The following is a 113,171-nucleotide window of genomic DNA, read 5'->3' as shown; positions in this document are numbered from 1 at the left end:
GGCGAGGTAGAGGTTCCCGAAGATCTCGCCCTGGACCCGGATGGGCACGCCGAGGAAGGTCCGCATCGGCGGATGCCCGGGCGGGAAACCGGCCGCGCGCGGATCGGCGGACAGGTCGGCGAGGCGAATGGTCTGCGGATCGCGGATCAGCGCGCCGAGCAGCCCGGCATGGCCGTCGGGGAGGCGCCCGATCCGGCGGGCCACGTCCTCGCCGACGCCGAAGGTGACGAAGTCGGACAGTCCTTCGCCCTCGTCGTCGACGACCCCGATCGCCGCGTAGCGGGCGTCGGCGAGTTCGGCAGCGGTCTCGCAGATCCGGTCGAGGGTCGAGTGGAGTTCGAGCCCCGTCCCGACCGAGCGCATGGCCTCCAGGAGCTGCGGTACGCGGGCGGTGAGCTCCGTGGACAGCCCCTGGAGGCTGCGCGTGGCCTGAGTGGCGGCTTCCAGGGGGTCCGAGGCGTCGGACGCTGCGGCGGTCATGGCCCTGAGCCTAGTTAGTCCTATTTGGCGAGAAAAGTCGGACCGGTGCCGATGACGAGCAGATCGGTCTCCCGCTCCTGCTCCAGCATCCGGCGCAGCGGGCCCTCCGTCTCCGCCAGCTCGGCGTACGGACCGCGCTGGACGGTTCGGCCCTCGTCCAGGACCACCACCTCGTCGACGGCGTCGAGCCCGTGCAGCCGGTGGGTGATGAGGACGGTGGTGCGGCCCTCCGTGGCCCGGAGCAGGTCGTCGGTGAGCGCGTCGGCGGTGGCCAGGTCGAGGTGCTCGGCCGGCTCGTCGAGGACGAGGACGGGGAAGTCGGCCAGCAGGGCGCGGGCGAGCGCGAGGCGCTGCCGCTGGCCGCCGGAGAGCCGGGAGCCGTGCTCGCCGACGAGGGTGTCGAGCCCGGCCGGGAGCCCGTCCACCCAGTCGAGCAGCCGGGCCCGGCGGAGCGCGTCGCGCAGCTCCTCGTCGCCGGCCCCGACCTTCGCGAGCCGCAGGTTCTCGCGGACGGAGCTGTCGAAGATGTGGGCGTCCTGGGCGCAGAGGCCGACGAACCGCCGGACCGCGTCGCCGTCGAGCTCCCAGGCGGGCACGCCGCCGATCCGGTACATGCCGTTCTCCACGTCCAGGAACCGCAGCAGCACCTGGGCGAGGGTGGTCTTCCCGGAGCCTGAGGCGCCGACGACGGCGACCCGGCGCCCGGCCTCCAGGGTGAGCCCGAAGTCGGCGAGCGCCACCCGGTCCTGCCCGGCGTGCCGGGCGGAGAGCCCGGTCAGCTCCAGCGGGAACGGGCTCGCCGGGGGAGTCTCGGGCGTGGCCGGCTCGTGGACGGGGACGGGTGCGTCGAGCACCTCGAAGACCCGCTCGGCGCTGTGCCGGACGCGCTGCCGGTACTGGACGGCGAGCGGCAGGCCGGTGACGGCCTCGAAGGCGGCGAGCGGCGTCAGGACGACCACGGCGAGGGCCACCCCGTCGAGTCGCCCGTCCCGCACCCCCTGGACGCCGACGAACGCGGCGGCCGCGACGGTCAGGCCGCAGACCAGCGCGGAGAGACCGGAGCCGAGCGCGGTGGCCGCGGCCTGCCGGGAGGCGATGGAGGTGAGGTGCCGGTCGGCCGTACGGGTCCGCTCGACCCGGCCGGGCAGTGCGCCCGCGACCGTCAGCTCGGCGCAGCCGCGGAGCAGGTCGGCGACGGCGGTCGCCAGGGTGCCGCGCGCGGGGGAGAGCCGGCGCTCGGCCCGGCGGGCGAAGGCCCCGCCGATCGCCGGGACGGCGATGCCCGCGACCAGCAGGCCCACGGCGAGGACGGCCCCGGCCTCGGGCAGCATCCAGGCGGTGAACCCGGCGGAGGCGACGCCCACGACGAGCGCGGCGCCCACCGGGAGCAGCCAGCGCAGCCAGTAGTCCTGGAGTGCGTCGACGTCCTGGACGAGCCGGGAGAGGAGGTCTCCGCGGCGGGTGCGGCGCAGCCCGGCCGGGGCGATCCGCTCCAGTCGGCGGAAGACGGAGACCCGGAGCTCGGCGAGCATCCGGAGCACGGCGTCGTGCGAGACGAGCCGCTCGGCGTACCGGAAGACGGCCCGGCCGATGCCGAAGGCGCGCGTGGCGGTGACGGCCATCATCAGGTAGAGCACGGGCGGTTGTTCGGAGGCCCGGGAGATGAGCCAGCCGGACACGGCCATGAGCCCGACGGCGGAGCCGAGGGCCAGGCTGCCGAGCAGCAGCGCGAGCGCCATGCGCCCCTTGAGCTCACCGGCCATGCCCCGAACCCGCCCGAGCACCGACCGCCCGGAGCTGGCTCCGGCTCCGGCGCCGACGGCCCCGTCCGCACCGGAGCGAACGCCCGGGTCCGTCCCCGGGTCCCTCCCCGAGTCCGCTCCGACTTCCGCCCGGCGGCCGCCCGCCCTGACCGATTCCGACGCGTCCGGCTCCGAAGCCGGCTGCGACACCGGCTCCAAGGTCGACTCCGCAGTCGGCTGCGGCGAATCCACCCCGGCCGAGTCGGCGTCCACGGCCGCCGGTGCCAGCGTCACCACCCGGTCCGCGACCGCGAGCAGCGCCGGCCGGTGGACGACCAACAGCACGGTCCGTCCCGCCGCGAGACGCCGGACCGCGTCGACGACTCCCGCCTCCGTCTCGCCGTCCAGCGCGGCCGTCGGCTCGTCGAGCAGCAGCAGCGGCCGGTCCGCCAGGAACGCTCGGGCGAGCGCCAGGCGCTGCCGCTGGCCCGCCGAAAGGCCGGCACCGTCCTCGCCGAGCGGGGTGTCGAGCCCTTCCGGGAGCCCCGTGACGAACCCGTCCGCCCCGGCGTCCCGCAGCGCTTCCCGTACCGCCTCGTCGGAGGCGTCCGGGCGGGCCAGCCGTACGTTCTCGGCGATCGTCCCCGCGAAGAGGTAGGGGCGCTGGGGCACCCAGGCGATCCGCGACCGCCACGCCTCCGGGTCGAGCGTCGCGAGGTCCTCGCCGCCGACCCGGACGGACCCGCCCTCCTCCGGCGCCGCGAAGCCGAGCACCACGTCGAGGAGCGTCGACTTCCCGACGCCGCTCGGCCCGACCAGGGCCACCGTCTCGCCGGGCTCGACCGTCAGCGTCGCCGCGTCGAGCGCCGGTTCGGCGCGCCCCGCGTGCCGTACGGTCACCCGGTCGAGCTCCAGCCGTACGGAGTCCGGAACCGCGCCCGTACCGGCCTCGCGTACCGGCTGCTCCAGGACCTCGAAGATCTCCTCCGCCGCCGCGAGCCCCTCGGCCGCCGCGTGGTACTGCGCGCCCACCTGCCGCAACGGGAGGTATGCCTCGGGCGCCAGGATCAGGATGACGAGCCCGGTGTACAGGTCGAGCTCGCCGTGGACGAGCCGCATGCCGATGGTCACGGCGACGAGCGCGACCGACAGGGTCGCGAGGAGTTCCAGGGCGAAGGAGGAGAGGAAGGCGATCCGCAGGGTGCGCATCGTCGCCTGGCGGTACTCCGAGGTGATCGCGCGGATCGACTCGGCCTGAGCCTTCGCCCGGCCGAAGATCTTGAGGGTGGGCAGGCCCGCCACGACGTCCAGGAAGTGACCGGAGAGCCGGGAGAGCAGCTTCCACTGCCGGTCCATCCGCGCCTGGGTGTACCAGCCGATGAGGATCATGAAGATCGGAATGAGCGGCAGGGTGACGACGATGATCGCCGCCGAGACCCAGTCCTCGGTGACGATCCGGGCAAGGACCGCCACCGGCACGACGACCGCGAGGCCGAGCTGCGGCAGATAGCGGGCGAAGTAGTCGTCGAGCGCGTCGACGCCACGCGTCGCGATCGCGATCAGCGAGCCGGCCTTCTGGCCGCTCAGCCACCCGGGTCCGAGCGAGGCCGCCCGGGCGAGGAGCCGGCCGCGGAGTTCGGACTTGACCGCCGCGCTCGCCCGGTGGGCGGCGAGCTCGGTCAGCCAGGAGACGACGCCGCGCGCCACCGCGACTCCCGCGAGCAGCACCAGCGGGGTGGTCAGATCGGAAACCGCCAGGCCCTTCTGGAAGGCCCCCACCACGATCTCGGCGATGAACATCGCCTGGGCGATGACCAGCGCCGCCCCGGCCAGACCGAGCACGACCACCGCGGCAAGGAAGAAACGGGTGGCCCGGGCGTACCGGAGCAGACGCGGATCGATCGGTTTCACGTGAAACATGCCCCTCTAGTGAGCTCGTGCGTCAGTCGGCTGGTGAGCGTCGGCGATGTGCTGCGTACCGATGCGCTTGCGGAACACCCAGTAGGTCCAGCTCTGGTAGAGCAGCACCAACGGGGTCGCGATCGCCGCGCACCAGGTCATGATCTTGAGCGTGTACGGGCTCGACGACGCGTTCGTCACGGTAAGGCTCCACTCGGGGTTGAGCGAAGACGGCATGACGTCCGGGAAGAGCGCGAGGAAGAGCATCGCCACCGCGGCGGCGATCGTGATGCCCGAGAGCGCGAACGACCAGCCCTCGCGCCCCATCTTGATGGCGCCGATCGCGCCGACCAGGGCCACGACGGCGACCAGCATCGCCGCGAGGCTCCAGCTGTCGCCCGTGTCGACCTGGGTCCAGATCAGGAAGGCGAGTGCGAGCACGGCCGTGACCAGGCCCAGTTTGAGCGCGAGCGCCCGGGCGCGCACCCGGATGTCACCGTCCGTCTTGAGCGAGGCGAAGACCGCGCCGTGGAAGGTGAAGAGGGTGAGCGTGACCAGACCGCCGAGGAGCGCGTACGGGTTGAGGAGGTCCCAGAAGGTGCCGACGTACTCCATCTCTCCGTCGATCTTCACGCCCCGGACGATGTTGCCGAAGGCCACGCCCCAGAGGAACGCGGGGATCAGGGAGGTCCAGAAGATGGCCTGCTCCCAGTTGCGCTGCCAGTTCTCCTCGGGCCGCTTCGCCCGGTACTCGAAGGCGACACCCCGGACGATCAGGCAGACCAGGATGATCAGCAGCGGCAGGTAGAAGCCGGAGAAGAGCGTCGCGTACCACTCGGGGAAGGCGGCGAAGGTCGCGCCGCCGGCGGTCAGCAGCCACACCTCGTTGCCGTCCCAGACGGGACCGATCGTGTTGATGAGGACCCGCTTCTCGACCCGGTCGCGGGCGAGCAGCTTGGTCAGGATGCCGATCCCGAAGTCGAAGCCTTCGAGGAAGAAGTAGCCGATCCAGAGGACGGCGATGAGTACGAACCAGACGTCGTGGAGTTCCATGCCTCGTTCTCCTGAGCCTCAGTACGAGAAGGCCATGGGCCGGTCGGGGTCACGGGAGTCCCCGCCGATCTTGGTGGGCGGGTTGAGGTCGTCCTCGGTGAGCTCCGGCGGTCCCGCCTTGACGTACTTGACGAGGAGCTTGACCTCGATCACGGCGAGGACGGCGTAGAGGGTGGTGAAGATGATCATCGAGGTGAGCACCTCGCCCTGGGAGACACCAGGGGAGACCGCGTCCCGGGTGCGCAGCACGCCGTAGACGACCCAGGGCTGACGGCCCATCTCGGTGAAGATCCAGCCCCAGGAGTTGGCGATGAGCGGGAAGCCCATGGTCCAGAGGGCGACGATCCAGTACCAGTGGGTGAAGCGTGGGCTGAGCGCCTTCCGCTTGAACAGGACCAGATTCGGCACTTCGTCCTCACCGGTCCGCATCCCCGGTGCCAGCATGAACTTCTTGCGGGTCAGCCAGAGGCCGAGCATCCCGATGCCCAGCGAGGCCATGCCGAAGCCGATCATCCAGCGGAATCCCCAGTAGGCGACGGGGATGTTGGGCCGGTAGTCGCCGGGGCCGTACTTCTCCTGCTCGGCCTTGTTGACGTCGTTGATTCCCGGGACGTACGAGCTGAAGTCGTCGTTCGCGAGGAAGGACAGGAGTCCCGGGATCTCTATGGCGACGGTGTTGTGGCCCTTGTCGACATCGCCGTAGGCGAAGATCGAGAAGGGTGCGGGCGCCTCGCCGTCCCAGAGCGCTTCGGCGGCGGCCATCTTCATCGGCTGCTGCTTGAACATGACCTTGCCGAGCAGGTCACCGCTGATGGCGGTGCCGAGGCCGGCGATGATCAGGGTGATCAGGCCGAGCCGCAGCGAGGTCCGCATCACCGGGATGTGCTTCTTCCGCGCGAGGTGGAAGGCGGAGATGCCGACCATGAACGCGCCGCCGACCAGGAAGGCCGCCGTCATGGTGTGGAAGAACTGGGTGAGGGCGGTGTTCTGGGTGAGCACCTGCCAGAAGTCGGTGAGCTCCGCCCGGCCGCGCTCCTCGTTGATGCGGTACCCGACGGGGTGCTGCATCCAGGAGTTCGCCGCGAGGATGAAGTAGGCGGAGAGGATGGTGCCGATCGACACCATCCACATGCAGGCGAGGTGGATCCGCTTCGGGAGCTTGTCCCAGCCGAAGATCCACAGGCCGATGAACGTGGACTCGAAGAAGAAGGCGATGAGCGCCTCGAAGGCGAGCGGGGCCCCGAAGATGTCGCCGACGAAGCGGGAGTAGTCGGACCAGTTCATGCCGAACTGGAACTCCTGCACGATGCCGGTGACGACACCCATGGCGATGTTGATCAGGAAGAGCTTGCCCCAGAACTTCGTCGCCCTGAGGTACTTCTCCTTCTCGGTGCGCACCCAGGCGGTCTGGAGACCGGCGGTGAGGGCGGCGAGGGAGATCGTCAGGGGGACGAAGAGGAAGTGGTAGACGGTGGTGATGCCGAACTGCCAGCGCGCCAGAGTCTCTGGCGCAAGAGCGAGGTCCACGTCGTTTTCTCCTTACTCGCCGTGGTCACATCGGCAGTTTGCCCCGTTAATCCCACTAATTACGGGATGAACCAGGACACGCTTGTGAACGCGTTCACATTCACAAGCATTATGGCTCATACGAAATCCGTACCTTCAGTCGGGGGTCCCTCTACCGAAGGTCACCTCTTCCCAGGACCTTCAACATATTGTTGAATCCGGGCATGACCCTTCGGATACGCATCATCTGGCCGGCCGGACACACCACGGCCACCCTTGAGGAAACCCCCACGAGCACGGCGCTCGCGGGGGCTCTCCCGATCTCCTCCACCGCCCGGACCTGGGGCGAGGAGGTCTACTTCGACACTCCGGTCTCCGTCCCCGTCGAGGACGACGCCCGTCAGGTCGTCGAACCGGGCACGGTGGCCTTCTGGACGGACGGCGACGCGCTCGCCCTCCCCTACGGCCCGACCCCGATCTCCCGGGGGGCCGAGTGCCGGCTCGCGAGCCCCTGCAACCTCCTGGGCGCGCTGGACGGCGACCCGCGAATCCTGGCCACCGTCCGGGACGGCGACCCGATCCGCGTGGAGCTCGTGTCCTAACCCTCCTTGCGGAAGCCCTCCGCCGCCTTCAGGAACAGGTCGTTCGCCTCGGTCTCACCGATCGTGACGCGCACGCCCTCGCCCGCGAACGGCCGCACCATCACGCCGTGCCGCTCGCACTCCGCCGCGAAGTCCAGCGTCCGCTCGCCGAGCCTCAGCCAGACGAAGTTCGCCTGGGTGTCCGCCACGGTCCAGCCCTGGGCCACGAGCCCCGCGTGGACCCGCTCGCGCTCGGCCACCAACGAGCCGACCCGGCCGAGCAGTTCGTCCTCGGCCCGCAGCGAGGCCACCGCCGCGTCCTGCGCCAGCTGGCTCACCCCGAACGGGACCGCCGTCTTGCGCAGCGCCGCCGCCACCGGCTCGTGAGCGATCGCGAAGCCGACCCGCAGCCCCGCCAGGCCGTACGCCTTGGAGAACGTACGCAGCACGGCGACGTTCGGCCGGTCGCGGTAGAGCTCGATGCCGTCCGGGATGTCGGTGTCGCGGACGAACTCCTTGTACGCCTCGTCGATCACGACCAGGACGTCGGAGGGCACCCGGTCCAGGAAGCGCTCCAGCTCGGCCCGGCGGACCGCGGTACCCGTGGGGTTGTTGGGGTTGCAGACGAAAATCAGCCGGGTCCGGTCGGTGATCGCCGCGGCCATCGCGTCGAGGTCGTGCACCTCGCCGTCGGTCAGCGGCACCTGCACCGAGGTGGCCCCGCTGATCTGCGTGATGATCGGGTACGCCTCGAAGGAGCGCCAGGCGTAGATCACCTCGTCGCCCGGGCCCGAGGTGGCCTGGAGCAGCGACTGCGCGACCCCGACCGAGCCCGTGCCCGTCGCGATGTGCGAGACGGGCACGCCGAAGCGGTCGGCGAGCTCCTGCGTCAGGCCGGTGCAGGCCATGTCCGGGTAGCGGTTGAAGTTCGCGGCGGCCGCCAGCGTGCTCTCCATGACCCCGGGCAGCGGCGGGTAGGGGTTCTCGTTGGACGACAGCTTGAAGGCCACGGGCCCGCCCGTGGCGGCCGGCTTGCCCGGCTTGTAGGTGGGGACGCCGTCCAGCTCGGCGCGCAGCTTGGGGCTGCCGGTGCTCGTCCCGCTGGTCTCGCTCACAGTGTGGCCTCCTCGACCGTCCGTACCGCCAATACTCCTCACCTTATGAGGATTCGCCTCCGCTGCGAATGGCCTGTGGACAACAGGAGGGACACGCTGTGGATACCGCCCCCCGGGGAGGGGGAGCGCGTGCCTGGGTGGCGCGCGCCGGTGGCGGGCGCCGTGGCGCGCATCCCCCGTAGAGGTGAGTTGAGACCTCTTCGAGACCTCGCCCCTTCGCCAGGCCTATGCCGTTCGGCAAGCCTAGGTCGCATGGAGAAGCCCTTAACTGCCTTGGATTCCTTGCCCATTGACCACTTTCGATCATGCAGAAACGTGCCTGTCAATGCCTGCATATGCGACCGTCCCGACCGCCCCTCATCGCCCTACTATCGGCTCGCCATGACAGCAGCAGGGAAGCACCAGGTGAGCCGGGCACAGACCCGGGGAAGCCGGCAGGGCCGGGCAGGCATCCGGGACGTGGCCGCCGCCGCCGGGGTCTCGATCACGACTGTCTCCGACGCGCTCAACGGCAAGGGCCGACTCCCGGACGCCACCCGCCGCCACGTCCGCGAGGTCGCCGACCGGCTGGGCTACCGCCCATCCGCGGCGGCCCGCACGCTTCGTACGGGTAAGTCGGGACTCATCGGCCTGACCGTGACCACGTACGGGGATGAACCTTTCACCTTCACCGAATTCGCATATTTCGCGGAGATGGCCAGAGCAGCCACATCGGCCGCACTCGCCCGGGGCTACGCCCTGGTCATCCTCCCCGCCACCTCCCGCCATGACGTCTGGTCGAACGTCGCCCTCGACGGCACCGTCGTCATCGATCCCTCCGACCACGACCCGGTCGTCACCGAACTGGTCCGGCAAGGCCTCCCCGTCGTCTCCGACGGACGCCCCGCCGGCACCCTTCCGGTCACCGCCTGGGTCGACAACGACCACGAAGCCGCCGTCCTCGATCTGCTCGACCACCTCGCCGACGCCGGCGCCCGCCGCATCGGCCTCCTCACCGGAACCACCACCGACACGTACACCCGCCTGTCGACCACCGCGTACCTCAACTGGTGCGAGCGGGTCGGCCAGGACCCCGTCTACGAGGCCTATCCGGCGCACGATCCGTGCGCGGGCGCCGTCGCGGCCGACCGGCTGCTCGCCCGCCCGGACCGACCCGACGCCGTGTACGGCCTCTTCGACCCCAACGGAACCGATCTCCTCGCGGCCGCGCGCCGCTACGGGCTGCGCGTCCCGGAGGACCTGCTGCTGGTCTGCTGCAGCGAGTCCACCGTCTACGCCACGACCGAACCGCCCATCACGACGCTCTCGCTCAAGCCACGCAGGATCGGCACGGCCGTCGTCCAGCTCCTCATCGACGCCATCGAGGGGATCGATACGGACGGTCCGGTCGAGCAGGTGATACCGACCGAACTCATCGTCCGCACGTCCTCGCAGCGGCGCTCGCCGCGCACCACGGTCAGCCCGCCGCGCTCACCCGCGAAGGACTGACCGAGGCTCACCGAACACGCCGCCCCCGCCCCTGCCCGTGGGTAGGGGCGGCGAAACCGAGCCGCATACCGGCCTCAACCCTGGACTGGACCTTCTCAATTCGGGCGAAACAACCGGTGAACCCGGAGTGGACCCGGATTCACCACCCCTGGTGCGTCACACAGGAGGACGCTCATTCCTATGATGGGCGGACGACATCGTGGGCCACCCCGACCAGGCCGGTCCACGATGTGCAGGGCATCGCGACGGTGGTGGAGGGGTCCATGACTCAGGGGGCCGGGCAGGAGCCCGTGGTGCGCACGGCGACATTGCGCGACTTCCGCGTACCGCCGTACGCCCGGGTGCCCGTACAGGGCCACGCCGCCGAGCCGACGTCCGCGGATCCGCTGCCGACGCCCGCGCCGACGCCGGCCGCCGAGCACCTTCCGCAGACCGCCGAGCACCTTCCGCCGGTCGAGGCGTCGGTCGAGAGCACCGCCGGGACCGCTGCCGGGACCCCTGCCGGGACCGCCGTCGCGGCACCCGTCGAGGCGCCGGCCGTCCCGCCCATGCCGACCACCGCGCCCGTACCCGCCGACCCGACCCTGCTTCTGGGCCGCCGCATCGCCCCCGCGTACACCGACACGACCGGTACCACCGGTGCGCCCGCTGCGCCCGGTGCGCCCGGTGCGACGGGCAACACGACCCGTACGACCGGTTCCTCCATCGTCTCGGTCGCCACCGGCCATCCCGGCAGCGCCTTCCCCGAAGGCGACCTGCCCGAGGGCTACACCCCGACCGAGCGCGACCTCCCCGTCATCAACCGCGGCGACACCGTCCAGGTCCGGGTCACCCCCGACGCCGCCCCCGCGCCCGACCCCGCGGCCACGACCGGCGACGGCCCCGGCCCGCTCTACGTCGTCGGTGACGTCCACGGTTACCTCGACGAACTCGTCGCCGCCCTGCGCGCCCAGGGCCTCGTCGACGAGAACGGCGGCTGGGCCGCGGGCAACGCCCGCCTGTGGTTCCTCGGCGACTTCACCGACCGCGGTCCCGACGGCATCGGCGTCATCGACCTCGTCATGCGGCTCTCCGCCGAGGCCGCCGCCGCCGGCGGCTACTGCAAGGCCCTCATGGGCAACCACGAGCTGCTGCTGATCGGCGCCAAGCGCTTCGGCGACACCCCGGTCCAGTCGGGTGCGGGCACGGCCACCTTCCAGGCCGCCTGGCTGCTCAACGGCGGCCAGAAGCACGACATGGACCGGCTCCAGGACGTGCACCTCCAGTGGATGTCCCGGCTCGACGCCGTGGTCCTGGAGGACGACCACCTCCTCCTGCACTCCGACACCACCGCGTACCTCGAATACGGCGAGACCATCGAGGACGTCAACGAGACGGTCCACGAGATCCTCAACCGGAGCGACGCCGACGAGGTCTGGGACGTGTTCCGGAAGTTCACGAAGCGCTTCGCGTTCCGCGACGAGTCGGGACCGCAGGCCGTCCAGGAGCTCCTCTCCACCTACGGCGGCGGCCGGATCGTCCACGGCCACAGCCCCATTCCGTACCTCCTCGGCCAGGTCGGCACGGAGGAGAGCGAGGGCAGCGGAGGACCGGTCGTCGACGGACCGCACGTGTACGCGGACGGTCTCGCGATCGCCATGGACGGTGGCGTGACCATGGCCGGAAAGCTGCTGGTCGTCCAACTCCCCCTGAACAGCTGACGCATAACCCTGCGCATCCGGGGAAGTCGATTTCCGGAAACACCCTGTCAGCCCGTGGCGTCACCGCAATACCATCGGACCATCCGTAGCAGGCTCTCCTCCGTTTCCGTCCGACCGGCCGTTCTCCACGGCTGATCCGGGCCTGCGGAGCATCGGGGGATGCACATGAACGTGGCTCCGTACCTGCTGACCGAGGATCGCGCCGAGTACGAGCGGGTCCTCGACGACGCACTGAGCACCGCCCACGCACGTCCGGATCTCGCCGGAGTCGGCACTCGCCTCACGGCCGGGCAACTGCGCTCCATGGCCCTGAACGCGACAGCGCTGATCACCACCGCGGCGTCGAGCGAGTACGACCACTTCGTCAAGGTCCGCGAGCAGAGCCGCGTCGCGGTCACCACCCGCGCACCCGCCCCGCAGGACGGCTCCGGCGCGGGGATCGTCGCGATCGTCACCGTCATGGTGCCCGTCCTCGCCGGGTCGGCCGCCTTCATCTTCCTGCTGGTCGGCGCGCTGCTGCGCGCGATCGCGCCCACCGTGGTGTTCGGCGCGACGCTGCTGACGGCCGGCCTGGTCTTCGGCGCGGTCGCGGCCGCCGGCCTGCTCTGCGCGGCCGCCGGTCTCCTCCGTACCGCCCTGCGCAACAGCCCGACCGCGACGGTCACGGCCGGCGCGCCCGCCACCGCGGCGGACGACGAACTGTCCCGCGCCCGCGAGGCCTGGCGCCTCGCCCTGCTCGAACGCGGCGTCGTGCCCTTCCTCCGCGACGCCCTCGCCGCCGCCCACCGGGACGACGACCTCACTCCCTGACAACGGCAACGGCCCGCGACTCCCCCGTGGGTCGCGGGCCGGTGCCTGCTCAGAAGCCGGCGCAACGGCCGGCGCCGGAGCCCTCCGCGGTCAGTCCGCCAGCGGCAGGTAGACGCGGTTCCCGCTCTCCGCGAACTCCTTCGACTTCTCTGCCATGCCGGCCTCGATCTCCTGCTGCGTGCCGCCGTGCTCACGCCGGATGTCCTGGGAGATCTTCATCGAGCAGAACTTCGGACCGCACATCGAGCAGAAGTGCGCGGTCTTCGCCGGCTCCGCGGGCAGCGTCTCGTCGTGGAACTCGCGCGCGGTGACCGGGTCGAGCGCCAGGTTGAACTGGTCCTCCCAGCGGAACTCGAACCGCGCGTCCGAGAGCGCGTCGTCCCACTCCTGGGCGCCCGGGTGCCCCTTGGCGAGGTCCGCCGCGTGGGCCGAGATCTTGTACGTGATGACGCCCGTCTTCACGTCGTCCTTGTTCGGCAGGCCCAGGTGCTCCTTGGGCGTGACGTAGCAGAGCATCGCCGTGCCCCACCAGGCGATCATCGCCGCGCCGATGCCCGAGGTGATGTGGTCGTAGGCGGGCGCCACGTCCGTCGTCAGCGGGCCGAGCGTGTAGAACGGCGCCTCCTCGCAGATCTCCTGCTGGAGGTCGATGTTCTCCTTGATCTTGTGCATCGGGACGTGGCCCGGGCCCTCGATCATCGTCTGCACGTTGTGGCGCTTGGCGATCGTGTTCAGCTCGCCGAGCGTGCGCAGCTCCGCGAACTGCGCCTCGTCGTTGGCGTCCGCGATCGAGCCGGGGCGCAGACCGTCGCCGAGCGAGTACGTGACGTCGTACGCCGCGAGGATCTCGCAGAGCTCCTCGAAGTTCGTGTAGAGGAAGTTCTCCTTGTGGTGCGCGAGACACCAGGCGGCCATGATCGAGCCGCCGCGCGAGACGATGCCGGTCTTGCGGCGCGCGGTGAGCGGCACGTACGGCAGGAGCACGCCGGCGTGCACCGTCATGTAGTCGACGCCCTGTTCGGCCTGCTCGATGACCGTGTCCTTGTAGATCTCCCAGGTCAGGTCCTCGGCCCTGCCGTCGACCTTCTCCAGCGCCTGGTAGAGCGGCACGGTGCCGATCGGCACGGGGGAGTTGCGCAGCACCCACTCGCGGGTGGTGTGGATGTTGCGGCCGGTGGACAGGTCCATGACCGTGTCGGCGCCCCACTTGGTCGCCCACGTCATCTTCTCCACCTCCTCCTCGATGGAGGAGGTGACGGCGGAGTTGCCGATGTTGGCGTTGACCTTCACCAGGAACCGCTTGCCGATGATCATCGGCTCGATCTCCGGGTGGTTGACGTTCGCCGGGAGAACGGCGCGGCCCGCGGCGATCTCCTCGCGCACGACCTCGGGGGAGACGTTCTCGCGGATCGCGACGTACTCCATCTCCGGGGTGATCTCCCCGCGGCGGGCGTACGCGAGCTGCGTCACCGCCTGACCGTCGCGGCCCCGGCGCGGGAGGCGCGGGCGGCCGGGGAAGACGGCGTCGAGGTTCTTGAGCCCGCCGCCGCGCGGCGAGGTGTGCTTGATGCCGTCGTCCTCGGGACGGACGGGGCGGCCCGCGTACTCCTCGGTGTCGCCGCGCGCGATGATCCAGTTCTCGCGCAACGGCGCCAGGCCACGCCGCACATCGGTGTCGATGGTGGGGTCGGTGTACGGACCGGACGTGTCGTACAGCGTCACGTCCTTGCCGTTGGTGAGGTGCACCTGACGGACCGGGACCCGGAGGTCGGGGCGCGAACCCTCGATGTACCCCTTGTGCCAGCCGGGCGTGCGCTCGCCCGGGGTCGGCAGGCCGTCCTGGCCGTCCTGGCCCTCCTGGTCGGAGGCAGGCGTGCGTGCATCCTGAATGGTCATGAGACCGATCTCCCTACGCCGGCATTACCCGGTAACAGGTTCGGCGGTCGGCGCAGCCTCCTCCCGTACGTGCGTACGGTGATCAGCGCCCTCTCAGCCCGGTGCTCCGAGCTCCCGCGTGTGCAAAGGTGTCACCACGCTAGCGTCATCCCTGGCGTGCTGAACAGTGGGCCCCCACCGTTCTTGCGATGATCGGTCGGTGACTTCCCCCCAGCAGACCCCCGAGCCGCACGGCCACGGACACGGCCACGAACCCGGTCACGGCCACGAACCGAGCCATGGCCACAGCCACAGCCACGGCCCCGCCGCCCCCGTCTCCCGGCATCTGCGCAAGGTCATCGCCGCGATCCTGATCCCCTTCGCCACCGCCGTGGTGGTCGGGCTCGTGGTCCTTTGGCCCGGTGGTACGCCGGCGCACGAGCGCACCGGAGTCGGCTTCGACCGGCAGACCGAGCAGGGCACGGTCGTCTCCGTCGAGCAGGTCGACTGCAAGGACGTGAACGCCGCCCAGGTCCCGCCGACCGGGGACACCTCCACGCCCGAGGGGCGCGAGGCGGTCAACGCCCAGCAGGGGCAGTGCGAGAAGGCGACGATCGAGGTCACCAGCGGGCAGGAGAAGGGGCGTACGTTCACCGAGATCGTGCAGCCCGACGCGCCGCGCCAACTGCACGAGGGGCAGGGCGTGGTGGTGGCGTACGCCCCCGACGCTCCGCGCGATCTGCAGTACTCGGTGACGGACGTGAACCGGAAGCTCCCGATGGCGGTGCTCGCCGGGATCTTCGCGATCGTGGTGGTGGTCGTCGGCCGGATGAAGGGCGTGATGGCGCTCATCGCGCTCGCCGCGAGCTTCCTGGTGCTGACGCTCTTCATCCTGCCGGCGATCCTGCAGGGCTCGAATCCGCTGGTCGTGGCGGTGGTCGGGTCGAGCGCGATCATGCTGATCGCGCTCTACATGTGCCACGGGCTCTCGGCCCGCACCTCGGTCGCGGTGCTCGGCACGCTGATCTCGCTGCTGCTGATCGGTCTGCTCGGCTCGGTCTTCATCGGCTGGGCCTCACTCAGCGGCAACACCGACGACAACACCGGCCTGATCCACGGCCTGTTCCCGGAGATCGACATGTCCGGCCTGCTGCTCGCCGGCATCATCATCGGTTCGCTCGGTGTGCTGGACGACGTGACCGTCACCCAGACCTCGGCGGTCTGGGAGCTGCACCAGGCCGATCCGGGCATGGGGCCGCGCGCGCTGTACCGGGCCGCGATCCGGATCGGCCGCGACCACATCGCCTCGGTCGTGAACACCCTGGTCCTCGCCTACGCGGGCGCCGCCCTGCCGCTGCTGCTGCTCTTCTCGATCGCGCAGAGCAGCATGGGCACGGTGGCCAACAGCGAGCTGGTCGCGGTGGAGATCGTCCGAACGCTGGTCGGTTCGATCGGTCTGGTCGCCTCCGTGCCGGTCACCACGGCCCTCGCGGCGCTCGTGGTCTCCGCCGACCGGCCGGGCTCCGACGTCGCCGGGAAGCCCCGGGCGGCGGCGGTACGGGGCGGTCGGCGCCGCCGCGCGAAGTAGGGGCTCCGGGCGGCGTACCGGCCCCGAATCAGCCGGCGTTCTCCTCTGCCAGAATCCGGCCGAGTGCCGCCTCCAGGTTGTCCTCGAAGTCACCGAGTGTCCGTTCCTGACCAAGCGGAACCAGCTTGTCCGTGCGGTCGAGGAACGCGACCAGCGGCGGCGCGCTGGCCCGGAACAGGGCGCGGTCGCCGCCCACCTGGAGCCGGATGGAGACATCCGAAAGGCCCTCGGGGTCCGTGGGAGCGATGTGTACGTCCCCGTCCCCGCTCGGCCTGTTGATCCCGTCGAGCAGCAACTCCCTGCCGAACGCCCAGGTCACGGGCGCGTCCCCGGGGAGGTGGAAGGTCATCCGCACCGCGTAAGGATCCCGGGTCTCGTATCGCAGCTCGACTGGGATCTTGAAGCAGAGCTCCTCGGAGACGAGGAAGCTCATCAGGACCTCGGCCTGAACCGACTCTCGCATCATGTACCCCGCAGTAGATGAAGCAGTTGTGTAAACACAGCTGCTGAAAGCTGTGACCGAAACGGCCAGGAATGATCCCCCGTGGCCCTCTTGACGCAATCGTGCTGTAAGCGCTAGCAGATCACAAGGAGTGATTTTTCAGATACTGATAGAGAACGCGAGCGAACTGAAGAGCCTCCCGATCTCCGTACGTAGCCGCTCGACTGCTGGGAGCAACCGTTCTTCCTGGTGAAGGGGGAGGGAAATGGCCATCGCGGCCGCCGTGGACCCCGCCGTGATGGGAATGGCGGCACAGACCGTGCCGAGCGCATATTCCTGACGCTCTACCAGGGGCTCCATTCGCCCCAAACCGCCCAAACGCTCCAAAAGGACACGATGGTTACGCACCGTGTACGGAGTGATGGCTTCCACCGGATGGCGGTCGAGGTGGTCTTGACGAGCTTTCAGATCGAGTTGGCTCAGCAGACACTGCCCGATGGCGTGCGCGTGCCCGGTCTCGCGGAAATCTGCCCACTCCTCCACTGCGGGGGCAGAGGGGGTGTCCGCGACAGCGACGAGCTCGATCTCTCCCTCGCGATAGAGGGCGAAGTACACCGGCACACCGATCTCGTCCCGCCAGCGGGCAAGGGAGTCTTCGATCTTGATGCGACGATTCTGCACAGCTCCGCCGCCGGCCAGTCGGACGGCGGCGTCGCCCAGGACGAACACACCCTTCTCACGGCGCAGATAGCCCTCGTGGGTCAGGGTGCGGAGCAGGTGGTACGTGGTGGGCAGCGGAAGGCCCGTCTCACGGGCGAGCTGTTTGGCCGGGGCGCCGTCCGCATGGGAGGACACGGCCTCCAGAAGTCTCAGCGCCCGCTGCACCGAGCCGATCAGGGTAGGTGCAGCGGTAGTCCGCGTAGCCGTGGCCAAAGGTCACCCCCAGGCGTGACGACGGATGCATGGCATCCGCCCGCGGGGGCCGCCCCCGCGCGCCCGCCGGGCCTGGGAAACCGCTGGTCAGTAGGGAGGTCTACGCCTGTAGTCCCCAACACGGCGGAGGGATTCCACTCTAGTGGCAGCCCTTGGGGCCCCGCCCGGATTCAGCCCACGCGTTCCCCCGCCCGGGCTAATGCCCGCCGTCGTCTCCCTGTCTCAGGGCAGCTTGTGCTACCAGTCCTCGCGCGACCCGGCGGAGCCCTTGAACTTCCGCACGACGTAGACCAGTCCGGCGACGAGGGCCACGAACAGCAGCACCTTGAACAGCAGGCCGACCACGATGGTCAGGACGCTGGTGATGAGTCCGCCGAAGACCAGCAGGGCGAGAGCGGGTATGGCGACCCACTTCACCCACCAGGGCATCCCCGCGAGAATCTCCTGTACGGCCATGGTCCTACCTCGCTCTCGATGATCCGTTCCGCGCACTCCGCGCCGAACAACCTCAAGGCTAGGGGCGGAAAGCGGCCCACGGGGGCCCGCGGCCCCCCGCTCTCCCCTGATCCGCCCCCTAGGGGGTCACCACCGCCGGCTCGGGGATCAGCTCTCCGGAGGGGAGAAGACCACCAGGACCCGCAGGTCCTCGCTGATGTGGTGGAACTTGTGGGGAACCCCGGCCGGCACGTAGACCACGCTGCCGCGCGCCACCTGGGTCGTCTCGTCCCCGACCGTGATCGCGGCGCGGCCGCTCACCACGAAGTACACCTCGTCCTGGCCGTGCGGCTGCTGCGGGTCGAGCTCCCCGGCGCCCAGCGCGTACAGGCCCACCGACATGTTCCGCTCTCGCAGGAACTGGAGATAGGCGCCCTGGTTCGCGGCGCGCTCCGCCTCCAGTTCGTCCAGCCGGAATGCCTTCATCGCCCGTCAGCCCCTGCCCTTGGCCCAATCATGTCTGCAACGATCAGACACATGAAGAATTTCGTAGTCAAGACGCTCGCGAACGCGGGCGCCCTGGGAGTCGCCGTCTGGGTGCTCTCACCGGACATCTCCCTGACCGGTGAGAACACCGGCAAGAAGGCCCTGACCCTCATTCTCGTCGCCCTGGTCTTCGGGCTCGTGAACGTCTTGGTCAAGCCGATCGTCAAACTGCTGACGCTGCCGCTCTTCATCCTGACGCTCGGCCTGATCACCCTGGTGGTCAACGCCCTGATGCTGATGCTCACGTCCTGGCTTGCCGACCTGTTCGACCTCAGCTTCCACGTGGACGGCTTCTGGACCGCCATCGTCGGCGGCCTGATCATCTCCGTCGTCTCGTGGGCACTGAACGTCGTGCTCCCCGACGGTGACTGAGCCGGCGACCGTGCCCTATCGCGTGTGCTTCGTCTGCACGGGCAACATCTGCCGCTCGCCGATGGCCGAGCACGTCTTCCGCCGTCGTGTGGAGGAGGCAGGCCTCGGCGGAGTGGTGGAGGTCGACAGCGCGGGGACCGGCGGCTGGCACGAGGGCCACGGTGCCGACCCGCGCACGGTCACCGTCCTGGAGGAGAACGGCTACACCTCCGCGCACTCCGCCCGCCAGTTCCGGGCCTCGTGGTTCCCCGCCCTCGACCTGGTGATCGCACTGGACGAGGGGCACGTCCGGGAGCTCCGGGCGCTCGCCCGCACCCCGGAGGAAGCGGCGAAGATACGGCTGCTGCGCTCCTACGACCCTGCCGCGGGGGACGCGCTCGACGTCCCCGACCCGTATTACGGGGACCGGGAGAGCTTCGAGGAGTGCTTGGAGATGGTGGAGGCCGCGAGCGAGGGACTGCTCGCGGCCGTACGTACGGAAGTGGAGGAGCGGACAGCGTGACCGACCAGGCAAGCGACCCCGACCGGCGGGCGGCCGGCGTGCTCGGCGACGGCACCCTCGCCGTACGGGCCGGGCTTCCCGAGCCCGTGAAGTACGAACCGACCCTGCCGGGCCCGGTGTTCGCGGCCCACTTCCATCTGCCGGGCGAACCGACCGGCCCGTACACCTACGGCCGCGACGAGAACCCCACCTGGACCCATCTGGAACGGGCGATCGGCGCGCTGGAGGCACCGGGGGACCAGGACGTCGAGACGCTGGTCTTCGCCTCCGGCATGGCCGCGATCTCCGCCGTCCTCCTCTCCCAGCTGAAGGCCGGCGACGCGGTGGTGCTGCCGACCGACGGCTACCAGGCGCTGCCGCTGCTGCACGAGCAGTTGCGGGCGTACGGCATCGAGGTGCGGACCGCGCCGACCGGCGGCGACGGACAGCTCGCCGTCCTCGAAGGCGCCCGGCTGCTGTGGATCGAGAGTCCGTCCAACCCCGGGCTCGACGTCTGCGACATCCGGCGCCTGGTGCGCGAGGCGCACGCCGCGGGGGTGCTCGTGGCCGTCGACAACACCCTCGCCACCCCGCTCGGCCAGCGGCCCCTGGAGCTGGGCGCGGACTTCTCCGTCGCCAGCGACACCAAGGGCATGACCGGGCACGGCGACATCCTGCTCGGGCACGTGAGCTGCCGGGATCCCCTGCGGGCGGCGGAGGTGCGGCGCTGGCGCAAGGTGGTCGGCGCGATCCCCGGCCCCATGGAGGCCTGGCTCGCCCACCGCTCGCTGGCCACCCTCCAGCTGCGGATCGACCGGCAGTGCTCCACCGCCCTGTCCCTCGCGCGCGTACTCGCCGAGCGCGACGACGTGACCGGGCTGCGCTACCCCGGGCTGCCCACCGATCCCTCGCACGCGGTGGCCTCCCGGCAGATGCGGCGCTTCGGTCCGGTGGTCTCCTTCGAGCTGGCTGACCGGAAGCGGGCCGAGCGGTTCCTGGAAGAGCTGCGGCTCGTGGACGACGCCACCAGCTTCGGCGGCGTGCGCTCCACGGCGGAGCGGCGGGGGCGCTGGGGCGGGGACGCGGTCGCGGAGGGCTTCATCCGTTTCTCGGTGGGCGCCGAGGATCCCGAGGACCTGATCGCCGACGTCCTGCGGGCCCTCGACGAGGCCGGCGCCGCCGGCTGAGCGTCGGCCGAGTCGTCGGCTGAGCGTTGGCTACGTCGTCGGCTGAGCGTTGGCCGAGTCGTTGCCTGAGCCGTCGTGGCGGCAGGAACGGGGCGCTCCGAGCCTCCCCCCTCGTGGCTCGGAGCGCCCTCGGTTCCCTACGCGGAGACCGCCTGAACAAGGCTAGTTGACTGTGCGTCAGTGTCCAATCACGGTAGCGACAGAGGCCTATCGACTTATTTATAGTTGGACGGTCCTGAGGCGCCGTCAGCCGGCCGCCTGAGTCGAACGGCCGCACGGCCGGGAGGGGGCGGACATGGATCTGGCCCTGCTGCGCACGTTCGTCACGGTGCACCGGGCCGGCTCCTTCACCCGCGCCGCCGCGCTCCTGGGACTCTCCCAGCCCGCCGTCACCAGCCAGATCCGGACCCTGGAGCGGCAGCTGGGCCGGCCGCTCTTCCTCAGGCAGGCGCGTGGGGTCACGCCGACCACGATCGGCGACGAACTCGCGCACCGCGCCGCACCCCATCTGGATGCCCTGGTCGAGATCGCCGAGACCGGCCTCGACGAGGTGAGCGGCGTCCGTACCCTTCATGTCGCCGGTCCCCCGGAGTTCACCGCGCTCCGCGCGCTGCCCGCGCTGACCCCGCTGGTCGGCCAGGGACTCGCCGTACGGGCCTCCTTCGCGGGCAACGCGGAGGAGATCCTCGACGGGCTCGCGGCCGGCCACCACGATCTGGCCCTCACGACCGCCCGCCCGCGCGGCGGCCTGTTCGTCGCCACTCCGCTCTGCGACGAGGAGCACGTGCTGGTCGCGGCCCCGCGCTGGGCGGCCCGGCTCGCCCCCGAAACGCTGCTCCGCAAGGGGGCGGTGGTCCTGGAGCAGCTTCCGGTGGTCGAGGTGCACGAGTCGCTGCCGTTCGTCTCCCGCTACTGGGCCGCCGTCTTCGAGACCAAGCCGGCGGCCGCCGCGACAGTGGTCGCCCCCGACCTGCGAGCCGTACGGGACTCCGCGGCCTCCGGCGCCGGTCTTGCCGTCCTGCCGCGCTATCTGTGCGAGGAGGCCTTGGAGCAGGGACGGCTCGTGGCGCTGCTCGACCCCCCGGTGCCCCCGCTGCGGACGTACTTCCTGGTCGTGCGGACCGGCACGCTCGCGCTGTCGCACATCGCGCGCGCCCACGAGGCCCTGTTGCGGTCCGCAGGGGACTGGTGAGTTTCAGGACACCGCGGACGGGCCATTTTCTTCCCATGACCGAACGGCCCGTGATCAAGCGCACCGCACGCGCCATCCTGCTCGACGGGGACGATCTCGTCCTCATCAAACGCACCAAGCCGGGGATGGATCCCTACTGGCTCACGCCCGGTGGTGGCGTGGAACCCTCCGACACCACGGTCGTCGAGGCCCTGCACCGCGAGGTGCACGAGGAACTCGGCGCCAAGATCACCGATGTGGTGCCCTGCTTCGTCGACACCGTCGAGCACATCGTCGACGGCGGGGTCTCCGGGGTGAAGGTCCAGCACTTCTTCGTGTGCCGGCTCGGCTCCATGGACCCGTCCCTGCGGCACGGCCCCGAGATCGACGAACCCGTCGGCGAGTACGAGATCGTCCGGGTGCCGTTCAGCCGGGTCGGCATCGCCGCCGTCCATCTCGTCCCCCTCTCCCTGCGCCACTACCTCGACGGCAACATCGAGGGGGTCCGCGCCATGCACGCGCCCGACCTGGGCTGATCGCCGCTCGCGGGGGTGAGTTCCGCCAGGAAGTCGTGCCGGATGCGGTCCGACGGCACCCCCGCTCCGCGCAGGGCGTCGACACCGCGGCGGACCATGCCGAGCGGGCCCGAGAGGTAGGCGTCGCGCTCCTCCCAGGACCCGTAGCGGCAGACGGCGTCCGGGAGGCGCCCCTGCTCCTCCGTGACCGGGTGGACGGAGAGCCAGGGGAAGGTCTTCTGGAGGCGCAGCATCGTGTCGATGTCGTAGAGGCCGTGGCCGCTGCGCGCGCCGTAGAAGACGTCGACCGGCCGCCGGTCGCCGTGCTCGGCGACGTCCTCGACCAGGGCCTTGATCGGCGCGATCCCGGTGCCGCCGCCCAGACAGAGCAGTCCGCTGTCGGTGGAGTGGTCGACCGTCATGGAGCCGGCCGGAGCACCGAGGCGCAGCACGTCTCCGGGGCGCGCCTTGTGGACCAGGGCGTTGGACACCCAGCCTGCCGGGACCGCCTTGACGTGGAGGGTGAGCAGTCCGTCGGGCCGGGGCGCCGAGGCGAACGAGTAGTGGCGCCAGGTCCGGGGCCACCAGGGGGTCTCCAGTGTCGTGTACTGCCCCGCCAGGAACGGGTACGGCTGATCGGGCCGGAGAGTGACGACGGCGACGTCGGGGGTGCGGAGATCGTGGGAGACGACCTCGGCCTGCCACCAGGCGGGCGCGTGCTGCTCGTTCTCCGCCGCCGCGTCGATCATGATCTGGGAGATCGTCGTGTACGTACGGACCCAGGCCGCCTCGGTCTTCGCGTCCCAGCTCTCCGTGGCGTACCGGACCAGGGCACCGATGAGGGCCTCGCCGACGGCCGGGTAGTGGGCGGCCCTGGTGCCGTACTTCCGGTGCCCCTTGCCGAGGTTCTCCAGATACGCGGTGAGGACGGGGACGTCGTCCAGGTGCTCGGCCGCCGTCAGGAGGGCCTTCAGGAGCCGGTCCCGCTGGGTGTCCATGGCCGCGGGGAACATCTCGCGCAGCTCGGGGTTCCGGACGAAGAGCAGGGCGTAGAAGTACGAGGTCACCTGGTCGGCGACGGGGGCGATCTCCGCCAGGGTGCGGCGGACCAGGAACGCGTCGGGGGAGACCCCGTCAGAGGAGACCTCTTGGGCGGAGACCTCTTCGCGTATTCGGGCCTCCGTCCCGCCCGTCGTGGTGGTCGGAACATCCATCATGTGCCTCGCCTCGCGCTGGCCGGCTTCCGTGCCCGCAGCATGACGCTTCCGAGCACCGCTTCGGACGGAAAGCGGTGTTCTCGGGTCATAGGGCCGGGTTTCCGGCTAAGCTGCGCTGTTTCGGACCAAGTCGTAGGCCTCGCGCAGATCTCCGCCGGTGTAGCTGTGGCGGGAAAGCCCGGCGAGATGGTGGTCCGCGTTCACCGCCACGGTGTCCCGCACGATCGCGAAGAGCTCGGCGTCGGACATCGAGTCCCCGTAGGCCACGCAGTCGGACCACTCCACGCCGTACTCCGTGCAGAGCTCCCGGGCGATCCGTACCTTCGCCGCCGCGTCGAGGATGCCGGGCCGATGGATCGACTCGGTGAAGGGAACGGCGGGCCAGAGCGATCCGTGTGCCGTGTCGACGCCCCAGTCGAGCAGACGCTCGACGAAGAAGTCGGGCGAGAGGGAGATGACCGCACAGCGTTCACCCCGGGCCCGGATGTCGGCCCAGACCTCGCGGATGCCCGCCAGCCACGGCGCATCGTCGAAGGCGGCGGCGACCTGCTCCGGGGTGAGCGTGGACCAGAGCTCGCGGGCCTGAACGGCGAACTCGGCCGGAGTGAGCCCCCGCAGGAACCCCTCCTCCAGCGCGGCGATCTCCTCCACGAGTCCCAGTTGCCGGGAGATCTCCACGGCGGCGGCCGAACCTCGGATCAGCGTGCCGTCGAGGTCGAAGAGGTGCAGTCTGCCGCGTCGGGATTCCATGGATTCACTCGGTTTCACGTGAAACATCGTCCGCATCCCAGCGGAGGGAATCAACGCTTCCTCGGGTAATCGGCCGGATCTCGTAAACCGGTGGACGGAAGATCACTGCTTCGGTCAGCCTGAAAGGCATGCCTGTATCTCCCTCCGCTCTCGCTCAGCTCCCCATCCGGCGCCTCACGGCGGACGACGTCCTCGCCTGCGCCGACCTCTCCGAGAACAGGGGGTGGCTGCGCGAGGAGCACAAGTGGGGCCATCTCCTCACCGCGGGCACCGGCTACGGCATCGACGACCCGTCCGGCACGGGGCTGGTCACCTGCTGCGTGGTCACCTCGTACGGGCCGGGGCTCGCCGCGATCGGCATGGTGCTCGTCGCCGAGGCGTACGCGCGCCAGGGGGTGGGGCGCCGGCTCATGCAGCACGTCCTGGCGGAGAACGGCGACACCCCGCTCACCCTGTACGCCACGGCCAACGGGCAGCCCCTGTACGAGCAGCTGGGCTTCATCGAGACGAGCCGGGCCGAGATGGTGCGCGGGCGGTTCAGTTTCACCACGCCCGCCCCGGACGTCCCCGTCCGCCCGGCGACCGCGGAGGACCTCCGGGCGATCCTGCGCCTGGACCGCGAGGTCTTCGGCCTCGACCGCACGCACATCCTCACGCGGCTGCCCGCGTTCGCGGACCATCTCCGGGTCGCGGAGGAGGACGGCGAGATCACCGGCTTCGCGGCGGCCTGGCCCAACATGGACACGCATGTCGTCGGACCGCTGATCGCCAAGGACCCCGCCACGGCCCAGGCGCTGATCGCCTCCCTGGCCGCCGCCACCGACCGGCCGCTGCGCACGGACATCGACGTGCGCCACACGACGCTGCTGAGCTGGGCGAAGGAGAACGGCATCGACTCGATCGCCACCACCTCCGTGATGGTCCGCTCCCTCCCCGACCTCCCTGGCGACTGGCGCCGCCGCTTCGCTCCGCTGACCGTCGCGGCGGGCTAGGGGGTGTCCGGCGGATCAGGGTCGGACAGACCCTGGCCTCGGCGCCGACGCGAACCCCGGACAGATTTACTTGCAGACGCGCATTATTGCGTTGCATCGTCTACCCTGGTTCGTGAGCCGCTCCGGCGCCGAGGAGAGACCGAGGAGAGACCATGACCGCGACGGACCCTGCACTGACCGCACTCTCCCAGCGCTGGTGCGCCCTCTCCCTGCTGCACGGCAGGATCGAGGCCCACATCGAGCGCGCCCTGGAGTCCGGTCACGGTCTGAGCGTCCGTGAGTACTCGCTCCTCGACGTCCTCAGCCGCCAGCACAGCGGCCCGGGCGGTCACCTCCAGATGAAGCAGGTCGCCGACGCCGTCGTGCTGAGCCAGAGCGCCACCACCCGGCTCGTCACCCGGCTCGAGGACCGCGGCCTGCTCACCCGGTACCTCTGCGCCACCGACCGGCGCGGCATCTACACCGATGTCACCGAAGCCGGCCTGAAGCTCCTCGAAGAGGCCCGTCCCACCAACGACAGCGCGCTGCGCGAGGCCCTCGACGAGGCCGCGAAGAACCCGGAGCTGGCCCCGCTGGTCCAGGTCGTGGAGGGCGTGACCGTCACCGTCTGACCCGACGGAGAGGGCAGCCGCGGCCGAGCGTGCGTACGCTGCGGGGCATGAGCGATCTTGATATACGTCCCGCCGTCGCCGCGGACCTGCCGGCCATCGTGGCGATGCTCGCCGACGACCCGCTGGGTGCCCAGCGCGAGTCCCCCGGCGACCTCACCCCGTACCTCACCGCCTTCGAGCGCCTCGCGAACGACCCCCACCAGCACGTCGTCGTGGCGGTCCGCGGGGAGAAGGTCGTCGGCACACTCCAGCTGACGGTGATCCCCGGGCTCTCCCGCCGGGGCACCACCCGCTCGATCATCGAGGGCGTCCGCATCCACGCAGACGAGCGCGGCAGCGGGCTCGGGACGCAGCTCATCGAGTGGGCCGTCGAGGAGTCCGGCCGCCAGGGCTGCGGACTGGTCCAGCTGACCTCCGACGTCACCCGCACCGACGCCCACCGCTTCTACGAGCGGCTCGGCTTCGAGGCCTCCCACGTGGGCTTCAAGAAGAACCTCTGAGGCCGCCCCACGGGCGGACAGCCGGCGGACAGCGCGCCGGGCAACGACCCGGCGCGCTGTTTCACGTGAAACACCAGAGGGAGACCGCGGGGACGACCACCGGCCGGACGACTCAGAGGCCGCGCCAGCCCGCCTCGTCCACCCCGCCCGGTACCGCGTCCCCCGGCTCGTACGGTTCCCGGGTGAAGACGAAGGACCCCAGGTCGAGGTGGCTCACACTGCCGTCGGGCCGCCGCACCGCCCGGAGCGTCTCTCCCGTGTAGTAGCCGTTGAGCCCGACCCAGCCGCCCTCGGGCAGCGCCCGGAAGCGAGCCCGCCGCCCTGCTCCCCTCAGCGGCTCCAGGACCACGGAACGCTCGGGCCCGAGCCGGAGCCCGTAGGAGTACGTGCCCCAGTACCAGGGCCCCGTCAGGGACAGCAGCTCCTCGTCGACCTCGGCTTCCGGAAGGGGCCGCCAGGGCTCCGGGAACCTCGGCTCGGCGTCCGCCACGATCCGCACGAGATCGGCCGCCACGGCTGCCGTCAGCGGCCCGGACGTGGCATTGGCGAGGGCGATCCCCGCCAGGCCGTCCTCCACGCTCACCCACAGGCAGGCGACGAAGCCCGGCAGCGAGCCGGTGTGGCCGATCAGCGTCCGGCCGTCCCTGCGCAGCAGCTGGAGGCCGAGCCCGTAACCGCCCTCCCAGTCGCCCTCACCGGCGGGGGAGGCGGGAGCCCGCATCTCCTCCACGGAAGACGCCACGAGCACCCGCTCGTCGCCCGCCGCGAGGAACACGGCGAACCGGCCGAGGTCCGCCGCCGTCGACCACAGCTGTCCGGCCGGCGCCATCAGCCCCAGGTCCTCGGACGGCTCGGGCAGCATCACGTCGGCCCAGGGGTGCACCGCCCAGCCGCCCGCGTGCGGGGCGACCGGGTCGAGCGTCGTACGGCTCATCCCCAACGGCTCCAGGATCTCGCGCCGCAGCGCCTCCTCCCAGGAGACCCCCCGCACCTCCTCGATGAGCGAACCGAGCAGGGTGTAGCCGGGGTTGGAGTAATGGAAGCCGCGCCCCGGGGTCCGCAGCGAGGGCTTCTCCCCCAGGACGTCGGAGAGCTCCGGGCGCAGCGCGGCGGAGGACCGCTCCCACCACTGGCCGGGCGTCTCGGCCGCGAGGCCACCACTGTGGCCGAGGAGCTGAGCGATCGTCACCTCGCCAACGCCCGTCCCCTTGAGGTGGCGCTCCAGCGGATCGTCGAGGTCGAGCAGTCCCTCGTCCCGCAGCCGCATCACGAGCACGGCGGTGAACACCTTGGTGAGGGAGCCGATCCTGAACTGTGTGTCGTCGTCGGGCGCGTGCCCGTCCACGCAGCTGCGCGAACCGCTCCACACCAGTGCTCCGTCACGGACCACCGCCCCGACGAAGGAGGGCGCTCGGCCCTCGGACTGGGCGACCGCCACGCGGTGCAGCAGGGCCCGCTCGGTACCGGGCAACAGAGCCTCGAAAGATGTCGTCATAGATCCCATCCAACGCGATGTCACATACGAAGCTTCCCGATCCGTCCCATGAGCATCACCGGATCGGAAGGGAGCACGGACATGAGGGTTCTGCTGGCAGGAGCGAGCGGCGCACTGGGCCGGAGCGCCGTCCGGCAGCTGACCGCTGCCGGACACGAGGTCGCAGGGCTCGGGCGGGGCGCCACGAACACGGTGCGCGCCGACCTCCTGGACGCCGACGCGGTCCTCAGGGCCGTGGACGGGCTCGCCTTCGACGCCGTCGTCCACGCGGCGACCGCACTCAAGGGCGAGTCGATGGCACGCCACCAGAGCATGGTGCCGACCAACGCCCTGCGGACCCGGGGCACCGAGAACCTCCTCGCCGCCGCCCGCGCGACCGGCGCCCGCCGGTTCGTGGTCGAGTCGATGATGTTCGGCTACGGGTACGGGGATCACGGCACCGTCCTGATCACCGAGGAGAACACCCCCTTCGGCCCACGCGGCACCAACGCCTGGCTGGAGCGCCACGTCGGCGCCATGCGCGCCAAGGAGCGGCTGGCCTTCACCGCGGAGGGACTGGAGACGATCAGCCTGCGCTTCGGCTTCTTCTACGGCGCGGGGGTCACTGACACCGACATGCTCCCCCTCCTGCGCAAGCGCTCCCTGCCCGCGGTCGCCGACCACGGACGCGCCCTGTCCTGGGTGGACGTCGACGACGCGGCGCGGGCCGTCGTCCTCGCCGTCGGGAGCGGCACCCCGGGCCAGGCCTACAACATCGCCGACCGCACCCCGCTCCCCTTCGGCAGGCACCTCCAGGAGGTCGCCGCGGCCTTCGGCGCCCCCAAGCCCCTGCGGGTCCCGCTCTGGCTGCTCAAGCCGGCTCCCCTGGCCCACACGGCCATGACCTCCCAGCTGCGCCTCGACGCGAGCAAGGCCGAACGGGAACTCGGCTGGTCGCCCACCCACGACGACAGCCTGGCGGGCGTACGGGCCCTCGCCTCCGCCCACCCCACGACCGCCTGAGGCAAGCGTCCCGCCCTTCTCGGCGCCCTCATCCGGCGGAAGCCCAGGTCCGACGGCATCCCACCCGGACGGGGGAGGCGGCGTGCGGCCTCCGGTCAGGTCTGGGCCATGTCGACGAAGCGCGAGTAGTGGCCCTGGAAGGCCACGGTGATGGTGGCCGTCGGGCCGTTACGGTGCTTGCCCACGATGATGTCCGCCTCGCCGGCCCGCGGGGACTCCTTCTCGTAGGCGTCCTCGCGGTGCAGCAGGATCACCATGTCGGCGTCCTGCTCGATCGAGCCGGACTCACGCAGGTCGGAGACCATCGGCTTCTTGTCGGTGCGCTGCTCGGGGCCACGGTTCAGCTGGGAGAGCGCGATCACGGGCAGCTCCAGCTCCTTGGCGAGGAGCTTGAGGTTTCGCGACATGTCGGAGACTTCCTGCTGACGGCTCTCCTGCCGCTTCGAGCCGCCCGACTGCATCAGCTGCAGGTAGTCGATGATCACGAGCTTGAGGCCGTTGCGCTGCTTGAGCCGTCGGCACTTCGCCCGGATCTCCATCATCGACAGGTTCGGGGAGTCGTCGATGTACAGGGGCGCCTGGGAGACGTCGGGCATGCGGCGGGCGAGGCGCGTCCAGTCCTCGTCGGTCATCGTGCCGGAGCGCATGTGGTGGAGCGCGACCCGGGCCTCCGCCGAGAGCAGACGCATCGCGATCTCGTTGCGGCCCATTTCGAGGGAGAAGATGACGCTGGGCAGGTTGTGCTTGATGGAGGCCGCCCGGGCGAAGTCCAGGGCGAGGGTCGACTTACCCATGGCGGGACGGGCCGCGATGATGATCATCTGGCCGGGGTGCAGGCCGTTGGTGAGCGAGTCGAGGTCGGTGAAGCCGGTCGGCACACCCGTCATCTCGCCGCTGCGGGAGCCGATCGCCTCGATCTCGTCGAGGGCCCCCTCCATGATGTCGCCGAGCGGCAGGTAGTCCTCGGTGGTGCGCTGCTCGGTGACCGCGTAGATCTCGGCCTGGGCCGAGTTCACGATCTCGTCGACGTCTCCGTCGGCCGCGTAGCCCATCTGCGTGATCTTGGTGCCGGCCTCCACGAGGCGGCGCAGGACGGCGCGCTCGTGGACGATCTCGGCGTAGTACGAGGCGTTGGCCGCGGTCGGTACCGACTGGACCAGGGTGTGGAGGTAGGAGGCGCCGCCGACGCGGGTGATCTCGCCGCGCTTGGTGAGCTCGGCGCCGACCGTGATGGGGTCGGCCGGCTCGCCCTTGGCGTAGAGGTCGAGGATCGCGGCGTAGACGGTCTCGTGGGCGGGCTTGTAGAAGTCGTTGCCCTTGATGATCTCCACGACGTCCGCGATGGCGTCCTTGGAGAGCAGCATGCCGCCGAGGACGGACTGCTCGGCGTCGAGGTCCTGCGGGGGGACGCGCTCGAATCCGGAGAGTCCGCCGTCCCACGGGCCGTCGCTGCCGCGCTCGTGCTGGTCGTCACGCCCGCGGCCCCGGCCGCGTCCTTCTCCTCGGGTACGGGTGGGCAGCCGGTCACTCGGTCCGCCGTCGGCCCAAGGGTCGTCCATGGGCTCGGGAACGCTCACCAAGCCACCTCCTCCCGTCCGCTCCGCGGACCTCGCCGTGCCACTCTTTCTTACGCCACGGCCTTCAACAACAAGTGGCTTTGCGACCGCTGCTGGCGCGTCGGGCGCCGGACCACGGTAGGCCCGCGAGGAGCGTCAGCCAATCTGGTTATCCACAGGGCCTGTGGGTGAAGGGCCAGATGCTGTGGAGAACTCCCCGGATCCTGTGCACGGAGCGGGGGACAGCCATGTGGACAAACTCATAGCACCCCTAGCTCCACCCATCTGACCTGCACCTTTTCCATCCACGGCCTGTGGGGGAGAAAAAGTTTTCCACCCGGCCCAAGATCAGAACAAACGGCCCACACCCGAAGCCCCGCTCCCCCAAGAAGTAAGAGTCTCTAATGCATTGCATCTCTTACCTGTGGAAGATTAGATTGACCCCATGATCCAGGCCCCCGCGACCTCCAAGGCCGTCCGCCGACAGCACGACCGCGAGATCGTCTCCCTCGCCCTGCCGGCCTTCGGTGCTCTCGTCGCCGAGCCGCTCTTCCTCATGGTCGACAGCGCCATCGTCGGCCACCTCGGTACCCCCCAGCTCGCGGGTCTCGCGATCGCCGCCACCCTGCTGTCCACCGCCGTCAGCGTCTTCGTCTTCCTCGCCTATGCGACCACGGCGGCCGTCGCCCGGCGCGTCGGCGCGGGCGACCTCCCGGCCGCCATCCGACAGGGCATGGACGGCATCTGGCTCGCGCTCCTCCTCGGCGCCGGCGTCGTCGCCCTGACCCTGCCCACGGCCCCCTGGCTCGTCGACGTCTTCGGCGCCTCCGACACCGCCGCCTCGTACGCCGTCACCTATCTGCGGATCTCCAGCCTCGGCATCCCCGCCATGCTGGTCGTCCTGGCCGCCACCGGCGTCCTGCGGGGCCTCCAGGACACCCGTACACCGCTCTACGTGGCCATCGGCGGCTTCGCGGTCAACGGGGCCCTCAACGTCGGGCTGGTCTACGGCGCCGGCCTGGGGATCGCCGGCTCGGCCTGGGGCACGGTCATCGCCCAGTGCGGCATGGCCGCCGCCTACCTCGTCGTGGTCGTCCGGGGCGCCCGCCGCCACGGTGCCTCCCTCCGCCCCGACACGGCCGGCATCCGGGCCTCCGCCCAGGCCGGCGCCCCGCTGCTGGTCCGTACGCTCTCGCTCCGCGCGGTCCTGATGATCGCCACCGCCGTCGCCGCCCGGATGGGTGACGCCGAGGTCGCCGCCCACCAGATCATCCTGTCCCTGTGGAGCCTGATGGCCTTCGCCCTCGACGCGATCGCCATCGCGGGCCAGGCCATCATCGGCCGCTATCTCGGCGCGAACGACGCCGACGGCGCACGCCAGGTCTGCCGTCGCATGGTCCAGTGGGGCGTGCTCTCCGGAGTCGTGCTCGGCGCGCTCCTGATCGTCGCCCGCCCCCTGTTCGTCCCGCTCTTCACCAGCGACACCACCGTCCAGGACACCCTGCTCCCCGCTCTGCTGGTGGTCGCGCTGTCCCAGCCGATCTCCGGGGTCGTCTTCGTCCTCGACGGCGTCCTCATGGGCGCGGGCGACGGCCCCTATCTGGCCTGGGCCATGCTGCTGACCCTCGCGGTCTTCGCCCCCGTCGCCCTGCTCGTTCCGGTGCTCGGTGGCGGGCTGACCGCGCTCTGGTGGGCGATGACCCTGATGATGACCGTCCGGATGGTGACGCTCTGGCTGCGCTCGCGCTCCGGCCGCTGGATCGTCACAGGCGCCACGCGCTGACGGTTCCACGTCGACTGTTCCACGTGGAACCGACCGTTTCACGTGAAACAGCGGAAGGGCCGCACCCCGAGGGGTGCGGCCCTTCCTTACTGCTCAGCGCAGAGCGCCGGCGGCAGCGTTACGCGGCGACGATCTCGACGCCGAGCTTCACGGCAACGTCGGCGTGCAGACGCACGGACACCTGGTGCGAGCCCAGGGTCTTGATCGGCGAACCGAGCTCGACGCGACGCTTGTCGACGTCGGGGCCACCCGCGGCCTTGATCGCCGAGGCGATGTCGGCCGGGGTCACGGAGCCGAAGAGACGGCCGGCGTCGCCGGAGCGAACAGCCAGACGGACCTTCGTACCCTCGAGCTGGGCCTTGATCTGGTTGGCCTGCTCGATGGTCGCGATCTCGCGGATCTTGCGGCCGCGGCGGATCTGCGCCACGTCCTGCTCGCCACCCTTGGTCCAGCGGATCGCGAAACCACGCGGGACCAGGTAGTTGCGAGCGTAGCCGTCCTTGACGTCGACGACGTCGCCGGCGGCGCCGAGGCCAGAGACCTCGTGGGTCAGGATGATCTTCATTTTTCGGTCACCCTTTCCTTATCGCGCGGTGGACGTGTAGGGCAGCAGCGCCATCTCACGGCTGTTCTTGACGGCCGTGGCGACGTCACGCTGGTGCTGCGTGCAGTTGCCGGTAACGCGGCGGGCACGGATCTTGCCACGGTCGGAAATGAACTTCCGCAGCATGTTCGTGTCCTTGTAGTCCACGTACGCGGTCTTGTCCTTGCAGAACGCGCAGACCTTCTTCTTAGGCTTGCGCACAGGCGGCTTCGCCATGGTGTTTCTCCTGTGTGATCAAGAAGTGGGGATACGAGCTACCTCGAGGGCGTGTGCCCTAGAAGGGAGGCTCGTCCGAGTAGCCGCCGCCGGAGTTCCCACCCCAGCCGCCGCCTCCGCCGCCCTGCTGGCCGCCGGAACCGCCGGAACCGCCAGAAGGAGCACCGGTCGCCCACGGGTCGTCGGCGGGAGCACCGCCGCCACCCTGCGGGGCACCGCCGCCGGAGTTTCCACCCCAGCTGCCGCCGCCCTGCTGCTGGCCACCGCCGCCGTAGCCGCCCTGACCACCGCGACCAGTGGTCTTGGTGACCTTGGCCGTGGCGTTCTTGAGGCTGGGGCCGACTTCCTCGACGTCCAGCTCGTAGACCGTGCGCTTGACGCCCTCACGGTCCTCATAGGACCGCTGCTTCAGCCGGCCCTGCACGACAACGCGCATGCCTCGCTGAAGCGACTCGGCGACGTTCTCCGCCGCCTGACGCCAGACCGAGCAGGTGAGGAAGAGGCTTTCGCCGTCCTTCCACTCGTTGGTCTGACGGTCGAAGGTGCGGGGGGTGGACGCGATACGGAACTTCGCGACCGCCGCACCGGACGGGGTGAAGCGCAGCTCGGGGTCGTCGACAAGATTGCCGACGACCGTGATGACGGTCTCGCCTGCCATGGGGGAACCTCTCGGCGGGATTGCTTCTGGCTGCTTGTAGCTACTCGAACCCGATGACCTCTGAGCTAGAAGCTCAGTGGGTCTCGGGGCGGAGGACCTTGGTCCGGAGGACCGACTCGTTCAGGTTCATCTGGCGGTCGAGCTCCTTGACGACCGCAGGCTCGGCCTGCAGGTCGATGACCGAGTAGATGCCCTCGGGCTTCTTCTTGATCTCGTACGAGAGACGACGACGGCCCCAGGTGTCGACCTTCTCGACCTTTCCGTTGCCCTCACGGACGACGGAGAGGAAGTTCTCGATCAGGGGGGCGACAGCGCGCTCCTCCAGATCGGGGTCGAGGATGACCATCACCTCGTAGTGACGCATGTGGAACCCACCTCCTTTGGACTCAGCGGCCACGGTCGTTCCGTGGCAGGAGGGTCGTGATGCGTAAACAACGGTATCCGCCACCACTGACAATCCCCCTCGGCGAACGAGGGTCACTGTCGGATCCAGGACGGACCAGGGCAGACACCGGTGCAGACCGTACAGAGTACCTGCACATCGGCCTCCGGTTGAAATTCACTGGTGAGGGGACGCAATCTGTACACAACGGATGTCGGCGGCGCTAAGATGCGCCGCCTTCCGCCAGGCACGCCAGGAGGTGCCCTCATGGCACAGGCAATGCGACCCGACCCCGGCCACTCCCTCTTCGCGACCGACGGCAAGCCACACCCGCTCCAGGACACGCTGCTCGCCGTGACCCTGGTGCTGGGCGTGCTTTCCTTCGTCACCGCCCAGTTCGACAACCTCCACCTGCTGAGTTCCTGGACGGGGCTGATCGGCATCCTGACCGGGGCGTACGGACAGTTCATCTCCGTGACGACCCGCGAGCGCTTCGCCCTGGTCGTCGGACTCGGTCTGGCGGCGGTGGGCTTCTACCTCGGCATGGCACACGGCGGTCTCTTCGGAGGCGTCATCAGCTACTGAGTCCGGCGGCACGTCAGGGCGGGCCCAGCGGCACGTCAGGGCGTACACGCCCATCCGGGGCGCTCCTCGGTCACAGTAGGCTTCGGCGCGAGAGCCGGAGCCCCTGACCGATGGGGACACACCTGCCGAGGAGCGCCCCGCATGAGCCTGACCCTGAGGACCATCAGCCGTGAGCAGCATCTGGGATTCATCCAGAGCCAGCCCGCGGCGAGCCACTGCCAGGTCCCGGCGTGGGCTGATGTGAAGACCGAGTGGCGCTCGGAGAACCTCGGTTGGTTCGACAAGAACGGCGAACTCGTCGGCGCCGGCCTGGTGCTCTACCGCCAGCTCCCGAAGATCAAGCGCTACCTCGCCTACCTGCCCGAGGGCCCGGTCATCAACTGGCACGCGCCCAACCTCGACGACTGGCTGCAGCCGATGCTGGCGCACCTCAAGCAGCAGGGCGCCTTCTCGGTGAAGATGGGCCCGCCCGTCGTCATCCGCCGCTGGGACGCGGCCGCCATCAAGTCCGGCATCCAGGACCCGGACGTGAAGCGCCTCAAGGACGTCGAGGCCACCCACATCGAGCCGCGCGCCTTCGAGGTCGCGGACCGGCTGCGGAAGATGGGCTGGCAGCAGGCCGAGGACGGCGGCGCCGGCTTCGGTGACGTCCAGCCCCGCTACGTCTTCCAGGTCCCCCTCGCGAACCGCTCGCTCGACGACGTCCTCAAGGGCTTCAACCAGCTGTGGCGCCGCAACATCAAGAAGGCCGAGAAGGCCGGCGTCGAGGTCGTCCAGGGCGGCTACGAGGACCTGGCCGAGTGGCAGCGGCTCTACGAGATCACGGCCGTCCGTGACCACTTCCGGCCGCGCCCGCTCTCGTACTTCCAGCGCATGTGGACCGTCCTCAACAACGAGGACCCCAACCGCATGCGGCTCTACTTCGCGCGTCACAACGGCGTGAACCTGTCCGCCGCGACGATGCTCGTCGTCGGCGGGCACGTCTGGTACTCCTACGGCGCCTCCGACAACATCGGCCGCGAGGTCAGGCCCTCGAACGCGATGCAGTGGCGGATGCTGCGGGACGCCTACGCGATGGGCGCGACCGTCTACGACCTGCGGGGCATCTCGGACTCGCTCGACGAGACCGACCACCTCTTCGGGCTCATCCAGTTCAAGGTGGGCACGGGCGGCGAGGCCGTCGAGTACGTCGGCGAGTGGGACTTCCCGCTGAACAAGCTGCTGCACAAGGCGCTCGACATCTACATGTCCCGCCGCTGAGCGGCGTCGCTTCGGCGACGGTTCCGTAGTCTCGTACATATCTTTGACACACCGCTGCCACCAGAAAGGTTCCGGGCCGGCCATGGCGCTCTCCCTCTACGTCGACACCGCTCGCTGGCGCGCGCACCAGAAGACGGTCATCGACCAGTTCCCCGGTCTGATCCCGGTCTGCAAGGGCAACGGCTACGGATTCGGGCACGAGCGCCTCGCCGACGAGGCCGCCCGCTTCGGCGCCGACATGCTCGCGGTCGGCACGACCTACGAAGCCGCGCGCATCAAGGACTGGTTCAGCGGCGACCTGCTGGTCCTCACGCCCTTCCGCCGGGGTGAGGAACCCGTTCCGCTGCCCGACCGGGTCATCCGCTCCGTGTCCTCCGTGGACGGCGTCCACGCCCTGGTGGGCGCCCGCGTCGTGATCGAGTGCATGAGCTCGATGAAGCGGCACGGCGTCCACGAGGAGGAGCTCCACCAGCTCCACTCCGCCATCGAGGACGTGCGTCTCGAGGGCTTCGCCCTCCACCTCCCGCTGGACCGCCCGGACGGCACGGACGCCGTCGAGGAGGTCATCGCCTGGATGGACCGCCTGCGGGCCGCCCGCCTGCCGCTGCACACCATGTTCGTGAGCCACCTGCGGGCCGCGGAACAGGCCCGGCTCCAGCAGCAGTTCCCGCAGACCCGCTTCCGCGCGCGGATCGGCACCCGGCTCTGGCTGGGCGACCACGAGGCGACCGAGTACCGGGGCGCCGTCCTCGACGTGACCCGGGTCGCCAAGGGGGACCGTTTCGGCTACCGCCAGCAGAAGGCCGCGTCGGACGGCTGGCTGGTCGTCGTCGCCGGCGGCACCTCGCACGGCGTGGGTCTGGAGGCCCCCAAGGCGATGCACGGCGTGATGCCGCGCGCCAAGGGCGTCGCCCGGGCCGGTCTGGCGACGGTCAACCGGAACTTGTCGCCCTTCGTGTGGGCGGGCAAGCAGCGCTGGTTCGCCGAGCCGCCGCACATGCAGGTGTCGATCCTGTTCGTGCCCTCCGACGCCCAGGAGCCCCGCGTCGGCGACGAGCTGGTGGCGCACCTGCGCCACACCACGACGCAGTTCGACCGGCTCGTGGAGCGCTGAGCCGGCCGAGCACGTTCACCCCCGGGGTTCCGGTTCCGGTTCCGCGGGGGTGCTCCAGCCCACTTCTCGGTCCTCGCCGGGCGTGCCCCATTCCACCCGCGGCCCCTCCACCGCCGGCGCGGCGTGCCGGGCCGGGTGCGCTGCCCTGCCCGTGACGAAGACGTCCTCCGCGCCGTCCAGGACGCCCCCCGAGGGGTCGTCCGAGCCGTCCTGCCGGACCGGGTCCTTCTCGGGCGTGAGGATGTCGCGTACGACCATGACGCACAGGTACAGCGTGCCGAGCAGGTGCAGGACGATCGCGAACTGGTAGCCGTCGACCGGCAGTCCCTGCTTGTTGTTGCCGCTGTTCATGAACGCCAGGTACATCCAGATGCCCAGGAAGTACATGACCTCGCACGCCTGCCAGATCAGGAAGTCGCGCCAGCGCGGCCGGGCGAGGGCCGCGAGCGGGACGAGCCACAGCACGTACTGCGGCGAGTAGACCTTGTTGGTCAGGACGAACGCGGCGACGACCAGGAACGCCAGCTGGACGAAGCGGGGCCTGCGGGGAGCGTTGAACGCCAGGAAGCCGAGGGCGACCACCGCGATCACCATGAGCATCAGCGCGTACAGGTTGGCCTTCTCCGGCGGGATCGAGGTGCCCGTCCGCTGGCTGACCAGCAGCCAGACCGAACCGAAGTCGACGTTCCGGTCGCGGCTGAAGAAGTAGAACTGCTTCCACCCCTCGGGGGCCATCAGCATCACGGGCAGGTTCACGACCAGCCACGCGCCGACGGCGCCGAGCACGGCCGTCCCGTACTCCCGCCACTTCCCCGCGCGCCAGCAGAGCAGCAGCAGCGGGACGAGGAGCAGTATCGGGTAGAACTTCGCGGCCGTGGCGAGGCCGAGCAGGATGCCGAAGCCGAGCGGCCGGCCGCGCGACCACAGGAGGATCGCGGCGGAGGTCAGCGCGACGGCCAGTATGTCCCAGTTGATCGTGGCGGTGAGCGCCACGGACGGCGCCAGGGCGACCAGGAGGCCGTCCCAGGGGCGGTTCCGGTGGGTCCGCGCGACACAGACCGCGAGGACGGCCGCGCAGACCATCAGCATGCCCGCGTTGACCATCCAGAACGTCTGCTCGCGGTGGTCCATGGTGCCGCTGCCGGGCGTCAGCCAGGCCGCGACCTCCATGAAGAGGCCCGTCAGGACCGGGTACTCCAGAAACGGTATGTCGCCGGTCAGCCGGTCGAAGTAGGGCACCAGGCCGTCGGCGAACCCGCGCCCGGAGAAGAGGTGCGGGATGTCCGAGTAACAGGCGTGCGTGTACTGGGAGGTGGTGCCGCGGAACCAGGCCCAGTTGTAGCAGGGCAGTTTCTGCACCATGCCGAGGGCGAACATCCCGATGGCCACGAGGGCGATCACCCGCACCGGTGTGAACTGACTGCGGCCGGTCAGGGCACGGCGGCCGAAGGGGCCGCCGATCAGCTCGCTGCCCGCGGCGGCCACCTCGTCCCGGTGGGTGGGGATGACCGCCGGCGGGCCCTGCGGCCGGTCCTGCGGCTCGCGCGTCTTCTGGAGGCTCGGCATGGGGGACATCCTGCCGTACGTCCCTGGGAAAGCGGCGAGGGCCGCCGCGTCCGGCCCGTACGGAAGGTACGGACGGACGCGACGGCCCTCGCTGTGTGCTCTGGTGAAGGCGCGGCCCGGGTCAGGGAGTCCAGGACCCGTCGTTCCCGCCGCCGCCGGGTTTGCCGGGCCCGTTGCCCGGGTCCTCCGTCGTCGGGTCACCGGTCGGTGTCGGCCCGTCCGTCGTGGTCGGCGGCGTGGTCGTGGGCTGACCCGTGTTGCCGCCAGGGTCGCCACCCGGGTTGCAGTTCCAGTCGAAGACGTCGCAGGTCGTCTTGTCCGGCTTCGGCGGCTTCGTCGTCGTCGGCGCCGTCGTCGTCGGCGTGGCCGGGGGAGTCGTCGTCGGCGCCGTCGTCGTCGGCGTGGCCGAGGTCTCGGTGGGCGTCGGGGTGGGCGTCGGCGACGGCGTCGGGCTGGTGGCGCCCCCGCCGAAGACGGGCTCGGCGTTCTCCAGCTTCTCGGGCTCCGGGAACTTCACGTCCGGCATGTCCGCGACGGCGTCCGTCATGTAGTCGTTCCAGATCTGCGACGGGAACGACGAACCGTGGATCGTGTCGTGGCCACCCGTGCCGTACATCTTCTCGAACTCGCGGCCCTTCTTCGACTCGTCGTCGTCGAAGCGGTACATGTCGATGGCGGTCGACAGCTGCGGGGTGTAGCCCACGAACCAGGCCGACTTGTTGCCGTCGGTCGTACCGGTCTTGCCGGCCACGGCACGGCCCGGGATCGCGGCCTTGCGGCCGGTGCCCTCCGGGTCCTCCACGACGGACCGGAGCACGTCGGTGACGTTGCTCGCGATGGCCGGCGAGAAGGCCTGCACGGTCTTGCTCTCGTGCTTGTAGACGTTCTTCCCGTTCTTGACCACCTTCGTCACGAAGAACGGGTCGTTCTGCTCGCCGTTGTTGGCGAAGGTCGCGTAGGCGCCGGCCATCCGGATCGCGCTCGGGCTGGAGATACCGAGGGAGAAGGAGGGCACCTCGCCCTTGACGAGCGAGTTCTCGCGCAGACCGGCACTGACCGCGGCCGCGCGGACCTTGTCGATGCCGATGTCCATGCCGAGCTGCACGTACGGCGAGTTGGCCGACTTGATCATGGCCCGACGAAGGGTCATGGAGCCGTAGCTCTCGTCGCCGTCATTGGTCTGGCGCCACTCATCGCCCTTCTCGTTCTCCCAGATCTCGCCGTTGTACTCCCGGATCTTCAGCCCGTTCTTGCCGGAGTAGCGGCTCTTGTCGGGGTCCACGATCGTGCGGGAGTCAGCACCCTGGATGGGACCGAGGTCCTTGTCCCGGACGCCGTCCTTCATCGCGGCGGCCAGCACGAAGGGCTTGAAGGTCGATCCGACCTGGGCACCGGTCTGGTCGGCGTTGTTGGTGAAGTGCTTGGTGGCGTCCTGGCCGCCGTAGATCGCGACGACCGCGCCGGTCTGCGCATTGACGGAGGCGCCGCCGAACTGGACGTGGGTGTCCTTCGTCGGCCGCTTCTTCGGGTCGATGTTCTCGGCGTAGACCTTCTTGACCGCCTTCTCGAGCTCGTTCACCTTCTTCTTCTCGAAGGTGGTGTAGATCTCGAAGCCGCCGCGCTCCAGCTCCTTGGAGCCGTAGCCGCCGGTGTTGTTGTTGATGAAGTTCGCCTTGGCCGAGCTGACGAGGTAGCCGATCTGGCCGGTCAGCTGCGCGTCCTGCTTGCGCTTCTGGACCTTGGGGAACGTCGTGTACTTGGCACGCTCCTCGGCCGTGATCTTGCCGTCCTTGACCATCTCGTCGAGGATCCAGCTCCACCGCTCGGTGGCCCGGGCGAGGTTCTTCTCGGGCGTGGCCTCGGGGTCGATCTCCGGGTAGCCCGCCGGGTCGTAGTACGTCGCACCCTTCAGCACGGCGGCGAGCAGCGCCGACTCACTGGCGTTGAGGTGCTTGGCGTCCTTGTTGAAGTACGCGCGAGAGGCCGCCTGGATGCCGTAGGCACCACGTCCGTAGTACGACGTGTTCAGGTAGCCGGCCATGATCTCGCCCTTGCCCAGCTCGTTGCCGACCTTCATGGAGATGAAGAGTTCCTTCACCTTCCGGGTGAGGGTCTGCGACTGGTCGTTGAGGCGGTTGTTCTTCACGTACTGCTGGGTGATGGTCGAGCCACCCTGGGTCTCGCCGCCCTTGGCCATGTTCCACACGGCGCGGCCCATGCCCATCGGGTCGATGCCCGAGTCGTCCCAGAAGGTCTTGTTCTCGGCCGAGACCACGGCCTCCTGCATGACCCTCGGGATCTGCTCGATGCCGACGATCTGCCGGTTGGTGCCACTGCCGGTCGCGACCATGCGCGAGCCGTCGGCCCAGTAGTAGATGTTGTTCTGCGAGGTCGCGGAATCGTCCTGCTCGGGGATGCCCACCTGGGAGTACGCGAAGACCGCGCCGCCCATCAGCACACCGGCGAACACCAGGAACGTGCCCGACACGAGCTTCCACGAGGGCATCCAGCGACGCCAGCCGTACTTCCCGTACCGCGGGTAGTCGATGATCCGCTTCTTGCCGGGCGGGCGACCGCCGGAGCCACGCCCCGGCCCACTGCCGCGGCCGCCACCGCCGCCGCCACCGCGCCGTCCTCCACCGGGACCGGCGGGACCGCCAGGGCCCCCCGGTTCGGCTTCGGCGCCCCTTCGACGGCCACCGCGCTGGGCGGCCCGTCGGGCCTCCGCGCGACCGCCGTAGGGACGCGGCTCCTCCCCATGGGAAGAGGGCGGCCCGTACGAGGCCGAAGGGGCCCCCCTACCGACGACATCCTGGGCCGGGGCCGACCTGCGGCCCACCGGCTGCTGGGCAGCGCGCCGTGCCGCCGCGCGGCCACCTGTCGGCGGCTCCTGCGGCGACATTTTGCGACGATGCTCGCTCATCGAACGACTACTCCTCGGGCAGGCGTGTACGCCTGGAAGCGGCAGTTGAGTTCCGGTCCCCCCGAAATGCGCACGGACGGAACCCCATCGGAGGCCCCTCCGTACCGCAGCCGGTCACCCGCAGCACTGACGCCCCACGGCATCGCTTGGTTCCCGGTGGTCTGCATGCCGCACAGACTACGCACGGCCAAAACCCACGTAGGGCCGGAGTTCACCCCAAATCAGGCAAGTCGATCGCTGTGAATTGACGATGTGACGCCGGTCACGGCGGTCCCACTTGTCGAGACAGTGCGGCCGTTCTATCGTGCTGATGTATCGAGTCGATACATCAGCACGGCATAAGGGTCCCGAGAAGCGGAGGAGGCGACGGATGAGCAGGCGCTCAGGCATCCTCGAGTTCGCCGTTCTCGGCCTGCTCCGCGAGGCCCCGATGCACGGGTACGAGCTGCGGAAGCGCCTCAACACCTCGCTGGGGGTCTTCCGGGCCTTCAGCTACGGGACGCTGTATCCCTGCCTCAAGACGCTGGTCGCCAACGGCTGGTTGATCGAGGAGCCGGGCAGCGCCCCCGAGGAGGCTCTCGCCGCTTCACTCGCAGGACGCCGGGCCAAGATCGTCTACCGGTTGACACCGGAAGGTAAGGAGCACTTCGAGGAGCTCCTCACCCACACCGGCCCCGACGCCTGGGAGGACGAGCACTTCGCCGCCCGCTTCGCCTTCTTCGGCCAGACCGAGCGCGAAGTACGGATGCGGGTGCTCGAAGGCCGCCGCAGCCGGCTGGAGGAGCGCCTGGAGAAGATGCGCGCCTCCCTGGCCCGGACCCGCGAGCGACTCGACGACTACACACTTGAGCTGCAGCGCCACGGCATGGAGTCCGTGGAGCGCGAGGTGCGCTGGCTGAACGAGCTCATCGAGAGCGAGAGGGCGGGACGGGATCAGCGATCCGGTCCCGACGCCCCCGCTCTGCACGACAACGATTCTGGAGAAACGGGCGGCCTGCCCCGGCACGGGGGCAGTACCCGGCCGGATCCGTCCGACGACACCGTCTAGTGAAACCCTGCACACAGCAGGGCTTCCACGATCACAACAGGGAGCAACCGGAAATGGGTTCGGTTCGCGTAGCCATCGTCGGCGTGGGCAACTGCGCCGCCTCGCTGGTCCAGGGCGTCGAGTACTACAAGGACGCCGACCCGGCGGCCAAGGTGCCCGGCCTGATGCACGTCCAGTTCGGCGAGTACCACGTCGGTGACGTCGAGTTCGTCGCCGCCTTCGATGTCGACGCGAAGAAGGTCGGCCTCGACCTCTCCGACGCCATCGGCGCCAGCGAGAACAACACCATCAAGATCTGCGACGTCCCGAGCGCGGGCGTCACGGTCCAGCGCGGTCACACGCTCGACGGTCTCGGTAAGTACTACCGCATGACCATCGAGGAGTCCGCCGAGGAGCCGGTCGACGTCGTCCAGATCCTCAAGGACCGCCAGGTCGACGTTCTCGTCTGCTACCTGCCCGTGGGCTCCGAGGCCGCTGCGAAGTTCTACGCGCAGTGCGCCATCGACGCCAAGGTCGCCTTCGTCAACGCCCTCCCGGTCTTCATCGCCGGCACCAAGGAGTGGGCGGACAAGTTCACCGAGGCCGGCGTCCCGATCGTCGGCGACGACATCAAGTCGCAGGTCGGCGCCACCATCACGCACCGCGTGATGGCGAAGCTGTTCGAGGACCGCGGTGTCCGTCTTGAGCGCACCATGCAGCTCAACGTCGGCGGCAACATGGACTTCAAGAACATGCTCGAGCGCGACCGCCTCGAGTCCAAGAAGATCTCCAAGACGCAGGCCGTCACCTCGCAGATCCCGGACCGCGAGCTGGGCGAGAAGAACGTCCACATCGGCCCGTCGGACTACGTGGCCTGGCTGGACGACCGCAAGTGGGCCTACGTCCGCCTTGAGGGCCGCGCCTTCGGTGACGTTCCGCTGAACCTCGAGTACAAGCTCGAGGTGTGGGACTCCCCGAACTCCGCGGGTGTCATCATCGACGCCCTGCGCGCCGCGAAGATCGCCAAGGACCGCGGCATCGGCGGCCCCATCCTCTCCGCGTCGAGCTACTTCATGAAGAGCCCGCCGGTGCAGTACTTCGACGACGAGGCCCTGGCCAACGTCGAGAAGTTCATCAAGGGTGAGGTCGAGCGCTAAGCGCCCGCACGCTTGTCGAAGAGGGTCCCCGCGCTGCTGCCCGGGGACCCTCTTCGTATGTGAGTCTTGCTGCCATGTCCGTCGTACGTGATCTGCGCGTACTCCTGCGCCTGACGAACTTCCGCCGCCTGCTCGCCGTCCGGCTGCTCTCGCAGTGCGCCGACGGCGTCTACCAGGTGGCACTGGCCACGTACGTCGTCTTCTCCCCCGAGAAGCAGACCTCGCCCACCGCCATCGCCTCCGCCATGGCCGTGCTCCTGCTCCCGTACTCGGTGATCGGCCCCTTCGCCGGCGTCTTCCTCGACCGCTGGCAGCGCCGCCAGGTCTTTCTGTACGGGAACCTCCTGCGGGCCCTGCTCGCCTGCGGGACCGCCGTGCTCGTCGTCGCTTCCGTCCCCGACTGGCTCTTCTACGCCTCCGCCCTCTCCGTCACGGCGGTCAACCGCTTCGTGCTCGCGGGGCTTTCGGCCGCGCTGCCCCGCGTCGTCGACGAGGAGCGGCTGGTCGTGGCGAACTCGCTCTCCCCCACGGCCGGCACGCTCGCCGCGACCCTCGGGGGTGGTCTGGCCTTCGGCGTCCGGCTGATCGCCGACGACTCCGACGCGGCCGTGGTGGCCTTCGGCGCCGCTCTCTACCTCCTGTCGGCCCTCGCCTCCCTGCGGATTCCCCGGGGGCTCCTCGGGCCCGATTCCGAGCTCGCTCCGCAGCGGCTCACCTCGGCCCTGGTCTCCACGGCCCGAGGGCTGGTCGAGGGCTTGCGGCACCTGGCCGAGCGACGGCCGGCCGCCAGGGCGCTGACCGCGGTCGCCCTGATGCGCTTCTGCTACGGCGCCCTGCTCGTCACCGTGCTCATGCTCAGCCGCTATGCCTGGAGCGCCACGGAGTCCGAGGGTCTCGGTCTCCTGGGGATCGCCGTCGCCGCCTCGGGCGCCGGGTTCTTCGCGGCAGCCGTCCTCTCCCCCTGGGCCGTGGGGCGACTGGGCCCCTTCGGCTGGATGACCCTGTGCGCCGGGCTCGCCGCCGTCCTGGTGCCGGCCCTCGGCCTGTTCTTCGACCCCGCCCCGTTCCTCGTCGCCGCCTTCGTCCTCGGGCTCATCACCCAGGGAGCCAAGATCGCGACGGACACGGTGGTGCAGACGACGGTGGACGACGCCTACCGGGGGCGGATCTTCTCGCTCTACGACGTGCTGTTCAACGTCGCTTTCGTCGGCGCGGCGGGTGTCGCGGCGCTGGTGCTGCCGCCGGACGGCCGCTCCCCGCTGCTCGTCGTCCTGGTCGCCCTGGTCTACGCGGCGATCGCGCTGGCGCTGCGAAAGGAACGCACGGAGGGGTGATGTTTCACGTGAAACACCACCCCTCCGCAGCACCGCCGCTTCGACGCCGATCGAGCGGGTGTTTCACGTGAAACATCACCCCGATCGACCCGGCTTCGTCTCAGTCGCGGGCCGCCCACCACTCCTTGAGTGCCGCGATCGCCTGGTCGTGTTCCATCGGACCGTTCTCCAGCCGGAGCTCCAGCAGGAACTTGTACGCCTGACCGATGGCCGGGCCGGGCCCGATACCGAGGATCTCCTGGATCTGGTTGCCGTCCAGGTCGGGACGGATCGCGTCCAGCTCCTCCTGATCCTGGAGCTGGGCGATGCGCTCCTCCAGGCCGTCGTAGGTGCGGGAGAGCGCCGCCGCCTTGCGCTTGTTGCGCGTGGTGCAGTCCGAGCGGGTCAGCTTGTGCAGCCGCGAGAGCAGCGGGCCCGCGTCGCGGACGTAGCGGCGCACGGCCGAGTCGGTCCACTCACCGTCCCCGTACCCGTGGAAGCGGAGGTGGAGCTCGACCAGCCGAGAGACTTCCTTGATCATCTCGTTGGAGTACTTCAGCGCGGTCATGCGCTTCTTGGTCATCTTCGCGCCCACCACCTCGTGGTGGTGGAACGAGACCCGGCCGTCCTTCTCGAAACGACGGGTGCGCGGCTTGCCGATGTCATGGAGCAGGGCCGAGAGGCGCAGCACCAGGTCGGGGCCGTCCTCCTCCAGGTCGATGGCCTGCTCGAGCACGATCAGCGAGTGCTCGTAGACGTCCTTGTGCCGGTGGTGCTCGTCGCTCTCCAGGCGCAGCGCGGGCAGCTCGGGCAGCACGTGATCGGCGAGACCCGTGTCCACGAGCAGGCCGAGGCCCTTCCGGGGGTGAGCCGCGAGCACCAGCTTGTTGAGCTCTTCCCTGACCCGCTCCGCGGAGACGATCTCGATCCGGCCGGACATCTCCCGCATCGCCGTGACGACCTCGGGTGCCACCTCGAAGTCCAGCTGGGCGGCGAACCGCGCGGCCCGCATCATCCGCAGGGGATCGTCCGAGAACGACTCCTCGGGCGTGCCCGGCGTCCGCAGGACCCGGGCGGCGAGGTCTTCCAGACCGCCGTACGGATCGATGAACTCCTTCTCGGGGAGGGCCACGGCCATGGCGTTGACGGTGAAGTCACGCCGGACGAGGTCCTCGTCGATGGAGTCGCCGTAGGAGACCTCGGGCTTCCGCGAGGTCCGGTCGTACGCCTCGGAGCGGTACGTGGTGACCTCGATCTCAAAACGCTGATCGACGTCTCCGACGCGGGCGTCCTTCTGGCAGCCGACCGTCCCGAAGGCGATCCCGACCTCCCAGACGGCATCGGCCCACGGGCGGACGATCTTCAGAACGTCCTCGGGGCGGGCGTCGGTGGTGAAGTCCAGGTCGTTGCCGAGCCGGCCGAGCAGGGCATCCCGTACCGAGCCGCCGACCAGCGCGAGGCTGAACCCGGCCTCCTGGAAACGGCGGGCAAGGTCGTCGGCGACAGGGGACACACGCAGCAGTTCGCTGACCGCGCGGCGTTGCACCTGGCTCAGTGCGGTCGGGGTGTCTTCGTTGGCGTTCGGCACAACAGAAAAGGGTACGTGCCCCGGTCCACCGCGGCGTCCCCGTTTTCCCGCGGCCGGGCACACGGCCCCATCGGCTGGAGCAGTCCCCGGCACTTGCTCCCAGCGTGCCTCGTTACCATGCCTGGACACAGCAACCGGGAACCATCGACACCACTGGCACCACAGACAACGACGAGGATGGGCGAACGCGTGGGCGAGGCGGCAGACATTCAGGGAACCGGTCCCTCACCTGCCCGCCGATGGCTGCGGCGCACCATCACGGTCGCCGTCGGCGCGCCGCTCCTCGCCGGCCTGCTCCAGGCCCCGACCGCCGCACCGGCGGTCGCCGCGGAGGACGGGACCGTCTCCAAGACCGTCGATGTGTCCCTCGACACGCTCTCCCCGAGCGCGCCCGTGGAGGGTGACACCGTCACCGTCTCGGGAACGGTCACCAACCGGGGAAAGAAAGCCATCACCGACGCGACCGTGGATCTGCGGGTCGGCCCGATGATGACGAGCCGGAGCGAGATCGACCAGGTCTCGGACCGCACCGGCTACCGGAGCGACAGCGACCCCGCACCGCTCGGCGAGGCCCCCTCCGCCAAGATCCCCCGCCTCGACGCCGGGCTCAGCGCGGACTTCTCCCTCTCGGTCCCGGTCTCCGAGCTCGGCCTCGACGAGTCGGGCGTCTACCAGCTGGGCGTCTCGCTCACCGGCCAGACCTCGGACCGGCGCTACGACCGCGTGCTCGGCATCGAGCGGACCTTCCTGCCGTACCAGCCGGAAGCCACCGAGAAGAAGACCCAGCTCACCTACCTGTGGCCGCTGATCTCCTCGGCCCACGTCTCGGCCGAGACGGCCACCGACGACCAGCAGACCCCGGTCTTCGAGGACGACGCCCTGGCCGCCGAGCTGCGTCCGGGCGGCCGCCTGGAGCAGATGGTCTCGCTGGGCAAGGACCTGCCGGTGACCTGGGTGATCGACCCGGATCTGCTGGCCACGGTCGACGCCATGGCCAACGGCTACCGCGTCAAGGACGGCACGGCCCACGTCCCGGGCAAGAACAAGGCCGTGGCCGAGCAGTGGCTGAACGCGCTGGAAGCGGCCGTGCAGGGGCACAAGGTCGTCGCTCTGCCGTTCGCCGACCCCGACCTCGCCTCCCTGGCCCACCGCGGCAAGGACGTGCCGGGCTCCCTGGCACACCTCCAGTCGGCCACCTCGCTCGCGGCGACGACCGTGGAGACCGTCCTCCACGTCCAGCCGTCCACCGACTTCTCCTGGCCCGTGGAAGGGGCCGTCGACCCCTCGATCGTGGCCGTCGCCACCTCGGCGGGCGCCAACAAGGTGATCGCCCGCAGCGACAGCGTCCGGGACGACCTCCCCTACACACCGACGGCGGCCCGCCCCCTCGGCAACGGCAGCACCACCGCCGTGGTGAGCGACGAGCTCCTGTCCACCGCCTTCGAGGGCGACATGGTCCGCACGGAGAACTCCACCCTCGCGGTCCAGGAGTTCCTCGCGCAGTCGCTCGCGATCACCCTCGAACAGCCCGAGCAGCAGCGCAGCGTCGTGGTCGCCCCGCAGCGGGTACCGACCGTCGCCCAGGCACAGACGATGGCGACCGCCCTGAGCGGTCTGTCCGCCCGGCGCTGGACCACGCCGGCCGACCTGCTCACGGCGGCCGCGGCCAAGCCGGACCCGGACGCGTCGACCACCGTGCCCAGTGGCTCCCGGTACCCGAAGGAGCTGCGCGAACGGGAACTGACGGTCCAGACCTTCCGCGACATGAAGACCACCCGCGACGAGCTGGACGACTTCAAGGTCGTCCTGACCGTCCCGGACCGTGTCGTGGTGCCCTTCGGCAACGCGATCAACCGCGAGATGTCCACCTCTTGGCGCGGTCAGGCCAGAGCGGCCGCGGTCTACCGCAACGACGTCCTGAAGTACCTCCAGGACCTCACCGAGGGCATCCAGCTCGTCGACAAGTCGGACCTCACCCTGTCCGGTCGCAGCGCGACGATCCCCGTGACCGTCCAGAACAAGCTGCTCCAGGGCGTGGACGACCTGGTGCTGCGCCTCACCTCCAGCAACAAGAGCCGGCTGGAGCTGAACGGCGAGCGCTACGCCGAACTCCCGGTGAAGATCAACGCCGGGCACAGCCAGTCGGTGAAGTTCACCGTCTCGGCCAACGTCAACGGCCAGGTCCCGATGACGGCCCAGCTCTACACCGTGGACGGCACGCCCTACGGCCAGCCGATGAGCTTCAACGTGAAGGTCTCCGAGATCACCGCCACGGTGATGCTCGTGATCGCCGGCGGTGTGCTGCTCCTCGTCCTCGCCGGCGTCCGGATGTACAGCCAGCGCAAGCGGGTCGCCGCCAGGAAGGCCGAGGCGGAAGCCGAGGAAGCCGAGGCGGGCACCGGGACGGAGCCGGAACCGGCGGCGGAGGACGTCGAGAGCGACGAACCCGAGCAGCCGAGTGACCCGACGCCGGACACCGGGTCCGAAAGCGGGGACCCGTCGGGCCCGGGTGAGAAAGTGGACCGTTGAGCGATGTCGTGGCCGGTCGGCCGGGGACGATGAGGTGGGGTAACCATGAACGCGCCGTACGACGGTGACCGCGGCCAGGGCGCGGGCGGCACCGCGCCGTCCGGTGGGACGCCCGCGGCACCCCCCGGTTCCGGGTACCCACCGGTGCCGCCCTCGCCCCAGCAGGGCGTCCCCGACCCTCACGGGCAGGACCCCTACGCGCAGAGCCCGCACGGGCAGGACCCTTACGCGCAGAACCCGTACGCCCAGGACCCCTACGTCCAGGACGCCTTCGCCCACGACCCGTACCGGGCCCAGGACCTCTCCGCGCAGGACCCGGTGACCGAGGCGCTCTACGACCGTGCCGCGCACCCGCCGCCGCCGCCCGGCACGTACCAGGAGCCCCAGCCGCTCTACCAGCAGCCGGCCGTGCCTCCGCACGCCCCGGACCCCCGCGTGTGGGCGCAGACCCCGGCGCCCGAGCCCGAAGGCCCCTCGCGTCACCTGCCGTACGGCGACGACGCCCGTACGGTGCAGTTCACCGGTGTCGACGACCTGGTGACCCGCGCCGGCGAGGAGCGGCCCGAGCCGGACGCGTTCGCGCACCTCTACCGGGACCAGCAGACGCCCGGCCAGGTGCCCCCGCCCGCCACGGAGCCGGACCCCATGCCCGTCCCCGCCCCCGCGCCGAAGAAGTCCGGCCGCGCCTCCGGGCTGCTCAAGTCGAGCGCCGTGATGGCGGCCGGCACCCTGGTCTCCCGGCTCACCGGCTTCGTCCGCAGCCTGGTGATCACCGGTGCGCTCGGCGCCGCACTGCTCGGTGACACCTTCACCATCGCCTACACCCTGCCGACGATGATCTACATCCTCACCGTCGGCGGCGGCCTCAACTCGGTCTTCGTCCCGCAGCTCGTCCGTTCCATGAAGAACGACGAGGACGGCGGCGAGGCCTACGCCAACCGCCTGCTCACCCTCGTGATGGTGGCGCTCGGCCTGATCGTGGTGGCGGCGGTCCTCGCCGCACCGATCCTGGTCCGGCTGATGTCGAACACGATCGCCGACGACGCCGCGGCCAACAGCGTGGCCGTGACCTTCGCCCGCTACTGCCTGCCCACGATCTTCTTCATGGGCGTGCACGTCGTGATGGGGCAGATCCTCAACGCCCGGGGCAAGTTCGGCGCGATGATGTGGACGCCGGTCCTCAACAACATCGTCATGATCGTCACGTTCGGCCTGTTCATCTGGGTCTACGGCACCTCCGCCGAGTCCCACATGGGCGTCCAGACCATTCCCGACGAGGGCATCCGCCTGCTCGGCATCGGCACCCTCCTCGGGCTCGTCGTGCAGGCCCTGGCGATGATCCCGTACCTCCGCGAGACGGGCTTCCGCTTCCGGCCCCGCTTCGACTGGAAGGGCCACGGGCTCGGCAAGACGGTGAAGCTCGCCAAGTGGACCGTCCTCTTCGTCCTCGCCAACCAGGCGGGCGTCCTGGTCGTGACCCAGCTCGCCACGGCCGCCGGCCAGGAGTCGGGGAAGAACGGCGCCGGCTTCCTCGCCTACTCGAACGCCCAGCTGATCTGGGGCATGCCGCAGGCGATCATCACCGTCTCCGTCATGGCCGCGCTGCTGCCGCGGATCTCCCGCGCCGCCCACGACAACGACCCGGGCGCCGTGCGTGACGACATCTCGCAGGGCCTGCGCAACTCGGCCGTCGCGATCGTCCCGGTCGCCTTCGCCTTCCTGGCCCTCGGCGTCCCGATGTGCACCCTGCTCTACGCCTCCAGCGGCGTGCAGGCCGCCCAGGGCATGGGCTTCATCCTGATGGCCTTCGGACTCGGCCTGATCCCCTACTCCGTCCAGTACGTCGTGCTCCGCGGCTTCTACGCCTACGAGGACACCCGGACGCCCTTCTACAACACGGTCATCGTCGCCGCCGTGAACGCGGCCGCCTCGGCCCTCTGCTACGTCCTCCTGCCCGCGCAGTGGGCCGTCGTCGGCATGGCCGCCTCCTACGGACTCGCGTACGCCGTCGGCGTCGGCATCGCGTGGCGCCGCCTGCGCAACCGCCTCGGCGGCGACCTGGACGGCACCCATGTGATGCGGACCTACGCGCGGCTCTGCCTGGCCTCCGTGCCTGCCGCGATCGTCGCCGGCGCCGTCGGCTTCGGACTGCTGAAGCTCCTGGGCGAAGGTGCCCTGGGCTCGCTCGTCGCCCTGCTCGTCGGCGGAGCCGTCCTCCTGGGTGTCTTCTTCGTCGCGGCAAAGCGCATGCGGATCGCGGAACTGAACACCCTGGTCGGGATGGTGCGCGGACGCCTGGGACGCTGATTCCGCGTCCCCGCACAACCATCGGCGGGGACCGCGTGTCGTGCATAGCGTCGGACTGTGGGCACAATTGGCATGGCTGTTGGAAGTGGCGCAACGGATGGGGAGGCAGGACGACGGTGGCGGAACGTAGCACGGCTGCCGTCGACGTGGCCGACAACAGCGGTGAAGACCCGCTGACCGCCAAGGCGGACAAGGCTGCGACCGACGGGGTGGCGGAAACGCAGAAGACGGCGGAGTCGACCGCCGAGGCCACGAAGAGCAAGGCGGTCGAACGACAGAGCGGTGAACAGCCCTCCATGACGGCACCCGACCTGCACAGCGGCCACAAGCTGGCCAGACGGTACCGGCTGGAGGAGTGCGTCACCCGACTGGACGGCTTCAGCAGCTGGCGTGCCGTCGACGAGAAGCTGCGGCGCGCCGTCGGGGTCCATCTCCTGCCGGCCGACCACCCCCGGGCCCGCTCGGTCCTGGCCGCGGCCCGTTCCGCGGCGCTGCTCGGCGACCCCCGGTTCGTCCAGGTCCTCGACGCCGTCGAGGAGAACGACCTCGTGTACGTCGTGCACGAGTGGCTGCCCGACTCCACCGAGCTGACCGCGCTGCTCGCGACCGGCCCGATGGAGGCGCACGACGCCTACCAGCTCGTCAGCCAGGTCTCCCAGGCCATGGCCGCCGCCCACCGCGAGGGCCTCGCGCACCTCCGGCTCACCCCGAGCGCCGTCCTGCGCAGCTCCACCGGCCAGTACCGGATCCGCGGCCTCGCCGTGAACGCCGCCCTGCGCGGCATCACCGCCGAGCGCCCGCAGCGCACCGACACCGAGGCCATCGGCGCCCTCCTGTACGCCGCGCTCACCCAGCGCTGGCCGTACGACAGCGACGCCTACGGGCTCTCCGGCCTCCCCAAGGGCGTGGGGCTCCTCCCGCCCGACCAGGTCCGGGCCGGGATCCACCGCGGCCTCTCCGAGATCGCCATGCGGGCCCTCGCCAACGACGGCGCGACCGCCTCGCGCCAGGAGCCGCCCTGCACGACCCCGGACGAGCTCGCCAAGGCCGTGGCCGCGATGCCCCGCGTCAAGCCGCCGGAGCCGCAGTTCCCCGCCCCGCCCGACTACCAGCGCACGACGTACCAGCAGGGCACGTACGGCCGCCCCCAGGCGCGTCCCGCCGTCCCCCAGCCGGTCATCGTGCCGCCGGCGCCGCTCCAGAGCCGTACCGGCACGGCGCTGAAGTGGGCCGTCTCGGCCCTGCTGATCGCCGCCCTGGGTCTGGGCAGCTGGCAGATCGCCGACCGGCTGCTCGACCAGGAGCCGACCACCAAGACGCCGGTCACGTCGCCCACGGTCGACGAGAAGCCCGAGCCGCCCAAGCCGATCTCCATCGTGTCCGCCCGGGACTTCGATCCGCTGGGCAACGGTTCGGAGAAGCCCCAGGCCATAGACCTCGCCTACGACGGTGACCCGAGCACCTTCTGGTACACCGAGAACTACCGCGGTGTCGGCTTCGCCAACCTGAAGTCGGGCGTGGGCATGATCCTCGACCTGGGCACGGCCAAGGAGATCAGCTCGGTCGACCTGACGTTCCTGGGCCACACCTCGGTGGAGCTCCGCACCGCGCCCTCCGACGCCTCTTCCGCGCCCTCCACGCCCGACGGGTTCACGACCCAGGCGTCCGGATCGGGCAGCAACGTGACATTGAAGCCCACCAAGCCGGTCACGACCCGCTACGTTCTGGTCTGGCTGACGGAACTCCCCACCAACGACGGGGGCTACCGCGGCAAGCTGGCCGAGATCAAGATCATGGGCTGACCACCGCACGGGGAGGGGCTCACCGTTGGACGCTCCGATAGACGAGGCCACAGGCGACCAGGAGCTCTTGGCGCGCCATGTCGCCGGGGATCCGGACGCCTTCAGTGAGCTCGTGCGGCGTCACCGCGACCGGCTGTGGGCCGTGGCCCTGCGGACCCTGGGGGACCGCGAGGAGGCCGCCGACGCCCTCCAGGACGCCCTGCTGTCCGCCTTCCGGGCCGCTCACACCTTCCGGGGCCAGTCGGCCGTCACGACCTGGCTCCACCGCATCACGGTGAACGCCTGCCTCGACCGCGCCCGCAAGGCCGCCTCCCGCCGCACCTCACCCGTCGACGACACCGACCGCTTCGAGCAGCTCCTCGACCCGCACGAGTCGGCCGAAGCGCCCGTGGAGCGCCAGGATCTGCACCGGCAGGTCCTGGCGGCCCTCGCGCTGATCCCCGCGGACCAGCGCGCCGCACTCGTCCTCGTCGACATGCAGGGATACCCCGTCGCAGAGGCGGCACGTATCCTCGGCGTTCCCACCGGAACCGTGAAAAGCCGCTGCGCGCGGGGGCGGTCCCGACTGCTCCCGATGGTCACTCATCTGCGCACCGACACAGTGGGTAACGAGGCCACCGAAGGGGGAAGGAACCGGACGCCGGGGACATCCGTCCCACCGGTGCCGGGGCCGACGAGTACCGGTCCGACAGATCCAGCTGCTGTGAAGGGCGGAGGTGGGCGCGCGTGACTTCCACGACCGGCAAGGCCGACACGACACAGCACCCGGACGTCTCGGAGATCTCCGATCTGACCGAGGGGCTCCTGTCACCGAGCCGCTCCGCAGCCGTACGGCACCATCTGGACGGCTGCCCCCTCTGCGCGGACGTACGGACCTCCCTGGAGGAGATCCGGGGCCTCCTGGGCACTCTGCCCGGGCCACCCCGCATGCCCGCCGAGATCGCCGGCCGGATCGATGCCGCACTCGCCGCCGAAGCCCTCCTCCAGGCCACCGCGCCGGAGAACGACAGCCCTGTTTCACGTGAAACATCGCGGCCCCACACCGAGCCGATTCCCTCCGGCGCTCCTTCCCCTGCCACGGAGCGCCCTGCCGGCCGGCCGGCCGCGGCCACCGGCCCCGGCCGCCCGGGCCGCCCCGGAAAGCCCCGCCGACGCCGGATCGCGCTCGTCTCCACGCTCGGAGCCGCCTTCGCCGCCGCCGTCCTCGGTACGGGCCTTCTCCTCAGCCAAGGCGGCGGTGCACCGACCGCCGGGAGCGCGGACGCCGCCAAGAAGGCCGACGTCGGTGCTGTGGCCGTGAGCCCCTTCTCCGGGACACCGGTCGAGGAACGCGTCCACGCGCTCCTGGGTGAAAAGGGCAGCGTGGCCAGGACGCCTCAGGGAATCGGCCCCGAGTCGATGTCCGCCGAGGCCACCACCAGCCCCCAGCGGAACAGGGACAGCGCCGTCCCCGGCTGCGTTCTGGCCGGCACCGGACGTACCGACGCCGTTCTCGCCCACGAGCGGGGCGAGTACCAGGGGACTCCCGCCTATCTGCTGGTCCTGACGGACCCTGCGGACAGCAACCGGGTCCAGGCCTTCGTCCTCGACGCCTCCTGCGCCGACCGGCCCACGAGCACCGGAACCCCCGCGGCCGATCTTCTGCTCAGCGAGACGTACCCACGCTCCTGATCTCGCTCCCCGCCTCGGTCACGTGCCGTGCGGCAATCTCGGGAATGCATGCCCCGTAGGATCCGTTGGGTGGGGTGAGAGTGACCGAGGCAACCGCCCCCGTAGGCAGTGGCAGTCTGCAGAGACGAGGAAGACACCCGTGAGCGACGTCCGTAACGTGATCATTATCGGCTCGGGGCCCGCGGGTTACACCGCTGCGCTCTACACGGCCCGAGCGTCGCTGAACCCCCTGGTCTTCGAGGGTGCTGTGACCGCCGGTGGCGCCCTGATGAACACGACCGAGGTCGAGAACTTCCCCGGTTTCCGTGACGGCATCATGGGCCCGGACCTGATGGACAACATGCGGGCGCAGGCCGAGCGCTTCGGCGCCGAACTGATCCCGGACGACATCATCGCCGTGGACCTGACCGGCGACATCAAGACCGTCACCGACACCGCCGGCACCGTGCACCGCGCCAAGGCCGTCATCGTCACCACGGGCTCCCAGCACCGCAAGCTCGGCCTCCCCAACGAGGACGCGCTCTCGGGCCGCGGTGTCTCCTGGTGCGCCACCTGCGACGGGTTCTTCTTCAAGGACCAGGACATCGCCGTCGTCGGCGGCGGCGACACCGCGATCGAGGAGGCCACCTTCCTCTCGCGCTTCGCCAAGACCGTCACGATCGTCCACCGCCGCGACAGCCTGCGTGCCTCCAAGGCCATGCAGGAGCGCGCATTCGCCGACCCGAAGATCTCGTTCGCCTGGGACAGCGAGGTCACCGAGATCCACGGCGAGCAGAAGCTCAGCGGTCTGACCCTGCGTGACACCAAGACCGGCGCGACCCGCGAGCTGGCCGTCACCGGCCTCTTCATCGCGGTGGGCCACGACCCGCGGACCGAGCTCTTCAAGGGCCAGCTGGAGCTGGACGAGGAGGGCTACCTGAAGGTCGCCGCGCCGTCGACCCGCACGAACGTCACGGGCGTCTTCGGTGCGGGCGACGTCGTCGACCACACCTACCGCCAGGCCATCACGGCCGCCGGTACCGGCTGCTCCGCCGCTCTCGACGCCGAGCGCTTCCTGGCCGCTCTCGCCGACAGCGAGAAGCTGGCCGAGACCCCCGCAGTCTGATCCTCGCTCTTCCTGACTCCACACCCCACGAAAACAAGGAGGCCGCCGTGGCCCTGAAGACTGTGACCGACGCTTCCTTCGAAGAGGACGTCCTCAAGAGCGACAAGCCCGTTCTGGTGGACTTCTGGGCGGCGTGGTGCGGCCCGTGCCGCCAGATCGCCCCGTCGCTGGAGGCCATCGCCGCGGAGCACGGCGAGATCGAGGTCGTGAAGCTCAACATCGACGAGAACCCGGCCACGGCCGCCAAGTACGGCGTCATGTCGATCCCGACGCTGAACGTCTACCAGGGCGGCGAGGTCGTGAAGACGATCGTCGGTGCCAAGCCGAAGGCCGCCATCCTGCGCGACCTGGACGCCTTCGTTAAGCCCGCGAACGGCTGACACGCTCTTTGTTTCACGTGAAACGTGCAACGTGAAACACGAACGGCCCGCCCCGACAAGGGGCGGGCCGTTCTCATGTTCCGGTGCCAGAGGTGCCAGAGGTGCTAGAGCGGCCTCAGGGCCGGCTCCTTCTTCACAGCGCCGAGCAGGCGGTCCAGGGCCATCTCGACGTCCTCCTTCCAGGAGAGCGTCGTCCGGAGCTCCAGCCTCAGCCGGGGGAACGCGTGGTGCGGGCGGACCGTCTTGAAGCCCACGGACAGGAGATGGTCGGCCGGCAGCACACAGGCCGGCTCCTTCCAGCGGGCATCGCCGAACGCCTCGATCGCCTTGAAGCCCCGCCGCATCACGTCCTTGGCCACGGTCTGCACGACCATCCGGCCCAGCCCCTGGCCCTGATATCCCGGCATGATCCAGGCCGTCATCAGCTGCACGGCGTCTGCCGCCACCGGACTGGTCGGGAAGGACGTCGACCGCGGCACATAGGCCGGGGGAGCGTAGAGGACGTAGCCGACGGGCACCTCGTCCACGTAGACCACCCGCCCGCAGGACCCCCACTCCAGGAGGACGGCGGAGATCCAGGCTTCCTTCTCCGGCCCCGGACGCCCCGCCTTCACGGCGGCCTCTCCGCTGACCGGGTCGAGCTCCCAGAAGACACAGGAGCGACATCGCTGGGGAAGGTCCGGAAGGTTGTCCAGCGTGAGCGGTACGAGCCGACGCCCCACGGCTGCCCCTCGCTTCCCTCGCCACCGAGCACGAATACGCCTCTCGGAATCGTATCGACCGGGCGATCAGGGGGACACCGCTCCCAGGCAAAGGGCGGGCCGGACTCCGGTGATGACCGGAACACGACCCGCCCTGGGCGGCCTCAGCGCAACGAGAACGTCAGCTCTGCTCGGCGTTCTTCTGGTCCATGACCTTCCCCTCGCCGGGGGCGAGGGTCGAGAGGATCCGGTCCAGGTCGTCCATCGACGCGAACTCGACGACGATCTTGCCCTTCTTCTGCCCCAGGTCGACCTTCACCCGGGTCTCGAAGCGGTCCGAGAGCCGGGTGGCGAGATCGGTGAGCGCCGGCGAGACGCGCCCTCCGGCACGCGGGCCCTTCGCCTTGACCGCCGCGGGTGCCTCGGAGCCCATGAGGCTCACGATCTCCTCGACGGTACGCACGGAGAGGCCCTCGGCGACGATCCGGTAGGCCAGCTGGTCCTGGGCCTCCGCGTCCTCCACGCCGAGCAGGGCCCGCGCGTGACCGGCGGAGAGCACACCGGCGGCGACCCTCCGCTGCACCGGAAGGGAGAGACGGAGCAGACGCAGCGTGTTGGAGATCTGCGGGCGGGAGCGCCCGATCCGATCCGCGAGCTGGTCATGGGTGCAACCGAAGTCCTTGAGCAGCTGCTCGTAGGCGTGCGCCTCTTCGATCGCGTTCAGCTGGGCCCGGTGGAGGTTCTCCAGGAGGGCGTCCAGGAGCATCTTCTCGTCATCGGTGTCCCGGACGATGGCCGGGATCAGCTCGAGACCGGCCTCCTTCGATGCCCGCAGACGACGCTCACCCATGACGAGCTCGTAGCGCTCGTCATCGACCTTGCGCACCACCACGGGCTGGAGCAGGCCGACCTCCTTGATGGAGACGACGAGCTCCGCCAGCGCGTCCTCGTCGAAGACCTCACGAGGCTGGTGCCGGTTGGGAACGACGGCGTCGAGCGGAAGCTCGGTGAAGTAGGCACCGGCCGGCGGCTGCGGCGGAGCCGCCGTCTCGGCCTCGCTCCACGAGCCCGCCGCGTCGGGGGACGGGCTGCTGTGCGGGAGCGATGCCAGCTTCGCGGCGGCCACACCCCGCTCCGAGGTCAGGACGGGGCCGGCACCGGCGGAGGTCGCCCCCGCTCCGACACCGACCATCGGCGTCTGCCGTTCCTGGGGAGCCGAAGGGATCAGCGAACCGAGCCCACGCCCCAATCCCCTACGTCGCTCACTCACTGGATCCCCTCCGACATGCTGCGCTGGTTGTTCTGGTGCCCTGCATGGGCGTGCTGCGGGTCGTAGTGCACGGCGACACCCCGCAGGGCGATCTCACGAGCCGCTTCCAAGTACGACAGGGCGCCGCTGGAGCCCGGGTCGTAGGTGAGAACGGTCTGCCCGTAACTCGGTGCCTCGGAGATACGGACGGACCGGGGAATGCTGGTCCGCAGCACCTCCTCGGCGAAGTGCGTGCGCACCTCGTCGGCGACCTGGGAGGCGAGCCTCGTCCGGCCGTCGTACATGGTGAGCAGGATCGTCGAGACGTGGAGCCCCGGGTTCAGATGACCCCGGACCAGTTCGACGTTCCGCAGGAGCTGGCCGAGACCCTCCAGCGCGTAGTACTCGCACTGGATCGGGATCAGCACCTCGGCTCCCGCCACCATGGCGTTGACCGTGAGCAGGCCGAGTGAGGGCGGGCAGTCGATCAGGATGTAGTCGAGCGGCTGCTCGTAGGCCTGGATCGCCCGCTGCAGGCGGCTCTCGCGCGCCACCAGCGACACCAGCTCGATCTCCGCACCGGCGAGATCGATGGTCGCGGGGGCACAGAAGAGGCCCTCGACGTCCAGGACCGGCTGCACCACCTCGGACAGCGGCCGGCTGTCCACCAGGACGTCGTAGATCGAGGGGACCTCGGCGTGGTGGTCGATGCCGAGCGCCGTGGAAGCGTTGCCCTGCGGGTCCAGGTCGATGACCAGGACCCGGGCGCCGTGCAGGGCCAGAGAGGCGGCAAGGTTGACCGTCGTGGTCGTCTTGCCCACGCCGCCCTTCTGGTTGGCGACCACCATCACACGCGTCTGGGCCGGTCGGGGAAGTCCCTCACCGGCACGGCCCAGGGCTTCTACTGCCAGTTGGGCAGCACGACCAATGGGGGTGTCGTCCATTGGGGGCAATGTTTCACGTGAAACATCCTCCCCCACCGATTCGGTTCGGGGACCGGGGACCGGATCGGTCATCGGTCCCGCGATGTTGGCGTCGGACCGCAAGGATTCACTCTCCTCGGCTTCAGGCTCGCGATGAGCAGAGCCTGCCATGCTTTCGGGGTCGTGAACCAGCGAGGTCGGTGGTTCTGTGGGTGAATCCACCTCTGTGGACAACTCCGTAACCCTCGCGAGTGGCTTCGCGAGGGGCTTACGGTCCCGGGGCGTGGCAGCCGCGCGACCGCGGCTGATGATCCCCTGCAGCAGGGAGTGACGTTTCACGTGAAACACCATGCCCCTGCTGCCCGGTCGGAGCCGTTCGACACTCCGAAATGGTGCGTATGCGACGCTCAGCGGCGTCGACGGGTCTTGCTCGTCCGGGCGGCCTTGGCGCGCTTGGCCGCGAACCGCACACCGCCCGGGCTCTCACCGACCTCCACCCGGACGACCGTGGACAGCGGATCGACGATCCCCTCGCCCACGTGCAGCACCGAGGTCTCCACCACACCGAGCTTGGAGAGCGCGGCGCGAGCACCGTTGAGCTCCTCCTCCGCGGTGTCGCCCTTGAGGGCCAGCATCTCGCCGTACGGGCGGAGCAGAGGAACGCCCCAGCCGGCCAGCCGGTCCAGCGGAGCCACCGCGCGAGCGGTCACCACGTGGACGGGTGTGATCTTGCCGAGCATCTCCTCCGCGCGGCCACGGACCACGGTGACGTGGTCGAGGCCCAGCAGCTCGACGACTTCCTGGAGGAAGTTCGTCCTGCGCAGCAGCGGCTCCAGGAGAGTGATCTTGAGGTCCGGCCGGACCAGAGCCAGCGGGATGCCGGGAAGACCGGCTCCCGAGCCCACGTCGCAGACCGTGACGCCCTCGGGGACGACCTCCGAGAGGACGGCACAGTTCAGCATGTGCCGCTCCCACAGCCGCGGGACCTCCCGCGGGCCGATCAGGCCGCGCTTCACACCCGCGTCCGCGAGGAGCTCCGCGTACCGCACGGCCTCCGGGAAGTACTCACCGAAGACTGTCCGCGCCTGCTCCGGCGCCTCCGGGAGCACCGCTTCCTCCGTCACGGGAACCGTCCTTCCGTACCGCACGCAATCCTGCGAGCGCACTGTGGTGGCTGACTATCAGGCTGACAAAGATCGGCCCCGCCTGCGAACAGACGGGGCCGACACTACGAGAAGGATCAGGCCGGGAGCACGACGACGAAGCGCTCCGGCTCCTCGCCCTCGGACTCGCTGCGCAGACCGGCGGCGGCGATCGCGTCGTGCACGACCTTGCGCTCGAACGGGGTCATCGGGTCCAGCTTGACCGGCGCCCCGGACGACTTCACCTCGTCCGCGGCCTTGGCACCCAGCTCGGCGAGCTCGGTGCGCTTCTGGGCGCGGAAACCGGCGATGTCGAGCATGAGCCGGCTGCGGTCACCGGTCTCACGGTGCACTGCCAGGCGGGTCAGCTCCTGGAGGGCCTCCAGGACCTCACCGTCGCGACCCACGAGCTTCTGCAGGTCACGGCTGCTGGAGTCGCTGACGATCGAGACCGCGGCGCGGTCCGCCTCGACGTCCATGTCGATGTCGCCGTCGAGATCGGCGATGTCGAGCAGACCCTCGAGGTAGTCGGCCGCGATCTCACCCTCCTGCTCGAGGCGGGTCAGGGTGTCGCCACCCTCGGCGGCAGCGGAGGTGATGCCTTCCGTCACGGATGGTCTCCTTCTTACTTCTTGGACGACGGGTGCTTGGGCCGCTGCTGGCCCTTGCGCTGACCGGACTTGCCCTGGCGGGAGCCTCCGGAGTTGGCACGGGGGCGCGCGGGCTTGTCGCCCTGCGCCTGGTCCTTCGCCTCGTCCTTCGTCTCGGCGTCGGCCTCGGCGTCGGCCTTCGCCGAATCCTGCGGCTTCTTCTCCAGCGAGGTGGTCGCCTGCTCGGCGGCCGGCTCGGAGCCTTCCTCGGCGTCCTTCGCCGCGGCCTGCTGCGCCGCGCCGGCCTGGCGCTGGGCCTTGGTCTGACGCTTGGGCTGCTGCCGCTTGGCGGTGGCGCCGCCCTCGGCATCGGCCTCGATCGTGTCGCTCTTGATCACGGTGCCGTCGGCCTGGGCCGCGAAGCCGGCCTTGCTCAGACCCGCGAAGAAGCGGCGCTCGTTCTCGTTGCGGTCGCTGCCCTTGGCGACGATGACCTTGACGATGTTCTTCCGACGACGGCCGCGGACCTCGCCATGCGTGCTGATGCCCTTCAGGAGGCGCTGGAGGTAGGAGTCCTGCGCCTTGCTGCCCGGGGTCGGGTTCTGGCTGATCACGTACATCTGCTGGCCCATGGTCCACACGTTGGTGGTCAGCCAGTAGACGAGGACACCGACGGGGAAGTTGACACCCATGACGGCGAAGATCACCGGGAAGATGTACATGAGCATCTTCTGCTGCTGCATGTACGGGGTCTTCACCGAGAGGTCGACGTTCTTCATCATCAGCTGGCGCTGCGTGAAGAACTGCGAGGCCGACATCATGATGATCATGATCGCGGTGACGATGCGGACCGAGGTCAGCGAAGCGTCGAGAGCGGCGACCTCAGCGGCGGTGTCCGTGAACTTCGAGGCCAGCGGGGCACCGAAGATGTGGGCCTGACGGGCGCTGGCGAGCAGCGGGCCGTCGATGACCCCGATCTCCTTGCCCGAGGCGATGGCCGAGAGCACGTGGTACAGGGCGAAGAAGAACGGCGACTGCGCCAGGATGGGAAGGCACGAGGAGAGCGGGTTGGTACCCGTCTCCTTGTACAGCTTCATCATCTCTTCGGACTGACGCTGCTTGTCGCTCTTGTAGCGCTCCTGGATCGCCTTCATCTTCGGCTGGAGCGCCTGCATGTTCCGCGTCGACTTGATCTGCTTGACGAACAGCGGGATCAGACAGATGCGGATCAGCACCACGAGAGACACGATGGACAGGCCCCAGGCCCAGCCCGTGTCAGGGCCGAAGATCGCCCCGTACACCTTGTGGAACTGGACGATGACCCAGGAAACGGGCCAGGTGATGAAGCTGAACAGACTGGCAATCGTGTCCACTAATCAGGCTCCTTGAGCATTGGGCGAAGTCTCGGCGGCCGGGCTCGTCTCGGCGGGGGACCCGCCCTTGTCGCCGCGCAGCGCGTTCCTCAGCATTTCGTGCCAGCGAGGGCGCTTCCGCGGGGGGACATGGTCCACACCGCCGGGCGACCACGGGTTGCACCGCAGGATGCGCCAGGCGGTCAGGGCTGTGCCCTTGATCGCGCCATGCCGGTCGATGGCCGTGAATCCGTAGTGGGAACACGACGGGTAGTACCGGCAGACGGGCCCCAGAAGAGGGCTGATCGTCCACTGGTACAGCTTGATGAGAGCCAGCAGCGGGTACTTCATCGCGCGCCCCCTCCCAGCAACCGCTGAAAAGCGGCGTCCAGGTCTCGGGCCAGCTGTGCGTGGTCGGCGTCACCGGCTCCGGGCAACGCCCGTACGACCACCAGGCTACCGGGGGGCAGCTCGGACAGTCGGTCGCGGAGGAGATGGCGCAGGCGACGCTTCACCCGGGTGCGTACGACCGCACCGCCTACGGCCTTGCTCACGACGAAACCCGCACGCGTCGGGGGAGCGCTCTCCCCAGGCGCGTGCGGGTCCGTTGCACCGCTGCGTAGGTGGACGACGAGGAGCGGGCGACCGGCCCGGCGACCTCGGCGTACCGCGGTTGCGAAGTCCTCGCGCCGCCTCAGCCGATTCTCGGTAGGCAGCACGTCATGACCTGTTTAAGTGGATCAGGCGGACAGGCTCGCGCGACCCTTGCCACGACGGTTCGCCAGGATGGCGCGGCCGGCGCGGGTGCGCATGCGCAGGCGGAAGCCGTGGGTCTTCGCGCGACGACGGTTGTTCGGCTGGAAGGTGCGCTTGCTCACTCGGGGGCTCCAGAAATGATTCGGGTGGAGGCGGGACATCGCCTGGCTGTCACCGTGCGCCCACGAGTAGCTCGTAACGCCCGATAGCACCGCTTCGCGACCACAAGCGTGGTCTTTGCCCATCGGAGGCAGGCGGCAGCAGCCATCGACAACTCGACCTGGTCACGGTACGCGCGGCTACGCCATCCGGTCAAACCGACCTGTCGCCATGGTCCATTATGCACAGGCTGTGGACAACAACTTGAACCACGTCAGCCGCCCCGACTACCGTGGTGAGACTCCACAGTCTTTTCCGTTCTGTCCTCACCTGTCCTCAACGGACCCGTCCTCACGGACTTCGACCCACCGTCCCCGAGAACCACACCATCGTGGGACCTGCGAGAAAGCGTGCCCCGTGGCTGACGTACCTGCCGATCTTGCCGCAGTGTGGCCACGCGTCCTCGAGTACCTCCTCGGCGAAGGCCAGCAGGGAATCGAAGCCAAGGACAAGCAGTGGATCGAGCGCTGCCAGCCGCTGGCCCTGGTCGCGGACACCGCCCTCCTCGCCGTGCCCAACGAGTGGGGCAAGCGCGTCCTCGAAGGCCGGCTCGCCCCGCTGATCAGCGAGACCCTGAGCCGTGAGTGCGGACGCCCGATCCGGATCGCGATCACCGTCGACGACTCCGTCGGCGAACCGACCCCGCCCGCGCCTCCCGCGCAGCAGCCCCGATACGACGAGCGCCAGCCCGAGCCGTACGAGAAGTACGAAGGCTACGGTCACCGCCCGATGCCCGACGACGGGCTGCCCACCGCGCGCCCGGCCTATCCGGACTACCAGCAGCCGCAGCGGCCCGACCCCGGCGCCTGGCCGCGCACCCAGGAGGACCTGTCCTGGCAGCAGCCGCGGCTCGGCGGTTACCAGGAGCGCGCCCCGTACACGGGCCCGGACCAGTCCCGGCAGCCCCGCTACGACGAGCCCTCCCGGGGTTACGAGCAGCCGCAGCGGCCCGAGCGCGCCGAGCTGCCCGACCCGCAGGGCCACGGCGCCCGCCCCGGCCCGCGGCCGGGCGGCGGTCCGGTCCACGGCGGTCCCGGTTCCTCTTCCTCCGGGCAGGGCGCCGGCGCACCGGGCGAGCAGCACGCGCGGCTGAACCCCAAGTACCTCTTCGACACCTTCGTCATCGGTTCCTCGAACCGCTTCGCGCACGCCGCCGCCGTCGCGGTGGCCGAGGCGCCGGCGAAGGCGTACAACCCGCTCTTCATCTACGGGGAGTCGGGGCTCGGCAAGACCCACCTGCTACACGCCATCGGCCACTACGCGCGGAGCCTCTACCCGGGCACGCGCGTGCGGTACGTGAGCTCCGAGGAGTTCACCAACGAGTTCATCAACTCGATCCGCGACGGCAAGGGCGACGCCTTCCGCAAGCGCTACCGCGATGTGGACATCCTGCTCGTCGACGACATCCAGTTCCTCGCGAGCAAGGAGTCGACGCAGGAGGAGTTCTTCCACACCTTCAATACGCTGCACAACGCCAACAAGCAGATCGTGCTCTCCTCGGACCGGCCGCCCAAGCAGCTGGTGACCCTGGAGGACCGGCTCCGCAACCGCTTCGAGTGGGGTCTCACCACCGACGTGCAGCCGCCCGAGCTGGAGACGCGGATCGCGATCCTCCGCAAGAAGGCCGTGCAGGAGCAGCTCAACGCCCCGCCGGAGGTGCTGGAGTTCATCGCGTCCCGGATCTCGCGGAACATCCGCGAGCTGGAGGGCGCGTTGATCCGGGTGACGGCCTTCGCGAGCCTCAACCGGCAGCCGGTGGACCTGGGACTCACCGAGATCGTCCTCAAGGACCTGATCCCCGGCGGCGAGGACAGCTCGCCGGAGATCACCGCCCCCGCGATCATGGCGGCCACGGCCGACTACTTCGGGCTGACGGTGGAGGACCTCTGCGGATCGTCGCGCAGCCGTGTCCTGGTGACGGCGCGGCAGATCGCCATGTACCTGTGTCGTGAGCTGACGGACCTGTCGTTGCCGAAGATCGGCGCGCAGTTCGGCGGCCGCGACCATACGACGGTGATGCACGCGGACCGGAAGATCCGTGCCCTGATGGCGGAGCGGCGCTCCATCTACAACCAGGTCACCGAGCTCACGAACCGCATCAAGAACGGCTGACAGCGGTCCCTGAAGGGCGCTCCAGGACACCTCCTGGGGCGCCCTTCGGCGTTCTCGAACCCCTTCCGGGAGCGCCCGTGTTCGTTGTGCACAGCTGTGTACGAGCGCGGGGTGTTCGATTACTCCGTTCCGGTGGCGGGTTCTCCACAGATTGGGGGATGATCTCCCGTCCACAGGGTGGGGACTGTCGAGTTATCCGGATTGTGTCCACAGGTCCGGCTGGTGACAGATCATCACCCCAGGTCAGGCCCTTGTGGATTTGTTGGCAACTTCTTTCCACAGCCTGTGGATGAAATCTTCGTCCACAGGGGGCCCGGAAAGTTGTCCACTGGCTGCCCACAGGGGGTCGGTGGTTGCCCACAGCTTCTCCACACCCCTGTCCACTGTTCGGCAACGAATCGCCCGGCCTCACCGCGTCGAGTGAAAGCGGTCACACCAAGGGAGACGGTTGGGCTGTGGGGAACGTGGGTAAAGCTGGGGACAGCGCTGGGGAGAACTCCCCATGGCCTGTGTACCGGGTGTGCAGAACTTTTGGGTGTCCACAGAGAGCCCCGGTTTTCCACCGGTTCCACCCACAGGGTCGGTGGACAAAAAAACGGGTCTGACCTGGGAAAACGACGTTATCCACCGTTTCCACAGGCCCTACTACTACTCCCACTTAGAGTTAGCTAGGAATCCGCTTCGAAGTGGGGCCTGTGCACAACTCGGCGCCGGAGCTCCGACGCGCCCTCGTCGCGACTTGACCCCGAGCAGCACCGAGTGTCGGCGGCGTACGTCAGACTGGTTCCCGCAGTCGACGAAGAGCCAGCAACAAGCAGGAGGCGGTTCCGGTGAAGATCCGGGTGGAGCGCGACGTACTTGCCGAGGCGGTGGCCTGGGTGGCCCGCAGCCTCCCGGCCCGTCCGCCGGCGCCCGTACTCGCGGGCCTTCTGCTGAAGGCCGAGGACGGCGCGCTGAGCTTCTCGAGCTTCGACTACGAGGTCTCGGCCCGTGTCTCCGTCGAGGCGGAGGTCGAGGAGGACGGCACCGTCCTCGTCTCCGGCCGGCTGCTCGCCGACATCTGCCGCGCCCTGCCCAACCGTCCGGTGGAGATCTCCACAGACGGTGTACGGGCGACCGTGGTCTGCGGCTCCTCCCGCTTCACCCTCCACACCCTGCCCGTGGAGGAGTACCCGGCGCTGCCGGAGATGCCCACCGCGACCGGCACCGTCCCCGGTGAGGTCTTCGCCTCCGCCGCCGCCCAGGTGGCCATCGCCGCCGGCCGTGACGACACGCTGCCCGTCCTCACCGGTGTGCGCATCGAGATCGAGGGCGACACGGTCACCCTGGCCTCCACCGACCGCTACCGCTTCGCGGTCCGCGAGTTCCTGTGGAAGCCGGAGTCCCCGGACGCCTCCGCGGTCGCCCTGGTGCCCGCGAAGACCCTCCTGGACACCGCGAAGGCGCTCACGAGCGGCGACACGGTCACCCTGGCGCTCTCCGGCTCCGGCAAGGGCGAGGGCCTCATCGGCTTCGAGGGCGCGGGCCGCCGCACCACCACCCGGCTGCTCGAGGGCGACCTGCCGAAGTACCGCACGCTCTTCCCCACCGAGTTCAACTCGGTCGCGGTGATCGAGACCGCGCCCTTCGTCGAGGCCGTCAAGCGCGTGGCCCTGGTCGCCGAGCGCAACACCCCGGTCCGGCTGAGCTTCGAGCAGGGCGTGCTGATCCTGGAGGCCGGCTCCAGCGACGACGCACAGGCTGTGGAGCGTGTGGACGCGCAGCTGGAGGGCGACGACATCTCGATCGCCTTCAACCCGACCTTCCTCCTGGACGGCCTGAGCGCGATCGACTCCCCCGTCGCCCAGCTCTCCTTCACGACCTCCACCAAGCCGGCGCTGCTCAGCGGCAAGCCCGCCGTGGACGCCGAGGCGGACGAGGCGTACAAGTACCTGATCATGCCGGTCCGCCTCAGCGGCTGACCTGCGCCGAGGCTCATCGGGGGTCGTCGCCTGAGCGGCTGACCCCACAGGTGTGCACCCGGGCCCGGGCGTAGGCTCGGACCCGGGTAAACCGCACACGACGCTTAAGGAATCTCTGATGGAGCTCGGTCTCGTCGGTCTCGGCAAGATGGGCGGCAACATGCGCGAGCGCATCCGCCGCGCAGGCCACACCGTCATCGGATACGACCGCAACCCGGACCTCGCCGATGTCCACAGCCTCGAAGAGCTTGTGGGCAAGCTCAAGGGTCCGCGCGTCGTGTGGGTCATGGTCCCGGCCGGTGCCGCGACCCAGTCCACGATCGACGAGCTGGCCGATCTGCTCTCCCCCGGCGACATCGTCGTGGACGGCGGGAACTCCCGCTGGACCGATGACGAGAAGCACGCCGAGGAGCTCGCCGCCAAGGGCATCGGGTTCGTCGACTGCGGCGTCTCCGGCGGCGTCTGGGGCCTGGAGAACGGCTACGCGCTGATGTACGGCGGCTCCGCCGAGGACGTGGCGAAGGTCCAGCCGATCTTCGACGCCCTCAAGCCCGAGGGCGAGTTCGGCTCGGTCCACGCGGGCAAGGTCGGCGCCGGCCACTTCGCGAAGATGGTCCACAACGGCATCGAGTACGCGATGATGCAGGCCTACGCCGAGGGCTGGGAGCTCCTGGAGAAGGTCGACTCCGTCACCGACGTGCGCGAGGTCTTCCGCTCCTGGCAGGAGGGCACGGTCATCCGTTCCTGGCTGCTGGACCTCGCGGTGAACGCGCTGGACGAGGACGAGCACCTGGACCAGCTGCGCGGCTACGCGTCGGACTCCGGCGAGGGCCGGTGGACCGTCGAGGCCGCCATCGACAACGCCGTACCGCTGCCGGCGATCACCGCGTCGCTGTTCGCGCGGTTCGCGTCGCGGCAGGACGACTCCCCGCAGATGAAGATGATCGCCGCGCTGCGCAACCAGTTCGGTGGCCACGCGGTCGAGACGAAGAAGTAATCCACAGGCTGTGCACCCCGCGGTGCACAGTCGCCGGGGAAGAAGGTCGGCGCCCACCATGCACGTCACGCATCTGTCGCTGGCCGACTTCCGCTCGTACGCCCGGGTCGAGGTTCCGCTCGACCCGGGCGTCACCGCGTTCGTGGGCGCGAACGGGCAGGGCAAGACCAATCTCGTCGAGGCCGTCGGCTATCTCGCGACCCTCGGCAGTCACCGTGTCGCCTCGGACGCCCCGCTCGTACGGATGGGCGCGGAGCGCGCCGTCATCCGGGCCGCCGTCACCCAGGGCGAGCGCTCCCAGCTGGTCGAGCTGGAGCTCAACCCGGGCCGGGCCAACCGTGCCCGTATCAACAGGTCCTCGCAGGTCAGACCGCGTGACGTGCTGGGAATCGTCCGGACGGTGCTGTTCGCGCCGGAGGACCTCGCCCTGGTGAAGGGCGACCCCGGCGAGCGGCGGCGCTTCCTTGACGAGCTGATCACGGCGCGCACCCCGCGCATGGCGGGCGTGCGCTCCGACTACGAGCGCGTGCTCAAGCAGCGCAACACGCTCCTGAAGTCGGCGGCGATGGCCCGCCGGCACGGCGGCCGCGGCATGGACCTGTCCACGCTCGACGTCTGGGACCAGCACCTCGCGCACGCCGGGGCGGAGCTGCTCGCGCAGCGCCTCGACCTCATCCACACCCTGCAGCCGCTCGCCGACAAGGCGTACGAGCAGCTGGCGCCGGGCGGCGGACCGATCCTGCTGGAGTACCGTCCCTCCGCGCCGGGCGCCGGGCACACCCGCGAGGAGCTGTACGAGCAGCTGATCGCCGCCCTCGCCGAGGTCCGCAAACAGGAGATCGAGCGGGGCGTCACGCTCGTCGGACCGCACCGCGACGAGCTGCTGCTCAAGCTCGGCGACCTGCCGGCGAAGGGGTACGCGAGTCACGGCGAGTCCTGGTCGTACGCGCTGGCGCTGCGGCTCGCCTCGTACGACCTGCTGCGCTCCGAGGGCAACGAGCCGGTCCTCGTCCTCGACGACGTCTTCGCCGAGCTGGACGCGCGGCGGCGCGAGCGGCTCGCGGAGCTGGTGGCCGGCGGTGAGCAGGTGCTGGTGACGGCGGCGGTCGACGACGACGTCCCGGGCGTGCTCGCGGGGACGCGGTACGAGGTGGCCGGCGGGACGGTGGAGCGGGTATGAGCGAGCAGCCGCCGCTCGGCGCCGGGGCGCAGGAGCAGCCGGAGACCCCCAGGATTCCCGAGTCCTCGGGAATCGACCTGGCACGGGTCGCGCTGCGCGCGGCCAAGGAGCAGGCGAAGGCGCGGGGCGCCGCCGCCCAGCAGAAGAAGCAGGCCCGGCGCGGGGGCGGACTGCGGTCCGGCGCGCGCGCCGACGGGCGCGACCCGATGGCGCTCGGCGCGGCGATCAACCGGCTCATCACCGAGCGCGGCTGGGAGACCCCGGCGGCGGTCGGCGGCGTCATGGGGCGCTGGCCGCAGATCGTCGGCGAGGACCTGGCGAAGCACTGCGTACCGCTGAAGTTCGACGACGAGCCGGACGCGCGGGTCCTCACCGTGCAGTGCGACTCCACGGCGTGGGCGACGCAGCTGCGGCTGCTCGCGCCGCGGCTCGTGGCACGGCTGAACGAGGACCTGGGGCACGGGACGGTGCGGGTCATCAAGGTGCTGGGGCCGGGTGCGCCGCGGCGGGGGTACGGGCCGCTGCGGGCGCCGGGCAGTGTCGGGCCCGGGGACACGTACGGCTAGAGCGCCGGGCGGCCGGGCGGTGAGGGACCGGGCTCGAGGCAGGTCCTCGTGGTGCGGGTTCAGGCAGTAGGGCGCCGTGCGGGTGGGCTGTGCCCACCCTCCCCCAGAGGGGGCACCCCCAGCGCGGAACGATTGCCCACAGCCTGGCATCGGCCCGAAGCGCTAGGTGGCCGTCAGAGGGCTCTGGGGGCCCTGTCTGGATATGGGGAGTCGTCTTGGGTCTGCTCAGGGCGGCACATGCGGACTCAGGGACCGGCAAACCCCCATGAGTGTCGTCGCTACCGGTAGACTGGGAGACAATCCCGCCACCCTGCGGAACATGTCGAACGACGCAGCCGCTCCCGTATGCCCGGAGACCGGCCTGTGCTGTGCCAGAAAGGGCGCTTCGTGGCCGATTCCGGCAACCCCAACGAGAACAACCAGTACACCGCCAGCAACATCCAGGTCCTCGAAGGCCTGGATGCGGTGCGCAAGCGCCCTGGCATGTACATCGGCTCGACCGGTGAGCGCGGTCTGCACCACATGGTGCAGGAGGTCGTCGACAACTCGGTCGACGAAGCCCTGGCCGGCCACGCCGACACCATCGACGTGACGATCCTGCCCGACGGCGGCGTCCGCGTCATCGACAACGGCCGTGGCATCCCGGTGGGCATCGTGGCCTCCGAGGGCAAGCCGGCCGTCGAGGTCGTGCTGACCGTGCTGCACGCGGGCGGCAAGTTCGGCGGCGGCGGCTACGCCGTCTCCGGCGGTCTGCACGGTGTCGGTGTATCGGTCGTGAACGCCCTGTCCACCAAGGTCTCCGTCGAGATCTGGACGGACGGCCACCGCTGGACCCAGGACTACAAGATGGGCGCCCCGGTCGAGGCGCTCGTGCAGAACGAGGCGACCGACAGGACCGGCACCTCGGTCACCTTCTGGGCCGACCCGGACATCTTCGAGACGACCGAGTACTCCTTCGAGACGCTCTCGCGCCGCTTCCAGGAGATGGCCTTCCTCAACAAGGGCCTGACGATCACGCTCACCGACGAGCGCGAGTCCGCCAAGGCCACGGTCGGCGCCGACGACCCGGACGCCGAGGCGGCCGCGGAGCAGGCCGCGCGCACGGTGAAGTACCACTACGAGGGCGGCATCGTCGACTTCGTGAAGTACCTCAACTCGCGCAAGGGCGAGCTGGTCCACCCCACCGTGATCGACCTGGAGGCGGAGGACAAGGACAAGGCCCTGTCCCTCGAGGTCGCGATGCAGTGGAACAGCGGCTACAGCGAGGGCGTGTACTCCTTCGCCAACATCATCCACACCCACGAGGGCGGCACGCACGAGGAGGGCTTCCGTGCGGCGCTGACCTCGCTGATCAACAAGTACGCGCGGGACAAGAAGCTGCTCCGTGAGAAGGACGACAACCTCACGGGCGACGACATCCGCGAGGGTCTGACGGCGATCATCTCGGTCAAGCTGAGCGAGCCGCAGTTCGAGGGCCAGACCAAGACCAAGCTGGGCAACACGGAGGCGAAGACCTTCGTCCAGAAGGCGGTCTACGAGCACCTCAACGACTGGCTCGACCGGAACCCGGTCGAGGCCGCGGACATCATCCGCAAGTCGATCCAGGCCGCCACCGCGCGCGTGGCCGCCCGCAAGGCGCGCGACCTGACCCGCCGCAAGGGCCTGCTGGAGTCGGCGTCGCTGCCGGGCAAGCTGTCCGACTGCCAGTCGAACGACCCCGCCAAGTGCGAGATCTTCATCGTCGAGGGTGACTCCGCCGGCGGCTCGGCCAAGTCCGGCCGTAACCCGATGTACCAGGCCATCCTGCCGATCCGCGGCAAGATCCTGAACGTCGAGAAGGCCCGGATCGACAAGATCCTGCAGAACACCGAGGTCCAGGCGCTCATCTCGGCCTTCGGCACCGGTGTGCACGAGGACTTCGACATCGAGAAGCTCCGCTATCACAAGATCATCCTGATGGCGGACGCCGACGTCGACGGTCAGCACATCAACACCCTGCTGCTGACCTTCCTCTTCCGCTTCATGCGGCCGCTGGTCGAGGCCGGTCACGTCTACCTCTCGCGCCCGCCGCTCTACAAGATCAAGTGGGGCCGGGACGACTTCGAGTACGCGTACTCGGACCGCGAGCGGGACGCGCTCGTCGCGCTCGGAAAGCAGAACGGCAAGCGGATCAAGGAAGACTCGATCCAGCGCTTCAAGGGTCTCGGCGAGATGAACGCCGAGGAGCTGCGCGTCACGACCATGGACGTCGAGCACCGCGTGCTCGGCCAGGTCACCCTGGACGACGCGGCGCAGGCCGACGACCTGTTCTCGGTGCTGATGGGCGAGGACGTCGAGGCACGGCGCTCGTTCATCCAGCGCAACGCCAAGGACGTTCGCTTCCTCGACATCTGAGTCGGTCTCAGCTGACCGTACGAAAGGACTGACGACCAGCAATGGCCGACGAAATCACTCCCGGCACCACCGAAGACCAGGAGCCCGTACTGCGGATCGAGCCCGTCGGGCTCGAGACCGAGATGCAGCGCTCGTACCTCGACTACGCGATGTCCGTCATCGTGTCCCGCGCGCTGCCCGACGTACGGGACGGCCTCAAGCCCGTCCACCGTCGCGTGCTGTACGCGATGTACGACGGCGGCTACCGGCCCGAGAAGGGCTTCTACAAGTGCGCCCGCGTCGTCGGTGACGTCATGGGTACGTACCACCCGCACGGCGACTCCTCGATCTACGACGCGCTCGTCCGCCTCGCCCAGCCCTGGTCGATGCGCATGCCGCTCGTCGACTCCAACGGCAACTTCGGTTCCCCGGGCAACGACCCGGCCGCCGCCATGCGGTACACCGAGTGCAAGCTCATGACGCTGTCGATGGAGATGCTCCGGGACATCGACGAGGAGACCGTCGACTTCCAGGACAACTACGACGGCCGCAACCAGGAGCCGACGGTCCTGCCGGCCCGCTTCCCGAACCTGCTGATCAACGGCAGCGCCGGCATCGCGGTGGGCATGGCGACCAACATCCCGCCGCACAACCTCCGCGAGGTCGCGGCCGGCGCCCAGTGGGCGCTCGAGCACCCCGACGCCAGCCACGAGGAGCTCCTCGACGCGCTGATCGAGCGGATCAAGGGCCCGGACTTCCCGACCGGCGCGCTCGTCGTCGGCCGCAAGGGCATCGAGGAGGCGTACCGCACCGGCCGTGGCTCGATCACGATGCGCGCGGTCGTCGAGGTCGAGGAGATCCAGAACCGCCAGTGCCTGGTGGTCACGGAGCTTCCGTACCAGACCAACCCGGACAACCTCGCGCAGAAGATCGCCGACCTCGTGAAGGACGGCAAGGTCGGCGGCATCGCCGACGTCCGCGACGAGACCTCGTCCCGTACCGGCCAGCGCCTCGTCATCGTGCTCAAGCGCGACGCCGTCGCCAAGGTCGTGCTCAACAACCTGTACAAGCACACCGACCTGCAGACGAACTTCGGCGCGAACATGCTCGCGCTCGTCGACGGCGTGCCGCGCACCCTCTCGCTCGACGCGTTCATCCGCCACTGGGTGACGCACCAGATCGAGGTCATCGTCCGCCGGACGAAGTTCCGGCTGCGGAAGGCCGAGGAGCGCGCCCACATCCTGCGCGGTCTGCTCAAGGCGCTCGACGCGATCGACGAGGTCATCGCGCTCATCCGCCGCAGCGACACGGTCGAGGTCGCCCGCGGCGGCCTGATGGACCTCCTCCAGATCGACGAGATCCAGGCCAACGCGATCCTGGAGATGCAGCTCCGCCGCCTCGCGGCCCTGGAGCGGCAGAAGATCGTCGCCGAGCACGACGAGCTCCAGGCCAAGATCAACGAGTACAACGCGATCCTGGCCTCGCCGGAGCGCCAGCGGTCGATCGTCAGCGAAGAACTCGCGGCGCTCGTCGAGCGGTTCGGCGACGACCGCCGGTCCAAGCTCGTGCCCTTCGACGGCGACATGTCCATCGAGGACCTGATCGCCGAGGAGGACATCGTCGTCACGATCTCCCGCGGCGGCTATGTGAAGCGGACGAAGACCGAGGACTACCGCTCGCAGAAGCGCGGCGGCAAGGGCGTGCGCGGGACGAAGCTGAAGCAGGACGACATCGTCGACCACTTCTTCGTCTCCACCACCCACCACTGGCTGCTCTTCTTCACCAACAAGGGCCGGGTGTACCGGGCCAAGGCGTACGAGCTGCCGGACGCCGGCCGGGACGCCCGCGGCCAGCACGTGGCCAACCTGCTGGCCTTCCAGCCGGACGAGCAGATCGCCCAGATCCTGGCGATCCGCGACTACGACGCCGCGCCGTACCTGGTGCTCGCCACCAAGGCCGGCCTGGTGAAGAAGACCGCGCTGAAGGACTACGACTCGCCGCGCTCGGGCGGTGTCATCGCGATCAACCTCCGGGAGACCGAGGGCGGTGGCGACGACGAGCTGATCGGGGCCGAACTGGTCTCGTCCGAGGACGATCTGCTCCTCGTCAGCAAGAAGGCGCAGTCGATCCGCTTCACGGCCACGGACGACGCGCTGCGCCCGATGGGACGCGCCACCTCGGGCGTCAAGGGGATGAGTTTCCGCACGGACGACGAACTGCTCTCGATGAATGTCGTCCGGCCCGGTACGTTCGTCTTCACCGCGACCGACGGCGGGTACGCGAAGCGCACCCCCGTCGACGAGTACCGCGTCCAGGGCCGTGGCGGCCTCGGTATCAAGGCCGCCAAGATCGTGGAGGACCGCGGCTCGCTCGTGGGCGCGCTGGTGGTCGAGGAGACCGACGAGATCCTCGCCATCACGCTGTCCGGCGGTGTGATTCGTACGCGAGTCAACGAAGTCAGGGAGACCGGCCGTGACACCATGGGCGTCCAGCTGATCAACCTGGGCAAGCGCGATGCCGTCGTCGGCATCGCACGGAACGCCGAGGCCGGCAGCGACGACGAAGATATCGACGACGATGCCGAGGGCGTCGTCGAGGCGGTCGAGGCCGCGGTGGTCGAGACCGCAGGGGTCGAGGCCGAGGCAGTCGAGGGCACGGAGCTCTCGGCCGGGGAGCACGAGGAGTAAGAGCGTGAGTGGAGCCACGGGCGCCGGATCGGCGGCTGCCGGAGCTTCTGCTGGTGCTGGAGCGAACGGCGCCCGTGGCCCCGCCACGGACTCCCAGGGGGTTGCGGTGACGGACAGCCGGGGGCAGCAGCCCTCGTACGAGACCTACAGCGGGCCACTGCCCGGCGAGCGCACGGGTGCGCAGCAGCCGGGCGGCCCGTACCACCCGCCGCAGGCGTACGGCGCTCCGGCGCCGGGCGGTGCTGCGGGCGTTCAGGCGGGTGTTCAGGCAGGCGGGACGCTGGGCGGCCAGACGGGCGCCGGTGCCGTGCGCCGGCCGCGTACGGGGGCGCGCACGACGCCCCGTACGCGCAAGGCGCGGCTGCGGGTGGCGAAGGCCGATCCGTGGTCGGTGATGAAGGTGAGCTTCCTGCTCTCCATCGCGCTGGGCATCTGCACGGTCGTCGCCGCGGCGGTGCTGTGGATGGTCATGGACGCCATGGGCGTCTTCTCGACGGTCGGCGGCACGATCAGCGAGGCGACGGGCTCGAACGAGTCCAACGGCTTCGACCTGCAGTCGTTCCTGTCGCTGCCGCGGGTCCTGATGTTCACCTCGGTGATCGCGGTGATCGACGTGGTGCTGATGACCGCTCTGGCGACGCTGGGCGCGTTCATCTACAACCTGTCGGCCGGTTTCGTCGGAGGCGTGGAGCTCACGCTCGCCGAGGACGAGTGACCTTCGGGTGGCCGCCGGGTGACCTGCGAGGGGGTCGGTCAGGAACCGATTTTGGGACTGGCCCCCACGTGCGCTAATCTTCAGGAGTCAGCGCGCGGGACACACACCGCAAGCGCGGCGGGGCTATAGCTCAGTTGGTTAGAGCGCATCCCTGATAAGGATGAGGCCACAGGTTCAAATCCTGTTAGCCCCACAGTATCGATCGACCCGGACGGTTCCTCCGTCCGGGTCGATTTGTTTGTCCGGGGAAGACGGGGACGCGTCGGGGGTTTGAAACTCGTACAGGTCACCGATCGGTATCGGTCGATGTGTAGAGTGGGCGTCAGAAGTCTCCTACGTCAACGAAAGACGAGGTCGCGCGGTGAAGAAGCTTCTCCTGGTCGCACTGGCCGCCATCGGCGGGCTCCTCGTGTACCGCCAGATCCAGGCGGATCGCGCCGAGCAGGATCTGTGGACGGAGGCGACCGACTCCGTGCCCGCAGGTTCGGGTGTCTGAGCCGAGAACCGTTTGTGGGTGAAGCCCCGGCCGCGCGTGAGCGGGCCGGGGCTTTGCTTTGCCTGAGCGAACAATTTGCTTGCTTGAGTAAAGGGGAGAGGCGCGTGAAGACGCAGGCCGGCATCGGACGCAACGGACGCATCGGCCGGATCAGCCGCTTCGGCCGGATCAGACGGGGGACCGGGGCTCTGGTCGCGACGGTCGCAGCGGTCGCAGCGGTCGCGGCCGTGGGCGCGGTGACGGCGCTGCCGGGCCAGGCCTGGGCGGCCGACGGGGACGCGCTCCCGCCGTACGCCTTCGACGGCGCGGCCCAGCGGGTCAAGGGGGCCGCTTCGAGCTCGGACGCGGTGCAGCTGAAGACCGGGGAGACCTACCGGGACACGCTCAAGAAGGACGGCAAGGTCTACTACCGCGTCGACCTCGACGACAAGGTCAACAGCTACGTCTCCGTGGTGGCCGTACCGAAGCCCGGCGGCAAGGTCGAGTACGGCGACGGCTTCAAGGTGAGCATGCAGGACGGCTCCGGCACCGACTGCGGCTACCAGCAGGTGTCGTTCTCCTCCGCCGAGTACGTGCGCCCGCTCGCCGGGTACGCCCGCCGCATCGTCGACCCGGACAGCTCCAGCTGCCAGAAGGCGGGCGCCTTCTACGTGCTCGTCGAGCGCACCTCGAAGCCCACCTCCGCCTCGGACGACTGGGAGCTGGAGATCCGGCACCTGTCCGAGCCGGGCCTGAAGAAGGCCGGCCCGACCGAGCTCCCCGAGGCCTGGTCCTCCGCCACGCCCCCGCCGCCGACGGGCGGCCCGCAGAAGCGGCAGGGCGGCGCCGGCTTCCACGACGCCGTCTCGCTGACGCAGGGCGAGTGGCGGTCCGACATCCGCCCCGGCCAGACGCTCTTCTTCCGGGTGCCCGTCGACTGGGGGCAGCAGCTCTTCGCCACGGCGGAGCTCGGCAGCAGCGCCGCCGCGAACGAGTACATCGGCAACGCGCTGGTGCTCTCCCTCGACAACCCCGCGCTCGGGCACGTCGACGAGAACAGCGGAAGCTACGACGGGAAGCCCGCGACGCTGGCGCTCGACGCGCAGCGGCCGGTGGCGCACGAGAACCGCAGCTCGTACAACGAGGCCACGAACGGCATGCGGTTCGCCGGCTGGTACTACCTGTCGGCCACGCTCAGCCCCAAGGTCGCCGCGGAGTACGGGGACAAGCCGGTGCCGCTGACGCTGCGCGTGAACGTCACGGGGAACGCGAAGCCCGGACCCGGGTACGACGGGGACCCGGGCCCGTTCGCGGTGACCGCCGACGACAAGGAGGCGGCGGCGAACGGCGCGAGCGGCGTGCGGGCGGCCGAGGACAGCGGCTCCATGCGGCTCGTCGCGGTGGCCGGGATCGGCACCGGGAGCGTGCTGCTGCTCGGGCTCGGCGCGTGGACGCTGGTGGCGCGGAGGCGGGCGGCGTAGGCGCTCGCAGGCCGGCGTGGGGGCCTGGGGCGGCGTAGGCCGATCCAGGGCCCCTTGCCGGGCGGTCAGGTCTGGGAGAGGGCCCAGAAGCCGACCGCCAGGCACACCAGGGCGAGCAGCAGGACCGGGACCGTCACCTTCGGGGGCGGTCCCGGTCGGCGTACGGGGGCCGGGGCCGGGGCCGGGGCCGGGGGCGCGGGCGCGGGCTGCGGGCCGTGCGCCGGTGCGGTGTGCTGACCGGGAACCTGAACGGGTCGAGCGGTGTACGGATGAGGAGAGGCCTGTCCGTACGGTGCCCCGGCCGTGGGGGCCTGGTCGAAGGAGGGGTTCGGGTGCGTGACCGGCGGGGGAAGGTGGAAGCTGCCCGTCTCGGAGGCGGACGGAGCGGGGGACGGAGCGGGGGACGGAGCGGTGTTCGGCAGCGGCGCGTGGGCCGGGGCCGGCACGGGCTGGTGGTACTGCTGGTACGGCGCCTGCGCGGGGTGCTGCTGGGCCGGTACGGGGGGCATGGGCGGTACGGGCATGGCGGCGGGCGGCGTCGGAGCCGCGTCGGTGACGGTGGGGGTGCCGTGCGGGCCGGGAGGAGCAGCGGGAACAGCGGGGCCCGTGGGGCCCGTGGGGCTCGTCGGGCTCGTCGGGCTCGTCGGGCTCGTCGGGCTCGTCGGGCCCTGGGGGCCGAAGCCGGTCGGCAGCGGGCCGATCTGGTCGAAGATCTCGACCGGCGGCTCGTCGGGACGCGGCTCGGGCAGCATCTCGGCGGCGGCGTCCAGCGCCTTGCGCGCGCCCGTGGCCGTCCGGAAGCGGGCCTGCGGGTCGGGCTGGAGCAGCCCGGCGAGCACCTGCCACAGCGGCTCCGGAAGGCCCTCGGGGGCGCTCGGGGTGCCGTGCGTGAGGAAGTGCGAGACGAGGGCCTGGGAGTCCGGGCTGCGGCCCTGGAGGAGATAGAGCGCGACCAGGCCGACGGCGAACAGGTCGGCGGTGAAGTCCGGCTCGGCGCCGAGGAGTTGCTCGGGTGCGAAGTAACCGGGCGTGCCGATCACGTAGTCGGTCTCCGTGAGCCGGGGTTCGCCCTTGCGCATGGAGATGCCGAAGTCGGAGAGCCGCAGGTGCGGCCGTCCGGTTCCGGTGACGTCCAGCAGGATGTTGGCGGGCTTGATGTCCCGGTGGACGACGCCTTCGGCGTGCACCGTGGCCAGACCGGAGAGCAGCTGGTCGAGCAGGGTGCAGACGAAGCGGGGCGGCAGCGGGCCGTAGTCCCCGACGACGTGCGCCAGCGAGCCGCCGGCGACCAGGTCCATGGTGAAGAGGACCTTGTCGTCGTCGGCGGCCCAGCTGGCCGGGGCGAGGACGTGCGGATGGTCGATCCGCATCGCCTGCTCGCGGACGAAGCGGAGCAGCGTGTGGGCGTCGCTCTGCTGGAGCACCTTGGCCGCCACGTACCGCCGGCGCCGGTGGTCCCAGGCACGCCACACCGCGCCCGCCCCGCCCCGTCCGATCGGGTCGATCAGCTCGTACCGACCAGCGAAGACCTCACCCATCGCGCTGCGCCCGCTCCCCGTCGTGTCGTGGACCCCCGGTACCGGCCGAGCGCCGGTCCCGCGTCAGTTCTGGTGCGACTCGTAGTGCGCGACCGCGTCCGCGGTGCGCCCCGCGCCGTACACCCGGAGGAACTCTGCCAGTTCCGGGTGCGCCGGGGCGAGGGAGTCGGCCGCGTCGATGATGTCGCCCGCGGCCGCCACGGACCGCAGCAGGGACTGGATCTCGCGGACCACGCGGCGCACGGTCGGGGCGCCGGAGCCGGTGGCGGTCTGGGCGGTGCTGGTGAGGACGGAGCCGCCCTGCGACTTCTTGACCTCGTCCATCCGGTCGGTGGCCTCGGCGGCGCTGACGCTGCCGTCGGCGACCTGGACGGCGAGCTCCTGGAGGGCCTGGACGCGCTGGACGACGGCCGGGTTGCCGATCTTGGCCCGCTGGCCGCTCATCAGCTGGGACAGCATGGGCGCGGAGAGCCCGAGCACGGCCGCGAGCCTGGCCTGGTTGAGCCCGAGATCGTCGATCAGCCGACGGAAGAGCGCCCCCAACGGCTCCCCGTACCAACTGCGCTGAAGCTCTCTGGCTCTTGCCGTGGCTTCTTGCTGCGCTGCGTCCATTACTTCTCCCCATCCCTTAGGTTCGCCACTGCGAACCTCGATCAGCATCTTACGGAGAGTGGTCGTGGACCGGGAGTCCCTATCCTTTTGCCGGACATGGGGGGAGACCCGGTACGCTGTTCTCGTTCCGGGGCCTTAGCTCAGTTGGTAGAGCGCTGTCTTTGCATGGCAGATGTCAGGGGTTCGACTCCCCTAGGCTCCACTCTCTTGCACCCCCTTGAACTGCGGAAACGCAGTTCAAGGGGGTGTTTTTGTCCCCTTTTCCCGTGCGGGATGTCAGCGCTCTCCCGCCGACGGGAGGGGCTGGTCGCCGAGGGTGGCGATCATGTCGTGCAGCCAGGCCAGTTCGGCCTGCGACGTCGCCCGGGCGATCAGCAGGATGCCGCTGCGGAACGGGTCGGTGATCTCCTCCGCACCCAGGGGTACGGCGCCGTCGTAGAAGAAGCTGGCGGGCTCGTCGAGGAAGGCGAGCCGGCGGCGGAGCACGGTCGCCTGCTCGGCGGGGTCGTCGAGGTGGCGGAGGAAGGCCAGCACGGTGAACCAGCGGTTCTCGTCGCTGATGTCCAACTGCTCGGGTGTGCGCAGTCGTTCGTGCAGTGCCGCCCGGCCGGCCGGGGTGAGGTGCAGGGTGTGCCGGGGGGCGGCGGTGGATCCGGGTTCTGTCTCGCGGACGAGCAGGCCGTCGGTTTCGAGGCGCTTGATCGCGGGATAGAGGGTGCCGTCGCTGATCGGGCGGATGTGGCCGGTCAGTGCGGCCAGGTGCCGGCGCAGCTCGTAGCCGTGCATCGGCCGGTCGTGGAGGAACCCGAGAATCGCGAGCTTGAGCATGCGCCCATGCTGTCAGATCCCAGAGGCGGAGGTATATCGATATCGCTATACCTCGATGACGAGGTATCGTCGGTGGCCCCTGACGATCAAGGAGTCGGCCATGCGCCATGCCCCCGTGACCCCGAACGGCGACCTCATCCGCTGGGTGGAGATCCCCGGCACCGAGCCGGCCCGGCTCTACCTGCACGGACTCGGTTCCACCTCGCCGGTGTACTGGGCCGCCGCCGCCGCGCACCCCCTGCTGACCGGCCGCCGGTCACTGCTGCTCGACCTGCTCGGCTTCGGCATCAGCGACCGTCCGACGGACTTCACGTACACGCTGGAGGCGCACGCGGACGCCGTGGCGGCGGCGCTGGAGGCCGCCGATGTGACGGGTGCCGAGGTCATCGCGCACAGCCTCGGTGGTGCGGTGGCGATCCTGCTCGCCGCCCGCCACCCGCGGCTGGTCGCGAACCTGGTGCTCGTGGACTCCGTCCTGGACCCGGCGCCGATGGTGCCCGTTCCCGGCAGCAGCGGGATCACGGCGTACACGGAGGAGGAGTTCCTCGCCGACGGGTGGGAGCGGACCGAGGAGCGGGTCGGCCCGGTCTGGTGGTCCACGATGCGCCTGGCGGGACGCGAGGCGCTGTACCGCACCACGGTCCATCGGGCTCGGGGGACCGTTCCCGCTCTCCGCGAGCATCTGGCGGGCCTGTCGGTCCCCCGTACCTGCCTTCACCCGGCGGCCGACGGGGAGCCGGCCGATGTGGAGGGTCTGGTGGCCTCGGGCGTGACCGTCCGGGCGGTCCCGGACTGCGGGCACAACATCATGTTCGACAACCCCGAGGTGTTCGCACGGGAGGTCGCCGACGCGCTGGGCGGCAGCTGACGCCGTCCGTCGGAAGCGGGGGCGGGGGCGGGGGCGGAGGTGGGAGCGGAGGTGGGAGCGGGTGTGTGGGCGGGTGTGTGGGCGGGATCGGGGCCGGGGGTGACCGCGTGGGGCGGCAGTGAGCGTTCGGCGCACAGGAGGATCGCCGCGCCCGTGAGGACCATCAGCGCGAGGACGGTCCACAGCTGCCACTGCCCCGCGTCGAGGAGGAAGCCCAGGAGCATGGGGGCGACGGTGCGGCAGGCGGACCAGGACAGCTGGTAGACCGACAGGTACCGGCCCCGCAGGTGGTCGGGGGCCGCCTGGACGGAGAGGCCCTGCGAGGGTGCGGAGTGGACGAGTTCGCCGGCGGTGTAGAGCACGGCGACCGCGAGGACGGCGACGAGGGCGTTCGGGCCGCTGACGAGCCGGGGGAGCAGCGCGAAGGCGGCGAAGGAGAGCGCGAAGACGACCGCTCCGAGTGCGGCGGCCCGCGTGCGTCTGCCGCGCAGCGTCAGCCGGGCGGCGGGGACGCCGAGCCCGGCGACCAGGGCGGTGTTGACCGCGAAGACGGTGCCGGCCAGGGCGTCGGGCAGGGCGATGTCGCGGGTGAGGAAGACCGGCAGGGCCATGGCCTGGGTGGTGTAGCCGAAGGCGATCAGGAAGTTGGCCGCCGTGACGAGCAGGTAGGGCCGGTCGGCGAGCACCTGCCGGTATCCCTCGCGCGCCTGCGGCCGCTCGGCGGGGCCGCGGACGTTCGGGATCCGGGTCACGAGGACCGCGGCGCAGCAGAAGACGACGGCCAGGGTCTCCGAGGCGGCGACGAAGCCCGTGGTGCCGTTCCAGGCGAGCATGCCGGCCGCCGCGAGACTGCCGCCTCCCATACCGGCGTTGCGCAGGCTGCGGTCCCAGGCCAGGAGCCGGTCGCGTTCGGTGCCTCGGGCGATGTCGCCGATCAGTGCCTGCTGGCTGGGCGAGGAGGCCCACATCCCGACGGCGACGACCAGGGCGATCGCCAGGAAGGCGGGGTAGGAGTCGGCGAAGGGGTAGGCCGCGAAGCCGGCCGCGCGCAGCGCGAGCACGCCGATGAGCACCCGCCGGCCGCCGAACCGGTCGATGAGGACCCCCGCGGCCGGCATGAACGCCAGCGCGCAGAGCCCGGCGATCGTCAGGCCGGTGCCGATCGACGTCAGGGACAGGCCGGTGAGCGAGTGGAGGAACAGCATCGTGAGCGGCACGTAGATGCCGTCGCCGATCGACCCGGCGAGGCTCGCGGCGACGAGGCGGCGGCGCGTGGATTTATCTTCCATGGAAGGTTTTTTATCATCCGTGGAAGATAGAGTGAAGGGATGCAGGGAGATGCCATCGCCGCCATCGTCGACCAGTGGCGACGCGAGCGACCCGATCTGGACCCGACGCCGATGCTCGTCATCGGCCGCCTCTTCCGGCTCACCGACGCGCTGGACCAGCGGCTGCGCCCGCCGTTCGGCGCCGCGGGGCTGGGCAGCGGCGACTTCGACGTCCTCGCCGCCCTCCGGCGGTCCGGCGAGCCCTACGCGCTGTCCGCGGGCGAGCTCAGCCGTACCGTCCTGGTCACCACCGGCGCGATCACCAAGCGGGTCGACCGGCTCGAACACCGCGGTCTGGTCGCCCGGACCGTCGCCGAGGAGGATTCACGCGGCCGCCTCATCAGCCTCACCCCGGCGGGCGTCGCGCTGACCGACGAACTCATCGCCGTCCACCTCGACAACCAGCGCCGGCTCCTCGAAGGGCTCGGCGAGGACGAACGGGCGCACCTCGCCGACCTGTTGGAGCGGCTCGCCCTCAGTCTGCCCCCGGCCGGCGGCTGAGGCCGTCGAGGACGGCCGCGATCCCCCGGCCCGACTCGGTGAGCGACGAGGTCTGGGACACGGCCGCCACGTACGACGACGAGAAGCGACTCGCCGCGATCATCCTCATGGTCGGCGTCGCCAACCTGTTCAACCGGCTCGACGCCACGACCCGGCAGATCGCCGGCGCGTGGGGCTGACGGCCCTCCCGTAGCCGTACCCACGTCCGTACTCGTACGAGAGAAGGAACTCGCCATGACGAACACGCAGAAGTCCTCCGCCGAGTCCGCAGCCAAGTCCGCAGCCAAGTCCGCCGCCGAGGCGACGTCCGAGGCGACGTCCGAGGCGACGTCCGAGGCGACGTCTGAGGGATTCACCACGGAGGAGCGGAGCGCGATGAAGGAGCGCGCCAAGGAGGTGAGGGCGTCCGCGCGCCGCGGATCGCGCGCCGACAAGGCGGCGGAGGAGGAGGCGGCCGTGGTCGCGAAGATCGCCGAGATGGAGGACTCGGACCGGGTCATGGCGGAGCGCATCCACGCCGTGGTCAAGGAGACCGCTCCGGAGCTCGCGCCGAAGCTCTGGTACGGGATGCCCGCGTACGCCAAGGGCGGCAAGGTCGTCTGCTTCTTCCAGAGCGCGCAGAAGTTCAACGCGCGGTACGCGACCTTCGGCTTCAACGACGTGGCGAACCTCGACGACGGCACGATGTGGCCGTCCGCCTACGCCCTGAAGGAGCTGACCGCCGCCGACGAGGCGCGGATCGCCGAGCTGGTGAGGAAGGCAATGAGCTAGGACGCCCGGGCCGGGAGGTGGCCACTGATCCGTACGGGTGGTGTTCATCGGAAGAACTGCGCGGCGGCGGCGTCGGTCCTCGGGAATCCGGGGGCGCATCCACATCATGTGGAAAGTACGTAAAGCGCGCAACCCGAAATGAACCATCCGAGAACGTCACGAAAGTGAGGGATCATGGCCACCGCCAAGGTCAAGCAGTTCTGGACCGCCTTCATCTCCGTCCTCTTCGCCCTGCTCGCCTCCGTCGGCCTGGCGAGCACCGCCGCCGCGGCCCAGCAGCCCGCCGTGCAGCAGCCCGAGGAGCCGGCCGGCTCCGCCGTCGCCGCCGGGGTCCCCGCCGCTTCGGAGCGTGCCCTCGCCTCCGTACCGGCACAGCGGACGCACCGGTGGCCCCTCGCCGGTGACCGTTCCCTGCCGCCCACCATCAAGCAGCGCATCGGCGCCGAGGCCCACGGCTCCTCCCCCTCGGTACGCCACCGTCACGCGGGTGGCGCGGCCGAGAGCGACCCGGTCGCGCTGACGGAGCTGGCGCTCGCCGCGACGGCGCCGGCGACGGGCGCGTAGGACGTGGGGAGCAGGCGTACGCGTACAAGCACACGCACACGTACTCCCCACGCCGTGAGAACCGCGAGACCCGTGAGAACCGCGAGACCCGTGAGAACCGTGAGAACCGCGAGACCCGCGAGACCCGCGAGACCCGCGAGACCCGCGAGACCTGCGAGAACCGTGAGACCCGCGAGACTCTCCGAACAAGCCCCTCAGAGCACCACCGTCGGACCTGGCACCACCCTCGGACTTGGCACCACCTTCAGACCTGGCACCACCTTCAGACCTGGCACCACCCTCGGACCCTCTTCTCTTGGACCGGCCCGCAGCGGTCAGCGACGCTCGTCGCGCTCCGTGGCATCGGCTTCGGCGTCCGCCTCGGCCTCGGCCTCGGCATCCGCCTCGATCTGGGCCTCCGCCTCGGTCTCCTTGACCTCCACCTCCGGATCGAGGAATCCCCCATTGCCGTCGCCGGACGACAACGTGGATCCCTCGCCCACCTCGGTGGGAGCGGGCGGCTCGACCAGCCAGTCGGGATTGGCCTGCTTGTCCCACCACTTCCAGGCGACGAAAGCACCGCCGACCACCAAGCCGAGGACCACGAGTCCCTTGGCGAGGCGTCCGGCCCTGACACGCCGCTCGTGCTGCTTCATGAGCTTCTGAATTTCCTTCGGCGTCACCTGTCCGCGCAGCGCGGCCCAGGCGGCGGTGGAACGCGACCCGGCCTCCTCCAGGACGGGACCGGTCGCGGCGACCGCGTGCTCGACACGCGGAACGGTGTAGTCGGCCGCCTGACGGGCGGCTGAGCGGGTCATGACCGCCGCGCGCTGCGCGGCCGCGTCGACCCGCGGCGGTACGTGCGGTGCGACATGCGCGGCATACTGCGCACGCGCCTGTACTCGGGCCTGCCGTGTGGCCTTCGAGACCTTCGGCGCGATCCGCACCCGCGCCTCGTGCGCGTAGTACGTGGCCTGGTCCTTGGCCGTTTCGGCGTACGGCGCCACCACTTCCGCGGCGTGCAGGACGCTCTCCTTCGCCGAATCTGATGCGGCGCGCACGCTGTCCATGCGGGTCACGGGATTCCTCCTCCTCGGTGGCGACGATGTCGGTTTTTCACCTTTCCATCCTTTTCGGAATCATGCCCGTCGGATCGAGGTCCGGCATGCGGGGCGGGCATCCGGGGCATGCCGGACGGTGATCCGGGGCGATGCCGGGCGGTGATCCGCGGCATGCCGGGCGGTGATCCAGGGCATGCGAGGATCGGTCACGCCAGAGAACAGACGTGGCATCAGGCGTGACATGACGCGACAAGACGTGGACGGAAGGCGACCGTGGCCGAGCAGCTGTACGCGATCCTCAAGACGAGCCTGGGCGACATCGAGGTCCGGCTGATGCCGTTCCACGCCCCGAAGACGGTGCGCAACTTCGTCGAGCTCGCCGGTGGCGAGCGCGAGTGGACGCACCCCGCCACCGGCAAGGTCTCCTCGGACCCGCTCTACGACGGCACGGTCTTCCACCGGGTCATCAAGGGCTTCATGATCCAGGGCGGCGACCCGCTGGGGAACGGCACGGGCGGACCCGGTTACGAGTTCGCCGACGAGTTCCACCCGGAGCTCTTCTTCGACCGTCCGTACCTGTTGGCCATGGCCAACGCCGGCCCGGGCACCAACGGCTCGCAGTTCTTCGTCACGGTCGGTGCCGCGACCTGGCTGAACCGCAAGCACACCATCTTCGGCGAGGTCGCGGGCCAGGAGAGCCGGAAGGTCGTGGACGCGATCGCGGCGGTCGCGACCGATCCGCACACCGAGCGCCCGCTCCAGGACGTGGTGATCGAGTCCGTGGTGATCGAGAAGCGCTGAGGCGGCGCGAACAAGCGAGCAAGCGCCGAAGCGAGCAACCGCCGAAGCGCCGAAGCGAGCAAGCGCCCAAGCGCCCAAGCGAGGAGCCGAGGAATGGGGACGTGAGGAATGGGGACGTGAGGAAGTGAGGGAAGGGATGGAAGGCATGGACGGGGCGAAGCCCCCCAAGGGCCCGCAGTCCGGTCTGCCCCGCTGTTATCGCCATCCGGAGGCCGAGACCGGCATCCGCTGTGCCCGCTGCGACAAGCCCATCTGCCCGCAGTGCATGATCTCCGCCTCCGTCGGTTTCCAGTGCCCGGACTGTGTGCGCAACGGTTCGGGGACCGGCCACGCCGCCGATGCCAATCAGCCCCGGACGCTCGCGGGCGGCAGGGTGACGGCCGACGACCGCCTCGTCACCAAGATCCTCATCGGGATCAACCTCGTGGTCTTCCTCCTGGTGCTGGTGCTCGGGGACCGGTTCGTCGACGAGCTCGTGCTCATCGGCTACGCCTACATGCCGGCGCTGGGCGAGGTCGTCGGGGTCGCGGACGGCGAGTGGTACCGGCTGTTGACGTCGACCGTCCTCCACCAGGAGGTCTGGCACATCCTCTTCAACGTGCTGGGCCTGTGGGTGATCGGCGGGATCGTCGAGCCCGAGCTCGGCCGGATCCGGTACGCGATCCTGTGCCTGCTCTCCGGGCTCTCCGGCTCCGTGCTGGCCTATCTCGTCGCCGCGCAGAACCAGCCCTCGCTGGGCGCCTCCGGCATCGTCTACGGCCTGATCGGCGCCTGGGTCGTGCTGGCCCGCCGCAAGCGCCACGACATGCGCCCGGTGGTCCTCTTCGTGGCGCTGTCGCTGCTCATGACCTTCACCCGTCCGGGGATCTCCTGGGAGGCCCATGTCGGCGGTCTCGTCGCCGGCGTCGTGGTGACGTACGTGCTCGTGCACGCCCCGAGGGCGCGCAGGGACCTCGTGCAGTACGGGGCCTGTGGACTGGTGCTGCTGATCGACCTGGGGCTCGTGCTCGCCCGATCCGCAGCGCTCACCTGAGCGCAGAGGGCTGTGGACGAGCTCTTTCACGAGCTTTCCCCAGAGTTATCCACAGTGTGTGGCGGATCGTTCCCTCGGCTGGGGGAAACGCGGCACCCCTCGCCTCTGACCTGGTGTTTCTCCAGGGAGGCGAGGGGTGTTTCCCGTCCTGCCGCACGTGATTACGGTCACGGAGCGGTCATACCGGCGTCAATCTCGTGCAAGTTATCCACAGATCTTCGTAAGTTATCCAGTGCTGTGTACAACGCTGTGGATAAGTTCAGGGGAGAGCTTGACGAGCCGCCGGTCCAGCCGATAAACCGCCGGCTACTTCCACTGCGTGGAGACGCCGAAACCCGCCGCGATGAAGCCGAAGCCCACCACGATGTTCCAGTTGCGGAGCGCCTCGATCGGCATCGAACCGTCGGTGACGTAGAAGACCACGATCCACACCAGCCCGATGGCGAACAACGCCAGCATCACGGGCGCCACCCAGCTGCGGTTCGTCAGCTTGATGTTGGTGGCCTGCTTGGTGGGCGTAGGCGTGAAGTCGGCCTTCTTGCGGATACGTGACTTCGGCACGAGGGACTCTCCTGTCGATGCGCTGCGTGACCGCGCAGGGAACTGTGGCTGGCGCCGGGATGTGACGTAGGAGGAAGACTGCGTCCCCCGGGCGTCCGTTAGCGTAGTGGTTCCGCGGCACCGAAGGGGATCAGGGTACGTTGAGCAATTCCGCCGACACTCCCACAGGGCCGGGCCGCACCACGAGGTGGCGCCCCGTCCGGGTGCTCACCCTTGCCGTCTTCGCCCTCGCCGGACTGATCTTCGTCACGAGTTTCAACACCGCCAAGGGCACGAACATCCGCACGGACGCCTCGCTCCTCAGGCTCTCCGACCTCATCGAGGAACGCAGCCACAAGAACGCCGGGCTCGACGAGTCCACCGCCGCCCTCCGCGCCCAGGTCGACGGCCTCGCCGCCCGCGACGACGGTTCCACCCGTGCGGAGGACGCGAAGCTCGACGCCCTCGCGGCGAGCGCGGGCACCACGGAGGTCTCCGGCTCCGGCCTCACCGTCACCCTCGACGACGCCCCGCCGAACGCCCAGGCCGCCCCGGGCTACCCCGAGCCGCAGGCCAACGACCTCGTCATCCACCAGCAGGACCTCCAGGCGGTCGTCAACGCCCTGTGGCAGGGCGGCGCCGAGGGCATCCGCGTCATGGACCAGCGGCTCATCTCGACCAGCGCCGTGCGCTGCGTCGGCAACACCCTGATCCTCCAGGGCCGCGTCTACTCGCCCCCGTACAAGATCACGGCCGTCGGCGACCGCGGGAAGCTGAGCAAGGCGCTCGCCGACTCCCCGGCCCTCCAGAACTACCAGCTGTACGTCAAGGCGTACGGGCTCGGCTGGAAAGTCGACGACCACAAGGCGGTGACTCTGCCGGGCTACTCGGGCACAGTGGACCTCCACTACGCGAAGCCGGTCGGCTGACCCGTCAGCGGAGCGGTGAGCCGAGCGGTACGCCGAGCGGTGAGCTGAATGGTCAGTGATTGGTGAGCTGACCGGAGGGACTGCGGGGAGGGGCGCGTGGGCGGCTTGCGGCTCGTCGTGCGGACCTTCAGCGAGCTGTGCCTGACGGTCGGCACCCTGATCGTCCTCTTCGTCGTGTACGTCCTGTACTGGACCGGTGTCCAGGCCGAGAGCGCGAGCGCCGGCCAGATCGAGACCCTCCAGCGGGAGTGGGCGGACACCCCGATCGCACCGTCACCGTCGCCGCCGCCCCTGTCGGGGGCGTCGCCGAGGCCTTCGTCGGGGCCCTCGGCCCCGCCCGCCCCCAAGCCGCCGGCCTACGCCCCCGGCAAGGGGATCGCCGTCATGTACGTCCCCCGGCTCGGCAAGGACTGGAAGTGGCCCGTCCTCGAAGGCACCGGTCCCGGCATCCTGAAGAAGGGCCTCGGGCACTACGCGGCCACCGCCCGCCTCGGCGCGACCGGCAACTTCTCCGTCGCGGGCCACCGCCGCACGTACGGCGACCCGTTCAAGGACTTCCCGCGGCTGCGCCCCGGCGACGCGGTGGTCCTCACCGACGGGACGACCTGGTTCACGTACCGGATCGACCGCGGTCCCTACCGGACCGTGCCCACCGATGTCGGGGTCGTCGCCCCCGTACCGAGGAAGTCGGGCTTCGACGGGCCCGGCCGCTACCTCACCCTCACCACCTGCGAACCCGAGTGGGGCAGCAGCCACCGGCTGATCGTCTGGGCGCACCTCGACGGCACACAGCCGGTGACCGACGGTCGTCCACAGGCTTTGGACAGCTGACCCCTCACGGCCCCCTCGCCCCGTACTCTGGTCCCCGTAACGAACGGAAGGGGCGGTCGACGTCATGTACGGCTGGATCTGGAGGCATCTGCCGGGCAACGCGTGGGTGCGGGCACTGATCTCGATCGTGCTGGTACTCGCAGTCGTCTACGCCCTCTTCCAGTACGTGTTCCCCTGGGCGGAGCCGCTGCTTCCGTTCAACGATGTGACGGTGGACGGCCAGTGAGCGCGCGGATTCTCGTCGTCGACAACTACGACAGCTTCGTCTTCAACCTCGTTCAGTACCTCTACCAGCTCGGCGCCGAGTGCGAGGTGCTCCGCAACGACGAGGTCGAGCTGAGCCACGCCCAGGACGGCTTCGACGGCGTCCTGCTGTCGCCCGGGCCCGGCGCGCCCGAGCAGGCCGGGGTCTGCATCGACATGGTCCGGCACTGCGCCGACACCGGCGTGCCCGTCTTCGGCGTCTGCCTCGGCATGCAGTCGATGGCCGTGGCGTACGGCGGCGTCGTCGACCGCGCGCCCGAGCTGCTGCACGGCAAGACCTCCCTGGTCACGCACGAGGGACAGGGCGTCTTCGCCGGTCTGCCCTCGCCCTTCACCGCGACCCGCTACCACTCGCTGGCCGCCGAGCCCGCCGCCCTGCCGGCCGAGCTCGAGGTCACCGCGCGGACCGAGGACGGCATCATCATGGGGCTGCGCCACCGTGAACTGCCCGTCGAAGGGGTGCAGTTCCACCCCGAGTCGGTCCTCACCGAGCACGGCCACCTGATGCTCGCCAACTGGCTGGAGCGGTGCGGCGACAAGGGGGCGGTCGGCCGGTCGGCGGGGCTCGCGCCGGTGGTGGGCAAGGCCGTCGCGTGACGACGGGCTCGCCGTGGTTCCGGGACGCGGGAGGCCCGGAGCCGGAGCCGATACCCGTGGACCCGTACGGGCACGGGGAGCAGCAACTGCCGTACGAGCCGACGGCGTACGAGCCGACGGCGTACGAGCCGTCGTACGACCCCGGGACCGGGGCAGCGGGGCCCGGCGCCGGGTACGAGGCTCCGTACGACCCCCGTCCGACGTACGAGCCGCAGCCCGCCTACGAGGCCTCGCCCGCCTACGAGGCTCCGCCCACCTACGAGGCTCCGCCCACCTACGAGGCTCCGCACGAGCCGGCGTACGAGCCCGCCTACGAGGCCCCGCCCAGCTACGAGGCCCCGCAGGAGCCCGCGTACGAGGCGCCGTACGCGCCGTACGGCTCTGAGGAGCCCTCACAGGCCTCCCAGGCCCCATCGGCCCCACGGGACGAGACGGTGGCTCTACGGGCCGTGGAGACGCCTCCGGGGCCCGGACGGGCCGAGCGGCGCCGCGCGGCCAAGGGCGGCGGCAGGGGCAAGGGCCGCGGCACCACCCCCTCGGCCACTCCTGGGGCCCCTGGAACGGCCCCTGGATCCAAACCCCGCCCTCTCTCCCGCGTGGAGGCCCGCCGCGCCGCCCGCGCGGCCAAGGACAGCGTCGGCGTCGTCGCCAGCCGGGTCATCGGGGAACTGTTCATCACCTTCGGCGTCGTCATGCTGCTCTTCGTCACCTACCAGCTGTGGTGGACGAACGTCCGCGCCGGTCAGCAGACCGACCGCGCCAAGGAGCAGATCGAGGACACCTGGGCCAAGGGCGACAGCAAGCCGGAGGCCTTCGAGCCCGGCGAGGGCTTCGCCATCATGTACATCCCCAAGCTCGACGTCGTCGTGCCCATCGCCGAGGGCATCAACAAGACCAAGGTCCTCGACAAGGGCATGGTCGGCCACTACTCCGAGGGCAAGCTCAAGACGGCCATGCCGGCCGACAAGCAGGGCAACTTCGCGGTCGCCGGACACCGCAACACGCACGGCGAACCGTTCCGGTACGTCAACCAGCTCAAGCCCGGGGACCCGATCGTCGTCGAGACCCAGGACGCGTACTACACCTACAAGATGGCGAGCATCCTGCCCCAGACCTCGCCGTCGAACGTCTCGGTGATCGACCCGGTCCCGAAGGGATCCGGTTTCACGAAACCCGGCCGGTACATCACACTCACCACGTGCACGCCCGAGTTCACGAGCACGTACCGCATGATCGTCTGGGGCCAGCTGGTCGAGGAACGCCCGCGCAGCAAGGGGAAGCCCGAGGCACTCGTAGGCTGAGACCCGACACCTCCGGACGGGACGACGGGACGACCTAGTGGCACGCGCGCGTAACCGGATCGCCGGGATCATCAGCGTCTTCGGCGAACTCCTCATCACAGCGGGCCTGGTGCTCGGACTGTTCGTCGTCTACTCGCTGTGGTGGACCAACGTCCTCGCCGACCGCGCCGCCGACCAGGACGGCGCCCAGGTCCGCGACCGCTGGGCCGACGGCCCCGGAGCCCTCGACACCAAGGACGGCATCGGCTTCCTGCACGTGCCGGCCATGGACAACGGCGAGGTCCTGGTCAAGCAGGGCACCACCAGCGGCATCCTCAACAACGGCGTCGCCGGCTACTACACCGACCCGATCGAGTCCGCCCTCCCGCAGGACAAGAAGGGCAACTTCACGCTCGCCGCCCACCGCGACGGGCACGGCGCGAAGTTCCACAACATCCACAAGCTGAAGACCGGCGACGCGATCGTCTTTGAATCCAAGGACACCTGGTACGTCTACAAGGTCTACAAGTCGCTGCCGGAGACGACGAAGTACAACGTGGACGTCCTCCAGCCCGTGCCGAAGGAATCCGGCAAGACCGAGCCGGGCCGCTACATCACGCTGACGACCTGCACCCCGATGTACACCTCGGACTACCGGTACATCGTCTGGGGCGAACTGGAACGCACGGAGAAGGTCGACCGCGACCGCACCCCACCGGCGGAGCTGCGCTGACACCCGCCGCCCTACGACCGAGCCCCGGCATCCCATGGATGCCGGGGCTCGGTCGTGATGCGTGCGCGTGCGGGTGCGCGTGCGGGTCGGGCCGTCAGTCGAAGAAGCCGCCGCCGTTGTTGTTGTCCCCGCCGTTGGGGTCGCCGCCCGGGTTGCCGCCGTTGTCGCCGGGGTTGCCGCCGCCGCCCACGGTGATGACCGTGACCGTCTCACCGGTGTTGATCATCGAACCCGGCCCCGGGTTCGAGGTGATCACCGTGGCGTCCTCCTTGTCGGAGCCCTGCTGGACGACGACCAGACCCAAGGCCTCAAGCTGCGCCTTGACGTCCTTGAACGGCTTCGTCGCGATGTCCGTGGGGATCTGGACCTGGGTCTGCTGCGGGCCCTTGGAGACCTGGAGCGTCACCTCGGAGTTCTTCCCGACCGAGGAGTTGCCGTCCGGGGTCTGCTTCACGACCTGGTCCTTGGGCTGATCCGAGTCCACGTACTGCGTGACCACGGTGAAGCCCAGGTCCTTCAGCTGCTGCTCGGCCTGAGCGAGCGGGTTGCCGACGACCGGGGGAACCGTCGTCTGCATCTGCTTCGCGACCGTGATCGTCACCTCGGAGTTCTTCTCCGCCTTGGTGCCGCCCTGCGGGTCCGTGCTCAGGACCGTGCCCGGGTCCTCATCGGACTCCTGCTGCTCGACCTTGACCTTGAAGCCCTTGGCCTTCAGGCTCTCCTCGGCGCGCTCCTGCGACTGCTCGACGACGTCCGGGACCTCTTCGAGGGGGGCGCCCTCGGAGACGTACACCTGGATCGTGCTGCCGGTGTCCATCTTCGCGATGTTGTCCGCGACCGGGGACTGCCGGCAGACGGAGCCCTTGGGCTCGTCGCAGCGCTCGGTGCCGGCCTGGACCGCCTTCACCTGCGCGTTCGCCGCGAGACCCTCCGCCGTCTTCAGCGGCTGACCGACGAGCTGGGGGACCAGGACCTGCTGGGGCCCCTCCTTCTTGTCCATCAGCGAGACGCCGATGAAGATCGCGCCGACGAGCACCAGGATGCCCGCGAGGACCAGCAGGATCGTCGAGGTGTTCGACTTCTTCTGGCCACCACCGCGGCGCCGGTCCGGACGGTCGTCGTAGCCGTAGCCACCGTCGTCCCCGTTGACCGGGGGCATCATCGACGTCTGACCGGCCGGGTCGGCCTGGCGCAGGGCGGTGGTCGGCTGGTCCTCCGGCGGATAACCGCCGTAGCCCCCGCCGTACGCGGGCGCGCCCGCCATGCCCATCCCCATGCCCATCGCCGCGGCGGCCGCGACCGGCTGACCGTCGAGGCAGGCCTCGATGTCCGCGCGCATCTCGTCCGCCGACTGGTAGCGGTAGTCGGGGTCCTTGACCAGCGCCTTGAGGACGATGGCGTCCATCGACGGCGTGATCTCGGGGTCGAAGTTGCTCGGCGGCTGCGGCTCCTCGCGGACGTGCTGGTACGCGACCGCGACCGGCGAGTCGCCCACGAAGGGCGGCCGGACGGTCAGCAGCTCGTACAGCAGGCAGCCCGTGGAGTACAGGTCGGACCGGGCGTCGACCTGCTCGCCCTTGGCCTGCTCCGGGGAGAGGTACTGGGCGGTGCCGATCACCGCGGCGGTCTGGGTCATGGTCATGCCCGCGTCGCCCATGGCGCGCGCGATGCCGAAGTCCATGACCTTGACCTGGCCGGTGCGCGTCAGCATGACGTTCGCCGGCTTGATGTCGCGGTGCACGATGCCGGCGCGGTGGGAGTACTCGAGCGCCTGGAGGATGCCGACCGTCATCTCGAGGGTGCGCTCGGGCAGCAGCTTGCGCCCCGAGTGCAGCAGCTCGCGCAGGGTCGACCCGTCGACGTACTCCATCACGATGTACGGGATGGAGACCTGGTCGACGTAGTCCTCGCCGGTGTCGTAGACCGCGACGATCGCCGGGTGGTTCAGCGAGGCGGCGGACTGTGCCTCACGGCGGAACCGGGCCTGGAAGGACGGATCGCGGGCCAGGTCGGCCCGCAGCGTCTTCACGGCGACGGTGCGGCCGAGCCGGGTGTCCTGGGCGATGTACACCTCGGCCATGCCACCACGGCCGAGCACCGAGCCCAGCTCGTACCGGCCGCCGAGGCGACGCGGCTCTTCCATAGCTAATCCAGCCCTCTCCGTCTGTCCCGACCGCACCCATGGGTGGTCCGGCGGTGTGTGCTGTTCGCGCATACGCTACCGGCCCCGGGAAGACGTTCCGCTCGGGGCCGGTAGCTGATACCTGACCGGTACCTGGTTCGTACCGTCTACCTGGTTCGTACCGTTCCGGGATCAGCCCCGGCTCTTGATGACCGCCTTCATGACGGCCTTCGCGATCGGCGCGGCCAGGCCGCCACCGCTGATGTCCTCGCGGTCGGTGCCCTCGGAGTCCTCGACGATCACGGCCACGGCCACCGGGGACCCCTGGTCGGTCTTGGCGTACGAGATGAACCAGGCGTACGGGCGCTTCGCGTTCTTGTCGCCGTGCTGGGCCGTACCCGTCTTGCCGCCGACCTTGACGCCGTCCATGTGCAGGTCGGCGTTGCCGCCGGTGCCCTTGGTGACGACGTTCTCCATCATCTGCTGGAGCAGCTGGGCGTTCTCCTGCGAGACCGGCCGGCTCATCTCCTCCGGCTCGTTCTGCTTGACGATGTCGAGGTTCGGGGCGCGCAGCTGGTCGATCATGTACGGCTTCATCAGCTTGCCGTCGTTGGCGATCGCCGCCGTGACCATCGCCATCTGGAGCGGGGTGGTCGCGGTGTTGAACTGGCCGATGGAGGAGAGCGCGTTGCCGCCGCGGTCCATCTTCTTGTCGTAGACGGAGGCTGCGGAGCGGACCGGGGTGAACTGCTCGGCGTTGAAACCGAACTTCTCGGCCATCTCCACCATCTTGTCGCGGCCGACGTCGTCGCCGAGCTTCGCGAAGACCGAGTTGCAGGAGATCTCCAGCGCCTTGGTGAGGCTGGCGTTGGCGCAGCCCTTGGCGTGGTTGATCATCTCCTTGGTGGAGAGCGGGATCTTCCAGCCGTCGGGGGTGTCGGTCGCCGCGTTGATGTCGGTGACCTTGCCGTTCTCCAGCGCCGCGGCGGCGGTGACGACCTTGAAGACGGAGCCGGGCGGGTAGATCTCGCGGATGGCGCGGTTCAGCTTCGGCTTGCTCTTGTCGCTCTCCAGCCCGACCCAGGCCTTCTCGTCCTTGCCGGAGTAACCGGCGAAGGAAGAGGGGTCGTACGACGGCGTGGACGCCATCGCGAGGATCTTGCCGGTGGACGGCTCGATCGCGACGACGGCGCCGGTGTTGTTGCCGAGGCCGTCGAAGGCGGCCTTCTGGGCGGCACCGCTGAGGGTGGTGACGACGTCGCCGCCCTTCTTCGTCTCACCGGTGAACATGGCGAGCGTACGGTCGAAGAAGAGCCGGTCGTCGTTGCCGGTGAGGATGCCGTCCTCGATCTTCTCGATCTGGTTGGCGTCGTAGGCCTGCGAGGCGTACCCGGTGACCGGGGCCCACATGGGGCCGTCGGTGTAGGTGCGCTTGTACTTGTAGAACGTGTCCTGCGAGTCGGCGGACCCGGTGATCGGCTTGCCGTCGACGATGATGTTGCCGCGGGGGTTGGCATACCGCTCGATCTGCACGCGCTTGTTGCGCGAGTGGGCGTTCAGCTCGTCGGCGCGGACGAACTGGAGCCAGTTGTCGCGCAGGAGCAGGGCGAAAACGAGCAGGCCACAGAAGATCGCGACCCGCCGCAGCGGCTTGTTCACGGACGGACCACCTGGGTCATCTCGGCGTCGGGGGACGGGGCGGGCGCGGGCGCGGGACGGCGCGCGGTGTCGCTGATCCGGATCAGGATGCCGACGAGGGCCCAGTTGGCGATCACGGAGGAACCGCCGTACGCGAGGAACGGCATGGTCATACCGGTGAGCGGGATGAGGCCCATCACGCCGCCGGCGACGACGAAGATCTGGAGCGCGAAGGCGCCGGAGAGGCCCATCGCGAGGAGCTTGCCGAAGGGGTCGCGGGCGGCGAGGGCGGTGCGGACACCGCGCTCGACGATCAGCCCGTAGAGGAGCAGGAAGACCATCACGCCGGTGAGTCCGAGCTCCTCGCCGACGGTGGCGAAGATGAAGTCGGAGTTGGCGGCGAAGCCGATGAGGTCCGAGTTGCCCTGGCCGAGACCCGTGCCGAGGATGCCGCCGGAGCCGAAGGACATCAGCACCTGGGTCATCTGGTCACAGGCGGGGACCGTTTCCGCGCAGGCGAACGGGTCGGCCCAGGCGTCGACACGGGCCTGGACGTGGCTCGCGAAGGAGGCCACGCCGACCGCGCCCGCGACGGACATCAGCAGACCCATGACGATCCAGCTGGTCCGCTCCGTCGCCACGTACAGCATGATCACGAACATGCCGAAGAAGAGCAGCGACGTACCGAGGTCGTTCTCGAAGATCAGGATGAGGAGGCTGACCGCCCAGATCGTCAGGATCGGGCCGAGGTCACGGCCGCGGGGCAGGTAGAGCCCCATGAAGCGGCGGCTGGCCAGGGCCAGGGCGTCACGCTTCACCATGAGGTAGCCGGAGAAGAACACCGCCAGCACGATCTTGGCGAACTCACCGGGCTGGATGGAGAACCCGGCGATGTTGATCCAGATCTTCGCGCCGTAGACCGGGGTGCCGAGGCCTGGAACGAGCGGCAGCAGCAGCAGGACGAGGGCGGCCGCCATCGAGATGTACGTGTACCGCTGGAGGACCCGGTGGTCCTTGAGCAGCAGCAGCACGCCCGCGAACATGGCGATGCCGATCGCCGAGTACAGCATCTGCTTCGGGGCGTCCGGGCTGAAGCTGCCGAAGTCCCGGATGGATTTGGCGATCAGCCGCGGCGACTGGTCGAGGCGCCAGATCAGCACCAGACCCATGCCGTTGAGCAGGGTCGCGAGGGGCAGCAGCAGCGGGTCCGCGTACGGGGCCCACTTCCGCACCACGAGGTGCGCGACGCCTGCGAGCAGGGCGAGGCCCAGCCCGTACCCGGCCATGCCGGCCGGGACCTTGCCGTCGATGGCCAGGCCCACGTTGAGGTACGCGAACACCGGGATGACGACGGCGAACGCGAGCAGCGCCAGCTCGGTGTTGCGGCGGCTCGGCGCCTCGATCGCGCCGATGGTGGTCGTGTTGGTGACAACGCTCATGGTGGTGAAAGGCCCCCTACGGGTGCTTACTGCTTGCCGCAGTTCGAGGCCAGCTTCTGCTCCTCCGCGGTGAGGGTGGGACCCGGCGACGGAGCGGCTGTGGTGGGCTTGGAGTCAGGGGTGGCGGTGCCTTCCGGCGTCTCGGCCGGCGGCTTGCTCGCCTGGTCCGCGGCCTTCTCGGCGGCGGCGCGGCGCTGCTCGGTCTTCTTGCAGGCCGAGGCCTGCGCGGCCAGCTCGGAGATCTTCGTCTCGGCCTTGCCGAGGCTGCCGCCCGCGATCGTGTCCTCGACCTGCTTCCGCTGGTAGGCGGGGAGGTACTTGAGTTCGATCTCGGGGTGGTCCTTCTCGACCTTCGACAGCGAGACCCACGCCAGGTCCTGGCTGATGCCCTGGTAGAGCGCCACGTGCTGGTCCTTGGAGCCGACGAAGTACTGCGTCTGCGTCCACCGCCAGCCGCCGTAGAGCCCGCCGCCGACGAGGGCGAGGGCCAGGACGAGGAAGAAGGAGCGCTTGAGCCACTTGCGGCCGGTGCGCGGCTTGACGAAGTCGTCGTCCGTGTACGACTCGAAGGAGCCCTGCGGCGGCATGCCGCCGTAGCCGTGGTCGTCACCGCTGCCGGGCGGACCGAAGCCGCCAGCCGGCGGCTGCTGGTGCGGGGCCGGGCGGCCGAGGCCGGAGGCGCGGCCGGCGGGGGTCTGCATCGCCCCGCCGTCGTTCAGCTGGGCGGCCTGGTTCTCGGCGACCGCGCCCACGATGACCGGGGTGTCGCTGAGGTGACCGGCGAGGGTGTCGCCGCCGTCGACGTCGAGGACGTCGGCGACGATCACCGTGATGTTGTCGGGGCCGCCGCCGCGCAGCGCGAGCTGGATCAGCTCCTGCACGGTCTCCTGCGGGCCCTGGTAGCTGGCGAGCGTGTCCTCGAGGGTCTGGTGGGACACCACGCCGGACAGGCCGTCGGAGCAGATCAGATAGCGGTCGCCGGCCCGGACCTCACGGATGGAGAGGTCGGGTTCGACGTGGTCACCGCTGCCGAGCGCGCGCATGAGGAGCGAGCGCTGCGGGTGGGTGGTGGCCTCTTCCTCGGTGATCCGGCCCTCGTCGACGAGGCGCTGGACCCACGTGTGGTCCTGCGTGATCTGGGTGAGGACACCGTCACGGAGCAGGTACGCGCGCGAGTCGCCGACGTGCACGAGGCCGAGGCGCTGACCGGTCCACAGCAGGGCCGTGAGCGTCGTGCCCATGCCCTCCAGCTGCGGGTCCTCCTCGACCATCATCCGCAACTGGTCGTTGGCGCGCTGCACCGCCGTACCGAGCGAGGTGAGGATGTCGGAACCGGGGACGTCGTCGTCGAGCGTGACGAGCGTCGAGATCACCTCGGAGGAGGCGACCTCACCGGCGGCCTGGCCGCCCATGCCGTCGGCGATCGCGAGCAGCCGGGGGCCGGCGTAGCCGGAGTCCTCGTTGCCCTCGCGGATCATGCCCTTGTGGGAGCCCGCGGCGAAACGCAGGGACAGAGTCATGCGCACCTGCCCTGTCGACGCTGCATCGGGGTACAGCCGGTCTCGACCCACACTGCCCACCCTCCGGTCGCTCCGCTCATTGTCGTACTACTTCCGCAGCTCGATGACGGTCTTGCCGATGCGAATCGGCGCGCCCAGCGGAATCGGTGTGGCGGTGGTGAGGCGGGTCCGGTCGAGATAGGTGCCGTTCGTGGACCCGAGATCCTCGACGATCCACTGGCCGTCCCGGTCCGGGTAGATCCTGGCGTGCCGGCTGGACGCGTAGTCGTCGTCCAGCACGATCGTCGAATCGTGCGCCCGGCCCAGCGTGATCGTCTGGCCCTGGAGGGCGACGGTGGTGCCCGTGAGGGTGCCCTCGGAGACGACCAGCTTGGTCGGGGCGCCACGGCGCTGCCGCCCGCCCGCGGTCGGCTGCTGGCCGCGCTGCTGCGGAGGCGCGGCGGTCTGCTGGCGCGTGTTCTGCTGCGGCCGGGCGTCCTGGCGCCGTGAACCGCGCTGCGTCACCCGCGTTCCGAACAGATCGCTGCGGATGACCTGGACGGCCACGATGACGAACAGCCACAGAACGGCCAGGAAACCCAACCGCATGACCGTCAGGGTCAGCTCTGACATTGCCCCCGCTTCACCCTTCGGCTTGCCGGTAAACGATGGTGGTGCTGCCCACGACGATCCGCGAGCCGTCGCGGAGCGTAGCGCGGGTGGTGTGCTGCCCGTCCACCACGATGCCGTTGGTGGATCCCAGATCCTGGATCGTCGAGGGCGTTCCGGTCCGGATCTCGCAGTGCCGGCGGGAGACGCCGGGATCGTCGATCCTCACGTCCGCGTCGGTGCTGCGGCCGAGGACCAGGGTCGGGCGGGAGATCTGATGGCGGGTGCCGTTGATCTCGATCCAGTGGCGGACGCGGGAGCCCGCTCCTGCCCCGGTGCCCGTGCCGGGCACGGCCACGGGGCCGCCCGCCGGACGCCCGGCGGGTGCCGCCGGCCGGTGGCCGGGGGCGCCGGGAGGGGGCGAGGCGGGCATGGGCGGGGCGCCGGCCGGGGGGTACCCGTAACCGCCGCGGCCCTGCGCCGGGCCCTGCTGCTGGTGGTGCTGCTGGTGCTGCTGGGGTCCGCCGGCGGGCGGCTGCGGCTGTGACGTACTCGACGCGAGTGTGCGGCTGCGCACCCGGTACAGACCGGTGTCGAGGTCGTCGGCCTTCTCCAGATGGACCTTGATCGGGCCCATGAAGGTGTACCGCTGCTGCTTCGCGTAGTCCCTGACCAGGCCGGCGAGCTCGTCGCCGAGCTGGCCCGAGTAGGGGCTGAGGCGCTCGTAGTCCGGCGCGCTCAGCTCCACGATGAAGTCGTTGGGGACGACGGTCCGCTCGCGGTTCCAGATCGTCGCGTTGTTGTCGCACTCGCGCTGGAGCGCGCCGGCGATCTCGACGGGCTGGACCTCGGACTTGAAGACCTTGGCGAAGGTGCCGTTGACCAGACCTTCGAGGCGCTGCTCGAATCGCTTCAGGACTCCCATGGGGCACCTCCTCCGTCGTTGTCGTCCTGGTACTGCTTACTGATCGTATCCACGCGTCGGGAAATCGGCTGGTTCCCCTTCTCTGCCCTGTGGACGAGTGTCACCTCTCACAGACCTTTCCCCCGGATCGTAGAGGCGGCCTGTGGACAGTGTCCCGCACCCGACGGAGGGACCGGCGGTGGGACCGGGGGTCCGGCCTCCGGAGCGGAGTGCGGTCCGTCACCTTCCTCCCTTCTCCTTCCGTTCCTCCCTTCCATCCGTTCTCTTCCCTTCCTTCCGTTCCTTCCGGCTCCGTCACCTTCCTGCCTCCCCTTCCTCTCCTCCCTCACTCGTTCCCTTCGGGGTCTCCGTCAGGCCTCCCTCTCTCCTTGTTCTGCGGGAGTGGGGACGAAACAAGGGATGTGAATCCACGGTCTCCGACGTGCTAATCTTCAGATGTCGCCAGGCGCTCGCACCGAAAGGTGAGGGGCTTGGAGGTCACCAATGCGCGGGTGGCGGAATAGGCAGACGCGCTGGATTCAGGTTCCAGTGCCCGAAAGGGCGTGGGGGTTCAACTCCCCCCTCGCGCACCAGACGGAAGCCCCGTAGGTCAATGACCTACGGGGCTTCCGCGTTTGTGTCGTGGAATGTGAGCCTTCCCACGTCGGGGCCGCGTGCCGGTGCCGGGTGCGAGAAGGCTTGGGGCGAGGTCGCGACTTTTGTCGTCGGAGCGCGAGACGAAAGACGGACGTCCGTGGATGGGGCCGCTGCCTAGGGTGCGAGCGTGGACGTTATGTCGAAGTCGGGGGACCGGGGCGCGAGCGGGAGCGACACCGGGAAAGACACAGGAATCAGGGCCAGGGCCGTTGCCTGCTGGGGATGGTTCGCCGTACCCGGACAGTGGTCGCGGCGCAGGACCGCCGGTGAGATCTCGCTCGCCGTGGTCGTCGCGCTGCTCGCCGCCGGGAGCGAGGAGCTCCTGGGCGGCGAGGGCTGGCGGCTGGCCGGAGTCGCCGCCGGTGCCGCCGTGCTGTCGCTGCTGCGCCGCAGGCTGCCCGCGAGCGTCCTCGTCCTCACTGCGGCGCTCGCCCCCTTCCTGCCCGGCTTCGGGCCGCTGCTGATCGTCGTCAGCTGGTCGGCCGGCCGGTACGTCGCGAGCGCCGGGCAGGCGCTGGCCGCGTTCATGGCCGCCTTCGTCCTGGACGTCGGAGGGACGCTCCTGGAGACCTGGGACCGCCAGCGGCTGCTCACGGTGGCCTTCCTCGCGACCCTCTACTACCTGGGCACCACGCTCGCGCCCGGTCTCGCGCACCGCTACTGGACCCAGCGGCGGACCCTGTTGCACGCCCTCCAGGAGCGCAACGCCCAGTTGCTGCGGGAGCGGACCATGGTGGCCTGGCAGGCGCGGCTGCGGGAGCGGCAGCGGATCGCCCAGGACATGCACGACAGCCTCGGACACCAGCTGGCGCTGATCGCCGTGCACACGGGTGCCCTGGAGGTCGACCGGGAGCTGAGCGAGCGGCAGCGCGAGGTCGTCGGAGTCCTGCGGAACGCGTCGGTGACGGCGATGCACGAGCTGCGGGAGGTCGTCGGCATATTGCGCGACGGGATCGAGGCGACGGAGGGCACGGCCTCCGCGCCCGCGCGGGCCGGGGACGAGACGGGGCGGGCGGCGCGGGGGACCGCCGGCATCGACGGGCTCGTGGAGGCGGCCCGAGCGGCCGGGACCACGGTCGGGCTGCGCCGGGTCGGGGAGGAGCGGTCGCTGGCGCCGGCCGCGGACCACGCCGCGTACCGGATCGTGCAGGAGGCGCTGACCAACGCCTACAAGTACGCGCCGGGGGCGCCGATCGGCGTCGAGCTGCGGTACGAGCCGGACGCCTTCGTCGTGGAGGTCCTCAACGAGGAGTCGGAGGGCGGCCCGGCCAAGGACGTGGTGAGCGGCGGGCAGGGGCTGACCGGGCTGGCCGAGCGGGCCCGCCTGGTGGGCGGCATGTGCCACGCGGGTCCGGCCGACGGAGGCGGGTTCCGGGTGGCCGGGATGCTGCCGTACGGGGCGGCGCCCGTCGCCGAGGCAGCGCCTTTGGTCGATGCCGCCGACGACTTCCGGCAGCAGTCGACGACCCCGCTCGTGGGCGATGGTCGTCCGGTCGTGGTCGGACCGGCCGACTGGACGTTCACGGAGCGGGAGCTGGCGATGGCGGTGCGCGGGGGCAGAGGCAGGGGCAGGGGCATGGGCGCGGGCGGCGGGGTCGCCCTGGGGTGCGGGATCGCGTTCGCGGCGGTCGTGCTGCTCGTGGTGGCCGCGGGCTTCGGTCTCTTCTTCATGATCGGTTCGATGGAGAAGGGGATGATCGAGCCCGAGCAGTACGACGCGGTGAAGGTCGGCACGGCCGAGCGGGAGGTCCGTGACCGACTCCCTTCGGGCGATTCGATCGCCACCGTGGGGCTGACCGGCAAGGGGCCCGCGCGGCCGGAGGGCTCGGACTGTCTGGTGCTGCTGTCCTCGGACACGGGCGAGAAGTTCGACGAGGAGCCCGTTTTCCGGTTCTGCTTCAAGGACGGCAAGCTGATCGAGAAGAAGTCGTACGTGGTCGAGCAGCGGTGACGCTGTCCTCGGTCCTACCGGAGTCGTGGGGGAGTAGCTGTGGCAGGGCAGCCCATCAGGGTCGTGATCGCCGATGACGAGCCCCTGATCCGGGCCGGGATCCGGATGATCCTCATCTCGGACCCGGACATCGAGGTGGTCGGTGAGGCGGCCGACGGCCGGGCGGCCGTCGAGGCGGCGCGGGCGCACGCCGCCGACGTGGTGCTGCTCGACATCCAGATGCCGGTGCTCGACGGTCTCTCCGCGCTGCCGGAGCTGCGCCGGGCCGCACCGGAGGCCCGGGTGATCGTCCTGACGACCTTCGGGGAGCGGGAGAACGTCCTGCGGGCGCTGGAGCACGGGGGTGCCGGGTTCCTGCTCAAGGACACGGCGCCGGCGGAGCTGATCCGGGCGGTGCGGGCGGCCGCCGCGGGGGACGCGTATCTGTCGCCGGCGGCGACCCGACACGTGGTGGAGCGGCTCGCCACGGGCCGGGAGGCCGCGCGGTCCGAGCAGGCGCGGGCACGGGTGGCGGCGCTGAGCGAGAAGGAGCGCGAGGTACTGGCGGTGCTCGGGGAAGGGCTGTCCAACGCGGACGCGGGCAGACGGCTGCACATGAGCGAGGCCACGGTGAAGACGTACGTGAGCCGGATCCTGGCCAAGCTGGACTGCGAGAACCGGGTGCAGGCGGCGCTGCTGGCCCGGGACGCGGGGCTGTAGGCCCCTTCTCGGGTGGGCCGGGTCAGCGTGGGGCGCTGTCGCCGTCCGGGAGGCCGCTCGTGCCCGCGGTGTTGTAGCGGAGCAGATAGGCGGCGAACCGGGCGAGGTCGTCGCCCGACCAGTCCCTGAGGCGTTCCTCGTAGGCGGCGTGGCGGCTCGTCTGGGCCGCGGCGAGGACCTGGGCGCCCGCCTCCGTGGGGTGCAGGACCTGGACGCGGTGGTCGTCGGGCGCGGGCCGGCGCTCGACGAGGCCGAGCTTCTCCAGGGTGGCGACCTGGCGGCTGACCGTCGACTTGTCCAGCAGGTAGTGGGCCGCGAGGTCCGTAGCGCGGCAGCCGCGCTGGTCGTCGATGTGGGCGAGAAGCGTGTAGGAGACGAGCGGGAGCTCGGGGTGGACCCGGGCCGCCGCGGCCCGCGCGCGGCGCGCGAAGGCCGTCAGCTCGCGCTGGATGACGTCCAAGGACGCTTCGCGCGGTACGTCTGCGCCACCGGTCATGGTGCGCTCCCCTGTCGTCGGTTGCCTTCGCCTGCGGTTTCAGTTGTATAGTACAACCGTTCTTTAGTTGTAAAAGCCAACCATGGAGGTTTCGGTGTCCGCAGGACCGAGCACCAACGGCGCGTTGCGGCATGTCCTCGGACATCTGCTCACCCCCCTGCTGATGTGCGTCGGCATGGGCCTCGCCTACCTCGGCGCCTTCCACGCCCCCGCACCCCACGACCTGCGCGTCGACGTCGTCGGCTCCGGCCCGAGCGCCCAGGTCCTCGCGCAGACGCTCCAGGACAAGGGCGCCGGCGCCCTCGACGTCCGTACCGTCGCGGACCGGGAGACGGCCGTCGCCTCCCTGCGCGAGCAGGGCAGCTTCGGGGCCTACGTCCCCGGCGAGAAGCCCGAACTCCTCGTCGCCTCGGGCTCCTCCGACACCAGCGCCATGGCCGTCGAGAAGGTCTTCACCAAGGTCGCCGCCGCACAGGACGCCCCGCTCAAGGTCACCGACGTCACCCCCGTCGCCTCCGGCGACCCCACCGGCCAGGGCGTCTTCTTCCTGCTCGTCGCCCTCAGCATCGGTGCCTACGCCTCCGTCGCCGTCATCGGCGGAGCCGGCGCCGTCCTGCCCATGCGGATCAGGGCCCTCCTCGCCGCCGCGATGTCGCTGGTCGTCAGCCTCATCGGCACCCTGTTCGCCGGACCGCTCTTCCACCTCGTCGACCAGGGCCTCGGCGGAGTCTGGGCGATGTCCTGGCTGTACGCGGCGGGCATCCTGCTCGTCGGCGTCGGCCTCCACACCTTCCTGCGCCGCTGGACCACCCTCGGCGTGATGGTGCTCTTCGTCATGCTCAACTTCACGAGCTCCGGCGGCATCTACCGGCCCGAGCTCCAACCCGGCTTCTTCGGAGCGCTCCACGCCTTCTGGAACGGCGCGGGCTTCGTCGAGGGCGTCCGCAGCCATGTCTACTTCGGCGGCCACGCACTCGGCGGACACGTCCTCGTCCTCTCCCTCTGGCTCCTCGCCGGAGCCGCGCTCGTGGTGACCGCAGGCGTCGTGGAGGCCAGGCGGAGCGGCGCGGAGAAGGCAGCCGGCGAGACAGCCGGCAAGGCAGCGGGCAAGGCAGCGGGCAAGGCCGATGTGAAGGCCGGCGAGAAGGTCGAGGCAGAGGAGGAGATGGAGGAGGCGGTCGCCGTCTGAGGTTGTCCACAGGCCGTTGTCCACAGGGGGAGACGGTCTATCAGGTGCGGCGGTACCTTCAGGGCCGGATGATGTTGGACATCGCATCGGGGGGAGGACGTCCCATGGACGAGATTCGGGCCGTGGTGCCGGGGCAGCGCGGTACGGACGGGGAGACGGACGGTGACCGCGTCCCGCACGTACCGGGCTTCGCGCGCCGCACCGCCGTCGGCGGCTCGGGGGTCTCCCCCAGGGACGTGGGCAAGGCGCTGCGCGGCCGGGTGCCGCGCTCCGCGCACGACCGGCCGGCGCTCGCGGCCGACCGGCCGGACGCCGTCCGCGCCGTCGAGGAGTCCAGCCGGGACCGGGTGCCCGAGCTCGCGCCGATACGGGTCGGGAGGATGGCGGCGAGCCCCTTCGCCTTCCTGCGCGGATCCGCCGGGCTGATGGCCCAGGACCTCGTCACGACCCCCGTCACCGGGATATCCGCCCAGCTGTGCGGCGACGCGCACGCCGCCAACTTCGGCCTCTACGGCGACGCACGCGGCAGGCTCGTCATGGATCTCAACGACTTCGACGAGACGATCGTCGGCCCCTGGGAATGGGACCTCAAGCGGCTCGTCACCTCGCTCGTCCTCGCCGGTCGCGAGGTCGGCGCGAGCGAGGAGGTGTGCCGGGCGGCCGCGTTCGACACCGTCGGCGCCTACCGGCGCACCATGCGCCTCCTGGCCCGGCTCCCCGCCCTCGACGCCTGGAACGCGATAGCCGACGAGGAACTCGTCTCGCACACCGACGCCCGCGATCTCCTCGGCACCCTGGAGAAGGTCTCGGCGAAGGCCCGGAACAACACCAGCGCCCGCTTCGCCGCCCGGTCGACCGAGGTGGTGACCGATGCCGAGGGCGGCGGCCGCAGGTTCGTGGACGCTCCCCCGGTGCTGCGCAGAGTCCCCGACGGTGAGGCGGCGGCCGTCGCCGCCTCGCTCGGCGCCTACCTGGAGACCGTGTCCGAGGACCGGCTGCCGCTCCTCGCGCGGTACGCCGTCCACGACGTGGCGTTCCGGGTCGTCGGCACCGGCAGCGTCGGCACCCGCTCCTATGTCGTGCTGCTGCTCGACCACCGGGGCGAGCCGCTGGTGCTCCAGGTCAAGGAGGCGAGGCCCTCGGCCCTGCTGCCGTACCTGCCGGCCGTGGGCTTCACCGTGCCGGACCCCGGCCACGAGGGTCGGCGCGTGGTGCTCGGGCAGAAGCGGATGCAGGTGGTGAGCGACCATCTCCTCGGGTGGGCGACGGTCGAAGGGCGCCCCTTCCAGGTGCGTCAGTTCCGCAACCGCAAGGGCAGCGTCGACCCGGCCGCCCTCACCGTGGAGCAGGTCGACGACTACGGCCGGATGACCGGGGCGCTGCTGGCCAGGGCGCACGCCCACAGCGCCGATCCGCGGCTGATAGCCGGCTACTGCGGCAAGAACGAGGAGCTGGACGAGGCCGTCGCGTCCTTCGCCGTCACGTACGCGGACCGCACCACCGCGGACCACGCCGACCTGCTCGCCGCCGTCCGGGCGGGACGCATAGAGGCGGAACTGGGCGTCTGACCGACGCCCGCACCGGGGGAGGGAGGGGAGGGGGAGGGAGGGGGGAGGCCCCCCTGAAGGACCGTAGGCTGGGTGGGACGAGCCGGAACGAGGACGTGGGCGGGCGTGAACGTGAGCGTGGACCAGGGTGCGAACGACGAGCCCGAGGCCGAGCGGTCCGCGGACGAGCGGGCTGAGGCCGAGGCGTCCGCGGGCGAGCCGTATGCGGGTGGCGAGCGGGCTGCGGGCGAGCCGTCTGTGGGCGGTCAGCGGGCTGAGGGTGAGCCGGCTGTGGGCGGTGAGCCGGGTGCTGAGGCGGCGGGTGCTGACGAGCGGCCCGAGGCTCGGTTGGAGCGGGCCGTGCGGGTGGCCGAGCAGGCGTTGATCGAGTTCGAGATCGCCGTCGAGACCTTCCGGGTCGAGGTGGAGAACTTCTCGCGGCTGCACCACCAGAAGCTCGGCCCCATGTACACGCGGCTCGACGAGCTCGACGCGCGGATCGCCGAGGCACGGGCGGCGCGCACCGGGGACCCGGAGGATCTGCGGCGGGCCCAGGAAGCGCGGGCCGCGGTCATGCCCATGCCGGGGGTGGAGGAGCTGTTCAACGACTGGATCGACTCCGACGGCCTCTCCCCCGAGGCGGCGGCGATGCTCAACGAGCGGCCGGTGCAGGCTCCGAAGCGGGTCCGGCCCGGCGAGGAAGCGCGCAGGCTCTACCGCGAGCTGGCCCGCAAGGTCCACCCCGACCTGGCTCGGGAGGAGGGCGAGCGGCAGCGGCGCGAGGAGTTCATCACGCGGGTGAACGCCGCCTACGCCCGGGGCGACGAGGCGCAGCTGCGCGAGCTCGCCGCCGAGTGGGAGGCCGGGCCGGCGCCGGCCGAGGAGCGGCTCAGCGAGAACGAGGAGCTGTACGCGCGCCTGGAGTGGCTGGCGGAGCGCAAGGACATGCTGTCCGTGATGGCGCGCGAGCTGGAGGAGTCCGCGATCGGGGCGATGCTGCGGATGGCTCCGGACGACCCGGACCGGCTTCTGGAGGAGATCGCGGAGCAGCTGCTCGCACAGGTCTCCGAGCGTGAGGCCGAGCTTGCCGGGCTGGTGGAGTAGGTTTTTTCCGTGCGCTCGAACTTCGTCGGGCGCATCTGACGAGAGAAGGCCAGTCCCATGAATTTCTCCCCGCTGCCCTCGGTGGACGCGGCTTCCGTGCCGGCCGATGCCCTGGTGCTGGACGTCCGGGAGGACAACGAATGGGAGGCCGGTCACGTCGAGGGTGCGCTGCACGTGCCCATGAGTGACTTCGTGGCGCGCTTCGGTCAGGTCACGGAGGCGGTGGCCGAGAGCGGTACCGCCTATGTGATGTGCCGGGTGGGCGGCCGGTCGGCGCAGGTCACGCAGTACCTGGTGCAGCAGGGCTTCGACGCGGTGAACATCGACGGCGGGATGATCGCCTGGGACGGTGCCGGGCGTCCGATGGTGACGGGGAACGGGAGCCCGGCCTTCGTCCTCTGAGGCGCTGCGGAGCCGTGGTGCTGACGGTGCTGCGGTGCTGCGGTGAGCTGAGGCGTCAGCCGAGGGGGTGGGCGGCCAGGAGGTCGCCCAGTGCCTCCTCGTGGGCTGCTGCGGGGCCGAGGGACAGTTCGAGCTGCTTGGCCCAGGCGTGGTAGCGGTGCAGGGGGTAGTCGGTGTCGGCGCCGAAGCCTCCGTGCAGGTGCTGGGCGGTCTGCACCACGCGCCGGACGCCCTCGGAGGCCCAGATCTTCGCGACGGCGATGTCCCCGGCGGCGGGGAGCGCCCCGTCGGCTCCGGTGGAGACGCGCCAGGCGGCCTGCCAGAGGGTGGCCTCCATGGCGCGCAGGTCGATGTAGCGGTCGGCGGCCTGGACGGCGACGGCCTGGAAGGTGGCCACGGGGTGGCCGAACTGTTCGCGCTTGCCGGTGTATTGGCTCGTCATGGCGAGGACGGCCTCGCCGAGTCCGAGGGCGAGTGCGCAGGTGCCGGTGGTGAGGAGTTCGCGCAGTCGCTCGCAGGCGCCTTCGGTGTCGATGACGTCGGTGCTGTCGAGGCGTACGGCGTCGAGGCGGAGTTCGGCGAGGAGTTCGCCGCTGGTGGAGTACTGCTCGGCGAGGGTGACGCCTTCGTGGGTGCGGGGGATCAGGGCGAGGACGGTGCGGTCCTCGGGGGTGTGTGCGGGGACGGCGACGAGGTCGGCGCCGTGGGCCCAGGGGACGGCGCTCTGGAGTCCGTCGAGGATCCAGGTGGTGCCGTCGCGGCGGGCGGTGACGGCGCGGTCGGCCGGGTCGTGGCCGGTGCGTCCGTGGGAGGCGGCGGTGAGGACGAGTTCGCCGCGGCAGACGCGGGGGAGCAGCGCGGCGGCCGTCGAGCGGTCCGCGTACCGGTCGATGGTCATTGCGACGGCGCCGGTTTCGAGCAGGGGTACGCGGGCGAGGACGCGGGCGGATTCGCGCAGCACGAGGCAGAGGGCGACGGGGTCGAGTCCGGCGCCGCCGTGCTCGGGGGAGAGGACGAGTCCGAGCAGGTCGGCGGCGGCGAGGCGGGACCAGAGCGGTCGGTCGAGGTCCTCGGAGACGGCGCCCGGGGTGAGGGCCGGGCTCGGTACGGCGTCGGGTGCGATGCCCGCGAAGACCGCCTTGGCCGCCTCGACGGCCGCCTGTTGTTCTTCGGTGAAGGTGAAGTCCACGGTCCTGCCCTCCCGTTGCTGCTCCTGCTCTCTCTGCCCTGACGAGCCGTCAAGATAGAACAGGTTCTAGCGGAAGGGAATGGTGGTGCCGGGACTCGTCAGCGGTCGAAGTCCAACTCCACGTCCGGGGTGACGGGATGGGACTGGCAGGCCAGGACGTATCCGGCTTCGGTCTCTTCGGGCTCCAGCGCGAAGTTGCGGTCCATGCGGACCTCTCCGCCGACGAGGAAGGCGCGGCAGGTGCCGCACACTCCGCCCTTGCAGGCGTACGGGGCGTCCGCGCGGGCGCGCAGCACGGTGTCGAGGAGCGTCTCGCCGCGGTCCACGGGCCAGGTGCCGGAGCGGCCGTGCAGGGTCGCGGTCAGGTTCGCGTGCGCGGGGGTGTCGGTCGCGGCGACCGGGGTGGGTGCCGAGCCGTCGTCGACGTGGAAGATCTCCTGGTGGATCCTGCCGCGGTCGACTCCGAGGCCGCGCAGTGCCTGCTCGGCGCCCTGGACGAGTCCGAAGGGGCCGCAGAGGAACCAGCCGTCGATCTCGCCGACGGGCAGCAGCGCGGGCAGCAGTGCGGTCAGCCGCTCGTGGTCGAGGCGGCCGGAGGGCAGTCCCGCCTGCTGTTCCTCGCGGGAGAGCACGGTGACGAGCTGGAAGCGGTCCGGGTAGCGGTCCTTGAGGTCGGCCACCTCGTCGAGGAACATCGTGGAGGAGGCGGTGCGGTCGCTCCGGATCAGGCAGAACCTGGCCTCGGGCTCCCGGGCGAGCAGGGTGGCGGCCATGGAGAGGACCGGGGTGATGCCGCTGCCGCCGACGACGGCGGCGAAGTGGCCGGGGCGCGGGGTGAGCGCGAAGCGGCCCATGGGTTCCATGACCTCGACGAGGTCGCCGACGGCCAGTTCCTTGAGTGCGTACGTCGAGAACGCGCCGCCGTCGACGAGCCGGATGCCCACGCGCAGGACGGGGGGCTCGCCCGCGGGGGCGGCGGGGGCGCAGATCGAGTAGGTGCGCCGGATCTCCTCCCCCTGCTCGCCCGTGCGGCGCAGGGCGAGGTGCTGGCCGGGGACGTGCCGGTACGTCTCGTGGAGCTCGGGGGGTACCGCGAAGGTGACGGCCACGGAGTCGTCCGTGAGCTGCTCGACCTCGCTCACCCGGAGGGGATGGAACCCGGCCCGGCCGGCGGCTGAGGGCGGCATCTACAACTCCTTGAAGTGGTCGAACGGTTCGCGGCAGGCGGTGCAGCGGCGGAGGGCCTTGCACGCGGTGGAGGAGAAGCGGCTGAGGAGTTCGGTGTCGGTGGAGCCGCAGTGGGGGCAGCGGATCGCCAGCGTCAGGGGCACGGGGCCGCCGGCCGGGCCCTGGGGGCGGGGCGGGGCGATGCCGAACTCGGCGAGCTTGCGCCGCCCTTCCTCGCTGATGTCGTCGGTGGACCAGGCGGGGGCGAGGACGGTGACGACGGAGACGTCCGGCACTCCGTGCTCGTGGAGGGCGCGCTCGATGTCCGATGACATCGCCTCGATGGCGGGGCAGCCCGTGTACGTCGGGGTGAGGGAGACCTCGACCCGGCCGGGGCCGGTGACGTGGACGCCCCGCATGACGCCGAGCTCCTCCAGGGTGAGGACGGGCAGCTCCGGGTCGAGGACGGCGCCGGCGATCCGGCTGAGCCGCTCTTCCAGGGCCGTCATGGTCACCATGTCGCCCCCGGGTGGCTGCGGTGCAGGTGCTGCATCTCGGCGATCATGCGGCCGAAGGACTCGGTGTGGAGGCCCTGTCGGCCGGCGCCCGCGGCCCAGGCGCCGGTGCGGGGGCCGGTGGGCGGGGTGAGCGTGGCCTTGTCGAGGACGGCCGTGACGGAGTCGAGCCAGGCGCTCTCCATGGCGGTGTGGTCCACGTCGAGGCCGTCGACGGGCTGGAACAGCTCGCCGGTGTAGCGCCAGAGGGCGTCGCACGCCCGCTGCATCCGCTCGTGGCTCTCGGGGGTGCCGTCGCCGAGGCGCAGGGTCCAGTGCTCGGCGTGGTCCTGGTGGTAGGCGACTTCCTTGACGGCCTTGGCCGCCAGGCCGGCGAAGGGGCCGTCGCCGGTCGCCAGCTGCCCGTACAGGAGGCGCTGGTAGGTGGAGAAGTACAGCTGCCGGGCGATGGTGTGGGCGAAGTCGCCGTTCGGCTGTTCGACCAGTTGCGCGTTCCGGAAGGAGCGCTCCTCGCGGAGGTAGGCCAGTTCGTCCTCGTCTCCGACGAGGGAGAGCAGGACGCGGGCCTGGCCGAGCAGGTCGAGCGCGATGTTCGCCAGGGCGACGTCCTCCTCCAGGACGGGGGCGGAGCCGGCCCACTCCCCCAGGCGGTGGGAGAGGACGAGGGCGTCGTCGCCGAGGGCGAGGGCGGCGGCGGTGGGCACGGTGGCCTCGCGGGTGTCGGAGGTGCTCACAGGTGCTTCACCCCCTCCGGGATCTCGTAGAACGTCGGGTGGCGGTAGGGCTTGTCCGCGGCCGGTTCGAAGAAGGGGTCCTTCTCGTCGGGCGAGGAGGCGGTGATCTCCGTGGAGGGCACGACCCAGATCGAGACGCCTTCGCTCCTGCGGGTGTACAGGTCGCGGGCGTTGCGCAGGGCCATCTCCGCGTCGGGCGCGTGGAGACTGCCCGCGTGGGTGTGGGACAGTCCGCGGCGGGAGCGCACGAACACCTCCCACAGCGGCCAACCGTCGCTCGTCATGCCTGTGCCTCCCCGTGCTTGCCGGTGTGCTTCTCCGCGTAGGCCGCGGCTGCTTCTCTGACCCAGGCGCCGTCCTCGTGGGCCTGGCGCCGCTTGCTCAGCCGCTGGTCGTTGCAGGGGCCGTTCCCCTTGAGGACGTCCCAGAACTCGGTCCAGTCGATGGGCCCGAAGTCGTGGTGCCCGCGCTCCTCGTTCCACCGGAGGTCGGGGTCGGGGAGGGTGAGGCCGAGGGCCTCGGCCTGCGGGACGGCGATGTCGACGAAGCGCTGGCGCAGTTCGTCGTTGGTGTGGCGCTTGATCTTCCAGGCCATCGCCTGGGCGGTGTGGGTGGACTCGTCGTCCGGCGGGCCGAACATCATCAGCGAGGGCCACCACCAGCGGTCCACCGCGTCCTGCGCCATGGCGTGCTGGGCCTCGGTGCCGTTCGACAGGGCGAGGAGGGCCTCGTATCCCTGGCGCTGGTGGAAGGACTCCTCCTTGCAGACCCGGACCATCGCGCGGGCGTACGGGCCGTAGGAGCAGCGGCACAGGGGGACC

At 70.2% G+C, this 113,171-nt stretch carries 105 protein-coding genes, 3 tRNA genes and 1 pseudogene (2 of these 109 cut by a window edge); 60 read left to right on the top strand and 49 right to left on the bottom strand.

The window, feature by feature from the left end; translation table 11 throughout:
- The 4 genes in view from ACZ6K0_RS20775 to ACZ6K0_RS20760 are tightly spaced (at most 20 nt apart) and all read right to left on the bottom strand, a layout consistent with a single transcriptional unit that may run on beyond the window.
- On the bottom strand, positions 1-480 hold the 5' end (the start) of the coding sequence (locus ACZ6K0_RS20775) for a sensor histidine kinase (RefSeq protein WP_376397974.1). Its footprint begins 1,233 nt before the window's first position; the window shows 480 of its 1,713 coding nt (coding positions 1-480); its start codon is at positions 478-480; the stop codon falls past the left edge of the window.
- Between the two features lie 20 nt (positions 481-500).
- Positions 501-4,133: a thiol reductant ABC exporter subunit CydD gene (gene cydD, locus ACZ6K0_RS20770; RefSeq protein ID WP_469231302.1), complete on the bottom strand. Its 3,633-nt coding sequence runs from the start codon at positions 4,131-4,133 to the stop codon at positions 501-503.
- Between the two features lie 15 nt (positions 4,134-4,148).
- Positions 4,149-5,174, bottom strand: a complete 1,026-nt coding sequence (gene cydB / locus ACZ6K0_RS20765; protein ID WP_469231300.1) for a cytochrome d ubiquinol oxidase subunit II — start codon at positions 5,172-5,174, stop codon at positions 4,149-4,151.
- A gap of 18 nt (positions 5,175-5,192) precedes the next feature.
- Positions 5,193-6,701, bottom strand: a complete 1,509-nt coding sequence (locus ACZ6K0_RS20760; RefSeq protein WP_469231299.1) for a cytochrome ubiquinol oxidase subunit I — start codon at positions 6,699-6,701, stop codon at positions 5,193-5,195.
- A gap of 203 nt (positions 6,702-6,904) precedes the next feature.
- Here ACZ6K0_RS20760 and ACZ6K0_RS20755 point away from each other — a divergent pair, with 203 nt between their 5' ends.
- A complete protein-coding gene (locus ACZ6K0_RS20755) occupies positions 6,905-7,282 on the top strand; it encodes a cyclophilin-like fold protein (protein WP_469231297.1) in 378 nt (125 codons plus the stop codon).
- On the opposite strand, the gene hisC is transcribed toward ACZ6K0_RS20755, so the two are convergent.
- The gene (gene hisC, locus ACZ6K0_RS20750) at positions 7,279-8,376 is read right to left on the bottom strand and encodes a histidinol-phosphate transaminase (RefSeq protein ID WP_376397959.1); all 1,098 of its coding nucleotides are present in this window, start codon (positions 8,374-8,376) and stop codon (positions 7,279-7,281) included. The genes ACZ6K0_RS20755 and hisC overlap by 4 nt on opposite strands.
- Before the next feature lie 381 nt (positions 8,377-8,757).
- On the opposite strand from hisC, the gene ACZ6K0_RS20745 reads away from it, so the two are divergent.
- From ACZ6K0_RS20745 to ACZ6K0_RS20735, 3 genes are all read left to right on the top strand, one after another.
- Positions 8,758-9,864 (top strand): LacI family DNA-binding transcriptional regulator, encoded by a 1,107-nt coding sequence (locus ACZ6K0_RS20745; RefSeq protein ID WP_055642419.1) that lies wholly within the window; start codon positions 8,758-8,760, stop codon positions 9,862-9,864.
- A gap of 263 nt (positions 9,865-10,127) precedes the next feature.
- On the top strand, positions 10,128-11,564 hold the full coding sequence (locus ACZ6K0_RS20740) for a metallophosphoesterase (RefSeq protein ID WP_469231295.1): 1,437 nt from the start codon (positions 10,128-10,130) through the stop codon (positions 11,562-11,564).
- Positions 11,565-11,723: 159 nt separating this feature from the next.
- Positions 11,724-12,374 (top strand): hypothetical protein, encoded by a 651-nt coding sequence (locus ACZ6K0_RS20735; protein ID WP_469231293.1) that lies wholly within the window; start codon positions 11,724-11,726, stop codon positions 12,372-12,374.
- Between the two features lie 90 nt (positions 12,375-12,464).
- Here ACZ6K0_RS20735 and thiC read toward each other — a convergent pair whose 3' ends face one another.
- On the bottom strand, positions 12,465-14,270 hold the full coding sequence (thiC, locus tag ACZ6K0_RS20730; protein WP_376397949.1) for a phosphomethylpyrimidine synthase ThiC: 1,806 nt from the start codon (positions 14,268-14,270) through the stop codon (positions 12,465-12,467).
- Between the two features lie 199 nt (positions 14,271-14,469).
- Between thiC and ACZ6K0_RS20725 the strand changes: the two genes are divergently transcribed.
- Positions 14,470-15,837: a YibE/F family protein gene (locus ACZ6K0_RS20725; RefSeq protein WP_376397946.1), complete on the top strand. Its 1,368-nt coding sequence runs from the start codon at positions 14,470-14,472 to the stop codon at positions 15,835-15,837.
- A gap of 28 nt (positions 15,838-15,865) precedes the next feature.
- Here the strand turns inward: ACZ6K0_RS20725 and ACZ6K0_RS20720 are convergent, their stop codons facing one another.
- From ACZ6K0_RS20720 to ACZ6K0_RS20705, 4 genes are all read right to left on the bottom strand, one after another.
- Positions 15,866-16,300 (bottom strand): SsgA family sporulation/cell division regulator, encoded by a 435-nt coding sequence (locus ACZ6K0_RS20720; protein WP_024760447.1) that lies wholly within the window; start codon positions 16,298-16,300, stop codon positions 15,866-15,868.
- A 138-nt stretch (positions 16,301-16,438) separates the two neighbouring features.
- Positions 16,439-17,164, bottom strand: a complete 726-nt coding sequence (locus ACZ6K0_RS20715; RefSeq protein WP_469231291.1) for an IclR family transcriptional regulator — start codon at positions 17,162-17,164, stop codon at positions 16,439-16,441.
- Between the two features lie 285 nt (positions 17,165-17,449).
- Positions 17,450-17,668 carry a DUF5326 family protein gene (locus ACZ6K0_RS20710; RefSeq protein ID WP_376397939.1) on the bottom strand — a complete coding sequence of 73 codons (219 nt, stop codon included), beginning with the start codon at positions 17,666-17,668 and terminating at the stop codon, positions 17,450-17,452.
- Positions 17,669-17,815: 147 nt separating this feature from the next.
- Positions 17,816-18,133 (bottom strand): cupin domain-containing protein, encoded by a 318-nt coding sequence (locus ACZ6K0_RS20705; protein WP_376397936.1) that lies wholly within the window; start codon positions 18,131-18,133, stop codon positions 17,816-17,818.
- A gap of 51 nt (positions 18,134-18,184) precedes the next feature.
- On the opposite strand from ACZ6K0_RS20705, the gene ACZ6K0_RS20700 reads away from it, so the two are divergent.
- The 5 genes from ACZ6K0_RS20700 (at position 18,185) to ACZ6K0_RS20680 (ending at position 21,940) form a co-directional block, all read left to right on the top strand.
- Positions 18,185-18,565 carry a phage holin family protein gene (locus ACZ6K0_RS20700; RefSeq protein WP_376397933.1) on the top strand — a complete coding sequence of 127 codons (381 nt, stop codon included), beginning with the start codon at positions 18,185-18,187 and terminating at the stop codon, positions 18,563-18,565.
- Positions 18,566-18,575: 10 nt separating this feature from the next.
- Positions 18,576-19,067 carry a low molecular weight protein-tyrosine-phosphatase gene (locus ACZ6K0_RS20695; protein ID WP_376397930.1) on the top strand — a complete coding sequence of 164 codons (492 nt, stop codon included), beginning with the start codon at positions 18,576-18,578 and terminating at the stop codon, positions 19,065-19,067.
- Positions 19,064-20,233 (top strand): cystathionine gamma-lyase, encoded by a 1,170-nt coding sequence (locus ACZ6K0_RS20690; RefSeq protein ID WP_469231288.1) that lies wholly within the window; start codon positions 19,064-19,066, stop codon positions 20,231-20,233. Before ACZ6K0_RS20695 ends, ACZ6K0_RS20690 begins: the two co-directional genes overlap by 4 nt.
- Before the next feature lie 295 nt (positions 20,234-20,528).
- Complete coding sequence (locus tag ACZ6K0_RS20685; RefSeq protein ID WP_376397925.1) at positions 20,529-21,425, top strand: LysR family transcriptional regulator; 897 nt, start codon at positions 20,529-20,531, stop codon at positions 21,423-21,425.
- 35 nt (positions 21,426-21,460) lie between these two features.
- Complete coding sequence (locus ACZ6K0_RS20680) at positions 21,461-21,940, top strand: NUDIX domain-containing protein (RefSeq protein ID WP_376397922.1); 480 nt, start codon at positions 21,461-21,463, stop codon at positions 21,938-21,940.
- On the opposite strand, the gene ACZ6K0_RS20675 is transcribed toward ACZ6K0_RS20680, so the two are convergent.
- Both ACZ6K0_RS20675 and ACZ6K0_RS20670 read right to left on the bottom strand, forming a co-directional pair.
- A complete protein-coding gene (locus ACZ6K0_RS20675; protein WP_469231500.1) occupies positions 21,883-23,133 on the bottom strand; it encodes a globin domain-containing protein in 1,251 nt (416 codons plus the stop codon). The genes ACZ6K0_RS20680 and ACZ6K0_RS20675 overlap by 58 nt on opposite strands.
- 108 nt (positions 23,134-23,241) lie before the next feature.
- Entirely contained in the window at positions 23,242-23,913 is a 672-nt protein-coding gene (locus ACZ6K0_RS20670) for an HAD family hydrolase (RefSeq protein WP_469231285.1), read from the bottom strand.
- A 101-nt stretch (positions 23,914-24,014) separates the two neighbouring features.
- Between ACZ6K0_RS20670 and ACZ6K0_RS20665 the strand changes: the two genes are divergently transcribed.
- From ACZ6K0_RS20665 to ACZ6K0_RS20655, 3 genes are all read left to right on the top strand, one after another.
- Complete coding sequence (locus ACZ6K0_RS20665; protein WP_469231283.1) at positions 24,015-24,878, top strand: GNAT family N-acetyltransferase; 864 nt, start codon at positions 24,015-24,017, stop codon at positions 24,876-24,878.
- Between the two features lie 152 nt (positions 24,879-25,030).
- Entirely contained in the window at positions 25,031-25,489 is a 459-nt protein-coding gene (locus ACZ6K0_RS20660; protein WP_376397913.1) for a MarR family winged helix-turn-helix transcriptional regulator, read from the top strand.
- Positions 25,490-25,536: 47 nt separating this feature from the next.
- Positions 25,537-25,989 carry a GNAT family N-acetyltransferase gene (locus tag ACZ6K0_RS20655; RefSeq protein ID WP_469231281.1) on the top strand — a complete coding sequence of 151 codons (453 nt, stop codon included), beginning with the start codon at positions 25,537-25,539 and terminating at the stop codon, positions 25,987-25,989.
- A 112-nt stretch (positions 25,990-26,101) separates the two neighbouring features.
- On the opposite strand, the gene ACZ6K0_RS20650 is transcribed toward ACZ6K0_RS20655, so the two are convergent.
- Complete coding sequence (locus ACZ6K0_RS20650) at positions 26,102-27,484, bottom strand: serine hydrolase domain-containing protein (protein WP_469231279.1); 1,383 nt, start codon at positions 27,482-27,484, stop codon at positions 26,102-26,104.
- Between the two features lie 81 nt (positions 27,485-27,565).
- On the opposite strand from ACZ6K0_RS20650, the gene ACZ6K0_RS20645 reads away from it, so the two are divergent.
- Complete coding sequence (locus ACZ6K0_RS20645) at positions 27,566-28,486, top strand: NAD-dependent epimerase/dehydratase family protein (RefSeq protein WP_469231277.1); 921 nt, start codon at positions 27,566-27,568, stop codon at positions 28,484-28,486.
- A gap of 95 nt (positions 28,487-28,581) precedes the next feature.
- On the opposite strand, the gene dnaB is transcribed toward ACZ6K0_RS20645, so the two are convergent.
- Entirely contained in the window at positions 28,582-30,063 is a 1,482-nt protein-coding gene (gene dnaB / locus ACZ6K0_RS20640; protein ID WP_376397901.1) for a replicative DNA helicase, read from the bottom strand.
- A 424-nt stretch (positions 30,064-30,487) separates the two neighbouring features.
- Here dnaB and ACZ6K0_RS20635 point away from each other — a divergent pair, with 424 nt between their 5' ends.
- Complete coding sequence (locus ACZ6K0_RS20635; protein WP_376397897.1) at positions 30,488-31,825, top strand: MATE family efflux transporter; 1,338 nt, start codon at positions 30,488-30,490, stop codon at positions 31,823-31,825.
- A 118-nt stretch (positions 31,826-31,943) separates the two neighbouring features.
- On the opposite strand, the gene rplI is transcribed toward ACZ6K0_RS20635, so the two are convergent.
- From rplI to rpsF, 4 genes are all read right to left on the bottom strand, one after another.
- Entirely contained in the window at positions 31,944-32,390 is a 447-nt protein-coding gene (gene rplI, locus ACZ6K0_RS20630) for a 50S ribosomal protein L9 (RefSeq protein WP_376397894.1), read from the bottom strand.
- 18 nt (positions 32,391-32,408) lie between these two features.
- A complete protein-coding gene (gene rpsR, locus ACZ6K0_RS20625) occupies positions 32,409-32,645 on the bottom strand; it encodes a 30S ribosomal protein S18 (protein WP_005315025.1) in 237 nt (78 codons plus the stop codon).
- A gap of 58 nt (positions 32,646-32,703) precedes the next feature.
- Entirely contained in the window at positions 32,704-33,303 is a 600-nt protein-coding gene (locus tag ACZ6K0_RS20620) for a single-stranded DNA-binding protein (RefSeq protein ID WP_056653712.1), read from the bottom strand.
- A 73-nt stretch (positions 33,304-33,376) separates the two neighbouring features.
- Complete coding sequence (gene rpsF / locus ACZ6K0_RS20615) at positions 33,377-33,667, bottom strand: 30S ribosomal protein S6 (protein WP_005482942.1); 291 nt, start codon at positions 33,665-33,667, stop codon at positions 33,377-33,379.
- Positions 33,668-33,952: 285 nt separating this feature from the next.
- Here rpsF and ACZ6K0_RS20610 point away from each other — a divergent pair, with 285 nt between their 5' ends.
- From ACZ6K0_RS20610 to ACZ6K0_RS20600, 3 genes are all read left to right on the top strand, one after another.
- Complete coding sequence (locus ACZ6K0_RS20610; protein WP_376397889.1) at positions 33,953-34,270, top strand: hypothetical protein; 318 nt, start codon at positions 33,953-33,955, stop codon at positions 34,268-34,270.
- A gap of 141 nt (positions 34,271-34,411) precedes the next feature.
- Positions 34,412-35,530, top strand: a complete 1,119-nt coding sequence (locus ACZ6K0_RS20605; RefSeq protein ID WP_024760417.1) for a lipid II:glycine glycyltransferase FemX — start codon at positions 34,412-34,414, stop codon at positions 35,528-35,530.
- An 82-nt stretch (positions 35,531-35,612) separates the two neighbouring features.
- Positions 35,613-36,644 carry an alanine racemase gene (locus ACZ6K0_RS20600; protein WP_376397886.1) on the top strand — a complete coding sequence of 344 codons (1,032 nt, stop codon included), beginning with the start codon at positions 35,613-35,615 and terminating at the stop codon, positions 36,642-36,644.
- Positions 36,645-36,659: 15 nt separating this feature from the next.
- On the opposite strand, the gene ACZ6K0_RS20595 is transcribed toward ACZ6K0_RS20600, so the two are convergent.
- Together ACZ6K0_RS20595 and ACZ6K0_RS20590 are read right to left on the bottom strand one after the other, a co-directional pair.
- Positions 36,660-38,210, bottom strand: coding sequence for a glycosyltransferase family 87 protein (locus ACZ6K0_RS20595; RefSeq protein ID WP_376397883.1), 1,551 nt, complete (start codon positions 38,208-38,210; stop codon positions 36,660-36,662).
- Positions 38,211-38,331: 121 nt separating this feature from the next.
- Complete coding sequence (locus tag ACZ6K0_RS20590; RefSeq protein WP_376397881.1) at positions 38,332-41,133, bottom strand: transglycosylase domain-containing protein; 2,802 nt, start codon at positions 41,131-41,133, stop codon at positions 38,332-38,334.
- A 370-nt stretch (positions 41,134-41,503) separates the two neighbouring features.
- On the opposite strand from ACZ6K0_RS20590, the gene ACZ6K0_RS20585 reads away from it, so the two are divergent.
- The 3 genes from ACZ6K0_RS20585 to ACZ6K0_RS20575 all read left to right on the top strand — a co-directional run bounded on the left by ACZ6K0_RS20585 (position 41,504) and on the right by ACZ6K0_RS20575 (position 44,651).
- A complete protein-coding gene (locus tag ACZ6K0_RS20585) occupies positions 41,504-42,181 on the top strand; it encodes a PadR family transcriptional regulator (protein WP_376397878.1) in 678 nt (225 codons plus the stop codon).
- A gap of 53 nt (positions 42,182-42,234) precedes the next feature.
- The gene (locus ACZ6K0_RS20580) at positions 42,235-43,317 is read left to right on the top strand and encodes an inositol-3-phosphate synthase (RefSeq protein WP_376397875.1); all 1,083 of its coding nucleotides are present in this window, start codon (positions 42,235-42,237) and stop codon (positions 43,315-43,317) included.
- 74 nt (positions 43,318-43,391) lie between these two features.
- On the top strand, positions 43,392-44,651 hold the full coding sequence (locus ACZ6K0_RS20575) for an MFS transporter (RefSeq protein ID WP_469231273.1): 1,260 nt from the start codon (positions 43,392-43,394) through the stop codon (positions 44,649-44,651).
- Positions 44,652-44,751: 100 nt separating this feature from the next.
- On the opposite strand, the gene ACZ6K0_RS20570 is transcribed toward ACZ6K0_RS20575, so the two are convergent.
- Positions 44,752-46,218 (bottom strand): CCA tRNA nucleotidyltransferase, encoded by a 1,467-nt coding sequence (locus tag ACZ6K0_RS20570; protein WP_469231271.1) that lies wholly within the window; start codon positions 46,216-46,218, stop codon positions 44,752-44,754.
- 189 nt (positions 46,219-46,407) lie between these two features.
- Here ACZ6K0_RS20570 and ACZ6K0_RS20565 point away from each other — a divergent pair, with 189 nt between their 5' ends.
- The 7 genes from ACZ6K0_RS20565 (at position 46,408) to trxA (ending at position 56,012) form a co-directional block, all read left to right on the top strand.
- Positions 46,408-48,747 carry a DUF6049 family protein gene (locus ACZ6K0_RS20565; RefSeq protein ID WP_469231269.1) on the top strand — a complete coding sequence of 780 codons (2,340 nt, stop codon included), beginning with the start codon at positions 46,408-46,410 and terminating at the stop codon, positions 48,745-48,747.
- Positions 48,748-48,792: 45 nt separating this feature from the next.
- Positions 48,793-51,054, top strand: a complete 2,262-nt coding sequence (murJ, locus tag ACZ6K0_RS20560; protein WP_469231267.1) for a murein biosynthesis integral membrane protein MurJ — start codon at positions 48,793-48,795, stop codon at positions 51,052-51,054.
- Positions 51,055-51,170: 116 nt separating this feature from the next.
- Complete coding sequence (locus ACZ6K0_RS20555) at positions 51,171-52,856, top strand: protein kinase family protein (RefSeq protein ID WP_376397863.1); 1,686 nt, start codon at positions 51,171-51,173, stop codon at positions 52,854-52,856.
- Between the two features lie 25 nt (positions 52,857-52,881).
- Positions 52,882-53,586, top strand: a complete 705-nt coding sequence (sigM, locus tag ACZ6K0_RS20550; RefSeq protein ID WP_376397860.1) for an RNA polymerase sigma factor SigM — start codon at positions 52,882-52,884, stop codon at positions 53,584-53,586.
- Entirely contained in the window at positions 53,583-54,527 is a 945-nt protein-coding gene (locus ACZ6K0_RS20545; protein WP_469231264.1) for an anti-sigma factor, read from the top strand. Before sigM ends, ACZ6K0_RS20545 begins: the two co-directional genes overlap by 4 nt.
- 139 nt (positions 54,528-54,666) lie before the next feature.
- Positions 54,667-55,632, top strand: coding sequence for a thioredoxin-disulfide reductase (gene trxB, locus ACZ6K0_RS20540; RefSeq protein ID WP_376397854.1), 966 nt, complete (start codon positions 54,667-54,669; stop codon positions 55,630-55,632).
- 47 nt (positions 55,633-55,679) lie between these two features.
- Entirely contained in the window at positions 55,680-56,012 is a 333-nt protein-coding gene (trxA, locus tag ACZ6K0_RS20535) for a thioredoxin (RefSeq protein ID WP_376397851.1), read from the top strand.
- Between the two features lie 104 nt (positions 56,013-56,116).
- Here the strand turns inward: trxA and ACZ6K0_RS20530 are convergent, their stop codons facing one another.
- The 9 genes from ACZ6K0_RS20530 to rpmH all read right to left on the bottom strand — a co-directional run bounded on the left by ACZ6K0_RS20530 (position 56,117) and on the right by rpmH (position 62,847).
- The gene (locus ACZ6K0_RS20530) at positions 56,117-56,734 is read right to left on the bottom strand and encodes a GNAT family N-acetyltransferase (protein WP_376397848.1); all 618 of its coding nucleotides are present in this window, start codon (positions 56,732-56,734) and stop codon (positions 56,117-56,119) included.
- A gap of 160 nt (positions 56,735-56,894) precedes the next feature.
- The gene (locus tag ACZ6K0_RS20525; protein ID WP_376397845.1) at positions 56,895-57,983 is read right to left on the bottom strand and encodes a ParB/RepB/Spo0J family partition protein; all 1,089 of its coding nucleotides are present in this window, start codon (positions 57,981-57,983) and stop codon (positions 56,895-56,897) included.
- Positions 57,980-59,056, bottom strand: a complete 1,077-nt coding sequence (locus ACZ6K0_RS20520; RefSeq protein ID WP_376397841.1) for a ParA family protein — start codon at positions 59,054-59,056, stop codon at positions 57,980-57,982. The genes ACZ6K0_RS20525 and ACZ6K0_RS20520 overlap by 4 nt, the downstream gene beginning before the upstream one ends.
- A 236-nt stretch (positions 59,057-59,292) precedes the next feature.
- Positions 59,293-60,009, bottom strand: coding sequence for a 16S rRNA (guanine(527)-N(7))-methyltransferase RsmG (gene rsmG, locus ACZ6K0_RS20515; RefSeq protein ID WP_376397838.1), 717 nt, complete (start codon positions 60,007-60,009; stop codon positions 59,293-59,295).
- A gap of 116 nt (positions 60,010-60,125) precedes the next feature.
- Positions 60,126-60,638 carry a Jag family protein gene (locus ACZ6K0_RS20510; RefSeq protein WP_376397835.1) on the bottom strand — a complete coding sequence of 171 codons (513 nt, stop codon included), beginning with the start codon at positions 60,636-60,638 and terminating at the stop codon, positions 60,126-60,128.
- Between the two features lie 14 nt (positions 60,639-60,652).
- Positions 60,653-61,990, bottom strand: a complete 1,338-nt coding sequence (gene yidC, locus ACZ6K0_RS20505) for a membrane protein insertase YidC (protein ID WP_376397832.1) — start codon at positions 61,988-61,990, stop codon at positions 60,653-60,655.
- 3 nt (positions 61,991-61,993) lie between these two features.
- A complete protein-coding gene (gene yidD, locus ACZ6K0_RS20500) occupies positions 61,994-62,320 on the bottom strand; it encodes a membrane protein insertion efficiency factor YidD (RefSeq protein ID WP_352018112.1) in 327 nt (108 codons plus the stop codon).
- A complete protein-coding gene (gene rnpA / locus ACZ6K0_RS20495; RefSeq protein WP_469231260.1) occupies positions 62,317-62,688 on the bottom strand; it encodes a ribonuclease P protein component in 372 nt (123 codons plus the stop codon). The genes yidD and rnpA overlap by 4 nt, the downstream gene beginning before the upstream one ends.
- A gap of 21 nt (positions 62,689-62,709) precedes the next feature.
- Positions 62,710-62,847 (bottom strand): 50S ribosomal protein L34, encoded by a 138-nt coding sequence (gene rpmH, locus ACZ6K0_RS20490; RefSeq protein ID WP_006381191.1) that lies wholly within the window; start codon positions 62,845-62,847, stop codon positions 62,710-62,712.
- A 394-nt stretch (positions 62,848-63,241) separates the two neighbouring features.
- On the opposite strand from rpmH, the gene dnaA reads away from it, so the two are divergent.
- From dnaA to ACZ6K0_RS20435, 11 genes are all read left to right on the top strand, one after another.
- Positions 63,242-64,996, top strand: a complete 1,755-nt coding sequence (dnaA, locus tag ACZ6K0_RS20485) for a chromosomal replication initiator protein DnaA (RefSeq protein WP_469231257.1) — start codon at positions 63,242-63,244, stop codon at positions 64,994-64,996.
- A gap of 830 nt (positions 64,997-65,826) precedes the next feature.
- A complete protein-coding gene (gene dnaN / locus ACZ6K0_RS20480) occupies positions 65,827-66,957 on the top strand; it encodes a DNA polymerase III subunit beta (protein WP_030205035.1) in 1,131 nt (376 codons plus the stop codon).
- 118 nt (positions 66,958-67,075) lie between these two features.
- A complete protein-coding gene (gene gnd, locus ACZ6K0_RS20475; RefSeq protein ID WP_141298773.1) occupies positions 67,076-67,954 on the top strand; it encodes a phosphogluconate dehydrogenase (NAD(+)-dependent, decarboxylating) in 879 nt (292 codons plus the stop codon).
- Positions 67,955-68,012: 58 nt separating this feature from the next.
- Positions 68,013-69,134 (top strand): DNA replication/repair protein RecF, encoded by a 1,122-nt coding sequence (gene recF, locus ACZ6K0_RS20470; protein WP_469231255.1) that lies wholly within the window; start codon positions 68,013-68,015, stop codon positions 69,132-69,134.
- Complete coding sequence (locus ACZ6K0_RS20465) at positions 69,131-69,700, top strand: DciA family protein (RefSeq protein WP_469231253.1); 570 nt, start codon at positions 69,131-69,133, stop codon at positions 69,698-69,700. The genes recF and ACZ6K0_RS20465 overlap by 4 nt, the downstream gene beginning before the upstream one ends.
- Positions 69,701-70,063: 363 nt before the next feature.
- The gene (gyrB, locus tag ACZ6K0_RS20460) at positions 70,064-72,094 is read left to right on the top strand and encodes a DNA topoisomerase (ATP-hydrolyzing) subunit B (RefSeq protein ID WP_376397818.1); all 2,031 of its coding nucleotides are present in this window, start codon (positions 70,064-70,066) and stop codon (positions 72,092-72,094) included.
- 41 nt (positions 72,095-72,135) lie between these two features.
- Positions 72,136-74,760: a DNA gyrase subunit A gene (gene gyrA, locus ACZ6K0_RS20455; RefSeq protein WP_469231251.1), complete on the top strand. Its 2,625-nt coding sequence runs from the start codon at positions 72,136-72,138 to the stop codon at positions 74,758-74,760.
- A gap of 106 nt (positions 74,761-74,866) precedes the next feature.
- The gene (locus tag ACZ6K0_RS20450) at positions 74,867-75,475 is read left to right on the top strand and encodes a DUF3566 domain-containing protein (RefSeq protein WP_469231249.1); all 609 of its coding nucleotides are present in this window, start codon (positions 74,867-74,869) and stop codon (positions 75,473-75,475) included.
- 119 nt (positions 75,476-75,594) lie between these two features.
- Positions 75,595-75,668 (top strand) — tRNA-Ile (locus ACZ6K0_RS20445).
- 168 nt (positions 75,669-75,836) lie between these two features.
- The gene (locus ACZ6K0_RS20440; protein ID WP_003958712.1) at positions 75,837-75,971 is read left to right on the top strand and encodes a DLW-39 family protein; all 135 of its coding nucleotides are present in this window, start codon (positions 75,837-75,839) and stop codon (positions 75,969-75,971) included.
- 104 nt (positions 75,972-76,075) lie between these two features.
- Complete coding sequence (locus ACZ6K0_RS20435) at positions 76,076-77,431, top strand: hypothetical protein (RefSeq protein WP_469231247.1); 1,356 nt, start codon at positions 76,076-76,078, stop codon at positions 77,429-77,431.
- 65 nt (positions 77,432-77,496) lie between these two features.
- Here ACZ6K0_RS20435 and ACZ6K0_RS20430 read toward each other — a convergent pair whose 3' ends face one another.
- Both ACZ6K0_RS20430 and ACZ6K0_RS20425 read right to left on the bottom strand, forming a co-directional pair.
- Positions 77,497-78,969, bottom strand: a complete 1,473-nt coding sequence (locus tag ACZ6K0_RS20430; protein WP_469231245.1) for a serine/threonine-protein kinase — start codon at positions 78,967-78,969, stop codon at positions 77,497-77,499.
- Positions 78,970-79,032: 63 nt separating this feature from the next.
- Positions 79,033-79,581 (bottom strand): helix-turn-helix domain-containing protein, encoded by a 549-nt coding sequence (locus tag ACZ6K0_RS20425; protein WP_150268275.1) that lies wholly within the window; start codon positions 79,579-79,581, stop codon positions 79,033-79,035.
- 129 nt (positions 79,582-79,710) lie between these two features.
- On the opposite strand from ACZ6K0_RS20425, the gene ACZ6K0_RS20420 reads away from it, so the two are divergent.
- A tRNA-Ala gene (locus ACZ6K0_RS20420) sits at positions 79,711-79,783 on the top strand.
- 74 nt (positions 79,784-79,857) lie between these two features.
- Here ACZ6K0_RS20420 and ACZ6K0_RS20415 read toward each other — a convergent pair.
- The gene (locus ACZ6K0_RS20415) at positions 79,858-80,409 is read right to left on the bottom strand and encodes a PadR family transcriptional regulator (protein WP_376397802.1); all 552 of its coding nucleotides are present in this window, start codon (positions 80,407-80,409) and stop codon (positions 79,858-79,860) included.
- A gap of 100 nt (positions 80,410-80,509) precedes the next feature.
- On the opposite strand from ACZ6K0_RS20415, the gene ACZ6K0_RS20410 reads away from it, so the two are divergent.
- Positions 80,510-81,277 carry an alpha/beta fold hydrolase gene (locus ACZ6K0_RS20410; protein ID WP_376397799.1) on the top strand — a complete coding sequence of 256 codons (768 nt, stop codon included), beginning with the start codon at positions 80,510-80,512 and terminating at the stop codon, positions 81,275-81,277.
- A gap of 107 nt (positions 81,278-81,384) precedes the next feature.
- Here ACZ6K0_RS20410 and ACZ6K0_RS20405 read toward each other — a convergent pair.
- Positions 81,385-82,566 (bottom strand): annotated as a pseudogene (locus ACZ6K0_RS20405) (MFS transporter); the annotation flags it as partial.
- 39 nt (positions 82,567-82,605) lie between these two features.
- Between ACZ6K0_RS20405 and ACZ6K0_RS20400 the strand changes: the two are divergent.
- The 4 genes from ACZ6K0_RS20400 to ACZ6K0_RS20385 all read left to right on the top strand — a co-directional run bounded on the left by ACZ6K0_RS20400 (position 82,606) and on the right by ACZ6K0_RS20385 (position 84,441).
- The gene (locus ACZ6K0_RS20400) at positions 82,606-83,106 is read left to right on the top strand and encodes a MarR family winged helix-turn-helix transcriptional regulator (RefSeq protein ID WP_469231242.1); all 501 of its coding nucleotides are present in this window, start codon (positions 82,606-82,608) and stop codon (positions 83,104-83,106) included.
- Between the two features lie 38 nt (positions 83,107-83,144).
- On the top strand, positions 83,145-83,285 hold the full coding sequence (locus ACZ6K0_RS20395) for a hypothetical protein (protein ID WP_469231240.1): 141 nt from the start codon (positions 83,145-83,147) through the stop codon (positions 83,283-83,285).
- Between the two features lie 196 nt (positions 83,286-83,481).
- A complete protein-coding gene (locus ACZ6K0_RS20390) occupies positions 83,482-83,877 on the top strand; it encodes an iron chaperone (RefSeq protein WP_376398450.1) in 396 nt (131 codons plus the stop codon).
- A gap of 174 nt (positions 83,878-84,051) precedes the next feature.
- Positions 84,052-84,441, top strand: a complete 390-nt coding sequence (locus tag ACZ6K0_RS20385) for a DUF6344 domain-containing protein (protein WP_376397789.1) — start codon at positions 84,052-84,054, stop codon at positions 84,439-84,441.
- Between the two features lie 314 nt (positions 84,442-84,755).
- On the opposite strand, the gene ACZ6K0_RS20380 is transcribed toward ACZ6K0_RS20385, so the two are convergent.
- Entirely contained in the window at positions 84,756-85,499 is a 744-nt protein-coding gene (locus ACZ6K0_RS20380) for a DUF5324 family protein (RefSeq protein ID WP_376397786.1), read from the bottom strand.
- Positions 85,500-85,754: 255 nt separating this feature from the next.
- On the opposite strand from ACZ6K0_RS20380, the gene ACZ6K0_RS20375 reads away from it, so the two are divergent.
- Complete coding sequence (locus ACZ6K0_RS20375) at positions 85,755-86,282, top strand: peptidylprolyl isomerase (protein ID WP_469231237.1); 528 nt, start codon at positions 85,755-85,757, stop codon at positions 86,280-86,282.
- 145 nt (positions 86,283-86,427) lie between these two features.
- Positions 86,428-87,315 carry a rhomboid family intramembrane serine protease gene (locus tag ACZ6K0_RS20370; protein WP_376397780.1) on the top strand — a complete coding sequence of 296 codons (888 nt, stop codon included), beginning with the start codon at positions 86,428-86,430 and terminating at the stop codon, positions 87,313-87,315.
- A 306-nt stretch (positions 87,316-87,621) separates the two neighbouring features.
- Here the strand turns inward: ACZ6K0_RS20370 and crgA are convergent, their stop codons facing one another.
- Positions 87,622-87,876 (bottom strand): cell division protein CrgA, encoded by a 255-nt coding sequence (crgA, locus tag ACZ6K0_RS20365; protein WP_376397778.1) that lies wholly within the window; start codon positions 87,874-87,876, stop codon positions 87,622-87,624.
- 140 nt (positions 87,877-88,016) lie between these two features.
- On the opposite strand from crgA, the gene ACZ6K0_RS20360 reads away from it, so the two are divergent.
- The 6 genes from ACZ6K0_RS20360 (at position 88,017) to ACZ6K0_RS20335 (ending at position 92,489) form a co-directional block, all read left to right on the top strand.
- On the top strand, positions 88,017-88,784 hold the full coding sequence (locus tag ACZ6K0_RS20360; RefSeq protein ID WP_469231235.1) for a DUF881 domain-containing protein: 768 nt from the start codon (positions 88,017-88,019) through the stop codon (positions 88,782-88,784).
- A 105-nt stretch (positions 88,785-88,889) separates the two neighbouring features.
- A complete protein-coding gene (locus ACZ6K0_RS20355; RefSeq protein ID WP_469231498.1) occupies positions 88,890-89,615 on the top strand; it encodes a class E sortase in 726 nt (241 codons plus the stop codon).
- A gap of 64 nt (positions 89,616-89,679) precedes the next feature.
- Entirely contained in the window at positions 89,680-89,841 is a 162-nt protein-coding gene (locus ACZ6K0_RS20350) for a hypothetical protein (protein ID WP_024760376.1), read from the top strand.
- Positions 89,838-90,476 (top strand): aminodeoxychorismate/anthranilate synthase component II, encoded by a 639-nt coding sequence (locus ACZ6K0_RS20345; RefSeq protein ID WP_376397772.1) that lies wholly within the window; start codon positions 89,838-89,840, stop codon positions 90,474-90,476. The genes ACZ6K0_RS20350 and ACZ6K0_RS20345 overlap by 4 nt, the downstream gene beginning before the upstream one ends.
- Positions 90,473-91,777 carry a class E sortase gene (locus ACZ6K0_RS20340; RefSeq protein WP_469231233.1) on the top strand — a complete coding sequence of 435 codons (1,305 nt, stop codon included), beginning with the start codon at positions 90,473-90,475 and terminating at the stop codon, positions 91,775-91,777. Before ACZ6K0_RS20345 ends, ACZ6K0_RS20340 begins: the two co-directional genes overlap by 4 nt.
- A 37-nt stretch (positions 91,778-91,814) precedes the next feature.
- Positions 91,815-92,489, top strand: coding sequence for a class E sortase (locus tag ACZ6K0_RS20335; protein WP_376397766.1), 675 nt, complete (start codon positions 91,815-91,817; stop codon positions 92,487-92,489).
- 94 nt (positions 92,490-92,583) lie between these two features.
- Here ACZ6K0_RS20335 and pknB read toward each other — a convergent pair whose 3' ends face one another.
- The 6 genes from pknB to ACZ6K0_RS20305 form a co-directional block, all read right to left on the bottom strand.
- Positions 92,584-94,632, bottom strand: a complete 2,049-nt coding sequence (gene pknB / locus ACZ6K0_RS20330; protein WP_469231231.1) for a Stk1 family PASTA domain-containing Ser/Thr kinase — start codon at positions 94,630-94,632, stop codon at positions 92,584-92,586.
- Between the two features lie 171 nt (positions 94,633-94,803).
- Entirely contained in the window at positions 94,804-96,270 is a 1,467-nt protein-coding gene (locus tag ACZ6K0_RS20325) for a peptidoglycan D,D-transpeptidase FtsI family protein (protein WP_469231229.1), read from the bottom strand.
- Positions 96,267-97,688 carry an FtsW/RodA/SpoVE family cell cycle protein gene (locus tag ACZ6K0_RS20320; protein WP_376397757.1) on the bottom strand — a complete coding sequence of 474 codons (1,422 nt, stop codon included), beginning with the start codon at positions 97,686-97,688 and terminating at the stop codon, positions 96,267-96,269. The genes ACZ6K0_RS20325 and ACZ6K0_RS20320 overlap by 4 nt, the downstream gene beginning before the upstream one ends.
- A gap of 26 nt (positions 97,689-97,714) precedes the next feature.
- On the bottom strand, positions 97,715-99,208 hold the full coding sequence (locus ACZ6K0_RS20315; protein ID WP_376397754.1) for a Stp1/IreP family PP2C-type Ser/Thr phosphatase: 1,494 nt from the start codon (positions 99,206-99,208) through the stop codon (positions 97,715-97,717).
- 87 nt (positions 99,209-99,295) lie between these two features.
- The gene (locus tag ACZ6K0_RS20310) at positions 99,296-99,820 is read right to left on the bottom strand and encodes an FHA domain-containing protein FhaB/FipA (protein WP_376397751.1); all 525 of its coding nucleotides are present in this window, start codon (positions 99,818-99,820) and stop codon (positions 99,296-99,298) included.
- A 10-nt stretch (positions 99,821-99,830) separates the two neighbouring features.
- A complete protein-coding gene (locus tag ACZ6K0_RS20305) occupies positions 99,831-100,721 on the bottom strand; it encodes an FhaA domain-containing protein (protein WP_469231226.1) in 891 nt (296 codons plus the stop codon).
- 485 nt (positions 100,722-101,206) lie between these two features.
- On the opposite strand from ACZ6K0_RS20305, the gene ACZ6K0_RS20300 reads away from it, so the two are divergent.
- The 3 genes from ACZ6K0_RS20300 to ACZ6K0_RS20290 all read left to right on the top strand — a co-directional run bounded on the left by ACZ6K0_RS20300 (position 101,207) and on the right by ACZ6K0_RS20290 (position 104,007).
- Positions 101,207-101,293, top strand: a tRNA-Leu gene (locus ACZ6K0_RS20300).
- Between the two features lie 200 nt (positions 101,294-101,493).
- Positions 101,494-103,308: a sensor histidine kinase gene (locus ACZ6K0_RS20295; RefSeq protein ID WP_469231496.1), complete on the top strand. Its 1,815-nt coding sequence runs from the start codon at positions 101,494-101,496 to the stop codon at positions 103,306-103,308.
- A gap of 39 nt (positions 103,309-103,347) precedes the next feature.
- Positions 103,348-104,007, top strand: a complete 660-nt coding sequence (locus ACZ6K0_RS20290; RefSeq protein WP_376397746.1) for a response regulator — start codon at positions 103,348-103,350, stop codon at positions 104,005-104,007.
- A 22-nt stretch (positions 104,008-104,029) separates the two neighbouring features.
- Here the strand turns inward: ACZ6K0_RS20290 and ACZ6K0_RS20285 are convergent, their stop codons facing one another.
- A complete protein-coding gene (locus tag ACZ6K0_RS20285) occupies positions 104,030-104,503 on the bottom strand; it encodes a MarR family winged helix-turn-helix transcriptional regulator (RefSeq protein ID WP_469231224.1) in 474 nt (157 codons plus the stop codon).
- 94 nt (positions 104,504-104,597) lie between these two features.
- Between ACZ6K0_RS20285 and ACZ6K0_RS20280 the strand changes: the two genes are divergently transcribed.
- From ACZ6K0_RS20280 to ACZ6K0_RS20265, 4 genes are all read left to right on the top strand, one after another.
- On the top strand, positions 104,598-105,692 hold the full coding sequence (locus ACZ6K0_RS20280) for an ABC-2 transporter permease (RefSeq protein WP_469231223.1): 1,095 nt from the start codon (positions 104,598-104,600) through the stop codon (positions 105,690-105,692).
- A gap of 104 nt (positions 105,693-105,796) precedes the next feature.
- Positions 105,797-107,260, top strand: coding sequence for a DUF2252 domain-containing protein (locus ACZ6K0_RS20275; protein ID WP_469231221.1), 1,464 nt, complete (start codon positions 105,797-105,799; stop codon positions 107,258-107,260).
- Between the two features lie 270 nt (positions 107,261-107,530).
- On the top strand, positions 107,531-108,343 hold the full coding sequence (locus ACZ6K0_RS20270; protein WP_376398440.1) for a hypothetical protein: 813 nt from the start codon (positions 107,531-107,533) through the stop codon (positions 108,341-108,343).
- A gap of 57 nt (positions 108,344-108,400) precedes the next feature.
- Positions 108,401-108,745 (top strand): rhodanese-like domain-containing protein, encoded by a 345-nt coding sequence (locus ACZ6K0_RS20265; RefSeq protein WP_376397734.1) that lies wholly within the window; start codon positions 108,401-108,403, stop codon positions 108,743-108,745.
- Positions 108,746-108,800: 55 nt separating this feature from the next.
- Here ACZ6K0_RS20265 and ACZ6K0_RS20260 read toward each other — a convergent pair whose 3' ends face one another.
- The 6 genes from ACZ6K0_RS20260 to paaA all read right to left on the bottom strand — a co-directional run.
- Positions 108,801-109,934, bottom strand: a complete 1,134-nt coding sequence (locus ACZ6K0_RS20260; protein WP_469231219.1) for an acyl-CoA dehydrogenase family protein — start codon at positions 109,932-109,934, stop codon at positions 108,801-108,803.
- Positions 109,935-110,032: 98 nt separating this feature from the next.
- Positions 110,033-111,121 carry a 2Fe-2S iron-sulfur cluster-binding protein gene (locus ACZ6K0_RS20255; RefSeq protein ID WP_469231210.1) on the bottom strand — a complete coding sequence of 363 codons (1,089 nt, stop codon included), beginning with the start codon at positions 111,119-111,121 and terminating at the stop codon, positions 110,033-110,035.
- Positions 111,122-111,619 carry a 1,2-phenylacetyl-CoA epoxidase subunit PaaD gene (paaD, locus tag ACZ6K0_RS20250; protein ID WP_469231206.1) on the bottom strand — a complete coding sequence of 166 codons (498 nt, stop codon included), beginning with the start codon at positions 111,617-111,619 and terminating at the stop codon, positions 111,122-111,124.
- Complete coding sequence (paaC, locus tag ACZ6K0_RS20245) at positions 111,613-112,350, bottom strand: 1,2-phenylacetyl-CoA epoxidase subunit PaaC (protein ID WP_376397723.1); 738 nt, start codon at positions 112,348-112,350, stop codon at positions 111,613-111,615. The genes paaD and paaC overlap by 7 nt, the downstream gene beginning before the upstream one ends.
- On the bottom strand, positions 112,347-112,634 hold the full coding sequence (paaB, locus tag ACZ6K0_RS20240; protein ID WP_015034815.1) for a 1,2-phenylacetyl-CoA epoxidase subunit PaaB: 288 nt from the start codon (positions 112,632-112,634) through the stop codon (positions 112,347-112,349). The genes paaC and paaB overlap by 4 nt, the downstream gene beginning before the upstream one ends.
- Positions 112,631-113,171, bottom strand: partial view of a 1,2-phenylacetyl-CoA epoxidase subunit PaaA gene (paaA, locus tag ACZ6K0_RS20235; RefSeq protein WP_376397719.1) — the 3' portion only. It continues 476 nt past the right edge of the window; the window shows 541 of its 1,017 coding nt (coding positions 477-1,017); its start codon lies beyond the right edge, outside the window; its stop codon occupies positions 112,631-112,633. Before paaA ends, paaB begins: the two co-directional genes overlap by 4 nt.

Source organism: Streptomyces sp. NPDC042346 (assembly GCF_055581845.1).
This window is presented reverse-complemented; position numbering and strand designations above follow the sequence as displayed.

Excerpts from the sequence above, each read along its gene's own strand:
- cydB (WP_469231300.1), bottom strand. The coding sequence starts at position 5,174 with ATGGAACTCCACGACGTCTGGTTCGTACTCATCGCCGTCCTCTGGATC.
- ACZ6K0_RS20755 (WP_469231297.1), top strand. The coding sequence starts at position 6,905 with ATGACCCTTCGGATACGCATCATCTGGCCGGCCGGACACACCACGGCC.
- ACZ6K0_RS20745 (WP_055642419.1), top strand. The coding sequence starts at position 8,758 with ATGACAGCAGCAGGGAAGCACCAGGTGAGCCGGGCACAGACCCGGGGA.
- ACZ6K0_RS20740 (WP_469231295.1), top strand. The coding sequence starts at position 10,128 with ATGACTCAGGGGGCCGGGCAGGAGCCCGTGGTGCGCACGGCGACATTG.
- ACZ6K0_RS20735 (WP_469231293.1), top strand. The coding sequence starts at position 11,724 with ATGCACATGAACGTGGCTCCGTACCTGCTGACCGAGGATCGCGCCGAG.
- thiC (WP_376397949.1), bottom strand. The coding sequence starts at position 14,270 with ATGACCATTCAGGATGCACGCACGCCTGCCTCCGACCAGGAGGGCCAG.
- ACZ6K0_RS20720 (WP_024760447.1), bottom strand. The coding sequence starts at position 16,300 with ATGCGAGAGTCGGTTCAGGCCGAGGTCCTGATGAGCTTCCTCGTCTCC.
- ACZ6K0_RS20710 (WP_376397939.1), bottom strand. The coding sequence starts at position 17,668 with ATGGCCGTACAGGAGATTCTCGCGGGGATGCCCTGGTGGGTGAAGTGG.
- ACZ6K0_RS20705 (WP_376397936.1), bottom strand. The coding sequence starts at position 18,133 with ATGAAGGCATTCCGGCTGGACGAACTGGAGGCGGAGCGCGCCGCGAAC.
- ACZ6K0_RS20700 (WP_376397933.1), top strand. The coding sequence starts at position 18,185 with ATGAAGAATTTCGTAGTCAAGACGCTCGCGAACGCGGGCGCCCTGGGA.
- ACZ6K0_RS20685 (WP_376397925.1), top strand. The coding sequence starts at position 20,529 with ATGGATCTGGCCCTGCTGCGCACGTTCGTCACGGTGCACCGGGCCGGC.
- ACZ6K0_RS20680 (WP_376397922.1), top strand. The coding sequence starts at position 21,461 with ATGACCGAACGGCCCGTGATCAAGCGCACCGCACGCGCCATCCTGCTC.
- ACZ6K0_RS20675 (WP_469231500.1), bottom strand. The coding sequence starts at position 23,133 with ATGGATGTTCCGACCACCACGACGGGCGGGACGGAGGCCCGAATACGC.
- ACZ6K0_RS20670 (WP_469231285.1), bottom strand. The coding sequence starts at position 23,913 with ATGTTTCACGTGAAACCGAGTGAATCCATGGAATCCCGACGCGGCAGA.
- ACZ6K0_RS20665 (WP_469231283.1), top strand. The coding sequence starts at position 24,015 with ATGCCTGTATCTCCCTCCGCTCTCGCTCAGCTCCCCATCCGGCGCCTC.
- ACZ6K0_RS20660 (WP_376397913.1), top strand. The coding sequence starts at position 25,031 with ATGACCGCGACGGACCCTGCACTGACCGCACTCTCCCAGCGCTGGTGC.
- ACZ6K0_RS20655 (WP_469231281.1), top strand. The coding sequence starts at position 25,537 with ATGAGCGATCTTGATATACGTCCCGCCGTCGCCGCGGACCTGCCGGCC.
- ACZ6K0_RS20650 (WP_469231279.1), bottom strand. The coding sequence starts at position 27,484 with ATGACGACATCTTTCGAGGCTCTGTTGCCCGGTACCGAGCGGGCCCTG.
- ACZ6K0_RS20645 (WP_469231277.1), top strand. The coding sequence starts at position 27,566 with ATGAGGGTTCTGCTGGCAGGAGCGAGCGGCGCACTGGGCCGGAGCGCC.
- ACZ6K0_RS20635 (WP_376397897.1), top strand. The coding sequence starts at position 30,488 with ATGATCCAGGCCCCCGCGACCTCCAAGGCCGTCCGCCGACAGCACGAC.
- rplI (WP_376397894.1), bottom strand. The coding sequence starts at position 32,390 with ATGAAGATCATCCTGACCCACGAGGTCTCTGGCCTCGGCGCCGCCGGC.
- rpsR (WP_005315025.1), bottom strand. The coding sequence starts at position 32,645 with ATGGCGAAGCCGCCTGTGCGCAAGCCTAAGAAGAAGGTCTGCGCGTTC.
- ACZ6K0_RS20620 (WP_056653712.1), bottom strand. The coding sequence starts at position 33,303 with ATGGCAGGCGAGACCGTCATCACGGTCGTCGGCAATCTTGTCGACGAC.
- rpsF (WP_005482942.1), bottom strand. The coding sequence starts at position 33,667 with ATGCGTCACTACGAGGTGATGGTCATCCTCGACCCCGATCTGGAGGAG.
- ACZ6K0_RS20610 (WP_376397889.1), top strand. The coding sequence starts at position 33,953 with ATGGCACAGGCAATGCGACCCGACCCCGGCCACTCCCTCTTCGCGACC.
- ACZ6K0_RS20605 (WP_024760417.1), top strand. The coding sequence starts at position 34,412 with ATGAGCCTGACCCTGAGGACCATCAGCCGTGAGCAGCATCTGGGATTC.
- ACZ6K0_RS20600 (WP_376397886.1), top strand. The coding sequence starts at position 35,613 with ATGGCGCTCTCCCTCTACGTCGACACCGCTCGCTGGCGCGCGCACCAG.
- ACZ6K0_RS20595 (WP_376397883.1), bottom strand. The coding sequence starts at position 38,210 with ATGCCGAGCCTCCAGAAGACGCGCGAGCCGCAGGACCGGCCGCAGGGC.
- ACZ6K0_RS20590 (WP_376397881.1), bottom strand. The coding sequence starts at position 41,133 with ATGAGCGAGCATCGTCGCAAAATGTCGCCGCAGGAGCCGCCGACAGGT.
- ACZ6K0_RS20585 (WP_376397878.1), top strand. The coding sequence starts at position 41,504 with ATGAGCAGGCGCTCAGGCATCCTCGAGTTCGCCGTTCTCGGCCTGCTC.
- ACZ6K0_RS20580 (WP_376397875.1), top strand. The coding sequence starts at position 42,235 with ATGGGTTCGGTTCGCGTAGCCATCGTCGGCGTGGGCAACTGCGCCGCC.
- ACZ6K0_RS20575 (WP_469231273.1), top strand. The coding sequence starts at position 43,392 with ATGTCCGTCGTACGTGATCTGCGCGTACTCCTGCGCCTGACGAACTTC.
- murJ (WP_469231267.1), top strand. The coding sequence starts at position 48,793 with ATGAACGCGCCGTACGACGGTGACCGCGGCCAGGGCGCGGGCGGCACC.
- ACZ6K0_RS20520 (WP_376397841.1), bottom strand. The coding sequence starts at position 59,056 with ATGGCAGGCTCTGCTCATCGCGAGCCTGAAGCCGAGGAGAGTGAATCC.
- yidD (WP_352018112.1), bottom strand. The coding sequence starts at position 62,320 with ATGAAGTACCCGCTGCTGGCTCTCATCAAGCTGTACCAGTGGACGATC.
- gnd (WP_141298773.1), top strand. The coding sequence starts at position 67,076 with ATGGAGCTCGGTCTCGTCGGTCTCGGCAAGATGGGCGGCAACATGCGC.
- recF (WP_469231255.1), top strand. The coding sequence starts at position 68,013 with ATGCACGTCACGCATCTGTCGCTGGCCGACTTCCGCTCGTACGCCCGG.
- ACZ6K0_RS20465 (WP_469231253.1), top strand. The coding sequence starts at position 69,131 with ATGAGCGAGCAGCCGCCGCTCGGCGCCGGGGCGCAGGAGCAGCCGGAG.
- gyrA (WP_469231251.1), top strand. The coding sequence starts at position 72,136 with ATGGCCGACGAAATCACTCCCGGCACCACCGAAGACCAGGAGCCCGTA.
- ACZ6K0_RS20430 (WP_469231245.1), bottom strand. The coding sequence starts at position 78,969 with ATGGGTGAGGTCTTCGCTGGTCGGTACGAGCTGATCGACCCGATCGGA.
- ACZ6K0_RS20425 (WP_150268275.1), bottom strand. The coding sequence starts at position 79,581 with ATGGACGCAGCGCAGCAAGAAGCCACGGCAAGAGCCAGAGAGCTTCAG.
- ACZ6K0_RS20415 (WP_376397802.1), bottom strand. The coding sequence starts at position 80,409 with ATGCTCAAGCTCGCGATTCTCGGGTTCCTCCACGACCGGCCGATGCAC.
- ACZ6K0_RS20410 (WP_376397799.1), top strand. The coding sequence starts at position 80,510 with ATGCGCCATGCCCCCGTGACCCCGAACGGCGACCTCATCCGCTGGGTG.
- ACZ6K0_RS20400 (WP_469231242.1), top strand. The coding sequence starts at position 82,606 with ATGCAGGGAGATGCCATCGCCGCCATCGTCGACCAGTGGCGACGCGAG.
- ACZ6K0_RS20390 (WP_376398450.1), top strand. The coding sequence starts at position 83,482 with ATGAAGGAGCGCGCCAAGGAGGTGAGGGCGTCCGCGCGCCGCGGATCG.
- ACZ6K0_RS20385 (WP_376397789.1), top strand. The coding sequence starts at position 84,052 with ATGGCCACCGCCAAGGTCAAGCAGTTCTGGACCGCCTTCATCTCCGTC.
- ACZ6K0_RS20370 (WP_376397780.1), top strand. The coding sequence starts at position 86,428 with ATGGACGGGGCGAAGCCCCCCAAGGGCCCGCAGTCCGGTCTGCCCCGC.
- ACZ6K0_RS20350 (WP_024760376.1), top strand. The coding sequence starts at position 89,680 with ATGTACGGCTGGATCTGGAGGCATCTGCCGGGCAACGCGTGGGTGCGG.
- pknB (WP_469231231.1), bottom strand. The coding sequence starts at position 94,632 with ATGGAAGAGCCGCGTCGCCTCGGCGGCCGGTACGAGCTGGGCTCGGTG.
- ACZ6K0_RS20320 (WP_376397757.1), bottom strand. The coding sequence starts at position 97,688 with ATGAGCGTTGTCACCAACACGACCACCATCGGCGCGATCGAGGCGCCG.
- ACZ6K0_RS20315 (WP_376397754.1), bottom strand. The coding sequence starts at position 99,208 with ATGACTCTGTCCCTGCGTTTCGCCGCGGGCTCCCACAAGGGCATGATC.
- ACZ6K0_RS20310 (WP_376397751.1), bottom strand. The coding sequence starts at position 99,820 with ATGTCAGAGCTGACCCTGACGGTCATGCGGTTGGGTTTCCTGGCCGTT.
- ACZ6K0_RS20305 (WP_469231226.1), bottom strand. The coding sequence starts at position 100,721 with ATGGGAGTCCTGAAGCGATTCGAGCAGCGCCTCGAAGGTCTGGTCAAC.
- ACZ6K0_RS20295 (WP_469231496.1), top strand. The coding sequence starts at position 101,494 with ATGTCGAAGTCGGGGGACCGGGGCGCGAGCGGGAGCGACACCGGGAAA.
- ACZ6K0_RS20285 (WP_469231224.1), bottom strand. The coding sequence starts at position 104,503 with ATGACCGGTGGCGCAGACGTACCGCGCGAAGCGTCCTTGGACGTCATC.
- ACZ6K0_RS20275 (WP_469231221.1), top strand. The coding sequence starts at position 105,797 with ATGGACGAGATTCGGGCCGTGGTGCCGGGGCAGCGCGGTACGGACGGG.
- ACZ6K0_RS20265 (WP_376397734.1), top strand. The coding sequence starts at position 108,401 with ATGAATTTCTCCCCGCTGCCCTCGGTGGACGCGGCTTCCGTGCCGGCC.
- ACZ6K0_RS20255 (WP_469231210.1), bottom strand. The coding sequence starts at position 111,121 with ATGCCGCCCTCAGCCGCCGGCCGGGCCGGGTTCCATCCCCTCCGGGTG.
- paaD (WP_469231206.1), bottom strand. The coding sequence starts at position 111,619 with ATGGTGACCATGACGGCCCTGGAAGAGCGGCTCAGCCGGATCGCCGGC.
- paaB (WP_015034815.1), bottom strand. The coding sequence starts at position 112,634 with ATGACGAGCGACGGTTGGCCGCTGTGGGAGGTGTTCGTGCGCTCCCGC.